We start from the raw sequence: 115,343 nt of genomic DNA, 5'->3' as shown, positions 1-115,343 counted from the left end.
GCCGGAGAGCTGATCGTCGGTGCGCTCGCGCAACTGCCCGTCGGCCATATCGCGCAGCACAACCTGGTAGTTATCCCCCCACAGCAGCTCTTCATCGCCTTCGGCAATGGTGCGATAAATGCGATCGGCCCGCTGGCTGATCTCCTCGCGGAAACGTTCGGAGAGTCGGTTGGAGACATTGCGGAAGACGCGATTGCGCAGATACTTGACCAGTTGCTCCTGCTCCTCGTAATGCTTCTTTTGCTCCAGGCGCTCGGCAATGAGTTTTTGCAGCTGCTTTAACCGGGTAATGTCGGCGGTCAAACGCTCATCGTCTTTTTCCAGCCCCTTGATGCGTTGTTGCAGCCCGGCAATCTCGCCGACCCGTTGTTCTTTTTGCTGCCGGGTGCGTTGATGCTGGGAGGGATCGTATGCCTTTTGACAGCGGTCGCGCTCTGCAAGTTTGGCCTTCCGATCCTCTACCAGCCCGTCGAGGGCATGCTGCCAGCGGGTCAGGGTCTTCTGCCGCGCGTCTAGCTCGCCGGCATCTTTGGCATGGGCGTAAAAGCTATCCCGTGCCGTCTGGTAGGTCGCCCTCTCCTGCTCAGTCCGCAGCAATGCCTCCTCCAGGCCGTCAAAAGCCTTACGCTCCTTACGACGCTCTTCAAGACTTTCGACGGCTTTGGCCTGCCGCTCCTGAAGGGCGGCAAGACCGTCGGCGCGCCCGGCGTTGGCTTGCCGGCGGGATTCGAGTTGCGTTTGCTGCTTGTCGAGTTCGGCACTGCGCACCTTCAAAGCATCCAGCGCCTGCCGGGCTTTTTCCGCAGTGGCACTGTCTTGGACATTTTTTTCGATCCGGGCATCCAGTTCAGCGACCTGTGCGTCGAGTTGCGTCATTTTATGACTGAAAACGTCACGGGGTTGCTGTCCTTCGATATTCCGGCACGGTTCGGCAAAAAACGGGCAGACCCCTTCGGCGAGTTTTTCCTGTCCTTCCGCCAGAGCGACACGGCGCCCCGTCAACAATCCGCGGCGGGTACGCAGCGCCTCGGCCTCCTGCCTCAGAGTCTTTAAGCCCGCGGCTGTCTCGACAAGTGCGGCATCGGGCTGAAGCTCCTTGCGGGCGGCCGCCAGCCGCTGCTGTTCCGCGTCGAGTTCCTGCCCGGCTTTCTGCACTTCGTTGTTCTCGTGTTCAAGTCTCTGGCCGATAGCCAGGGAATCCTTCTCCAACTGGGCAATATGCCGCTCCAGGGAACGACTTGCCCGTTCCTTTTCACGCAGGGACTTGAGGGCGGCATCGGCCTTCTCGAAAGACTCTTTGCCCGCCCGGCACTTTTCCAGCGTCGCGACGGCAGCACGGGCCTGATCAACCGTTTCCCGCTGGGTGGCTACTTTATCTTTGCCGTTCTGGATGCGGATGTCGAGCTCCTGCACCGCGGTGGTCGCCATGCGCAGGGCCTCCTCCTGCATCTCGCATTCGGCAAGTCGGCGCCCTGTGGTCTCCAGTTGTTTGGTTGTTTCCTCCAGCAGGCGTCGCTGTGCCGAAATTTCCGTTTTCAAATCGGCAAGCGCTTGTTCCCTCTCCGGCAACACGGCGACCTGCTCCTGCTTGCCTTCCACTTCGGCGACCAGAAGTCCGATATTATGCTGCACCGCCGACAGCAGGCCACTGGTGCCCTTGTAGGTTTTGCGCCAGGCATCGATGCCGAGGGTTTCGTCGAACGCCTCCTGCCGTTTGGTCGCTTGTTTGATGACGAAAGGCCCGAGAAAATCGTTTTGAAACGGCCCGATGACCAACTTGAATTGCTCAGACAACGGCCGCCCGTTGGCCAGGCCTAAAAGTTCGGCCAGGCGCGCTTCGGTCTCCCGGATATTGGCGTGCTCCTCCACCTCGAATTCGCTGGCGATCTCTCGGGCCAGAAGCCACTTGACGCCCCCACCGACGGTGCGCGTCACCCGCCAGGTATCGCCGGCATCCACGCGGAAGGTCACCGAAACTTCGCCGCGCTTGGCGCCGATGGATAAAAACCGCTCGATATTGGAGACGAAATCCCGTGCATCGACCCCGAACAAAGCATAGCCGATGGCCTCGAACACGGTACTCTTGCCTACCCCGTTGGGACCGGACAAAACATTGATCCCGGCGGAAAAGGACAGGGTCGTATCCCGATGAGACTTGATATTTTTCAGATGAATCGTTTCGATCAGTAACATAATTAAGTCAGTTATTGGTGATTAGTAATTAGTTGTCACTTGTCACTTGTCACTTGTCACTTGTCACTTGTCACTTGTCACTTGTCACTTGTCACTTGTCACTTGTCACTTGTCACTTGTCACTTGTCACTTGTCACTTGTCACTTGTCACTTGAACCTTGAACCTTGAACCTTGAACCTTGAACCTTGAACCTTGAACCTCGGGCCTCGGGCCTTTGGCTTCAAACCTCATCACCAATAACGAATCACCAATCACTTTTTATCGATGTTCGCATCCCGTGCCAGAATGCCGAGCAATTCGTCATCCGACACCTCGCCTTTCAGCACCAGGTCGCGGATAGACAGGGACAAGGCGACGAGTTCATCCTGCCGATCCTTGTATTGACTGTTGGCGCCCACCAGTTCGTGCAGTACTTCCTTCTCGATATCGGCCAGGCTCTTCTTGGCGGATGCGCTGTCGCTGCTGCGGGTGACGAGGGACAGATGGTTGCGGATTTCCGCGTGCAGGGGCCGGCATACTTCTTCCAAAACCGTGAACAATCGCTCGCGCCCCAACTCGAAGGGATGAAACGCCACCCGGCCGACCAGTTTGAGAGCGACCAGGGGGCGACGCTCATCTTGGCCGGTATCCAGCGCTTCGCGCAGTTGCCGGTGGACGTTTTCCAGAGCCGTTTCCGCATCGGAGGTCCCATCTAGATCGATGGTCACCGCATGCATGGGCCGGGGATCGGTGCTCCGGAAGGTATGATGGAAGTAACCGTTTTCAACCGTCACCAGATAATAGCCCTTGTCGTAGCGCTGTTCCCCGAAATTAACGCGCTCCGGCGAACCGGGGTTAAAGCCGTAGGGCCGTCCTTCCGGTGTTTCGACAAGATACGGTTTATGACCGTGGCCGAGAGCCACATAGCCGAAACGATCCGCCAGGGGCAAGGCTTCTTCCGGCTTCATGTTGCCGATCTCCACCGGCGAAAAGGTCCAGATCCCGACGTGAAACAGCAGAAGGTTATTTTCGGTGGTGACCGCCTCGCAGATCCGCGGCACATGGTTGCCAGCCTGGGCCCCGATATAGCCGAGCCCGTAGATATTCAGATCGCCGACAACCAGATGCCCACCGCAGCCCTGTTCCTCGTCGAAGGGTTCGAAGAGATAACCGCCCTCGGCGGTGCGCGTTGGCCGCAACAGACGGATATACCCCATCTGCGACAGAGCCTCCATCCAGGAGATGCTGTCGCGCCGGTGAATCCAGTCGTGATTGCCTTCCACGGCGACACAGGGAATACCGGCCTCCTTGAGGGGTTGCAGGATTTCGATGGTACGCGCGAATGTACGCGGCAGGATCTGGCCGGTATGGAACAAATCACCGGCAATCAGAACGAAGTTGACCTCTTCGACCAGGGCATCGTTGACGATACCTGCCAGACAGGTGAAGAAGTCTTCACTACGCGCGACTTCGCAGCCACCATGACGGTAGGTCTTACCCAGATGAATATCGGCGGTATGGATGAATCGGAGGGACATGACAAATCAATCCGTTTTTTTGTAGGACACTTGAATTTTGAAAAATGTCGGTCTCATGATGGCCCCGGCTGCAGAAGCATAGCAGTTCACAAGCACCTGTCGCAAACCTAAAGCGTGCCATAGTGAGGAAAAGCGGTGCGCATCTTGCCCCGGAAAAATTTGCATCGGGTAGGAGGCGGGATTACCCCCGCCGTCCTCCCACACCACCGTGCGTACGGTTCCGTACACGGCGGTTCACAAAGCGCACTGAAAGCGTCTGCGGTAATCTACTAACGAGACCAGCCCCAGTCTGTCGAAGTAGGATTTCCGAATAGCATCGTGCATATGCGAGGCTCCTGAGTTCCACCAGGGGCCTCGCTCATTTGTGGCGGATCGCCACGCCCGATGCTCTGGCAATCCCCGCCGCATCAAATTCCTGGCTCGGGTAAAGGGGCGCTTCCACTGTCGCCACAGGATGCAGCGCAGCTTCCGTCTGATCCAGCCGTCAAGATCCTCGAAGATACCCTTAACCTCCGCCAGGCGAAAGTAGGCGATCCAACCTCGAAGCTTCGGAGTGGTCTCTTCGATGACCCGCTTGAGACGGCGTCCCCTTCCCCGCCGAAAGATTTCTCGCAAGCTAGTCTTGAACCGCTTCACGGAAGATCCCGCCACTTTCAGGCGGGGCTTTTTGTGAGAGGTCATGCTGTAGCCTAGAAAGGTTCTTTCCCAGGGGCGGCCAACGGCGCTTTTGACGCGGTTGACCTTGAGCTGGAGCTGCTGTTCCAGAAACCGTGTCAACGAGGTCATGACTCGCTCGGCCGCCCGGCGACTATGCACGTAAATGTTGCAGTCGTCGGCATAGCGACAGAAGGCATGGCCCCGCCTCTCCAGTTCATTGTCAAACTCGTCGAGAAGGATATTCGACAGCAGGGGCGAGAGAGGGCCGCCCTGCGGCGTCCCCTGCACCCTTGGCGAAATAATCCCCCCTTCAAGCACACCGACCGTCAGATATCGGCGAATCAGCCCTAATACCCGGCGGTCTTTGACTTTGCGGGCCACCCGCGACATGAGTATGTCGTGGCCCACGCGGTCAAAGAATTTCTCCAAGTCGATATCAACCACCCAGCGCCGCCCGGAGGCTACGTGCCGGCGGGCGGACTGAACGGCTTGGTGGGCGCTCCGTCCGGGACGAAACCCGTAGGAGTGCTCGGAGAATTCCGGTTCAAACAGCCGCATCAGCTCCTGATGCAGCGCCTGCTGAATGAGCCGATCCAGCACCGTGGGAATGCCGAGCATACGCATCCCGCCACCGGGCTTGGGAATTTCCACCTTCCGCACCGGCTGAGGCTGGTAGGTTCCGGTCAGCAGTTCTTCTTTGATGCGCGGCCACTGCTCCTGCAGGTAGGTCTTAAGGTCGCCAACCGGCATTCCATCGATGCCCGCCGCGCCCTTGTTCCTGACCACTCGCTGGTAAGCCGCCATCATGTTGCCGCGACTGACGACTTCTTCCATCAGCCGCGTTGCCACTTCCGTCCAGGATGATTCACTGCATGCCGTGACGTTTGACGCACCGATGCCGTACTCTCGCGACTTCCGGTCGCTACCCTCGGACATAGCCCCCGGCATCTCAACCAGGGCTTCTGCTTCTTCGATCGTCATCGAAATTCGTGCCTCCTGAAAAGCGCCTCGTGTTCGGCCCTTCGCCAAGGTGGTTAGCCCGGCTATTATGGCCTCTGCTGACTTCTGCCAACCCATCCCGACACCTTGCGATGCCGGTAGCACGAGGCAGGTTGACAGATCTCCCAGGGTAAGACGCGTGACCTTCCTTCCACATACCCGCCGCATATACAGCACGACCCTCCAGGATGACTATCGGGCTTTGAAGACTATGGCCTTCTCGCCCGGATGGCACTGCCTCGTATGCGATTCCTGTTCGTCGGGCCGGAAGTTTGCCTACAGCTTCCTTCAGATTCCACCTCGCGGTGGACACCCTTGCTGTTCAGCTAACGGTTCCCGTCATCAGGGTCCGTAGGGGACTTGCACCCCCAAGTCATCCGACTGCCACCACAGCAGTCGAAACAGCGCCAGCCAAGGCGCTACGCGCCATGCCTGGCGCACCATAAAAAAAGACCGGCGCCAGGGCCGGTCTTTTCAGAAGTGTTGCAGGTAGGATTTGCTGTCAATAGCGACCGAATTCGGAATCGTCGAGAGCAATAATCTCCTCGGGACGCAACTCCCGGGTCTCTTCCTTCGCTGCCGCGGGTTTCGCTGCCGCGGGTTTCGCTGCCGCGGGTTTTGTTGCCGCCGGTTTCGCTGCCGCCGGTTTTGCTGCCGCCGGTTTTGCTGCCGCCGGTTTTGCTGCCGCCGGTTTTGCTGCCGCCGGTTTTGCTGCCGCCGGTTTCGCTGCCGCCGGTTTCGCTGCCGCCGGTTTCGCTGCCGCCGGTTTCGCTGCCGCCGGTTTCGCTGCCGCCGGTTTCGCTGCCGCCGGTTTCGCTGCCGCCGGTTTCGCTGCCGCCGGTTTCGGTGTTACGGAAGGCCCAGGCAAAGCTTTGGCCGCAGGCTTTACCGGCAAGGCGGATGGTTTGACGCTCCTCGGGGCGGTCAGCCTTTGGGGAGAGATACTCGACACTATGCGCTCGGTCTGCTGCCCGCTGCCCCCCGTTTTGAAGCGCGTCAGCATCTGGCGCAGATTGGACGACTGATTTGCCAGCTGCTCTGCGACGGACGCGCTCTCTTCCGCATTGGCCGTAGCCTGCTGGGTAATGTGTTCGATCTGATCCAGACTGCGGGTAACCTGGTCAAAACCGACAGCCTGCTCATCGGAAGCGGCCGAAATCTCGTTAAGGAGATCCGTAACCTTGCCGGTCTCCTCCAGAATGCCTTGCAGGGCCGTAGCGGTATTCTGGGCCAGCTCGGTGCCGTGACCGGTCTTCTGGTTGGAGCCCTCGATGAGTTCTTCGGTCTCCTTGGCCGCCTTGGCGCTGCGCGCGGCGAGGTTACGCACCTCTTCGGCAACAACGGCAAAGCCCTTGCCGTGCTGGCCGGCACGAGCCGCTTCGACGGCGGCATTGAGTGCCAGAAGATTGGTCTGAAAGGCGATCTCATCGATAACCTTGATAATTTTGGTGATACTTTCCGCCGACTGGTTGATGTCGAACATGGCCTCCATCAGATCGTTCATGAGCTGGTTACCGTCGTCGGCGGCGTTTTTGGCCTGACTGGAAAGACTGTTGGCCTGCTTGGCATTGTCGGCATTGCGTTGACTCTGCGAAGCGAGCTCCGTCATGGCGGAGGAAATCTCCTCAAGGGAAGAAGCCGAGTGGGTCGCCCCCTGGGAAAGACTCTGGCTGGAGTCGGCAACCTGCTGAGAACCACCGGCGATCTGCTCGCCGGTGGAACGAATCTCCGCAATAAGTTTGCATAGAGACTCGTTGGCCCGCATCAGAGGCTGGGCGATAAGGCCCTTGGCCCTAAAGGTGAAGTCGCCGGCTGCCAGGCTGTTAAACGCTTCCAGAACCTCGTTTTTGAGATTATCGGCAAAGGCGTCCATGGCCCGCGCCAGGCGACCGATCTCATCTTTGCGATCGAGGGACAGACGCATATCCAGGTTGCCTTTTTCCATCGCCTCGATCATTTCCACGGTGCGGGCCACCGGTTGGGTCACGCTGCGAATAATGAGGTAGCCGAGAAGCCCGGCCAACAACAGCGCCAGTCCCATGCAGCCGATGGAAAGAACAAAGGTCTGCCGGTAGGTTGCCTGTCCCTTATCAAATTCGTGGTGCGCGATCTCGAGCTGCACGTCGATCAACTTCCCGAGCTGTTCGGTGATCGGATCGATCTCCTGATAAAGGTTGTTTTCAATGAAATCGACCAGCATGAGATGCTGCCGCTCGGCAATGATGGTTTCCAGGTTTACGATGGTCTTATCGGCACTTGCCATCAGACTCCGCGCATCGCGAACCAATGCCTGCTCTTCTGGTGCGGTTGCCGTCTCCAGATAGGCACCCCATTCCTGGGCGATCAACTGCTGGGCTGACTTCAACGCGCGCATGGCGTCATCCCAGTCGAACTGCTCGCTGCGGATTTTGTGGGAGAGATCAACGATATTGACCGCATACATATCCGACACCTTTTTAAGCCGGGTAAGCGGTACGACCCTGTCCTGATAAACAGACTGCAATGAAGCATTGACACTCTCCAGACTGCGCAACCCGAGCAGACCTGTCATAACAAGGAGAATGGAAAGTATCCCTGCCAGCAGAGCGAGCCTGTAACCAATTTTCCAATCGTTGAACTTCATCATGCCTCCCGCATGCCATACACCGAAAAGTCGAAAATATTTCAGAAATTTACGAACAGCCACAAAATACATAAATTCATGGCCAATCACAATGTTTTAATCAGCCCGAACTTCAGCCCTGACAGATCATTAATTTACTACATCCAATAAACTAGGTTCCCATATATCCATGTCCTGAGATAGCTGCTCAGATCAGAACAACTGTATTAGCACCGAAGGGACATATTGGGCCTGCAAAATTTCGCATCTTTCCATAAAAAAAGAGAAAATGTTATATATACGTTCTAAACTATACAACGATGATCTATTGACCCATCGTCATATGAAATTGACACTCGTGCCTGTGCGGTTATGCCTGTTTCGGAGGCGGACTCCCTCAGACTCTTGCTGCCTTGCTACCAATCTTTGAAAGCAACGCGGATCCAGGGTACCGCTAAAGTCACGTGTATGTACTCAAATGGAGGAAGATATGTTCGGCAACCATTCCCCCAAAAGAATATTTTCCGTATGCATCATCGGTGTCATTTCCCTGGCACTTTCCGCCTGTTCCCAACATCATGCAAACATCGCACCTCATCGGCCGTCCAAAACCATCAAATCGGTTCGCGATGCGCCCTCCGACGTCCCCTCCAAAGGCGTTGCCCTGCGCAAAATGGGATTCTCCGTTCAGGTAGGCGCATTCGCCCACATCGAAAATGCCGTGCGATTCGAACAAACCCTCGAAAAACGCGGCATCGACGCCTACTATTTTCGCCACGATTCCGGGTTGTTCAAGGTTCGATTCAGCAACCATGAAAGCTATCAGGCCGCCCGGAGTGAAGCCGAGAGGATGCAGGACCAGGGGCTCATCGGGAATTTTTTCATCGTTATCCCCGAATCTTACGCCGTCGCCCGCATGCAGGGCGCGCAAACCGCTCCTTTACGCGAAGAACTTGTCAGAACCGCGCGCGGGTTTCTCGGTGTCCCGTACCGCTGGGGCGGTACCGACATCGACAACGGCTTCGATTGCAGCGGTCTGACCATGGTCTGTTACCGCCTCAATGGACTGAACCTGCCCCGGGTGTCGCGGGTTCAATATGGAGCCGGACGCTGGGTGTCAAAGGAAACCATGCGCAAAGGCGATCTGGTGTTTTTTGCCACCAACGGAGGCAAACGTGTCAGCCACGTCGGTATGTATATCGGCAATAACCGTTTCATTCACGCCCCGCGAACAGGCAAAACGGTCCGTGTCGAAAAAATGTCCAACCCGTATTTCAGCCGGACCTTTGTCGGCGCCCGAAGCTACCTTTAGCACGGGGGCCAATACAGAAAACAAGTGGCATTTATCGGCTTGGCTCAGGTCATTTTAAATGATAGTGTGGGGCGCCCTATTGGCGCGTCAAAGAATTGTGACAACCGATGGGTCGCGTATTGGAATTCTCGATCATTTTAATCTTGTCTGAATTTATGCCATGCGAAAAAAACAGAAGAAATCATCAGCATTAAGCGAGCATGCCGACTGGCGCCATTTTCAGTCCGGCCTGAACAATAAAAATAGCGGCGGCCAGCGAAAACGTCGCCTCGGCCGACGCATTTGCGCCCTGGCGCTGCTGGTTTGGGCCGGATCATATGTCATCCGCAGCAATGTAACACCCGTTGCGGAAAATACGGCGCAAGCCCGCGCAGCCGCCCAAACCGCGCCCCTCATATCCGGTAAAGATGACGTTCGAAAACTGCTGGATCAGCAGGAAATGGACAACCTGACCGGCAAAAGTATCGCTCTTCAGGTCGGCCAACAAACGCTGCAGATCGAAACAAGCCTCGATGAAGACTTGCAGAACTATCTGTTGTCCCACATGGATCGAAAGAATTCGCGCGATATCGGCATCGTGGTCATGGATGCCGACACAGGACGTGTCCTGGCCATGGCCGGATACGATAAAACAGGCAGCGCCGGCAATCCGTGCCTGCGCAGCAATTTTCCCGCTGCCAGCATTTTCAAAATCGTCACGGCGGCAGCATCGGTGGACCACTGCAACTACACCGCCAAATCAACCATGCATTTCAATGGTTACAAGCATACGCTCTACAAAAGGCAGCTTACGGAAAAAACCAATAAATACACCAACACGGTCTCCTTCAAAGATGCGTTTGCCCAGTCGATCAACCCGGTTTTCGGTAAACTCGGCGAGCTTCGCCTGGGAAAATCCGTGCTTGAAAAATATGCGGATACCTTTCGCTTCAACGAACCGCTGAATTTTGACCTGTCCCTGCAACCGAGTCATTTTCGGATCACCGAGGATCCCTACAACTGGGCCGAAATCGCCAGCGGATTCAACCGTGACACGACCATTTCTCCCTTGCATGGTGCGGTCATGGCTTCGGCGGTACTCAACCAGGGACGCATTACGGCACCTTATCTCGTCGATCGCATCCTGGATGACGAAGGCAACACCCTATACCACGGCGAACAATCCTGGGAACAGCAGGCCATGTCCGAAAATGCTTCGGCCGTACTGCGACAAATGATGCAGACCACCATAAAATCAGGCACCGCGCGCAAATCTTTTCGCGGATATCGAAAGGACAAGATTCTCTCGCAACTGCAGATCGGCGGCAAGACCGGTTCCATGGACAACAAAACCCACGATGTCCGTTACGACTGGTTTGTCGGTTTTGCCAGAGAACTGAGCGGCAAGGCCAATCTGACCGTAGCCGTTATGGTTGCTCACGAGAAGTATATCGGGATCCGCGCCAGCCAATACGCACGCATGGCCATTACCCATTATTTTCGCAAGCTCCTGGATACAAGCCAACAACCCGGCAATAAAACCAATAGGGGTATCGCGCAACTTTAAAGCATTGCACTTGCCTCCTCAGAAGTAATCCTGCAGACCCTCCAGGCCGAACTCGAACGGGATCAAATCAGCCCATCGCGAATCGACTTCCACGCCTGTTGGCAGCTGTCGGCCGTGTAAAAAATATTTCTCGAAAAGAAGACAATCTTCCCCCTGCAGTTCCATATCCGCTACGGCCCGAGCACGTTCGATAATGACCGATTTGGTAGGGCTGACGGCGACCGAAGTGAATGGGTTGCGATAACTCATGGCGGAAAGTTGCCGGGTACTTGCATAACCGACCAGCAATCGGAAATCATGCCAGGCAACGGAACTCCACAATTGGGGATGAATCCGTAACTTTTCCCGTGAACTCCCCTTGTCCCACAACTCGGGGCTGACACCCAGCTGAACGAACCGTTCGACCTGGCGCGTCACCGCGTCGGGGCTGCCGACCAGGGTCAGACTCCGGATATAACCGTTTTTCGTCAGATCTTCATACCCCTTAAGCATGAAACGGCCATTGCGCACCCGCGCGGCACGGCCTTGAAAACGGTTCTTGAATACAAACGAGCAATAATTAACCGGCAGTTCAATGGTCTTATCGAGACCGTACCGCAATAATTCCAAGGCAGTCAGTTCGGACTCGAGCACGGTAACTTTTTCGCCATGCAAAAAAGTATAGTTACGCGTAACAAGGTGCTCGAAATTATACGGCGTCAAACGCATCTGATGAAGATTGAGATAGCCGACACCGGCATCGCGCATCTCCAGCATCTTGCATTTGAGGAGTTCAAGGTCTTCAGGGATGGCGGGGATTTCCACTGTGACTGTCGGGATGACCCCAGTGGCCAATCGAAGTTTATCAAGATGGTATTCGGTAGCACCGATATCGAAACGGATTTCATCCAGTCCGGCGTCGCGCAACTGGTGCAGGATGTCACCGTTGGCCAGGGTGCCGTTGGTGTACAGCCAGACGTGCATCCCGTCACCAAAGTGTTTCTTGATGGCACGCACATAGGCCAGGGAACGCTTGAAATTAAGTAGCGGCTCGCCACCAGTTACACTGGCGCCACGAAACCCGAACCGCTCAAGATAACCGACATAGTCGGAGGGCGTGCGAAATTCCACCGTGTTGGTGGTCGGCAAATCGTTCTCGGTCTGGGCGGTTGGACAATAAAAACAGCGACAGTTACAGCGCCCGGTGATGAACAGGCATGACCAGCCGCCTTCCGCGCATATCCTGCACCCCGGAGACAAGTGGGTACAATCAAGCTTGGTGCCATCGTAACCTACCGCAACACGTCCGCCCAGATCGTCCAGAATCTCCGCACGCCGCGCAAACGCATGCTTCGCCTCTGATGTGGAAGGAAAAGACAGTTGCGCATAGCGCTCGCCGTATTCCCGTTCATTGCCCGCAATCAAACGATTGCGGGTAATCGCCGACATTCTCATAGTCCCACGGACCTCCAACCGACGAAAAGCACCCCCTCGGGCCAGGCCTCGAAAGGGGGTGTGTGAATTTGTTGCAATATAGTCGATTGCCGCTGGGGAACAAAGCGTTATTTCGCACTTCAGAAAAAAATATCTATCGGAAAAAATTTGGGTCTTACCTGGCCTTGCAGTACCTCCCGCCATCTTGGCAACAGGGTGAGCATGTATGCCCGCGTCACCCTGATGAAGAGCAGAATCTCCGAAGGGTTGATGCTACATTCATGAACAGCGAGCGTTTTTAATACCAATGGAGAACACATTGAATTTTCGTTTTATACGCTTTCGGTCCTCAGCAATCTTTACGCCTGTTACGTGACACAGCGGGAAAATGCTTATTTAAACTATCTAAGTTTATTTACACGCTTTATAACGGTAAAATGACTACTCTCTTAAACAAAGAATGGAAAGCGCAAAGCACCTGGCCCATATCGGTTTCCCCGGATAAAAAGCAGTAACACAAGGACATGCCCTCTATACAAATGAATCCTAAAATCGCCATACTCACTCATGCCGGGCTCAAGTTCGAAACGGTTCCCTACTTACTGCATCCTTTGGTCACACTATGGCAAAAGCAAGGAATCGATGTCGTCATCCTGCGGGGAACGAAGGATTTTGAACCGGCCGATGCGGTGTTCATGCACATCGATCTGACCACCACGCCCGCTGACTATGTTTCCTTCGCCCAACGTTATCCCGTGATCATCAATGGAGGCGTCAGGGATATTTCCAAACGCAAAATCAGTTCGCATATCATACGCCGAAGGGATGACTACCATGGCCCCGTGCTTGTCAAAACCGACCGGAATTTCGGCGGGGGGATGGAGCGGCACCTGGCACGGAGAAAACCCCTTTCCCGGATTGGGGATAGTCTTAGAAAGCGCTTGCCATGGACCTGGAGACATTATCTTAAGCCGTCTCAGTACCCCGTCTACCCTTCCCCCATGAACGTTCCCTGGGCGATCTGGTGGAACAAAAACCTGGTAGTGGAAAAATTCCTGCCGGAACGGGAGGGCAGACATTACGCGCTACGCCAGTGGGTCTTTTTGGGAAACCATGAGGTCAGTCAGCGTGTCATATCCTCAGACCCCATCGTCAAGGCCTGCAATGTCCTGCAGCGTGAGAAGGGCATACCGATTCCCGATTCATTGCGCAGACTGCGCTCCGCTATGGGATTCGATTACGGCAAATTCGACTTTGTCATGGTGGACGGCGAAGCAATACTGCTGGACGCAAACCGCACGCCGTCCTTCAATATCGGCAGCCCATCTTATGAGCAGATGGTCCTACTTGAAAACCTTGCCGGAGGGATGCCGGCATTGCTGAAACGCCGGGATGACTTGGCAGCTGCGGATGATCTCGATGCACACAGGGATGTCACATAACCATGGAACTTCTTCCCAGAATCTCCCTGCCCGCCATCTATGGCGCAAACCTGGCCCTCTTTCCGCGACCGGCACCCGGATCCTGCGCCTGGCTGCCCCAGGACCCGGTGGTCCTGGAGATGCTTACAGGCAGCATGTTAACCATCGCCGGAGATATGCCCGTTGTGTGCGCCGCCAGTGTCGCGACACCCGCGGGCCTGCAACTCCTGCGGGATGCCGGTTTTTCCGAGCCGCGCCCTCTCCTTTTCAGAGATGACAACGATCACGACCGACACCGATCCGTTTTGCTGCAAGAAGGATTTAAACTGGTTCTGCAACATGCACCCTACCCCGCTGTTGCTGCCCCGGAAAATTACTGGATCGATCCACACCTGCTGAGCTTTCTGAACAACAAAGGCCACCTTGCCGACCTGGTCGAAGCCCGCTACTTACCTGAACGTCGTGCGGTTGCACCTGGAGAGTTGGAACTTTTTTGGGAAAAACATCCGCTACCGCTGGTAGTCAAGGTGGCCTCCGATAAAACAACCGGGGGCGGATGGGATGTCGCTATCTGCCGTTGCTCCAAAGATGTACGCAACGCACAGAAAACTTTTCGGCATTGTCGGCAGGTCATTGTTGAGGAATACCTTCCCATATCTCGAAATCTGTGCCTGAATTACGCCATCTCACCCCATGGCGAAATAACCTACCTTGGCAGCACCGAACAAATTACCGACCAGACGGGGAAATATTACGGCAACTGGTTGCATGACGGAGACGAAACCCCTGTTGACGCCATTGCCGCGGGGAAACGCATTGCCCACAGAGGGTTCGAAAAAGGCTATCGTGGTTGTGTCGGCATGGACATGGCCATTTTGAAAAACGGAGAGATACGCATCTATGACCTTAACTTCCGTATCAACGGATCGACGGCAGCTCTGTTGCTGGCGGATGCGGTACAGAACAGCTACGGCCAACCGGTGATGCGTCTGGCAGGACTGAAATGCCCCAGGGGCTTTGCATCCATGCTGGATGCCACTTACAAAGCCATGCACAAGGGGCTATTCGTTCCGCTGGTCACCTGCGACCCGCGGGCCACCGGCATGCCAGGCGAAGCGCCCCGAAGCAGCGGACTTATCCTGGGCCAGTCGCGAGCCCAGATTCATGAACGGTGCGCCCGATTGCAGGAACTGGGTCTGGAGGTTATGTCGCCAGCGAATCTTTTCCCGGACGACGCTGGCAACAGCAAAAACTCCGAAGTTTCTACCTATGCATAGTAACGAACGAAACGAAAAAGCCCGCAACCGCGGGCTTTTTCATCAGAGCATTCAAACAAAAAAAGTTCTATTCCCTAGACCAGTTGCCGATTTTTGATCAGCCCCTGGCAACTGCGGTGCGCTGCAAGATAGCGTGCATCCTCCCCGTAATTGGTCGGATAGACCTGGGGCACCGGCTGACGTTGAAGCTCTTCATCGACGTTGACGAAAGTAAACAGGCAGGAGTTGGACATGGCCTTGGTGGTGCGGTCGCGACTGATGCGTTCGATGTTGGCTTCGACACAGATCAGGCTGCCGTTGGTATAGACAACCCGGGCCGTATAGTGCAGCTTATCTCCCATGCGCACCGGATGAAAAAAATTGATGCGATTGACCGCTGCCGGGATAGGACGGTTGGGAGCTACCTGCTCGGAACAGATGGACGCCAACTCGTAGGCGCGACGGATGAGATAACCGCCGAAAATCTTTTGGGGCACGTTTTCCTGCTCCGGGTACATGCGTTCCCACGCATCGGCGGTAAGTTTACTGGCCAGCAAGCCGTTGAAGCCCGGCTCGTCCTGGGCCGTGTGCAGGCTGGTCAGCATCTCGAACTCTTCGCGGCTGGGCGGCTCATGCAGCAACGCCTGCTGCTGCTTATAATCCGCGCGTCTTTGCAGTGCTTTGTCGGCACGCTGCTTCTCGATTTCTTCGGTATATTCCAACCCTGGCAAAGCAACACTGGTGGCTCCCTCGCCCACCCCAGAACGGGCTACCATGGTGAAATAACAGGAGGCAATATGCCTCACCGGACCGCCAGGCTGCTCGACACGAATACCGATCTCCAGGGAAGACCGGCCTACATGGTTGATCCGCGCCTTGAAATGCACATCCCGGGACATATCCGTAACGTGGCGGACAACAATGTTGTCGATAGCCGCCGTCACCACTCGAGCATCGGGATAGAATCGGTTAACATAGTTCAAAGCGGCTTCTTCCGCCACTTTGTCAAGAACCTCCAGCAGCAAACCGAAACGCATATTAGCCTGGATCGGCTCATCCAGAACCATGAAACGTCGGCGCAGAGACTCATCGCTGGTCAGGGAGAGAACCTTGGTAAACGAGGTGTCGACAGGTTTGATCATCATGCATTATCTCCTAGTTCAGTTGAATAAAAATAAAAATGTATACGGCATATCATAACAAAAACCGCCCAACGATCCATTGTTTTTACAGGCTTGCGAAGCGGACAAAATCTACCGCACTGCAATATGGACAAAATGCAAACGGACCAAGGTCTGATACGTGCTTTTGGGGCAAAGAGGCTGGGTCGGTTCGGTTTCGATGCTCCATGTCCAAGTAAACCGGATATCCGGGCAATGCGCCTTTCAATCGATATCCCGCCGATTACTATTTGCGTCGACTGGAATCCCTGTCCGGCAAACGCGTCAGATCGATTCCGAAATACTTCAGGCACATGATCAGCACCCCGACTGCGGCGGCTTCATCCAGGTTGCCGATAAACGGCAGATTGTCCGGCAAAACTTCAAAAACACCGGCTCCGGGATTTAACAGATAAACGACGGATGCGATACCGAGTAAAATCAGCAGGATATTTTTCATAATCTCCCCTATTCGACATAAATCATCTTGCGCGTCATGCCACCATCGACAACAAAATTCTGCCCGGTGATAAAACCGGCCCGCGGTGAAATCAAAAAAGCCGCCAACTCAGCGATATCCCCGGGGTGCCCGACACGACCGACCGGATGCTGGGCATGGTCCTCGGGCCGCAGTGCCGGGGATTTACAATTGGCACTTTTTTGCCAGTCATCCACGGCAATCCAACCCGGGCTGATGCAATTGACGCGAATATCGGGCCCCAGACTATTGGCCAATGCGTGCGTCAGGGCAACGACACCGCCCTTGCTGGCGGCATAGGCTTCACCGTGAGGTTCCGATTGCAGGGCGCGAGTCGAGGCAATATTGACAATGGCACCACGGCTTCGGCGTAAAGCGGCCACAGCATGCTTACAGCACAGAAAAGCACCCGTCAAGTTGGTCGCCAGCACGCTGTTCCATGCCTCCAGGGTCAGCTCTTCCACGGGTTCGGCGTGCGCCGGCCCATGCCCGGCATTGTTGACCAGGGCATCGAGGCGACCGAAGCGCGCTTCTATCCGCCCCATGACATGGGTGACACTGGCTTCCACGGCGACATCCATGGGAAAAACAGCCACGCAGTCATTGTCGGCATATTCCGCCGCCATTTCGCGGCAGGCATCTTCGTCCCGATCCGCAATGACCACCCGCATGCCCGATGCCAGCAAGACGCACGCAATCCCCTTACCGATACCTTGTGCGCCGCCGGTGACGAGAACCACGCCATTTTCACGTCGGTCTGCCATGAACATCCTCCTGACATGTTTTTTTCTGAAATTTAATGTTATGTTTAACAAGGTATAGCACCTTTGAACTCTATTGTTAATGCCATTGACTGGCACCATGTCTTTACATTGGCTAAAAGGAATGGGTATGACTGCCGCCACTTCTCACCAATCCGATATCCTGAAACAATTCGGTCATCTGCTGGATCAGGTTCAAAGCCCGGAACACCTTGTCTTTTACAAAGAACGTCTCGCGACCGACTTGTGGCGGGTCGTCCTGGCAACCACCGATAAAGAAGGTCTTTTATCGGTCATTGCGGGCCTGTTAACCGCGCATGGTGCCAATATTCGCAGTGCAGACATCATTACGGTATCCGGCGCTTCGGGCAAACAGACCCAACACGCAGCGACGGTCATGAAATCCCGCATTATGGATGTCCTTACCCTCAAACTGCCGGATCCGCAGGCGGCCGAGCAACAACTGACGCACTTGCACAAGGACCTTGTGCTGCTCAACAACAAAATGGCCGAGGGCGGTATCGAGGCGGTGCGCGACGGACTCATCGACCAGGTTGCCGGCGCGATAGAATCCAGGGCACCGTCAGGCGAGCAGTTGTTACCGGTTGAGATCGCCATCGACAACAGCCTCTCCGAGTCGGACACGGTCATCGACATCCGTTCCCAGGACATTCCCGGCTTTCTGTTCGCGTTTGCCAATGCTCTGGCGCTACTGGAAATCAATATCGAACAGGCGACCATCCGTACCCTGGGCGATGAGGTCCACGATACCTTCTGGATTCGGGATTTGTACCATCGCAAGGTTGTGGACAAGGACAAACTGCAGGAATTGCGCTTTGCCTGTGCCTTGATCAAACAATTCGCCTATCTTCTGCCCCATTGCCCCAACCCCGGCCAGGCCATCCGGCAGTTCCGGGATCTGGCGTCGCGGCTGCTGGAAAATCCGGATCGGGCGGCGGATTTCACCAGTATCCAGTCGGCGGAAACCATGCAGACCCTGGCCAGTCTGATGGGGGTCAGCCGCTTTTTATGGGAGGATTTTCTGCGTATGCAGCATGAAAACCTCTTCCCCCTGATCCGCAACCGTGCAGAAATCGAGAAAACTCTCGACCGCCAGCAATGGGCCGACATGCTGCGCGAGGAGCTGCAGACCGGCGGCACGCACGAGGACAAGGTCAAGATCCTCAACGATTTCAAAGACCGGGAGATGTTCCGCATCGATCTCCGCCATATTACCCGGGTTATCGGCGACGTGACCTTTGCCCGCGAACTGACAGCCCTGACCGATGTGGTCGTCTCCCAGACCGCCCTGCTCTGTCATGAAGCTGTCACCGCCCGTTTCGGCCACCCGAGAGTGAGTGAAAAGCCCTGCGGTTGGGGCATCCTTGCAGCGGGGAAATACGGCGGCAGTGAAATGGGCTTCGCTTCGGACCTGGAGCTGCTCTTTATCTACGAAGGTCAGGGAAAAACACAGGGAAAACGGCCAACCGACAATGGACAATACTTCGAGGAATTTGTACGAACTTTTCTTAAGGCCTTGAAATCACGTAAAGAAGGAATTTTTGAAATCGATATGCGGCTGCGCCCCTTCGGCAACAAAGGTACCCTGGCGAGTTCCCTGGCCACCTTCCGAAACTACTATGCCGTTCACGGCCAGGCCGAACAATTCGAGAGGTTGGCCATGGTTAAACTGCGCCCTGTGGCCGGCGACCAATCGCTACTAACCAAAGTCATGCAGGCCCGCGATGCCTTTGTCTATTCCGGGCAGCCACTCGACTACGCCAATATTCTGCATCTGCGAAAAAGACAAGATACCGAGCTGGTCGCTTCAGGGAGGATCAATCTGAAACTCAGTGCGGGGGGATTGGTGGATATCGAATACTTCCTGCAGGCGCAACTCATCGAACACGGTGCAGACAAACCGGAACTGCGGGTTCCCAATGCCATGCAGGGCCTCAAGCGCCTCGAAGCCGCCGGCATTATCGCGCCCGAACAAGCCAACGACATGCGGCGGGCTTATCGCTGTTTCCGGCGCACCATCGACGCTCTGCGGGCGGTGCGCGGCAACGCCAAAGACCTCACTCTGCCGCTGCCGGATTCCCCCGACTATCTCTACCTGTCTCGCCGACTCGGCTTCGAAAACCCCGAGCAGCTGGCTGCCGAAATCGTCTGGAGCCGCGACCTCAGCCGCAACCTGTGGCTTGGTAAAGACTGACATCGCTAGTGTCCCAAGCTGAAAACCACACCCACAGCTCCTAGCGAGGCGGCAAGCCCTGGGAATGATCGTTGGTTTCGTCCTGCAGGGGCACCCATGGCAACTTGCTCTCACAGAAAATATTATCCGTTGGTTTAAAGTCTTCAGGATGGTCCAGAGCACCCACGGGCACAATCATCAGGCCGGGATATTTTTTATTTTGGTTGTAAATGGGGGTACCACAGACCCTGCAGAAGTATTTATCGACATTATCGGTAACGGCATACCGGGACAGCTCATCGCCACCTTCACTGAGCGCAAAGTCATCTTGCGCAACCGCAACATAGGTGGAAAAAGCTCCACCATTGAGTTTTCGGCATGTCCTGCAATGGCAATTGATGGTGCTATGTTTGGCTGTATTCAAAGTAAATTTCACCAACCCGCAACTACAGGAACCGTTAAAAATATCGGACATCCTATCACCTCCCCAGTAACCTCATTGTTTTTTGAGCGGCCATCGCCCTTGCTGTAAACACGATGCAAGGTTGATAAATCCCAAGCAGATATGTATGCCTGCAAGCGGCATTTTCGATCTTGAGTCCTATCCAAGTATACCCTGACTTTTACCTGGAGCTTTGACTATGCTGCTTGGGAAGTATTTTTGTGTTGAAATTTAGGTGGTTCTCGACCTATCCTCTGAAAAAATGATGCTGTGGATTGAAGCCACTTGTAAATTGAATGGAGGAAACCATGAAAAAACTGACAATTTTACTTTTACTGGTCATGGCACTGAGTGCCTGCAACACCCTCTCGGGCATGGGCAAGGATATCGAACAAGCCGGTGAGGCCATTCAGAGAAAAGCCAATTGACCTGTTAACTTTGGTGGATCGTTTACCTAAGCAGCTTATAGGCGAGTTTTTGTCCTCTACCAGTCACCCCGCCATCGCACACCGGCCTTTTACAGGCGCGACTGCGCTGGCTTCCAGTAAGTCACAGCGACCAGTTAATCACCTACCGCTGAATACCTATCACAGCAGGAGTAGATTTTTATGAGCGACGACGGCCGCAAGGTCATCTATTCGATGATCAGGGTCAGTAAGCACCACAACAAAAAACCGATTCTCAAGGATATTTCGCTATCCTATTTCTACGGCGCCAAGATCGGCGTACTGGGCCTGAACGGCGCGGGCAAAAGTTCGCTGCTGCGCATACTGGCCGGCGTGGATAAGAATTTCGAGGGCGAAACCATCCTGTCTCCCGGCTTCACCGTCGGGTTTCTCGAGCAGGAACCGCAACTCGAAGCCGGCAAAACCGTGCGCCAGATCGTTGAAGAAGGCGTGCAGGAAACCGTCGATCTGGTTAACGAGTTCAACGATATCAACATGAAATTCGCCGAGCCGATGTCCGATGACGAGATGAACGATCTCATCGCGCGGCAGGGCGAAGTGCAGGAAAAACTCGACCACCTCGACGCATGGGATCTGGACAGCCGCCTGGAGCAAGCCATGGATGCGCTGCGCTGTCCGCCCGGCGACACCTTGGTCGACGTGCTGTCCGGTGGCGAACGCCGTAGGGTGGCCCTATGCCGTCTGCTGCTGAAAAAACCGGATATCCTGTTGCTTGACGAACCGACCAACCACCTCGATGCCGAGACCGTGGCCTGGTTGGAGCAGCATCTGCAACGCTACGCCGGCACCGTCATCGCCGTAACTCATGACCGTTACTTTCTGGATAACGTGGCCGGCTGGATCCTGGAACTGGATCGCGGACACGGCATCCCCTGGAAGGGCAATTATTCCTCGTGGCTGGAACAGAAGCAGGAACGCCTGCGTCAGGAGGAAAAACAGGAAAGCGCCCGCCAGAAGACCCTGCAGCGGGAACTCGAATGGATCCGTATGTCGCCCAAGGGACGTCATGCCAAGGGGCAGGCGCGCATCAATTCTTACGAGCAGCTACTCGGCCAACAGAACCAGGAAAAACAGCGGGACATGGAACTCTTTATTCCACCTGGACCGCGACTGGGCGATATTGTTATCGAGGCGGACAAGGTCAATAAAGGTTACGGCGACCGCCTGCTGGTAGAAGAAATGAGCTTCCATCTGCCGCCGGGCGGCATTGTCGGCATTATCGGCCCCAACGGCGCCGGTAAAACCACCCTGTTCCGCATGATCACGGGCCAGGAGCAGCCGGACAGCGGATCTATCCGCCTGGGCGACACCGTCAAACTGGCCTATGTCGATCAGAGCCGCGATGCCCTCGATGCGGAAAAATCGATTTGGGAAGAGATTGCCGACGGGCAGGAGATCATTGAGCTGGGCGACCGCACCATGAACAGCCGTGCCTATGTGTCGCGGTTCAACTTCAACGGCGATCAGCAGCAGAAAAAAGTCGGCGTACTCTCCGGCGGTGAACGCAACCGCGTGCACCTGGCCAAAATGCTGCGCAGCGAATCCAACGTGCTGCTGCTTGACGAACCGACCAACGATCTGGACGTCAACACCATGCGTGCCCTGGAAGAAGCGTTGGAGAACTACGCCGGTTGTGCGGTAGTTATCAGCCATGACCGCTGGTTCCTCGACCGCATCGCCACCCATATCCTGGCCTTTGAGGGCGACAGCCAGACAGTCTGGTTCGAGGGCAACTGGTCCGAATACGAAGAAGACCGCCGCAAACGCCTCGGCGCTGCGGCCGACCAGCCCCACCGCATCAAATACCGTCCCCTCACCCGCGCTTAACACCAACGGGGCAGCGGTTTTTAGCCGCTGCCCCGTCGCGTAACATCAGTCGCTTGTCGCTTGTCCCTTGTCCCTTGTCCCTTGTCCCTTGTCACTTGTCACTTGTCCCTTGTCACTTGTCACTTGTCACTTGTCACTTGTCACTTGTCACTTGTCACTTGTCACTTGTCACCAGTCACCAGTCACCAGTCACCAGTCACCAGTCACCAGTCACCAATGACCAATAACTAATGACCAATGACCATTCCATACCAACTCACGGTTTAATATTGAAACTTCCCCGCCAGACGTTATCGGGATCGCAAAACCGCTTGATCTTGCGCAATCGGGCAAAGTTTTTATCGTAGCATCCCTTCACCAGCTGCTCCTGCCTTCCTGCGGCACCGGGAAAATTGAGATAGACTCCAGCCCGTGACATTGGTCGCAAAGCATCGACGAAATCGGCCACCCAGCCGATATTCGCATCAGCGTCCTCCCGATCTTCCCAATTGGCCTCCACCGCCACCATAAACCTGCAGTCACGCTTATCGAAAGGCGTATCACAGGCATCGACCCGGTTCATGGCACCGCCCAGGGCCCAGATATTCACCGAAGACAGGGGCGAAACACTTCTTCCGGCATGCTCGACGATCCGGTCGATGGTCTCGGATTCGAGATCGTTGAAAAACATGGAATCCCAATAGTAACAGCGCCCCGCCGGATAATCCTTATCGAACATGCGTTGCACGCCGAGATGAAAATCCATAGGGCCGGAGAAATCGGCTATCGGCGTCGACCACTCCCGCAAAGGGCGAAGGATCTCTTCCCCTCTTTCAAAAGGCCCAGTATAGCACGCCAAAAAAGCTACCACGGGCAAGCGTTCTCCCTTCCCTTCAACCGACGACAACGATCGACTGCGCAATACGCAAAAACTGCTTAATTCGGGCGGTGCTCCAGCCATGAATTCCCGCCAGAAGCCGATGGCCTTTTGGGCTTCGGCAAAAGGATACAGGACGGCGGCGAACCACACCTGGGGCGGCACGGGTCGCAGACGGTATTCAAAGGCTGTTACGACCCCGAAATTTCCGCCGCCACCGCGCAGAGCCCAGAACAGATCGGCATTTTCATCGGAGCTGGCAACAACCTTCTCCCCTTCGGCGGTTATCACCTCGATACGCAGAATATTATCGATGGTCAGCCCTTCCCTCCGTAACAGCCACCCCATGCCGCCATGGAGAGTCAATCCGGCGATCCCGGTCCTGCTGACCACGCCGACGGGCACGGCAAACCCGTATGGCCGGGTGACCTCGTCGACATCCCCCAGTCGGGCTCCGGCCTGAACATGGACCGAAGGAAGAGCATGGTTGATCTTCACGCCGTTCATGCGGCCGAGATCGATGACCAGGCCGCCTTCGCAAAGAGACTTGCCGGCAACATTATGCCCCCCGGCCCGCACTGAAACACGCAGATTATGGGCGCGCACGAATTTCACCGTGGCTATGACATCCGCCTCATCGGCGCACCGCACGATCAGTGCCGGCCGGCGATCGATCAGACCATTCCAGATTTTGCGAACGGCTTCATATTCCGGTTCACCGGCAGCGACGATATCCCCCCGCAACCCTCCGGCGAACTCTCGGATAAGTGGTTCGGAAATGGTCGTCCAGGCATCATCCAACGTGGCAATTTTTAAAGGCATTCGTTCCCTTTCTACGGTTTTCCTGCCGCTTCTGTAGTCACTTCGCTTCGAAATTGTGTCCGTGTTTTTCAAAACGGCAGTGGGAATAAATTACTCCCGGCAACGGGTTCAAACACAAAGTTCGAAAGTTACAAGGCCCCACCGAAACCGCACAAACCATTGATATTGTATACTTTTTTGCTTACCTACCGACATCTGTCTACACGGCTCCCGTCCGTGACGCAAGTGGTAAATCGGCAAAATCGTCCGGCAAAACAAAGCCGTTGCAAGCTCTGGCGCGATGTCTGCAATAACTATACATCAACAAAGCCCTGTGACCGGAAAACTCACCGATGAACACATCAGGAAAAGACCTCCGCACCCCGGAGCTCATAGTCAAAAGGAGTCATACCATGTGTACAGTTTCCCCCGAAAACAGTTTAATGAGTGTCGAAGAAGTTGCCCTGGAGCTGGGAACAACTCCCCTAAACATACTGCTTTATATCAAGCGTGGCCAGTTACAGGGTCAGGAAATCGAGGGCAAGTGGTTCGTCGCTTCGGAAAGCCTTTCCGCCCTTAAAGCTACCAGCGACTCCGTCGGCTCGGCTCCCTGCAAATCCTCCTGCGGACACGGTGGCGGATGTGGCGGTGGATGCCACTGATTTGCCTAAAATATAAGCAAATATACACCAGGAGGTATAAATGGGTATAACGGTAAAACCTTCGGATTTATGGTATAAATACGCACGCAAGAAAGAAACCCGGGACCGTCCCCGATTTACGGGGATACCGGACGATCTGCCATTCGATGCCAACAATCTTTACGAAGTCATTCCCATGTTCGAAGCTGTCATGGATGCGGTTGACACGCGAAGCGAACATGTTCTGCGCGAACTGGAAGAGATTCTTAACCGAGGGGTGCCGGGATTTCTGACCCGGCGCGATGAAGTCTACGATTTCTTGTTAGGCTCCATTCGGGAAGTACTGCGCGAGGACTGGTAGCCATGACGGAAATTTTTGGCGACCTGTGGTCCTGGCACGGGCGAGCCATTATTGCCATCACCACCGGCGGGCAGGTCAGTTCCAAAGGTCACTGCTCGATGCCGCGAGGTTGTGCCCGCCAGACCAAAGAGCGTTACCCGGAAATCTCGGCCGTTTTGGGTGAGATGATTCGCAGCCATGGTAACCAGGTCTTCGACCTGGGCCATGGCATCGTATCCTTCCCCGTCGAAAATTCGCCTTTTGAAGTCCCGGATCTGCGTCTTATCGAACGATCCTGCGTGCAACTGAAAGACCTCACCGATCGCAACGCCTGGCCGCTGGTGATCCTGCCCCGGCCAGGTTGCGGAGGAGGAGGCCTTTCATGGAAAGAGGTGCGCCCGGTGCTGGAAAAACACTTGGACGATCGGTTTCGTATTATCACCCTGCCCGAGTGTCGCTAAACAAATCGTTGCACGCCCTCAACCACGTAATGAATCTCCTAGAGCGCCCCCACACCGGCCGCCCCCCTCCCGCACATCTTCACTGTTGCATATTGACCAGTATCCGCCCCTTCAGTTTCCCGGCGAGCATCCGATCGATACATTCATCAAGATCGTCCAGGGTCTTTTCGGTGTACATACCGTCCAAGGCCGCCGGTTTCCAGGCATCGGCCAGTTTTTGCCACAGCCCGATCCTCTGCACCATCGGATAGTTCTGCGAATCGATCCCTACAAGCGACACCCCCCGCAAGATAAAAGGATAAACGGTCAACGCCAGGTCGGCCGAAGCGACGTTGCCACAACAGGTCACCACACCCAGCGGAGCTGTCGTCTTGACAAGGTTCTCCAGCACCGCGCCGCCTACCGTATCGATACACCCGGCCCATTGCACGGGCAACAAAGGACGACCGCTGTGTTCCTGAAATTGCTGGCGAGACACGATCCGGCAGGCCCCCAGTCTCTCTAAAAAAGCCTTTTCTTCTGCCTTGCCGGTCAGTGCCGCCACCCGGTAGCCGAGTTTTGCCAAGATCGCAACACTCATGGAACCGACACCGCCCGTGGCACCGGACACCAATACTTCGCCGTCATCAGGCCGAATATGTTCCGAAAGTTTCCATACGCTGATACCCGCCGTGAATCCGGCCGTACCGAAAAGCATGGCCTCTCGCAGGCTCAAACCATCCGGCGGTTTCAACGCCCAGGCTGCCGGAACGCGAATGTACTCACCAAAACCACCCGCCGTATTCATACCCAGATCGTATCCGGTAACAATAACAGGATCCCCGGGTGCAAAGGCCGGACTTCGAGACTCCTCGACAATCCCTGCGGCATCGATCCCCGGCGTATGGGGGTAGTTTTTTGTGACGCCTTTATGGCCTGTCGCAGATAGGGCATCTTTGTAATTTAGTGAGGAATAAGCCACCCGTACCAACAGCTCTCCTGCCGGCAAATTATCGATATTTCGCGACTGAATGCTGCGAAAATAACGACCATCGGTTTCTTCAACAACCAAAGCTTTATAATTTTTGTCGCTCATCGGCCGCCCCCTTTGAATAATGGATGCTTTTATTATATCGGGTCCGCTGCAAAAGCTTCGGTCCATCCTCTTTCTCCCTCATCGCCGATAGGACCAGGACCTACCAAGCCTCCGTGTGTTGGGCAGTTCCTAATTATGGTCGACTTTTTGACAGATCCGTTACAATATTTACTTTTTTACATCACGTACTTGAAACGTGTATTATTTATAATAAAATATCGTTTCAAATTTATTTAGTCAAAGATTATGCTTATGTTTTTAGTTTAATTCGGCACTTTCAAAACGAGGGTACATAAAATTTATGAAATAAATACTGTTAATTTTTTTCAATAACGTTAAAAAGCTGCGCCGCCAAAAAAACCACGACATGCATATACATAAAAGGCTCCATTACGCCCATCGAACGTCATCAAAACTACTGCAGTCCCTTTGGAGGTAAAACCATGGCCTGGAAGCACATCCGACTAAACGGTAAATTTGCCTTAGGGTTCGGTGTCATCCTGCTCCTGTTAACCGTTATTGCGGGATGGTCCATTATCGGAACGGGTACCATCGTATCCGATGCCGAAGAAGTCATTGCCGGTAACGCGCTGCAAGCGGACATGATTCAGCGGGAAGTCGATCATCTGAACTGGGCACAACAAGTCAATGCCCTGCTCACCGATGAGAATGTCACCCACCTGACCGTGGAAACCGATCCGCACAAATGCGCTTTCGGTCAATGGTATTACGGTGAGGGGCGTAAGCATGCCGAGGAACTGGTTCCCGCACTTAAAAGTGTCCTGGCGCGCATTGAACAACCCCACAGCAAACTTCACCAATCCGCCCTGAAGATTGCCGAGGTCTACCACCAGGCCGATCTATCCCTTCCGACGTTTCTGGCCGAAAAGGAAACGGATCATCTGGCCTGGGCCAATCAGATCATGGCTGTTTTTGCCGACAATCGCTCCAGCCTGGACGTTGAGACAGACCCTCATCAATGCAGCCTTGGAAGATTTCTCGACAGCCCCAGGGCCCGGCAGGCGGCGGCTTCCGACCCGGAGTTAGCCCGTTTACTGAAGGCCATTGAAGAACCCCACATGCAACTTCACCAATCGGCCATGACCATTGCCAAACAACTCAAGGACAGGCCTGCGGCCTATGCAACCTTCCGCGACAAGACCCTGCCTGCTCTATCGGCCACTCAAGCCGTCCTCAAAAATTTGAAACAAAGAGCCGATGAAATGGTAGCCGGCATGAAAAACGCCAATGCCCTTTACGCTTCGCAAACACTCCCCAATTTGAGACAGGTCCAACAGCTATTGCGTGAAACCACCGAAACCAGCAGCAAATACATCATGAGCGATGAGCAGATGCTCGAAGCTGCCAACGCGACCAAAACCGGTATCCTCACCATGGGCCTGATAGCTTTGCCGTTGGGGATATTTTTTGCCTTCATTATTTCCAGAGGCATTATTCTCCCCTTGAAAAAGACCTCTTATATGATCCAGGAGATGGAAAAAGGTCATATCGATATGCGACTTAACCTGGATCGCAAAGATGAAATAGGACAAATGGCCCAAACGATGGATGCGTTTGCCGATAGTCTGGAAGCGGAAATGATCGGTTCTCTGCAGAAACTCGCGAACGGGGATCTGACCTTCAGGGTACAGCCAAGAGATGAAAGAGATGCGGTGCGAGGGAGTTTGCAGAAACTGCAACAGGATCTAAGTCACCTGATCATCGAAATTCAAACCGCCGGAGCACAGATCGCCAGCGGCTCCGTGCAGGTCGCGGACGCCAGTCAGAGCCTCTCCCAGGGCGCGACCGAGTCGGCAGCTTCCGTGGAGCAGATTTCCGCCTCGATGATCGAGATGGCCTCCCAGACCAAACTCAATGCGGAAAATGCCGAACAGGCCAATCAGCTTGTGAACCAATCGCGGTCCTCCGCGGAACAAGGCAACCAACGCATGCAGGAGATGGTTGCCGCCATGGAGGAAATCAACAATTCCAGCCAGGATATTTCCAAAATCATTAAAGTCATCGACGAAATCGCTTTCCAGACCAACCTGTTGGCCCTCAATGCCGCGGTCGAGGCCGCCCGCGCCGGCCAGCACGGCAAAGGTTTTGCGGTCGTAGCCGAAGAGGTTCGCAACCTGGCGGCGCGCAGCGCTCAGGCTGCCAAGGAAACAGCCGTATTGATCGAGGGATCGGTCCGCAAGGTCGAAGACGGTTCGCACATTGCCGCCGAAACCGAATCGGCCCTCAAGGAAATCGTCGAAGGCGTCGTCAAGGCAACCGGACTGGTCAGCGAAATCGCAGCTGCCAGCGGTGAACAGTCCCATGGTATCGACCAGGTCAACCAGGGACTCGGACAGATCGACCAGGTCACCCAGCAGAATACCGCCAATGCCGAAGAAAGCGCTGCAGCCGCTGAAGAGTTGTCCAGCCAGGCCGAACAGCTCAGACGTATGCTGGCCCGCTTCAAAATCAACGAACATACCAGGGACATCGCCCAGTCCGGCCAGCAAGAGTCAAAAGCCAAGCCTTTCATCCCGACTCAAAAAACAGCCGATTTCAAACAAGCGTTGCAGCCTGCGTTGCCTGCGAACAGTGCCAGACAGGATCCCCTCGCAGCCCAAAACCAGGCCCCTTCCGAAGTCATAGCTCTTGACGACGGCGAGTTCGGCAAATACTGATCGATATAACAAAGCGAGCCCCCGCGCACAGATTGTGCAGGGGCTCACTTAACGTGTTAATTATTTCGGCTAGGCCCTTTCGCTATACGGTGCAGGGGCCTTTTTCTTATCCGGAAAAGCTTCAGGTAGTGATCATCCGAGAATAAGGTGCCTCAGAATTGAGAGGTTTGGGGGAAATGCTGAAAAGCATCATAGAATCGATAGACAAACATTCTGCAACAGCAAATAAAACGACTTACCGCCGACCGGAAGAGCCGTCTTATTTTTTGCATGCTGCAGTCCTGAGTTTCAGCGAAATTACAATCTTCCCTACGAAGTTTGCGTCAGGTCCTAACGTTTTTTAATTCTCTTACACAGGTGTCAGACCATGCTCAAGAAGCAATTTGTTATGATTATTGCTAATACCTAACAACGGGTCAGAGACCGCGGCCCTTTGCAAACACCGCTTGGAACCGAACGACTTCCGGTCAGATGCGTTACACTCAAAAACAAGATTTTCCACCCCACTGGAGATAAGTCCATGGAAACTTTAATGTCCGGACACTGGCACCACCTGCCTTCCAAAGAGGTCACCACCCTTTTAGGGTCCAACGAAAGCAAGGGGCTCGATGAATTTGAGGTCGGTCACCGGCAAAACCATTTCGGCCCCAATCGGCTGACCCCCACCAAGGGCAAAAACCCTGTCCTGCTCTTTCTGCAACAGTTTCACCAGCCTCTCATCTATATCCTTTTGGGGGCGACCGCGGTCACCTTTTTGCTTCAGGAATGGGTCGATGGAGGCGTCATCCTGGGGGTGGTCCTGGTTAATGCCGTCATCGGTTTTATTCAGGAGATCAAAGCGCTAAAGGCCATCGAAGCGCTGGCTTTAACGATGGAGGGTAGTGCTACCGTGGTTCGGTCCGGGAAAAAGATGCAGGTGACCGCAGCAGACCTCATTCCCGGCGATCTGGTCCTGTTGCAGTCGGGTGATAAAGTCCCCGCCGACCTGAGACTGCTACGATCAAAGGAATTGCAGATCGACGAATCGGCCTTGACGGGCGAGTCCGTTCCCGTACAAAAAAAACTGCAGGAATTGCCGGTCGAAACAGTCCTGGCCGAACGTTGCAATATGGCTTATTCCTCCACCCTCGTCACATACGGAAATGGCGCCGGCATGGTCGTGGCCATCGGCGACAGCACCGAAATAGGTCGCATCAACGAACTCATCTCCAAAGCCGAAGAACTGGAAACACCGCTGACCCGCAGGATTGCCGATTTCAGCCATATCCTGCTGTGGGTCATTCTGGGATTATCCGTACTGACTTTCCTGGCGGGTATGCTCCATGGCGGCTCGTTACTCGAAAACTTCATGGCCTCTGTCGCCCTGGCGGTCGGTTCTATTCCCGAAGGCCTGCCCGCAGCCATGACCATCATGTTGGCCATCGGCGTGGAAAAGATGGCCCGCCGGAACGCCATCATTCGCAAGATGCCTGCCGTTGAAACCCTCGGCAGCACCACCATCATCTGCTCCGACAAGACAGGCACCCTCACCCAGAATCAAATGACGGTGCAGAAGATAACCGTTGGCGAGCACAGTTTCCAGGTCAACGGCACCGGCTACGCACCCGAAGGGCAGATTCTTCTGAACGGGCAATCGTTCGAGCTGACCGCCCACTCTCAACTCCGCGATTGCCTGCTTGCCGGCCTGCTGTGCAACGACTCCCGCCTGGTACCTAAAGGCGAGCAATGGCATATAGAGGGCGACCCTACCGAGGCGGCGCTCATTGCCGCTGCTGCCAAGGCCGGTCTTATGCAGGACGAACAAGAGCGGCTACTTCCTCGCTGGGATGTCCTGCCCTTCGAGTCGCAGCACCAGTACATGGCCACCCTGCACACTTGTCCGGAAGACGATTGCCAAGTGATTTATCTCAAGGGTTCGATCGAGAGCGTCCTCGACCGCTGCCACCAGAGTTGCGAAACTGCTGACGGTTGCGAGTTCTTCGACAAGCAAGCCGTTCATGCCCAGGCGGAGAAAATGGCTGCTGAAGGGTTGCGGGTTCTGGCTTTCGCCCGCAAGAAAGTTACCGGAGAGGGAATAACCTCGCTGACCCATGAGGATGTCGCCGAAGGGTTGTGCTTTCTCGGTCTGCAAGGCATGATCGACCCGCCCCGGGCCGAGGCGATAACTGCCGTTGACACCTGCCAGCGGGCTGGTATCGAGATCAAGATGATCACCGGCGATCATGCAGTCACCGCTGCGGCCGTGTCACGACAGATCGGTTTAAAGGGGACCGGCAGCGACGATCATCGAGACTATTCCCACACCGGTCGCGAGCTGGCCGATATGAGCGATCAGGAGATCAGACAGGTAGCCCAGGACACCGTGGTCTTTGCCCGGGTAGCCCCTGAACAGAAGCTTCGGTTGGTCGAGGCCCTGCAGGCGGAGGGGCACGTCGTGGCCATGACCGGCGACGGTGTCAACGACGCCCCGGCCCTCAAGAAAGCCGACATCGGTGTCGCCATGGGCAACAGTGGGACCGAGGTTGCCAAGGAGGCGGCCGATATGCTCCTGACCGACGACAACTTCGCCACAATCGAAGCCGCCGTCGAGGAAGGCCGGGCGGTGTTCGACAACCTCATCAAATTCATCACCTGGACCCTGCCAACCAACGCGGGGGAAGGACTGGTCATCCTGGTCGCTATCCTATTTGGTCTGGCGCTTCCAATCACGCCGGTGCAGATCCTGTGGATCAACATGACCACAGCGTTGCTCCTCGGACTGATGCTGGCCTTCGAAAGCAAGGAGCCTGGCATCATGGACCGACCGCCGCGTGAGCCGGACACGCCGGTACTTACGCAGGTGCTCATTGTACGCATCAGCTTGGTTAGCCTCCTGCTGCTGATCTTCTCCTTCAGCCTCTTCGAATGGGCCGAACTGAGCGGCAACAGCCTGGCCAATGCCCGCACCATGGCGGTCAATGTTTTCGTTTTCGGTGAGATGTTTTATCTACTCAATTGCCGTTCACTAACGCACTCCATGTTTCGCCTAGGAGTCTTTTCAAATCGCTGGCTCATATTCGGCATAATAACCATGACCGTCTTGCAGATCATTTTGACATATGTACCGGTCATGAATACCCTGTTCGGCACTGCACCGATCAGCCTGCTGCAGTGGCTCACGATCATCGCCGGCGGGCTTGTGATCTATGTTGTCGTTGGCCTGGAAAAAACCTGGCGGCGCAAGCGAAAAAGAAATCCTTGATCTTAAGCGGTATCAGCCTCTGTCATCGCCATACCTATCCAGCAGAGCCGTTCGTCGGCACCCGGTCATATTCCAACTCCGGGTAGTCAATAATCAGGCCGCTGATCATGCAGTGGCAATGTGGCAGGTCAAAGGCAATTAGGACTTAGGTTGAACTTTGTACTGCCAGATAGAGAAAACAGGCTAAACAGATTCAGAGGCCGACGAAGAGAGCGACCATCTCCAGAGCGTTCAGGGTAATGGTGCCCGAGATGCCAACCGGGCAAGTTTACTCACAAACTAACCGGGCGACTTAGGGACGGGATCTTGAATAAAACCCTGAATATGATAGAACTAACCGTCGGCAGGTGAGTTCTATTCCGTTGAGACTGTAGAAAAATCCTGACTTAAAACTCTCGTGTTCCAAAACACAAAAACCCCCTTCGGTTAGCCAGGAGGGCTTTCCTCATAATGCAGGGTTTAGGAATAAGCAGAAAGATGACCAAAGATCGGTAAATAGGTATTCTGAGACAAAACGCAAGATGGCGTTAGCAGCGTTTTGAGGGTGTTTTTGTATGATTGCTGCAATCTTGGGATCGAAGAGTCTTGGCTGTAAAAGAAATGTTTGTCGATATCTTTCCTAAGCGTTTTATAGCGAAACCTAATCTTTGGTATTCCCTATGCTTTTACGCAGCAGATAAAAGCCGCCCCCCAGTGAAATTATAATTGCTGATATTCCTAAAAGTTTTTCAGGTGACATTTCTTCGTAGTTAAGAATGATGATTTTTCGCGACACGGCCACAAGCGCCACAAGAATAACAATCTCAGCGGTAAACTTTTCATGCTCGAGATATGCCTTAACACTTTCCACCAACTCCAACCCGATTAAAACCATTAGGAAAAAACTGAAAACCTCTATCATCTCATCAATGCTAAGGAGTAAGAATGGCGGTTTCATGAGTTCCTTATACAGGATAATTGCTAGCTCTATCGTGGATACGGCAACTGCAAGCATCATTAAAACCAACAGAATAACCACAGTAGTTTTTTCAAAAGATTTGAATATTTTTTCCATATACCCCCCTGGTAAAAGACAGATAATTACAGAACCCTAGTTTCCTACAAAAGATATCCTGTCCCGTACACGATATTTTAACACTCGCTGCCTTCTTTTCACTTTCCATGCTAATCACCGGCTGTATGCATGGAGACCATGCTGCTGAAAAAGCTGCTGACAAAAGGGTTCACCATACCCAGGACGTTGTCGATTCTGCTGTCGGAACTGGACCATTTAACACGTTAGTGGCGACCGTGAAGGCTGCCGATTTGGTTGAAATGTCTTGGTTCAGCGTGAATTGGAGAATCGCTCCGTTTGAGTTAGACTATGCGAACGGAGAAATTAACCATGCGAAAACAACGTAAAAATTACACCGGCAATGAGAAGGTTGCTATTCTCAAGCGGCATCTTGTCGATCAGATACCGGTCTCGGATCTGTGTGACGAATATCAGCTTCAACCCACGGTTTTCTACCGTTGGCAGAAGGAATTTTTTGAGAACGGCGCTGCCGCATTCGAAAAGAGCAACTCTCGCAAAAAGACCTCTGATGAAAAACGGATCGCTCAACTCGAAGCCAAATTGCAGACCAAAAACGAAGTCCTCTCTGAGTTGATGGAGGAGCACGTTCAGTTAAAAAAAGATCTTGGGGAACTCTAAAAGCGTCCTGGGTGCCCCATGATATTCGCGATGCCGTTATCGATTTTGTCAAACACTGGGCAAAACGCACCGGCATCGCAGTGACGCACATAATCGACTGGCTGGGCCTGGCTGTCAGTAAGTTTTACAACTGGCAGCAGCGCTACGGCAAAGCCAACGAGCACAACGCCTTGATCCCCCGCGATTTCTGGCTGGAAGAAAAGGAGAAGCAGGCGATCATCAAGTTCTATCAGCAGAAGCCCCAGGAGGGCTACCGCCGCTTGACGTTCATGATGCTCGATCAGGATGTTGTTGCCGTCAGCCCCAGCAGCGTCTATCGTGTTCTGAATGCTGCAGGACTACTCAGACGCTGGAACGGCAAACAGTCGAAAAAAGGAACTGGCTTCGTTCAGCCGCTCAAGCCGCACGAACACTGGCATATTGATGTTTCGTACATCAATATTTGCGGCACCTTTTACTATCTATGCTGCCTACTGGACGGTTGTAGCCGCTACATCGTCCACTGGGAGCTACGCGAGGCGATGACCGAAGCAAATGTGGAAATCATCCTCCAACGAGCCCGGGAAAAGCATCCCGCCGCCACCCCGAGGATCATTTCCGACAACGGCCCTCAGTTTATCACCAAGGACTTCAAAGAGTTTATCCGGGTGGCAGGCATGACCCACGTACGGACATCGCCTTACTATCCGCAAAGCAATGGCAAACTGGAGCGTTTCCACGGCACCATCAAGCAGGAATGTATCCGCCCAAAAGTCCCACTGTCGCTTGAAGAGGCCAGAGCACAAGTGGCAGACTATATTCGCTACTACAATGACGAGCGACTGCACAGCGCGCTGGGCTACGTGGCCCCCAAAGTTAAACTGGAAGGCCGCGAAGAACAGATATTCAAAGAACGTGACAGCAAACTCGAAGCAGCGCGAGAGGCAAGAAAACAAAAAAGGCGGCAGGAAAAAATCCGACCTGCCCAACACCATAGGGTCCCGGAAAGGGAGACTTTTAACCCACTAACTCAACAGGGCTGATATTCCAATTCCGACTGAGGCAAAACAGAAACGCTTAAGGGCGAGGGTCCCTTTACCGTCTTTGCTCCCACCGATGAAGCATTTGGCAAGTTGCCAGCAGTTACGTTGGATGATTTACTGAAACCTGAAAACAAGGGCAAGCTGCAGTCTATCCTCACCTACCATGTCGTCCCAGGAAAAGTTATGGCCAAAGATGTTGTGACCTTAACGGAAGCCAAAACCGTTAATGGCCAGAGTTGCCAAATCGGTTATCTCTGGAGAGGTCATGGTTGATAATGCCAAGGTCACTCAAACCGATATCGATTGCACCAACGGTGTAATACATATCATTGACAGTGTCATCTTGCCCAAGTGATCATAGAGGCTGTTGTTTTGCTCGGCTTCTTAGAATTAAGGCTCACCCACAAAAAAGCCTCTGGTCTTTGATCAGAGGCTTTTTTGAGACTAATAGCGCATGCAACGCTTTCCTGTATTTCAGCTTTAAAAAAGAGAAATTGCAAACCTGCCACTTATTCGAGATCTACCATTACCTCGTTTCGCCGCATGAAGGGCGGTGTCCAAGGAGGGTTGTAATAGGCGGCCATAAAAGCCCCCTTGGTTTTGAGTCCGTCGCGCATCAGAAATGAAATCAGTCTTTTACTCTGTTTATCGATAATCTCGTCGCTGGCGTAGCCAGAGAAGCGAATCACCGCCACCCGTCGAGACGCTATCTCGCAGATTTGAATGCCTGGATTTTCGGGCAGAGGGGTCGTTTGCAGCGTATAGTCTGCCGGCAGCACAAACGAAACTACAGAAACATTTTGTTCGCGCAAGCTCAGCACCGGTTTGGTCATGGGGATTTTTTCAGCAGCCCCCCCCTCCTGCAACACCGGAGCGGTCATTTTTATCTTTTGGCTGCCGGCGTTAGCCCCACTAATATAATCGAAGAGCATCCGGAAACCTTCCCGCAAAGGGTCATCGACTCCGGACGGAATACGTGCTTCGGCCAACAGGTACGACTCATATTGGCGGACCTCATAACCGTTGGCCTTCCGCTCCACCTTGTAACCGGGTTCCTTGACTCCCCGCTCAAACCAAACACCGATACCTATCCAGACCAGCATCAACATCGCCATTACCAAGAAGATGTAGACAAGAATTTTCACTACTACCTCCTTTGAATCGCCCCTAGTTTTGTAGACACTCCTGAGGTATAAAAAAATCAGACTTCAGGAGGGACCCATGAGCAGCAAACGTTACACCGAAGAGTTCAAGATCGAAGCCGTCAAGCAAGTCACGGAATGCGGCTATTCCGCTTCCGAAGTTGCCCGGCGTTTGGGTGTGAATGCCCACAGCCTTTACGCCTGGATCAAAAAATACAGCCAAGGCCCGACCCATGCGGCTAAGGTCGATGACCAGCAGGCTGAGATCAACCGCCTTCGCAAGGAGCTCAAGCGCGTCACCGAAGAACGAGACATCCTAAAAAAGGCCACCGCGTACTTCGCCAAAGAGTCCCAGTGAGGTACGCCTTCATCCGGGCGCATCAAGAACAGTTTCCCTTGCGCACCCTTTGCCGCATGATGAGCGTCCATCGCAGCGGTTACTATGCCTGGAGCAAACAGCCCAAGTCCCCTCGGCAAAAGGAGGACAAGCGACTTACGGGACTCATCAAGCAAGCCTGGCTGGAAAGTGGCTGCATCTACGGTTATCGCAAAATCCATGACGACCTTCGGGAACTCGGGGAAACCTGTGGCCGGAATCGGGTAGCCCGCATCATGAAGCAGGCCGGCATCAAGGCCCAGGTCGGATACCGCAAGCCGCGCCCCCAAAACGGCAAAGTCTCTGTTTTGGCCGACAATCACCTCAACCAGAACTTCGAGGCCGGGAAGCCAAATCAGGTTTGGGTTACAGATATCACCTATATCCGCACCTACGAAGGCTGGCTGTTTCTGGCCGTCGTGATCGACCTGTTCAACCGCCAGGTCGTGGGCTGGTCCATGCAGCCACAGATGCATGCCGATCTGGCGCTGAAGGCTCTGCTAATGGCTATGTGGCGACGCAAACCGGAGAACGAGGTCCTGATTCACTCGGACCAAGGCACCCAGTACACCAGCGGCGACTGGCAGAGTTTTTTGAAAGCACACAGGCTGGTTTGCAGCATGAGCCGGCGCGGCAACTGCTACGACAATGCGGTAGCCGAGAGTTTCTTCCAGTTACTAAAACGCGAACGGATCAAACGCAGAATCTACAAAACCCGTGAGGACGCCCGCCGGGATGTCTTCGACTACATAGAAATGTTTTACAACCCGGTCCGCCGCCACGGCAACAACGGCAACCTCTCCCCGGTCGAATTCGAGAGGCAGTATTTTCAGCAGGCCAAGAGTGTCTAACAAACCGGGTTCGATTCACTTTTCTTTTTGCTTCAGTATATCTGAGGCTTGACAAAGGCCGCATGGGTTAGCGGTATGGTAGAATTTCCTAACTAACAACCTTAGCAGACTGGACTAGCTGCCAATGATACGTTTGGGACTTTGCTGCCAATTCAGACAGGCCCCCATACATTTTAAAAGGACAACCGCCAAGGCCCTGAAGAAACTTGACCGTATCGAGCAGTTGAACCGCCTCGATAGGCTCTGCCTTAAAAACGCGCATTCCTTGGTCACGGCAGTGGAGGAAGTCCACCGGCTAGGGATTGGCGCTTTTCGGGTCTGCTCCAACCTGCTACCCCTCTATACCCACCCAGAGGTCGGCTACAGCATCGAAGAACTACCGAACGGGGAAGAGATATATACCAAGCTGACCTCGGTAAAAAAGATCAAAGATAGATATAATTTGCGACTCAGTTTTCACCCCGACCAGTTCACCCTGCTTTCCAGTCCCCGCCCAGAGGTCACCTCTGCCTCCATCAAAGACCTCGAATACCAGGCGATGCTGGCTTCCCTCATCGGTGCCGATGCTATCAACATCCACGGAGGAGGCGCTTACGGCGACAAAAGGAGTGCACTCGCCAGACTCGCGGAACAGGTATCGTTACTTCCCAAAGCTGTCCGCAGTCGTCTGACCTTGGAAAATGACGATCATACCTATACGGTTCAAGATCTTTTTCCGATATGCGAACAGCTTTCTATCCCACTGGTTTACGACGTGCATCACCATCGCTGCAACCCCGATGATCTGTCTTTGGCCGAAGCAACTGAAGCCTGCCTACAGACTTGGCAACAGCACAAGCGCGAACCGCTTTTTCATATTTCGTCGCCGAAACACGGCTGGAACAAAAAGCCGAAACCCCATGCCGATTATATTGATATCGATGATTTTCCCACGGAATGGAAACAGCTCGACGCAACCATCGATGTTGAGGCCAAGGCCAAAGAATTGGCAGTGGTTAAACTGCAGCAAGAACTGGGTTTGCCTCCTTGGCAGGCAGTGTATTGATAAGGGACTTCTTCAAATCTTGCTTAAAAACTTTAAGGGTTGGTTAACGAGTATGACTTTAAATTTAACGCGGGCATACTTCAAAAGCATCGCCGTATTTTTTGCATTTTTTTCATACTGATTTTACCTCCAACCCAAAGGGAAACCCTTGGACGTTGTGCTTCTATCGAGGATTCAGTTTGCGCTGACGACTATTTCCTCAATCACTCACCCGAGGGCCACGATGAGGGACAGCGCCAGCATGCTCATCGCCGGCAAAGATTTTTTTATGGGATCGTTGATCTTCAAATGCATCCCTACGGCTCCGGACATCAGAATGGCTAAACCGAACGCAGCGAACCGGGTTACCGCCGGAACCCAGATGCCCACGATCAGCAGTATCGCCAACATAATTTTCAGCAAACCAATCGTTATCATAAAAACAAAAGGCAAGCCGTAAGCCTCAAACTCTTCTCTCATGTTCTTGGCTGTCCCACCCCGCCATACAGTCTCTTTACCGAAACGGAGCACCCACACGTTGAAAATACCCAAAGCAATGATGAGCTGGCATATTACTTTTAACTGATCCATGTTGCCCCCTTCATTGTTGTAAAAAGAGAAGGTGTCCCGCATCGACTTTCCCGATGATGTCAGGGAGGTGTTATGAGTGCATTTATCTCTGACTCGATGGCTTGATGTTCCAATAATTGCGAAAACCATTCATCGACCGTCCGGCTGGATGCCAGACTGACAATCCCTCCCAGCACAGCCCCACGGTGCGCATTTTCTCCACCCAGGTTGGTATTGGCCAATAGCGCTTCCCTTGGCGCATCAAGGTACTTATAGGCAAGGTAAAGCAGACTGGGCCAGGAATCATTAATATAGCAGGCAGTGGAATATTTACCGCCAACCACTTCCCGATCCGATCGCGCGCGAGCTACCAGGCCTTCTAAATCGATGCCAAGGGTGGTTTGAGCCGCAACCAGGAGATATTGCTGAGGCTGCTCCTCGGGTTTTCGCATCAGCAGGCCAGAGATAAGCGCCACGTAGCCATCGCAAATACGGCCTAGTGAATCATCCGGGTGGGTCAGAAACAAATGCTTTCTACAAACCGCTTTGACCTGCTCCAAATCATAGCCCTGCAGCAATTCGTGGATTGCCAGCGGGCCTATGGTCACTAACCCACCCATGGACGGGGTATCGTGAGTTCGGGCACCGCATTGATTGAGCCGTTTGCCGGCAATAAAATTGGCAAAAAAGCCACGGTGGTAAGATTCGGCATATGTGTCCCGATGCCTGGGGGGATCGGCGGTCATGAAATCGATGTAAGACTTCAAGAAGTGGTCCTGATTGTAACAACCGTTGTTCGTTATGATGGACCGCATCAAAACCCGTGCACAGTGCGCATTCAGCGTATTGTCGCCAGCCTGCATACCATGATGGTAATGCCGGTTGGGCTGATTCCACAGATGCCGACGGCCTTTGAGAATCACCTTGCCGACAACTTCCCGAGTTTCACCGTCTTCTTGATGACCACAGCCTGACCGCCCACCTTGGCGGGTAGAATGGAGTGACATGATCGACGAAGGATGCAATTCAGGGGCGGCTTCAAGCTTTTGGATACCGCCAGGAAATGCGCGTTCAATGTCGTCGGGATTATAATACCAGTGTACCGGCATCGCCAGAGAATCGCCCACAAACAGTGACGCAAGCGCCGCCTTGGCGCGGTTTCGATGCAAGGGAAAAAAGGAAGTATCACTCAATTGCTTGGGTTTCATAGCTCAATTGTAGCAAAGAAGACAAACTCTAAAACACAGAAATCCCGTCCAATTTGCCAGACGGGACTTTCTTATAATTCAGGGTCAGCAAGAATGACCGAATGTTGAACTCTGACGACATTCAAAATCAACAACACAACATATGAGACAGGTTAGGTTCCCATGGTGGGCTCAAGGCGACAATTGCCTTGACAACCGCCACGACAAACATTTTGCTACAACAAATAAGACGACTTGCCACTGGCTGAAACAGGGGGGAGCCGTCTTATTTGTGCATACTGTAATCCTAAGTTTCAGGCGTAAAATATCCTACCAAGGAGGGCATGTTATTGGGATAGCATTCATTTTGTCTTGCTTTAAGTAGTTAGTGTTCTGAGAATTTTTGCATAAGGAGATTTGTTCGGGGGTGGCAATCTTCCCTTTATTGGCCAGAAAAAGAGCGACAAAGTCTTCAGGTGGCAAAGGGCGGCTGAAAAGATATCCCTGAATATAATTACAACCGCAATTGGCTACCAGGGCAAGTTGATCGTTGTTTTCAACGCCTTCAGCTACGGTTTGCAAACCCAGAGTGTGGGCGATAGCGATGATGCTATTGAGGATTGCGGCGCTGCTGGCGTCGCTGGCAATGTCCAAAATGAATGAGCGGTCGATTTTAAGAGAATCCACGGGGAAACTGCGAAGGTAGTTTAAACTTGAATAGCCTGTGCCAAAATCATCCAAGCTTAGACTGACCCCAAGTTGTTTTATTTTGCGCATGGTTCGCTCGGCATTGACGGCATCTTTCATGACCATGCTTTCAGTGAGCTCCAACTCCAGTTGCGAGGGGACCAGTTGAGAACGCTCCAGAGTTGACTTGACCGCCTGGATGAGGTTCTCTCCCTGATAAAACTGTCGGGCCGAGATATTGACGGCCATGGTCAGTGGCGGCAGCCCCTCTGTCTCCCAAATCTTGGACTGACGGCAGGCCTCTGCTAGCACCCAATGACCGATTTGCACAATTAAGCCTGTTTCTTCGGCAAGCGGGATGAATTCACTAGGTGGAATCATTCCCCTCTGCGGATGCCTCCAGCGCAAAAGTGCCTCACATCCGATTATTCGGCCGGTTGCATGTTCCACTTTTGGCTGGTAATACAATTGGAATTCGTTTTTTTCCAAAGCTTGTCGCAAGCTATTTTCCATCTCAAGGGTCTTAATAAGATGTTCGTTCATTTCGTGAGAATAAAAATATAGCCCGCAACCTTCCGCCTTTGCCTTATACATCGCTATATCGGCATTACGAAGCAGTATGGTACCGTCGACGTTGTCGGTTTCCGAAAGACAGATACCAAAGCTGGCACTAACGTAAAGCTCGCGCCCATGGAGAAAAAAAGGTTCATTCAGTTTCCTCAACAGGTTATGGGCGATCTTCCCCGCCGCGGTTGTGTCCCTGACATCAGTCAGCAGCACCACAAATTCGTCTCCACCAAGTCTGGCCACTGTATCGGTGCTGCGAACGTATTGCTTCAGCCGTTGGCCAACAGCCTTCAAAACTTGATCCCCCACTAAGTGACCTAGGCTGTCGTTGATCACTTTGAAACGGTCTAGATCTAAAAGAATTACCGCTACCAGCTTTTTGGATCGTTGTGATTGATGAAGGGCGATCTCTAGATGATCATAGAGCAGAGTCCGGTTGGCCAAGCCGGTCAGCCCGTCGTGAGTCGCCATATATTCCAGGCGTTTTTCGTTCAGCTTTCGCTGGGTGATATCCTCTTTAACTCCAATGAAATTAATGATCTTTCCCGATTCGTCAAAGAGTGGGGAGATGGAGGCGCTCTCCCAAAAGATACTGCCATCTTTACGCTTGTTTTCTAGCTCACCGTACCATTCCTTTCCGGAGGTGATAGTTTTCCAAAGGGAATCGTAGACAGACGGCAAGAGATTCCCCGACTTCAGTATACGCGGATTCTGAGCGATAACCTCCTCCAGAGTATACCCGGTGAGCTGCGTGAATTTGGGATTCACATATTCGATTCTACCTTCAGGGTCAGTGATAACAACTGAAACAGGGCTTTGCTCAATAGCTCGACTTAGCTTTTTTAGCTGGCTTTCCGATTGTTTGCTATCAGTGATGTCGATTAGTAAGCCGTGCAAACACAGTTTGTTTTCGGCATCGCTTTCTATCCTAATAATGTCTCTCACCCAGACAATGCTGCCGTCTTTTTTATAAAATCGATACTCAATAGAATGAGCCTCTTGCTGATTCAATTTTGACAGTTCTTCGCGTGACGCTTTTCCCCAGTCGGCTTCGTGGACTCGATCCAGCCAAAACTGGTTGTCTATCCAATCTTCGGGTTTATACCCGAAAATGCGTTCAACCTGGGGGGCCATGTAAGTCCATTTATTATCGCTAAGGTTATATTCGTAAAGCACCGCTTCGGTGTTTTCGGCTAGTTGTTGGATATTCTTTTTGTTCTTCTGAAGAGTCTGCTGCGTTTCCAGCTGCTCAGTAATGTCCTCTAAAAAGTTTTCGTATTCCCAATTCTGACTACCCTTTTCCGACAATCGTCGGGAGTGCACTCTGCAGGTTGCCAAACTACCATCTTTGCAACGCAGGCTCAGGTTATGGAGGCACCAGGAATTGCTGATGATAACTTTATCCACCATATCTTCCCGGTCTGCAGGATTGGAAAAAATTACCTCCTGAAGGCTGGAGCGACCAATGGTCTCTAAAAGCTCTTGGGAAGAATCGTATTTCAGGATATTGGCCATGGCCGGGTTGGCGCTGATTAGCTTGCCATCCCTGGTGGTGCGAGTAATTCCGAAAGGAGCATGATCGACAATATGGCGGTATTTCTGTTCGGAGACCTGGAGGGATTCCTCGGTAAGCTTTCTCTCTAAAGTGGTCCAGGCAAAATCGGCCAGAAGGGAGGCTGCCTCCGCATCTCTTTGCGTATAAGCTTCTGCTTTGTTCGCCATCCCAAGAACAGCCACAATTTTCTCACCTCGAAATACCGGCACGACCAATTCCCGTACTATCGGAGGGTGTCCCTTTGGCAATCCATTGGCGTGGGGAAGCGAGGCATAGTCGTTGTGGAATACCGCTCTTCGCTCGCGAATGCAATCGACCCAGACACCGGCCTTTTCCAATGGGTAGTGCAGGCCCGCCCCTTCTATGTTGCAGAAATCACTTTTTGTTCTTCTAGACCAAGCTTGTAGAGAAAGGGTTTTCTGGTCATCTTCGAGGAAGTGATAGAACCCCATTCGGCTTTCGGTCAACGCCTCGGCCTCATCCAGCGTAGCTTCCAGAAGTTGGGCGAGGGTGTTGTTGGTTGCAAGTTGCAGGAGACGCATACGTGCCGCCATGACCAACTCGGTCCGCTTGCGTTCATCGATATCGATAATGAACCCTTGGTAGTGGCTGACTTTCCCAGCAGCATCTCGTTCCACAAAGGTTCTTTCATCGACCCAACGGACCTCTTTCTGCTTGGTGATTATCCGGTATTCCGTCTGAAATATCCTCTCGCCGCGATTAATTTGCGCCTGCAATTCCTCTTCTAGTCGATCAAGATCCTTCGGGTGAACCAGCGTTGCATAGGAAAAATCGCCAGACATGAGCTCTTCCTGCGCATAGCCGAATTGAGAAATATTTTTCGATACAGAAACTATCGGCCAACCGTCTTCCGCTTTCCAATGAAATAGCACTGCCGGGCTGTTGTCTACAATCAGGTTGGCTTGGCAAAGTTCCATCTCAAGAAGAGTATTATCTTGCCTGACGCGCCAATGATCCAGAACACGGGCCACCCTGTGCGGCAGTTCCCGAATAGCTTCGGGAGATTTCACAATAAAATCCATCGCCCCGGCCTTCAAGACTTCCATTGCTGCGTCTTCCTTGACTTTTGTCGCCATTACAATGATAGGACAAGGGGCGTCTTCGGGGGGAAGTGTTAAGGTTTCGATGGCGTTTTCATCGTGCAGATCGATGGCTATTAAAACCAAATCAGGGACTTCACCAGCCATAAGCAGATGAGACTTCTGTAGCGTGTCTACCTGCTTAACATTCCAAGATGGGCATGTAGCCAAAAATACATTGCGAATAGCATCGGCATAAGATGGGTCGTTTTCAACAAGCAGTATATTGAGTTGAGCTGAAACCATTACAGGTCCTATTCTTGAGGTTCATGGTGAACTTCTTAAAATGCAAAAACATTTTGGAATTGCGTAGGCTGCTGGTTTTTGCTTGTTATCGGTTGCTTTGTCCTAAAGGATTGTTCCGCAGTTACAACATTCCAGAGTAGCTTCTCCCTGTAATCCCATGTAGGTCCTTATAAGGTCCTTCCAGGTGACAATGCCTTCAACGTGGCCTTCCTCTGTCAGGACTGGCAGACAGGAAATGGAATTTCTCAATAACAGTTCAACCGCATCTTTGATCGAAGCGTGCGGGTGGGTGGTTATCAGATCCCTGGTCATAATTTGATGGGCTTTTCGTTCCCAGCGGCTAGCGTCTTGCGGGCGTTCGGCTGCAGTGCCCAAAAATGGGCTGGTAGCCTTAAGCAGATCGCGGTCAGAGATAATGCCGACCAGCTCCCCGTCTTCCAAAACCAGCAAATGATTGAACTTGGCGCTACAGAAAATGGCGTTGATGGAGCGCAGGGTGTCGTCCATCTGTACGGTCACCACCCGCTTAGTCATGATTGAGGCGATTCTCATGTATAATATTCCCTGTTGTGTTGCCTGAAGAAAAGCACCAGTAAAAAGCTGCGCGGCAAGATAGAGCACCTATCAAATTTAAGCTTCATTAAGGCAATCCCTGTGCCAAAAAACACATATTCGCTCGATTCAAGATTGAAATTGGCAATCCTTCTAATATTGTCATACGCTAGCAAATATTAGATTCTCTCTCCTTAAAGAGAACACACGGACAATGTCCCTAACCACTTGAAAAATGTGGACAGCAAGTGTGGCGTGCCACACTTGGGGGGCAGGCCGCCCCACATTCAGGAGGCTTTCCTCCTTCAGGCGGGTTGGGGGTGAAGTTAAGGTGTTTTGAGCAGTCCCGGGCCCATAAATACCCTCAATCCATTTGGTAATAACTCACAAATTACGAGGCCTGAAGATACAGAAACCCCGCCTGGCGATCCAAGCGGGGTTTTCTCGTAATCCAGTATGTTGAGGGGGCAGACTCAGCGCCTCACATTCTTCCTTTCTCATTAAGTTGCATGGAATAGTAATGCTGGTCCATTCTGGACTACCATATAAATCGTGTATCAGACAAGTTTGCTACAAAAGCAGGCCCTGCATAACCTGCTCCTTGGCGCAGTTCCTTTCATTACTGTTTTTAGGGTTTTGACATGAAGGTAAGGGCTATAGTTTTTGATGATGATGACATGTGTCGGACCTTGATTGCCAATTTCTTGCAGCAAAGAGGTTACGAAGTGGTCTGCTTGCCGGACCCAATGGCCTTTCCACTTTATCAGAGCCCAAAATGCACATGTTCGCAAGATGAGGTTTGCTGCGATTTTTTGCTGACGGACAATCGGATGCCTAAAATGACGGGCCTGGAGTTAATCGATCGCCAGGCCAGTGGGGGATGTAAAAAATATGTCGGCAACAAGGCGGTGCTTTCTGGCTCGTTGACTGAGGATGAGCGACAGAAAGCCCGACGTCTCGGCTGCAAAGTCTTTCATAAGCCTTATAAACTCGAGGAGATTGCCGCTTGGCTTGATCTGCAGGAAATGACAATCTCGCCCGATAGAAAGCTCGCAAAAATCGACTTTGACGAAAACGGTCCTCTTGAGAATTAAAGAGGCCACTTTGGCATCCCAGATTTTTGAGGCTATGTAAGTTATGCCTCAAAAGTTACGATTACCAGAACATCGAACGGTCCAACCTGTTTCCCATAGGTTGGACCGTCTTGCATTATGTTCTAAATTCAGTCCTAGATTATCTGGGATTTATCAGACGGTTTCCATGGCCCCGAGGGTGGATGCTTTTCGGCAATAACTGGAGGATGGGTTTACTTCAGATCAGGTGGTGGGTTGGAAGATAATAAGCACTGTTTGGACTGGTGCGTTCGCTTGATGATTACCACAAGGCCATATTGTGCCCTCGGAAATATTTTCATACAAAAAAATGGCCCCCCATGTATCGGGAGGCCATTTTCTATCCTGTTTTCATGCAGTATGAAAACATTTTCGCCCATAAATATCCGATTAAACTAACTAACGAATGAATTCATACAGTTTTTGCCCCGGTTATTGATTAAACAGAGAGGCTCTTTTTTTCATATCGGCCAACAGGTTCAATGAGCTCCAAACGACTCAAATCACACCGTTATTATTCGATGGCTCCACCTCATCGCCAGCGACTTTATCGATCGCCAGGATCCACGGCTCTAACCGCTGGCCGAAAGCGACCTGCACCTGGTAACGGACACGCGCCGGGGATTTTGGATTGTAATAGGTATAACCGGGACGAATGCGCGAACCTTCCGCCAAGTCCTGCAAATCGGAATACAAGGGCCGCGGCACATGCAATTGTTCGACAAGAATCTGCTGCACGCGCCCGGACAGATGCCTTCGTCTGCGGTTATCTTTCGTCTTTGGCCGCCAATCGACCTGCATACGAACCTGGGCCGCGACAATAATGTACCGCCCCCGGTCGCTGTACCGTTCCCTTAAAGCCCTGGGATCCAGCCCGGCATCGATGGCAAAAAGACGGGACGCAACCGTCAGTTGAAACAGCTTTTCCTTTTTCTGCCTTTCGGCAGCTTCAGCCTTCAACTTACCCTGCGCCACCTGCAACGCAAGAGACTCTATTTTTTCGCGCTGGCGTTGCCGATACTGCTGCCAGGCGACGCCGTCATATTCGAGAACCACATACGCTTTTTTAGGCAAAGCCCGCCTGATGTGTTTATCCTCCACTTCCATATAGGGTTCCGTGTCAAACCCGAGTTCGGCAAGTTTGTCTTCATCGAACCATTCCCAATGGTCGGCGTCATGATTCACATTGAGGCGCAGAGAGACACCGGTATTTTCCTTACTCCTGAAATTCCATGCCAGGGGCAACTCCCGTTCGCTCAACGTCAAAACGGCCTCCGGAGCACCGCGACGGTTGTGCGCCACCCCCACCAGCACCACGACATTGACCGAGATAAGCAACCCGAGCGCCACATAGAGATATCGACGTTTCATGCCATCCTCCCCCGGGCGCCGGCCCGCAACCGCTTGAGTACCATTAACAGCAATATCGCGCTTAAACCAAGCACCAGAAAGAATAAATACTTGGGCATCCAATCCCACCACCAGTCAAAAAACTTGGTGTAAAGATAAAGGACAAAAAAGGTGCTGCCCAAATTGGTGAGCCCCGACCACTGCCGCCGTATTCCCAGGGCGATGACACCCCCGGACAACAAAAATCCAAGCACCTGATATCCCGCCTCGATGACCTTCGGGTCCCAGAGAAGATAACTTCCCGCTCCCCAATTGGAGACAATCAGGATGGCGATAAACATCACCAAAAGACCGTATCCCCGATAAAGGTTCGGAAAATCCCCATGACGACGATGAGGCAGGCTGCCGGCACAAGCCAGCAACGCGCCGGCGACCAAAAAATTCTCCGGCCGTTCACCGAACGAAAGCCAGTAGCAGCCGCTCCAGGTACCGACGGTAGCCGCCATATAGCCCATAAGGCAGGTCATGCCGGCGACCAGCATCAAGCGAAGCCCGAGCGCATACGCCAGGATCAGGGCAAATGCCCCCCAAACCAGGAAGGCATTCGGACTGGGCGTAATATTAAAAATGGTCCCCAGAACGGAAAGATCAAGTACAAAGCAGGTCAAAGCCATAAGGCTGAAAAGGGATGCGAAGTAGAGCGTTTTCTCCCGACGGGCGGCGAAATCCACGCCTAAGACCGCAACCATCGGAGCTACGACCAGAATCCCCACCTGCACGCCGGTTCCCAGCCATCCCCAAAACCTGTAAAAGAAAAAGAACACGGCCGCCGACAAAGCCAGGGCGCCGAGAAAAGAAACGATACGCATGCTCCAGCTGAGTTGCTTATCCGATCGGCTGATATCGACATCGTATAACGAGGAGAACCGGGCCAGCATCGTCTGATGATGTGCCTCCAGACGAAGCTTCTGAGACTCATCCAGAACCAGGACATCCTCATCTTCCAGTGTTTCCAGTTCCTGCCTGAAAGCACGAATACGGTCGGCGCGTTGCTGAGCCTGCTCTTTCTGCATGCCAAACCTCCAATTTATGAGTTTTACTCAATGTCCATACTATAAATTGGCACATCTCCATGGTCAACATCAAAGAACCTGTAGAAGCATACATCGCATGTGTATCAGTCCTGCTTCAAGAATCGCATGCCTGCCTTAAGGGTACACCATGCGCGATTTATATCGAGAACGTCTCCGGGCCATGTTTTATTTGACATTCATCGATAAGCGAACCATGATTCATGGCGTTAAGCCCTGGATCGTATCGATCGCAAGGATAACGACCGCCCTTTGCGTGGGTATCATCTTCATAACCATATCAGGAGAACAAAACCATGTCAGAGTTCAAAAATGTCACTCTCATCAAAAAAGCCAACGTCTACTACGACGGCAAGGTCACCAGCCGCACTGTTATCTTTGCCGATGGCACGAAAAAAACCCTCGGCATCATGATGCCGGGCGAATACACCTTCGACACGGCCGCGGCCGAAGTCATGGAGATGCTGGGCGGATCCATGGAAGTACTGCTTCCCGGCGCCGAAACCTGGCAGTCTTTCCACGAAGGACAGAGTTTCGAGGTACCGGCAAACTCCCAATTCTCCCTTAAAATCAAGGAAGTCGCCGATTATTGCTGCTCGTACCTGAAATAGCGCCATAAAGATCAGGGGGCCAAAATACTGGCCCCCTGCCCCTTCTATAGTTGGCTCCTCCTGCCAGTCTTTAATTTTTTACTTGAAAACGGTTTTCATTTTCTGCTACTTTGCGAGGCAGGTTACCCCTTTGCAGGGGTAATAGGTCATTTTACGAGTTTCGTTGTCGTACTTTCCCAAAGAAGGAGAAAGCCGCCATGTCCCTCCTCATTATCGGTGCCGATCGAATCAATGCCCTGATCCCGCGCCTTGAAGAAATCGGCGCCACCCGCATTACCCATTGGCCGGCCCGCAACAGCAAAACCGCTAAAAACACCATTCCGCGTCATGTGGATGCCGTGCTGTTTTTCACCGATTTTTTACATCATACGGCAGCGCGCAAGATCAAATCCCAGGTCAAGCAACTCGGGATTCCCGCTATATACAGCCGTCGCAACTGGAGCGAGTTGGCTGAGCAAATGCAACGTCTGCCGCGCTGAACCGTTTAAACAACATACTTTGATCTTCGCTGCAAACTCCCTCTCAGATAGATTTAAAACAAATAGCCATGCCATAAAAATAAAGCGCCCCAGAGGAGCGCTTCAAGATACATCAGAACGGGTGACACCACATTATTTAAGCAACAAATGGTTCGACTGTTTTTGATCTTTCAACTTAAACTGAGAAATGAGTTGCTCCAGAACATTGGCCTGACTGGAAAGCTGTTCAGCCACGGCAGCGTTTTCTTCCGAAGTGGCGGTATTTTGCTGGGTCACGGCATCGATTTGCGTCAACCCCTGGTTCACCTGGATAATGCCTTCAGCCTGTTCCTGAGAAGACATCGCCATGCCACTGATCAAATCGGTCACACGAGCAATTTCCGCCACGATTTGCTCCAAAGCGGAAGCTGCATTGCCGGCAAGCTCGCTACCATGTTCTGTTTTGTTTACCGAACCCTCGATGAGTTCCGCCGTTTCTTTGGCAGCCACGGCACTGCGGGCCGCCAGGCTGCGGACCTCTTCGGCTACTACGGCAAAGCCTTTGCCATGCTGACCGGCGCGGGCGGCCTCCACGGCGGCATTGAGAGCCAACAGATTGGTCTGGAAGGCAATTTCGTCGATAACCTTGATGATTTTGGAAATATCCCGACTTGAAGCGTTAATGTCCTGCATAGCGGAAACCATATCCTCCATCTGGGATTTTCCGGTTTCAGCCACTGTCCGCGCCTTTGCAGCCAACGCATTTGCCTGTACCGCAGTATCGGCATTATCCCTGGTTTTGGCTTCAAGCTCCCGCATGGAATCAGCGATCTGTTCCATGGAGCTGGCCGATTCGGTCGCCCCCTGCGACAATGCCTGACTGCTGTCGGCAACCTGATCGGAACCGGAAGAAATCTGGCTGCTGGCCCGCTGAACCTGGGCCATCAGATCATTCAAGGCACGATTGGTGTTTGCCAGCGGTTCCTTGATCATACCGGTAGCTTCAAAAGTAAAATCCCCTTCGGACATTCGCTGGAAAGTGGCCAGTATTTCATCGCCGAGATTATCCGCGAATCTGTTCATCGTCATGGCCAGTTCGCCGATTTCATCCTGGCCTTGGATATCCAGGCGTTGATCGAGCTGGCCGGCTTCCAAGGCATTCAGCATGGCGACAGCCTGCCCCAACGGCTTGCTGATGGCACGTCCGCCAAGTGCGGCGCCGATAACCGTACAAGCACCGGCAATCACGGCAATCATGACAATCCACTTTTCCATGACCTGAAGATTGCTATTGACGCCGGCTATCAAATCCTCGATGTCGCGGGCATCGTATTCGGCCACAATCGCCCAGTCCCACGGTTTGTAGTAGGATACGACCCCAAGTTTTGTCGAAGATTTTCCCGTATCTGCATCTTTCAGTACATATTTTTCGACAAAGGTTTCGATCCTTCCGGAGGTGCTGTTCAGTTCAGCGGCTTTCTCCACGATATTCTTGATATAGGGCGAAGCATTCTCGTCCTTCGCTGACAGAAGATTCTGGCCTTCGACGGCTTTGTCTTTTGAAAGAAGAATCCGGCCCTTCTGATCCTTGGATACCCCGACCACATAGACATGACCGGAACGACCGACCACGATATCGAGGATACCTTTACGCAGGCTTTCGACATTCTCCTGTTTTTCACCGAAATACAGCACGCCGATGACACGGCTTTTATCTTCATTCCAGATCGGTTTGTAGGCGGTTATATACCAATCATTGACCACAAAAGCCCGACCGATATAGGTCTGCCCTTTAAGCACAGCCTCGATGACCGGATTCGGCTTGCCACCATGGATGCGGGGAATGAAAGTCCCGATGGCCCTGCTGCCGTCCGCTTTGAGCACATTGGTGGCCACTCGAAGCATATCGCCTTCATCGTTGATGCGCTGAAACACCGTGGCGGTTCCACCAACCAGTTCATAAACCTTGTCGACCAAGGGCGTGACCTCCTCGGCCTGGGTGTTTTTGCCTAGCCAAGCCCCGCCCACATACATCTTCGGAAGATCAACAGCAACCTTCTGCTTGGTAAACTGATTGACTGCCGTCCAGGACACGGTCTCATCCGAAAGGGCAATGCCGCCGGCATGATCAAGCAGTTCCTGGGCGACATTCAGGTTGGCCTGAACCTGCTTGGTGACCGACTCGGCCATAGCCTGGGACATCAGGTAAATATTCTGCGCAACCTTGGCCCCCTCCTGTTCAGCCATTAATTCAATTTCCCGGTCGATCTGCTTTTGGAGAACACCTTTTTGATACAAGGCAACACCGACAATGCTTATGGCGGTAAGAACGATCAGAATGACGCCGCCGACTGTAATTTTCCCCTGAATTTTCATAAGTCCCCATCCTGTTTCATAATGCTTACTGCAAAATAAAATTTCAACGCTTCACACGATGAAAGTGACCGGATAACTTTTTTGCATTTGCCCCTGGCCTGAAGAGGGTTTTGGCCGAGGAAAACCGAATCCGGGACCGCGACCGAAGAGTCGAACAAACTTGTTCCCCAATGATGCGGGATACTCCCTTGAATCTTATGACCAAAAAAACAATGAAAAACGCCACCTGTCGCAAGAAACAGCCCCACGATATGCATACGTATACATAACTAGAAATTGGGTCTGTTTAAAAAAGGCGTGGGATGCATCGCAATCAAGATTGAAATGCAGTCCTGTTCGTCTACAACGATGCCTGATTGGTACCCAGGAGAATTTACTAAGCCAGGAAGAAAATCAGTACACGACCAAAAGGCATGTTCACACTGTTGGGCACGTCGTAAACATTGGCCGCACGAATGCGCTAATCTACAACAGCACGCTGTAAACTAAATCGGAATAAATATCCGACCTTCTGACTTAATGTTTCTTATGTGATTTGGTGATTTTGAAAGAAAAATAAAATTGCAAATTCAATATATGTTCTTATATCAAAACGATTCCATTATTTCCAGAAAATAAAAATAACGCTTAACCTTTATTTCATTTTTTTGAATCGGGTAGGAGGCGGGGTTACCCCCGCCGTCCTCCCACACCACCGTGCGTACGGTTCCGTACACGGCGGTTCACAAAGCGCACTGAAAGCGTCTGCGGTAATCTACTAACGAGACCAGCCCCAGTCTGTCGAAGTAGGATTTCCGAAGTGCATCGTGCATATGCGAGGCTCCTGAGTTCCACCAGGGGCCTCGCTCATTTGTGGCGGATCGCCACGCCCGATGCTCTGGCAATCCCCGCCGCATCAAATTCCTGGCTCGGGTAAAGGGGCGCTTCCACTGTCGCCACAGAATGCAGCGCAGTTTCCGCCTGATCCAACCATCAAGATCCTCGAAGATACCCTTAACCTCCGCCAGGCGAAAGTAGGCGATCCAACCTCGAAGCTTCGGAGTGGTCTCTTCGATGACCCGCTTGAGACGGCGTCCCCTTCCCCGCCGAAAGATTTCTCGCAAGCTAGTCTTGAACCGCTTCACGGAAGATCCCGCCACTTTCAGGCGGGGCTTTTTGTGAGAGGTCATGCTGTAGCCCAGAAAGGTTCTTTCCCAGGGGCGGCCAACGGCGCTTTTGACGCGGTTGACTTTGAGCTTGAGCTGCTGTTCCAGAAACCGTGTCAACGAGGTCATGACTCGCTCGGCCGCCCGGCGACTATGCACGTAAATATTGCAGTCGTCGGCATAGCGGCAGAAGGCGTGGCCCCGCCTCTCCAGTTCCTTGTCAAACTCGTCGAGAAGGATGTTCGACAGCAGGGGCGAAAGCGGGCCGCCCTGCGGCGTCCCCTGCACCCTTGGCGAAATAATCCCCCCTTCAAGCACACCGACCGTCAGATATCGGCGAATCAGCCCTAATACCCGGCGGTCTTTGACTTTGCGGGCCACCCGCGACATGAGTATGTCGTGGCCCACGCGGTCAAAGAATTTCTCCAAGTCGATATCGACCGCCCAGCGCCGCCCGGAGGCTACGTGCCGACGGGCGGACTGAACGGCTTGGTGGGCGCTCCGTCCGGGACGAAACCCGTAGGAATGCTCGGAGAATTCCGGTTCAAACAGCCGCATCAGCTCCTGATGCAGCGCCTGCTGAATGAGCCGATCCAGCACCGTGGGAATGCCGAGCATACGCATCCCGCCACCGGGCTTGGGAATTTCCACCTTCCGCACCGGCTGAGGCTGGTAGGTTCCGGTCAGCAGTTCTTCTTTGATGCGCGGCCACTGCTCCTGCAGGTAGGTCTTAAGGTCGCCAACCGGCATTCCATCGATGCCCGCCGCGCCCTTGTTCCTGACCACTCGCTGGTAAGCCGCCATCATGTTGCCGCGACTGACGACTTCTTCCATCAGCCGCGTTGCCACTTCCGTCCAGGATGATTCACTGCATGCCGTGACGTTTGACGCACCGATGCCGTACTCTCGCGACTTCCGGTCGCTACCCTCGGACCTGGCCCCCGGCATCTCAACCAGGGCTTCTGCTTCTTCGATCGTCATCGAAATTCGTGCCTCCTGAAAAGCGCCTCGTGTTCGGCCCTTCGCCAAAGTGGTTAGCCCGGCTATTATGGCCTCTGCTGACTTCTGCCAACCCATCCCGACACCTTGCGATGCCGGTAGCACGAGGCAGGTTGACAGATCTCCCAGGGTAAGACGCGTGACCTTCCTTCCACATACCCGCCGCATATACAGCACCACCCTCCCGGATGACTATCGGGCTTTGAAGACTATGGCCTTCTCGCCCGGATGGCACTGCCTCGTATGCGATTCCTGTTCGTCGGGCCGGAAGTTTGCCTACAGCTTCCTTCAGATTCCACCTCGCGGTGGACACCCTTGCTGTTCAGCTAACGGTTCCCGTCATCAGGGTCCGTAGGGGACTTGCACCCCCAAGTCATCCGACTGCCACCACAGCAGCCCAAACAGCGCCAGTCAAGACGCTACGCGCCATGCCTGGCGCACCATAAAAAAAAGCCCGTAATCAAAAATGATTACGGGCTTTTATCTTTTTATGGTGCCGAAGGCGAGACTCGAACTCGCACGACCAATTGGCCACCACCCCCTCAAGATGGCGTGTCTACCAGTTCCACCACTTCGGCGTTGAGCGAGAAACTTTATACTTTTTTATGCGGCTTCTGTCAACATGAAATTGCGTGATTTTTATTTTAGTTTCCGGGTGCGGCTTTTTCTTCGACCGGCGCCGGAGCCGCAGGGGCTTCTTCAGGGGTTACCGTCTGTTCCTGTACGGTCGGAGTACCCATCGTCTCCGGCATGACGCTGTCAACACCGGGAATCTTGTAAAAATAAGCCAGAATCAGGCTGGTCAGCATAAAAACGATCGCAGCACCGGTCGTGAGCTTGCTCATAAAACTCGCGCCGCCGGTGGCACCGAAAACGGTTTGGCTGCCACCTCCGCCGAATGCCGCGCCGACTTCAGCGCCCTTGCCGCCCTGCAGCAGCACAATGACAATAAGGGCCACACACACCAGCACATGAAGAATAATCAAAAGGGTCAGCATATCTATCAACTCCTAAAGTGAACATTGATTTCGCGAATGCGCGAACTTAACACAGATCACCCGCAATGAAAAGGGGCAAGAACGACCCCGCAGCCAAAGCAACCTGCAGGGGCTGTTAAACGACGTGCCCTGCATGTCTTTCCTTAAACCGCTTTGAACTTCACGATACGGATAAAATCTTCGGCGTTAAGGCTGGCGCCGCCAACCAGCGCACCATCGATATCGGGTTGTTGCAGCAGACCATCGACATTGCCGGGTTTAACGCTACCTCCATAGACGATTCTGACCTGTTGAGCCACTTTGGAACCGAAGATATCGTTAACAAGGCTGCGAATAAAGCTGTGCGCCTGCTGAGCCTGACTGTCGGTGGCGGTTTTGCCGGTACCGATAGCCCATACAGGCTCATAGGCCACCACAATCTGTTCCATGGCAGCCGCATCCAGCCCCTCCAGGCCGCACCGCACCTGGCGCTCAAGAACATCAAAGGTCTTGTCCGCCTCCCGCTCCTCCAGCGTTTCACCGATACATAAAATAGCCGACAGCCCGGCATCGATAACAGCCTTGACTTTGCGGTTGATAAAAGCATCGGATTCGGCGAAAAGCTGGCGGCGCTCGGAATGCCCGACGATAACATAGCGACAACCGGCGTCTTTCAGCAAGGCTGGCGACACTTCGCCCGTAAAGGCCCCCTGATTTTCAGGGTAACAATTCTGGGCAGCCACAGAAATGTCGCTTTTCTCGAGCGTGGCGATGACCGCAGCCAACGAGGTGAATACGGGAGCCACGACAATGTCGCGGTCAACCACATCGGACAGCGCGCCTTTCAGCTCTCCCACCAGGGCCGCGGCCTCCGCCGATGTTTTATGCAGTTTCCAGTTTCCGGCAATAAAGGGTCTGCGCATCTTTTCCCTCCGGACAATGCAGTAAGTGTCCCTCGCATAAAAATTGGAGCGAGGGACATACGTTTGCTGACATACCCGACTGTCATATCAGGTCATGAATGAAAGCGAAAGGCCTCGCGGTGAAGCACCGCCTGCTACTTATCTGTCAAGGCAACGATGCCGGGCAGGGCTTTGCCTTCGAGAAATTCCAGAGAAGCACCGCCGCCTGTAGATATATGGGTCATTTTGTCCGCCAGTCCGGACTTTTTGGCCGCAGCGGAAGAATCTCCGCCGCCGACAATGGATACAGCCTGTGATTCGGCGATAACTTTGGCTACGGCAAAGGTACCCTGAGCAAAGGTATCGAATTCAAATACTCCCATGGGGCCGTTCCAAACCACCGTTCCGGCGTCCTTGAGCACCTCACTGAAGCGGTCTATGGTTCGCGGGCCGATGTCCAACCCCATCCATCCGGCAGGAAAATCATCATTGCCGCATACTTTGTGCTCAGCGTCGGCTTTAAATTCCGCAGCGGCCAGATGATCTTCCGGCAAAAGCATCGCAACGCCCTTGGCAGCGGCGCGTGCCATCAGTTCGGAAGCCATTTCCAAACGATCTTCTTCAACCAGAGAATTGCCCAGGTCGTAACCTTTGGCCTTGAGAAAAGTGTAGGCCATACCCCCGCCTATTATCAGAGCGTCGACTTTTTCCAGCATATTCTCAATGGCCGGCAGCTTATCCGACACTTTGGCACCGCCCAGCACAGCGACAAAAGGACGCACCGGTTCGGCGATGGCCTGCCCGAGATAGCGCAATTCTTTTTCGATGAGGAAGCCGCCCACCGCCGGCGACAGCAACCGAGCCACCCCCTCGGTCGAAGCATGCGCGCGATGCGCGGTACCAAAGGCGTCATTCACATAGACATCGGCCAGGGCCGCAAGCTGCTTGCAAAAAGCCGGATCGTTTTCCGTTTCGCCTTTGTGAAACCGTACGTTTTCAAGCATCAGGACCGCACCTTCGGCCAGCTGATCCACCAGTTTTTCGACCTCGGCCCCGATGCAGTCGGGTGCCATGATGACCGACTGACCGAGCAGGCCGCCAAGATGTTCGGCGGCCGGAGCCAAACTGAATTCGGGCTTGGGCGTACCTTTGGGCCGTCCCAGGTGGGAGGCAAGAATAAGGCGGCCGCCCTGTTCCAGAATATATTTTATGGTCGGCAACGCCGCGACAATGCGTGTATCGTCGGTAATCCGCCCATCCTTATCGAGAGGTACATTAAAATCGACGCGACAGAACACACGCTTACCTTTGAAATCGACATCCTTGACAGTCATTTTAGTGAACATGAAAAACCTCCCGCACGCGATTGTTGAATTGATAGCAGAATATATGGCAGGCACGGCCATTCAACTGTCGAGACCGGCACCGTTAAAACTTTAGATCGTTGTCAGCAAGATGCAACATAGCGGACCAAATCCACCACCCGGTTGGAGTATCCCCACTCGTTGTCGTACCAGGACAAGACCTTGACCATGTTACCACCGAGCACATTGGTGGAAAGCGCGTCGACCACCGAAGACGCCGGATGGCCATTGAAATCGACGGACACCAAGGGTTCTTCGGAATAAGCCAACACACCTTTCAACGGCCCTTCAGCCGCCATGTGCAACGCATGGTTGACGGATTCGATGGTGGTGTTTTTCCGGGTTTCCGTAACCAGGGAAATCAGGGAGACATTGGGCGTCGGCACCCGCACCGCGATCCCGTCCAGGCGTCCCGCCAACTCGGGCAGCACCTTGGCCACAGCGCGGGCCGCCCCGGTGGTGGTCGGTATCATGGACAAAGCTGCAGCCCGAGCCCGACGTAGGTCTTTTGCGGGATAATCCAGAATCTGCTGACCGTTGGTATAGGAATGAACCGTTGTCATCATGCCCTTAACCACGCCGAAATTATCCATCAGCACCTTGGCTACCGGAGCCAGGCAATTGGTGGTACAGGATGCATTGGAAATAACGAAATGCGTTTCGGGATCGAATTGCCGGTGGTTGATCCCCATGCACAGGGTTATGTCTTCACCGCAACCTGGCGCAGTAATGATCACGCGCCCCGCACCGGCCTCAAGGTGTCTGGCGGCCTGGGCGCGCTCGGTAAATTGGCCGGTTGCTTCAAGGACGATATCGACGCCGAGTTCCCGCCAGGGCAAATCGGCGGGATCCTGCTTTTCGCTCACCCTGATCAACCGTTCGGCAACCATCAGGCCACTGGCAGTTACCTGCACGGGCGGAGCAAAGGTTCCGCGTACGGAATCGTACTTAAGCAGATGGGCAAGCACCTCTGCCGGATTCAGATCATTAATAGCCACGATTTCGACGTCTTTGTCAGCCCAGGCTGCGCGAAATATGCTGCGCCCGATGCGACCGAAGCCGTTAATTGCTACTTTTACCGCCATTACCACCTTGCTCCCGAACTTTGTAAAAGGCCAAAACCAAATCCGAAACTTCAATTTTTCCCGTAAAATCGGCAACTTACATAGCCACACAGGCCAGCAAAGTTAACGCCTGATAATAGCCAATCGGTTTTGAATCGTCAACCGCTTTCCCACCTGTAAAACATTGCGCGGTTGTGCTTTAACGCCCGGCATGGTATTTATTCCTAGCTTCAGGAGATTTTCTGTAACGGCTTTAACGGCAGGTTCCGACATCATCCCGGCACACTGGATTTCGTTTTTTCAACCTTTGCAGAAACAAACGGGAATCCCCTGGGAACGTTCAACGCCAAATCCCATGGCGGCCCCATTAGCCGACCGCCTATTTTTGGAGAAACTGCCCGAATTCATTTTTTTCGGAAAAAGGTCCTGACTCTGGACTTCCCGATGCCAATGTGGCAGGATGGCGGATTCGTTTTATCTTGCGAACACCGCTATTTTCCGGTATATAAACGGCGCCTTGCCGTGGATAACAGGGAGGCCAAGTGCAAGTCTGTCTGCTGGCGAGCGGCAGTAAAGGTAACGCAATTTATGTCGAGACGGCCGAAAGCCGGTTACTGATCGACGCTGGCCTCTCTGCCCGCGAAATCGGCCGCCGGCTACAGGTCATTGGCGCCGAGCCGGAACGTCTCGATGCGCTGCTGGTCACCCACGAGCATCGCGACCATTGCTGTGGCCTCGGCCCCGTTGCCCGACGCTGGAATGTGCCCGTACACGTGCACCAAGCGACACATGAGGCGCTGCCTGGGGTGGGAAAACTGCCGAGCACCGTCACGTTCGATTCCGGCGACACTTTTCGCCTGCGGGACATCGAAGTCCAAACGGTGCCGATCACCCATGATGCCGTGGCGCCGACCGGATTCATCCTATCGACCTCAGCCGGAAAAATCGGCATCGTCACGGATCTGGGTCTCGCGACCCGGCTGGTTGCCGACCGTTTCAAAGGCTGCCGGGTGTTGGTTCTCGAATCGAACCACGATGAGGATCTGCTGCGCGACGGACCCTATCCGTGGCATCTGAAACAACGTGTTCGCAGCCGTCACGGCCATCTGTCCAACAATGAAGCCGCGCAACTGCTGCGGGATCTTCATTGGGATGGACTGGAGGCGGTTTTCCTGGCGCATCTGAGTGAAACCAACAATACGCCGCAATTGGCCGAAGCCTGCGCTCGCGGGGTACTTGAGGAACAGGGCGCCAGTTCAACCCAACTGTTTATCGGCAGTCAGAACAAACCCAGCGACTGCTTTGTCTGGTAGCACCGCCACACTGCCTGGATGAAAGACGGGCTGAAGCCTTTTGCAATGGACAATATTCAAACCACAATCCGGCGGATTCAGCGCCTGCCCTGCCCCATGCACATCGCCACTCGTGGCCCGGGCAACGCCGCTCTGACAGCGTATGGCAGGGTTGGGAAGAGAGTCATCCATCCGGTTTCGCGGGTAACCTTGTCCATGCATCCGCATTGTATACATACAAACACATCAAGACTATCACCGGCGGGAACTTGTACATGCGAGGTTTCCCGTGCGGCACGGCGGCCTGCGTGCCGCCGTATGACGTTTACCGGTTCACCCTTGTCGAGGAGATCATAATGGCCTGGAGAGTAGAAGTCGGACTGAAAGAAGGCATTCGCGATGCGCGCGGCGAACGCGTCAAACGCGAAATCCGCGAACACCTTGGAATCGTATTGGACGAGGTACAGACCATCGATGTCTATACCATCGATGCGGAATTGTCCCAAGCAGAGGTGAACGCGGCTGCCGAGGGACCTTTCTCGGATCCGGTGATTCAGCGCTATGCCGTCAACCAACCGCTTGCCGCCCGGTTCGACGTCCTGATTGAAGTCGGTTTCCGCCCCGGCGTCACCGACAACGTCGGTCGCACATCCAGGGAAGCCATTCAATACCTCACCGGTCGGGCATTTGGCGACGACGAAGGTGTTTACACCTCTGTGCAGTACCTTCTTTCGGGCCAACTTGATGAAGACGCGGCCGAGCGCATTGCCGCCGGCTTTTTGGGTAACGGACTGATTCAGCGCTGGACCATCATTCCCGCTGCGGAGTTCAACCGTAAAACCGGCGTCCCGGTTACGGTGCCCCGGGTGGTTTCGACTGCCGAACCCAAGGTGCGGGAGATTGACCTCAACGTCTCCGACGAGGAACTGATGCGCATCAGCCGCGAAGGCGTGCTGGCGCTCAACCTGGAGGAAATGAAAGAAATCCAGGCCTTTGCCAACGACCCTCAAAACCAGGCCGAACGTCAGAAGATGGGGCTCTCCACCCGCCTGACCGATGTGGAGCTGGAAGCCCTGGCGCAGACCTGGAGTGAACACTGCAAGCATAAGATTTTCTCGGCCCGCATCGATTACGAAGACAGTGAGGGCAATTCAGAGACCATCGACTCCCTCTTCAAGACGTTTATCGTCGGTGCTACCCGCGATGTACGCGCCGCCAAAGGGCAAAAGGATTTCTGCCTGTCCGTGTTCAAGGACAACGCCGGAGTCATCCGCTTCAACGACGACTGGAGCCTGGTGTTCAAGGTCGAAACGCATAACTCCCCCAGCGCCCTCGATCCTTACGGCGGCGCGTTGACGGGGATCGTGGGCGTCAACCGCGATCCTTTCGGCACCGGCATGGGAGCCCGCCTGATTTTCAATACCGATGTGTTCTGCTTCGCTTCGCCTTTTTACAGCGAACCGCTGCCGCCGCGCCTGTTGCATCCGCGACGAATCTTTGAAGGCGTGGTCGAAGGGGTCGAACACGGCGGCAATAAAAGCGGTGTGCCGACCGTCAACGGTTCTATCGTGTTCGACGATCGTTTTGCCGGCAAGCCGCTGGTTTACTGCGGTACCGCCGCATTGATGCCCGCCGAAATCCATGGCCAGCCCGGTCATGTCAAGCAGGCCCAGGTCGGCGACCGCATTATGATGGTCGGCGGCCGTATCGGCAAAGACGGCATTCATGGCGCCACCTTCTCCTCCGAGGAGTTGCACGAAGGTTCCCCGGCCACCGCGGTTCAGATCGGCGATCCCATCACCCAGAAACGCATGTTCGACTTTTTGATCATCGCGCGGGATCGCGGCCTTTATAATTCCATCACCGACAACGGTGCCGGCGGTCTGTCCTCCTCCGTTGGCGAGATGGCCGAAGATACCGGCGGATTTGAAATGCACCTGGATCGCGCGCCGCTGAAATACTCCGGCCTGCAGCCGTGGGAGATTCTCATCTCCGAAGCGCAGGAACGCATGACCGTTGCGGTTCCCATCGACAAGGCCGAAGCCTTCATCGCTCTGGCCAAGGAAATGGATGTGGAAGCTACAGACCTTGGCGTCTTCAACGACTCCGGCTATTACCACTGCCTGTACGACGGCAAGACCGTCACTTATCTGCCTATGGAGTTTCTCCACGCGGGCGTCCCGCAGCTGCAGCTGAAGGCCCGCTGGGAAAACCGTGCCTACCAGGAACCGGAATTCAGTCAGCCCGTCGACGCGGAAGCCACTTTGCGCCACTTGCTGGCTCGACTGAATATCTGCTCCAAGGAAAGCGTGGTGCGCCGCTACGACCATGAGGTGCAGGCCGGCACCGTGCTTAAACCCTTGGTGGGTATCGCCAACGACGGCCCCGCCGACGCTGCCATGGTCAGGCCCCTACCCGACTCCTTCGAGGGTGTTGTGGTGGCCCATGGCATCACCCCCCGCTACAGCGACATCGACACCTATCACATGATGGCCTGTGCCGTCGATGAAGGGCTACGCAACTATGTCGCCGTCGGCGGCAACATCGATCACGTCGCGGGTCTCGACAACTTCTGCTGGTGCGATCCGGTACAAAGCGAAAAAACTCCCGACGGAGAGTACAAGGCCGCACAGCTGGTTCGTGCCAACAAGGCGCTCTACGACTACTGCCTGGCCTTCGGCGTGCCCCTGATTTCAGGTAAGGACTCCATGAAAAACGACTACCAGATCGGGGACACCAAAATTTCCATTCCGCCGACAGTGCTATTCTCGGTGATCGGCAAAGTCGACGACATCCGCAAAGGCGTCACCATGGACGCCAAACGCCCCGGCGACCTGATTTACCTGCTTGGCATCACGCGCAACGAGCTGGGCGCATCCGAGTATTACGACATGCTCGGCCACCTCGGCAAGAACGTCCCCAAGGTCGACGCCGCCACCGCCCTGCAACGATACCGCACCGTGAACCAGGCCCAGAAACAGGGGCTGCTGGCCAGTTGCCACGACCTGTCCGACGGCGGCCTCGGCATCGCCCTGGCAGAAACGGCTTTCGCCGGCGGTTTCGGCATGCATGTCGATTTGCGCAACGTCAAATGTGACGAAGTGCTGCGCGAAGACGCCGTGCTGTTCTCCGAAACGGCCAGCCGCCTGCTTGTAACCGTAAAGCCCGACAACAAAACGGCCTTCGAAAAACTTTTCAACGGTCAGGATGTATCCATGCTCGGCACCATCACCGAAGATCAGGAACTGCGTATCGTCGGCCTCGGTGGCGAGGTTCTGGTCCGGACCCAAATTGATGATCTCAAAGAGGCGTGGCAGGCGCCGTTAAGGGAGATGTAAACTATGTCGAAACAAGTACGTGCCATCGTTATTGCCGGCAACGGCACCAACTGCGAAAGAGAAACGGCCCATGCCTGCCGCCTGGCCGGTGCCGAAGTGGTCGACATCGTCCATATTTCCGAACTGTTAAGTGGCCGGGTGCTGCTGCAGGACTACCACTTCCTCAATCTGGCCGGTGGCTTTCTCGACGGCGATGACCTCGGCAGCGCCAAGGCCGGCGCCAATCGGCTGCTGCACGCTCCGATCAAGGACAGCGAAGAACACCTGAGCGAACACCTGCGCAAATTCATCGCTGACGGCAAGCTGATCATGGGCGTCTGCAACGGCTTTCAGCTGATGGTCAAAATGGGGCTGCTGCCGGCTCTGGAAAAGGATTTTACCCAGAGTGTCACTCTGACATTCAACGACAACGGCCGTTTTGAAGACCGCTGGGTGTACCTCAAGGCCGACCCTGAGTCGCCGTGCATTTTCACTCGCGGCCTCGACGGCATTACCCTGCCGGTACGTCATGGCGAAGGTAAACTTGTTGTCGAAAGCGATGCCACACTGGAACAAATCACGGCAAAGCATCTGGGGGTCCTCCAGTACAGCCTGCCGGATTACAGCGCGCCGACCCAGGACTATCCTCTGAACCCCAACGGTTCTACCGCTGCGATAGCCGGGCTCTGCGATGAAACAGGGCGCTTGTTCGGGCTCATGCCGCATCCGGAAGCCTACGTTCACCGCACCCACCACCCCCGCTGGACCCGCGAGGAGAATCTCCCCGAGGAAGGCATGGGGCTGTGGCTGTATCAAAACGCGGTACGCTTCATCCGGGACGAACTGCTCTAACTTCCACCATGAAGAGCCCATTCGAGGTCAAGCGAATGGGCTCTTCCATGACACGACCCAACGGAACAGCATGCCTCAACAGACAGAGGTATGGTATATTGAATATTTACGGCGATGGCGCTATTCGATGCGCCGCGCCAAACGGCATCCAGCAGGGAGCTCAACGGTATTATGTTTGACAAATACGAGGACGAGTGCGGCGTATTCGGTATCTACGGTCATCCGGAAGCCGCCAACATGACATATCTGGGACTTTACGCCCTTCAGCATCGTGGTCAGGAAAGCTGCGGCATCTCAGCCGCCGACGGAATGCGACTGCGAACCCATCTCGGCAGCGGGCTGGTAGCTGATGTCTTCAAGGATGACGAGATATTCAACAAACTGTCGGGTGACGCCTCCATCGGCCATGTGCGCTACTCCACAGCCGGTGGCGACAATATCCGCAACTGCCAACCCATCGCTGTCGATTACGCCCGTGGCAGCGTTGCGGTCGCGCACAACGGTAACCTGGTCAACGCCCGGGAGGTGCGCAACGCCCTGGAGGAAAAAGGCTCCATCTTCTCCACCACGGCTGATACCGAAGTCATCATCCACTTACTGGCCCGTTCCCAGAGCGATTCTTTGGGGGATCGTATTTCGGAAGCCCTGCGCCAGGTCCGTGGTGCGTACAGCCTGGTGTTTCTCACCGAAACACGCATGGTCGCAGCACGCGACCCTCACGGATTCAGGCCGCTGGTGCTCGGAGAAGTCGACGGTGCTTACGTGGTAGCATCCGAAACCTGCGCGCTGGATCTTATCGAAGCGCGGTTTATACGGGAAATCGAACCGGGCGAAATGGTGATTTTCGATAAAAACGGCATGACATCGTACCACCCGTTTGAAGAACGCACCCCTTCCCCCTGTATTTTCGAATTCGTCTATTTCGCGCGACCGGACAGCACCATTTTCGGACAGCAGGTCTACCAGATGCGCAAGGGGTTCGGTCATCAGTTGGCCCGTGAGCACCAGGTGGAAGCCGACATCGTCATCCCGGTCCCCGACTCGGGCGTCCCAGCTGCCATCGGCTATGCCGAAGAAGCCGGAATCCCCTTTGAAATGGCCCTGATCCGCAACCATTACGTCGGCCGCACCTTCATCGAGCCCCAGCAGTCGATCCGGCATTTCGGCGTCAAAATCAAACTCAACGCCATTCGCGAAGTGCTGCAAGGCAAACGGGTGGTGGTTATCGACGACTCCATCGTGCGCGGCACCACATCCCGTAAAATCATTAAAATGATTCGCAACGCCGGTGCCAAGGAAGTTCATATGCGGGTTTCGTCGCCGCCAACAGCTTACCCCTGTTTCTACGGCATCGACACGCCCACCCGCAAAGAACTGATCGCGTCATCGCACACCATCGACGAAATCCGCAAATATGTCACTGCAGACACCCTCGGTTATCTGTCACTCGAGGGTATGCTGGAAATCGCCGGGGCGCCCAAGGGGGCGAAGGGGCACTTTTGCGAAGCCTGTTTCAGCGGCAATTACCCGGTTAAATTCCCACGCTTGAAATCCGATGATCAGCTCGGGCTGTTCTGAGTTTCGTTAACACCTGCGGCTTGTATCTTCTCCGGCACAAAGACCCACGTTTGCCGGATCGAAGATTGACCGATGGGTGCATTGTCCATAACAAGGAGATTTGGTTTTGACCAGCGATCGCGCAGAACTTAAAAACATCATTCGCCAGCTGTCCTATGAAGAACGCGAGGTGACACTGGCGTCAGGACGCAAAAGCAACTTTTATTTCGACGGCAAACAGACCACTTTGCATCCGCGCGGTGCCATGCTGGTAGGAAAAGCCGTACTTGAAGAACTCAAGCACTTCCCCGGTCCTATCGACGGAGTCGGGGGGTTAACGCTCGGCGCCGACCCGATCGCCACGGCGGCGGCCCTGGTGAGCTCCATGGGCGACACGCCGATCCCGGCTTTCATTATCCGCAAGGAACCGAAAGGACACGGCACCGGCCAGTGGCTGGAAGGCCGCAAAAATCTTCGTCCCGGGGCCCGAGTAGTGATCGTGGAAGACGTTTTAACGACCGGCGGTTCGGCGCTCAAAGCCGTCGACCGGGCCCGTGAAGAAGGCCTTGAAGTACTCGGCATCATCACCCTGGTCGACCGCCAGGAAGGCGGTCGCGAAATTGTGGAAGCCGCCGGTCTGCAATTGCACTCCATCTTCACCAAGAGCCAAATCGTCTCCGATTAATTTTCAACGGACACGGTAATGCATACTAAAAAAGGGAAAGCCATTGGCTTTCCCTTTTTTGTTGGATCATTTAATCGAGCGTTATTCCTCAGGAATTTTGAACACCGCCAGCACGCCGGGCAGAGCCTGAAGTTCCTGCATATCGAGGCGGGCCGTTTCGCCAATGATGCCGATGATCACACGATTGGCACCGGTTGACTGATGAAAATCGTAGTCAAGATCGACCAGATACTGTTTGAGCTCGTTAAGATCCTTCTCCGTAGCTGTTGACCTCATAACCACCAGCATGGTTTATTCCCCTTTCGTCCGGATACGCTCCAATCGCCTGGTCTCGTCAATAACACGCTCGAAAAGTCGAACAATGGCGCTATTTTCGAGGGGACCGGGATTGGTACCTTGCATGCGATCAAATATCTTCTGTTCTCGCGTGGGGTCGTACACCGCCCGTCCCTCAGCTTTTTTAATTTCACCGATGGCAAGCGCCAAAGCGGCCCGACGGTTAAAAATCTTCAGCAGCTCGTCATCCAGCGCGTCGATTTCCTGTCTGATTTCGTCAATAGTCAAATCCAGCTCCCGATAGTTCGAATGCTTTCGGATTTCTCCGAATGAACACCCATCATAATTTTTTACGTATCAAAGTATCTTTTTTCCAATGCACATCGTCCCGCTCCGGATAATCGATATTGTAATGCAATCCGCGACTTTCACGACGCTGGCGGGCACAGCGAACGATCAGTTCGGCGACGGTGGCTATATTCCGGAGTTCGATAAGGTCGGAGGTGGGATAAAAGTCCCAGTAATACTCGGTAATCTCTTCCTTGATCATCTGAAGGCGTCGCAAGGCGCGTTTAAGACGCTTATTGGTCCGAACGATACCGACATAATTCCACATGCAACGACGGATTTCATCCCAGTTATGGGCGACCACAACCTCTTCGTCGCTGTCGGTAGCCTTGCCGTAATCCCACGGTTTCACCTGGGGAACCACCTCATGTTTTTCTTTGATCCGCCCTAAAGAACGCTGCGCCACCAGCTCGGCAAAAACCACGCCTTCGAGCAGGCTGTTACTGGCCAGGCGATTCGCACCATGCAGCCCGGTACACGCGACTTCGCCGATGGCAAACAGGTTGACCAGGTCCGATTCCCCCCATTTGTCGACCTTCACGCCACCGCATACGTAATGCGCTGCAGGTACCACCGGAATCGCTTCCGTGGTGATGTCAATGCCGTACTTCAAACAGGTTTCATAGATATGGGGAAATCGGTTGCGGATATACTCGGGATCCCGGTGGGTAATATCGAGGAAAACGCTCTCGTCACCGTGAATTTTCATTTCGTTGTCGATCGCCCTGGCGGTAATATCCCGCGGCGCCAGATCCTTCAGCTCATGATACTGGTCCATAAAGGCCGTACCGTCCCGACGCCGCAAAATCGCCCCTTCACCACGTACCGATTCAGAAATGAGAAAGGATTTGGCTTTAGGGTGGTAAAGGGTGGTGGGATGAAACTGCATGAACTCCATATCGGCAATGGTGGCACCGGCTCGATAAGCCATGGCGATCCCGTCGCCGGTCGCCACGTCGGGATTGCAGGTATAGAGATAGACCTTGCCGGCGCCGCCGGTTGCGAGAACCGTCACACGCGCACCGAAGGTCTGCACCTTGCGACTTTCAATATCGAGAACATGCGCGCCGAGACAGCGATTGGATCGTTTTTCGCTCGACCCGGCCTTGGCATCGGTAATCAGGTCAATGCAGATATGGTGTTCGTAGATCGTGATGTTGGGGTGATTTCTGGCCGCTTCCACCAACGCCCGTTCGATCTCCTGACCGGTCATGTCCTTGGCATGCAGAATACGCCTCCGGCTATGCCCGCCTTCACGGGTAAGATCGTAGGTGTCATCGTCTTTTTTGCTGAAACGCACACCCCAGTTGATCAAATCGGCGATAGCCTGAGGCCCTCTTTGCACCACCATGCGGACCACATCTTCATCCGACAGATAGACTCCAGCAACCATGGTATCGCGCACATGGGCGGCAAAAGAGTCTTCCGACGAAAGAACCGAAGCAATACCGCCTTGCGCCAGATTGGTTGCTGTCTCGGAAATTTCCCGTTTGGTTACCACAGCCACCTGACCGAAATCAGCGACCTTAAGAGCATAGGACAAACCGGCGATACCGCTGCCGATAACAAGAAAATCCGTGGTGATATTCACTGCAAGACCTCACTTCCAATTAATAGCAACGCAAACCCACTGAGACAGCCGCCTACAAAAACTTGATCCGAACATCTGCCGTTATTCGCAAGCCACGACGGACAAGGAAGCCGACAGGCAACGATCCAAAAAAACTGAACCATTATCGGAACCCCCCTGAACATTGTCAAGGTTTTTGCATGTGCAAACAGCTTGAAATACAACCGCTTTCAGGATATAGTCGCCAAATGTACGGAATACCGAGAAAATGAAAAATTTTCCAGTCATATGTTTATTTATTATGGGAGGGATCTTATCCTTCGATGCCACTGCCTGCCGGGCGGATATCTACAGGTACGTCGACAGCCATGGCGTCATGCACTTCACCAACACACCCACCAATTCCCGATACAGCTTTTACCTCAAAGAATCTCCGACCAAACGGCCCGGTCCCAAAAGCCTTGATGACATCATCGAAAGATACGCCGTTGCCAACCGCCTGGAAAAGGCTCTGGTGCGGGCTGTCATCAAGGCTGAAAGCGACTACAATCCCCGTGCCGTGTCCCGCAAGGGGGCAAAAGGCATGATGCAACTGGTTCCCGAAACGGCCCGGGAAATGAAGGTCTCCGACCCTTTCGACCCCGAGGATAACATCCGTGGAGGCACACGCTACTTACGCAAAATGCTTGACCTTTTCAACGGCAATCTCGATTTGGCCCTGGCCGCCTACAATGCCGGCCCGGGTGCGGTTCGCAGGCATGGCGGCATCCCCCCCTACGCCGAGACCCGTCAATACGTCCAGCGTGTCAAACGTTTCCTTCAATCCTATCGCTAAAACCGGATGTCGGCCTTCTTCTCCTTGACACCAAAAGACTGTACCCTGGGCTTTATCTGCCATCGACTTGCACACCTGTGGCCTTTTCGCGAAATCGGGACAACATTTTTGGGAACGCCGATGTCCACTCACCCCCACCACAGCCAAAAATAAGCGGGCTCCGGCGACCCGGTTGCATGTCTCATTGTTTATCGCTACATGGACCATCGCAGAACAAAACGAAATTCCCTGATATTTTTTGTTGACTTGAAAAATGCCTTTTGCTATTAATAACCCCGCTCGCAACACGGAGCAGTAAGCGACACTGCGGGAATAACTCAGTGGTAGAGTGCAACCTTGCCAAGGTTGAAGTCGCGGGTTCGAATCCCGTTTCCCGCTCCAGCGAACAAGGCCCCGAACTTCTGGGTTCGGGGCTTTTCAATCCCTCGCGGGAGCGTTTTAACGCCAAGTCGCCAAAGACATACACTCTGCGGGAATAACTCAGTGGTAGAGTGCAACCTTGCCAAGGTTGAAGTCGCGGGTTCGAATCCCGTTTCCCGCTCCAGAATCAAGGCCCCGAATATTCACGTTCGGGGCCTTTTTACGTTACGCCCAGCCCTCTCCGCTAATCCAGGACCATTTCCCCACATCCGGCAATATCCATCGGAACAGATCTGCGTCAACCCGGCTTGGCACATTATAGAGCTATCCGATCCTGCACTTTTCTACCATTTCGGGGAAAAATCTGCTATCTTCAGTTTCGGCCTAAACGGCTGTCCGGCGCTTCGCTCTTCCGAGCCGACCAAACGGCCCCGGGAGCCATTTCCGACATACCCGCTGCGACCATCCATCGTATCAGCGAAAGGACGCACTTACCATGTACTGGAAACCTGAAATTGAAATCCTGCCTCAGCAGCAACTGCACATCCTTCAGGCTCAGCGTCTGCAGGAAACTCTGAGCAGAGCCGCAAATTCGCCTTTTTATGGCCAACAGTTCAAACAGCATGGCATCTCAGCCGAGATGATTAAAAACGTCGACGATATACGACGCCTGCCCTTTACGACCAAAGAGGATCTGCGCAGCCACTTTCCATACGGTTTCCTGACCGTTCCGAAACAGGGAGCTGTTCGCCTGCACTGTTCCAGCGGGACCACCGGCAATCCAACGGTCATTTTTCACGACAATCACGATTTGAGTTCATGGGCGGATCTGGTGGCCCGCTCCCTCTATTGTGCCGGACTGCGCGACACCGACGTTTTCCAGAATATATGCGGTTACGGCTTGTTCACCGGCGGTCTCGGATTTCAGTACGGCGCGGAGCGTCTTGGCGCCCTCGTCATCCCCGCCGCCGCCGGCAACACGCGACGCCAGATCAAATTGATGCAGGATTTCGGCACAACGGCTATTCATACCATCCCCAGCTACCTGTACCGATTGTATGCCGCGTTTCAGGACATGGGGCTGGATCCGCAGCACGACACCAATCTCAAGCTGTTTGTCATCGGCGCGGAACCCCACACCGATGCTCAAAGACGCCGCATCGAGAATCTGTTCGGCGTCAAGGCGTTCAATTCCTACGGCCTGTCGGAAATGAACGGCCCGGGTGTTGCCTTCGAATGCGAGTATCAGAACGGCCTGCACGTCTGGGAGGATGCTTTTTTGACTGAAATCATCGATCCCGACACCCTGGAACCGGTTCCGGACGGCGAAGAAGGAGAATTGGTGTTCACTACTCTCGACCGTCACGCTATGCCGCTGCTGCGATACCGGACCCGGGATCTTACCCGTTTTCTGCCCGGCGACTGCCCCTGCGGCCGCACGCACCGAAGGCTGGCCCGCATCTCCGGACGAACCGATGACATGTTTATCATCAAGGGATGCAATGTCTTCCCCATGCAGATCGAAAAAGTATTGATGCGGTTTGCCGAAGTCGGTACCGATTACATCATCGCACTGGATACGGTAGACGGAAACGACGAAATCACCGTCAAGATTGAGCTTCAAAAATCATGGTTCACCGGAGATCTCGAGGCCCTGGAAAACCTTTCCCGGCGCATCGCCCATGAACTCCGTGACGAGATACTGGTCACACCTGCCATAAAGTTGGTTGAACCGGGAAGTCTGCCAAAGAGTGAAGGTAAAGCTATTCGGGTCCAGGATTCCCGTGACCCCAAGGAGGCGTTATGATTGCCCATCAGGTTTCGATTTTTCTGGAGAACAAACCCGGTCGTCTCGAGAAGGTCACTGCCGTGCTTAAGAATATCGGCATAAATATTCGCGCCATGACCCTGTCGACCAGTTCGGCGGGATGGGGCATCCTCAACCTGCTGGTCGATCACCCCGAAACGGCCTGCGACAAACTGTCCGAGGAAGGTCATCCGGCGGTTCTGAGGGAAATCGTCGCCGTCAGCATGCAGGACCGGGCCGGGGCGCTGCACGATATGCTAAGCGTGCTGGCGCAGGCAGGTCTCAACGTACAGAACGCATACGGCACGGTGCTGGGCGACCACCAGACGGCGATACTTATCATCGATGTGGAAAACTCCCAGCACGTGCAGCGGATTTTTGATTCGGCCGGCGTGCAGACCCTCACCGCCAAACAGGTGTATGGACTTTAAGCCGGCAACACAACCGGGCTTTTTCCCTGGCCTTTCCCCTGCACCCGCCTGCAGTGTTCGGAGTACCTCATGGCGCTACGTCTGATACTATCATGCATCGGGATCATAGTTGCCAGCTGGGCCCTCCCCGTTCACGCCGCTACCGGATCCGTGCATAAAGCAGCCGCCCGCGCCCAGGCGAAGCTGCCTCTGGGGCAATTGCTCATGGTCGGGTTTGCCGGTGCGGATCTTGACAAGCACCACCCCATCCTTGAGGACATAAAGCAACGCCATCTCGGCGGGGTGGTGTTATTCAATTACGGTCCGGACCGCAACCATCCCGCAGGCAATATCCGCTCGCCGCAACAACTGCGGCGGCTTACCGCACAACTTCAGCAAGCCGCCGGAAACACACCGCTGCTGATTGCCATTGACCAGGAGGGCGGTCGCATCAACCGCCTCAAACAGGCGTATGGCTTTCCTCCCACCGTGTCGTATGCATCATTGGGGCGACGCAATGATCTTGCCCTTACCCGCCGCCAGGCCCAAAATACGGCTCGAACACTGCAACAAGCCGGCATCAATCTCAACCTCAGTCCGGTCGTGGATCTGAACGTCAACCCAGCCAATCCCATCATCGGCAGGCTGCAAAGAAGCTTTTCCGCAGAGCCAGGAACCGTCATATCCCATGCCCGCGAAGTTATCCGTGCCCATCACCAACAGGGTGTCCTCTGCTGCTTGAAACACTTCCCCGGCCATGGCAGTTCAACAGCCGATTCCCACAAAGGGTTCGTGGACGTAACGAACACCTGGAGCCCCAGGGAATTATTGCCCTTTGCCACCCTGATCGATGAAGGTCTGGCCGATGCGGTATTGACGGCGCATGTATTCAACAGCGAACTCGACCCCAGGTATCCGGCAACCTTGTCGGAAAGGACCGTTCATGGTGTGCTTCGAAAACAGCTCGGTTTTCAGGGGGTAGTCATCAGTGACGATCTGACCATGGGGGCCATCGCCGATCAGTACCGCCTTGAAGATGCGGTGGAAAAAGCTTTGAATGCCGGCGTCGACATCCTCCTTTTGGCCGACAACAGCCCGGACACCACCAGCCGCATGATTGCGATCATGCAAAAACTTATCGACTCCGGCCGTGTCACCCGGAAACGTATCGTGCAAGCCCTGAAACGTATCGATGACCTCAAGTCCCACCTGCGTTCCAATATACAGAGGCAGCCATGACACCGACGACAACCATGAACATCATCGGCTGCGGCCGTCTCGGTAAAACCCTGGCATGCCTATGGCGGAAACACGACATGCTGCAGGTGCAGGATGTCGTGAATCGCTCCCTGCCAAGTGCGCAGGCCGCGATCGATTTCATCGGTGCCGGCACAGCCTGCGGCGCCGAGGAACTGCATCCGGCCGATATCACCCTGATCGCAACGGATGACGCATCCATCGCAGCATGTGCAGCCCAACTCGACGCCACGGGTATCCTGCGTCCCGGCGACATCGTTTTTCATTGCAGCGGAGCTCTTGGTTCTGAAATATTGGCGCCGCTACGCCGCTGCAAAGCCCTACTTGCCAGTGTGCATCCCATCAAAAGTTTCGCCGACCCGGCTTCCGCCACCAGCAGTTTTCCCGGAACCTTCTGCGGCATTGAAGGGGATCGGCCTGCTACAGAACGCTTAAAGCCTCTATTTGAGGGCATTGGCGGTAAGCTGCTGCCCCTTTCCGGTGATACCAAGACCCTCTACCATGCCGCCATGACCATCAGCGCCAATTACCTGGTAACCCTGATGCAAATGAGCATTGAGACCCTTGAACAAGCCGGGTTACCGGCAGAAACGGCGTTGCAGGTTCTAGAACCCATGGTACGCAATACCGTGGACAACATCTTCACTCTCGGACCAGGCGCAGCCCTTACAGGCCCCATCGCGCGCCGTGACGGTATGATTGTCAAACGCCATGTGGACGCGCTCCGGACATGGCAACCGGACATGGCAAAACTCTACCAGGCCCTCGGCCGAAAAACGCTGGAAGTGGCCCAAAACCACAAAGCCGCTGCGGCCGCAAAAGAACAGGCTATGCAAAATATCCTGAAGAATGGCGAAACCGATTAGCGCCGCGGATTACAGCTTTCAAGCCCTCCTTGCATGCCTGTCGGAAAATAGATGTATCGGGTAGGAGGCGGGGTTACCCCCGCCGTCCTCCCACACCACCGTGCGTACGGTTCCGTACACGGCGGTTCACAAAGCGCACTGAAAGCGTCTGCGGTAATCTACTAACGAGACCAACCCCAGTCTGTCGAAGTAGGATTTCCGAAGTGCATCGTGCATATGCGAGGCTCCTGAGTTCCACCAGGGGCCTCGCTCATTTGTGGCGGATCGCCACGCCCGATGCTCTGGCAATCCCCGCCGCATCAAATTCCTGGCTCGGGTAAAGGGGCGCTTCCACTGTCGCCACAGAATGCAGCGCAGTTTCCGCCTGATCCAACCATCAAGATCCTCGAAGATACCCTTAACCTCCGCCAGGCGAAAGTAGGCGATCCAACCTCGAAGCTTCGGAGTGGACTCTTCGATGACCCGCTTGAGACGGCGTCCCCTTCCCCGCCGAAAGATTTCTCGCAGGCTAGTCTTGAACCGCTTCACGGAAGATCCCGCCACTTTCAGACGGGGCTTTTTGTGAGAGGTCATGCTGTAGCCTAGAAAGGTTCTTTCCCAGGGGCGGCCAACGGCGCTTTTGACGCGGTTGACTTTGAGCTTGAGCTGCTGTTCCAGAAACCGTGTCAACGAGGTCATGACTCGCTCGGCCGCCCGGCGACTATGCACGTAAATATTGCAGTCGTCGGCATAGCGACAGAAGGCATGGCCCCGCCTCTCCAGTTCCTTGTCAAACTCGTCGAGAAGGATGTTCGACAGCAGGGGCGAGAGAGGGCCGCCCTGCGGCGTCCCCTGTACCCTTGGCGAAATAATCCCCCCTTCAAGCACACCGACCGTCAGATATCGGCGAATCAACCCTAATACCCGGCGGTCTTTGACTTTGCGGGCCACCCGCGACATGAGTATGTCGTGGCCCATGCGGTCAAAGAATTTCTCCAAGTCGATATCGACCGCCCAGCGCCGCCCGGAGGCTACGTGCCGGCGGGCGGACTGAACGGCTTGGTGGGCGCTCCGTCCGGGACGAAACCCGTAGGAGTGCTCGGAGAATTCCGGTTCAAACAGCCGCATCAGCTCCTGATGCAGCGCCTGCTGAATGAGCCGATCCAGCACCGTGGGAATGCCGAGCATACGCATCCCGCCACCGGGCTTGGGAATTTCCACCTTCCGCACCGGCTGAGGCTGGTAGGTTCCGGTCAGCAGTTCTTCTTTGATGCGCGGCCACTGCTCCTGCAGGTAGGTCTTAAGGTCGCCAACCGGCATTCCGTCGATGCCCGCCGCGCCCTTGTTCCTGACCACTCGCTGGTAAGCCGCCATCATGTTGCCGCGACTGACGACTTCTTCCATCAGCCGCGTTGCCACTTCCGTCCAGGATGATTCACTGCATGCCGTGACGTTTGACGCACCGATGCCGTACTCTCGCGACTTCCGGTCGCTACCCTCGGACATAGCCCCCGGCATCTCAACCAGGGCTTCTGCTTCTTCGATCGTCATCGAAATTCGTGCCTCCTGAAAAGCGCCTCGTGTTCGGCCCTTCGCCAAGGTGGTTAGCCCGGCTATTATGGCCTCTGCTGACTTCTGCCAACCCATCCCGACACCTTGCGATGCCGGTAGCACGAGGCAGGTTGACAGATCTCCCAGGGTAAGACGCGTGACCTTCCTTCCACATACCCGCCGCATATACAGCACCACCCTCCCGGATGACTATCGGGCTTTGAAGACTATGGCCTTCTCGCCCGGATGGCACTGCCTCGTATGCGATTCCTGTTCGTCGGGCCGGAAGTTTGCCTACAGCTTCCTTCAGATTCCACCTCGCGGTGGACACCCTTGCTGTTCAGCTAACGGTTCCCGTCATCAGGGTCCGTAGGGGACTTGCACCCCCAAGTCATCCGACTGCCACCACAGCAGCCAGAACAGCGCCAGTCAAGGCGCTACGCGCCATGCCTGGCGCACCATAAAAAAGCCGGCTCACAAAGTAGCCGGCTGCAAAAACGATAAACATTTCCCGGACAACACGGGCAGGCATTGCGGATTTACAGGTCAATATCCCTGCCAAAGGCTTGAAATTCATCGAGATTGCTGAACTCCACCCAGGCCAGATATTCATTCGGCGCGTTGACATAACGATAAACGTTTTCAACGATATTGAAATGACGACGCTCTTCTTTAGCAATACGCAACAAGAGCATCCTGGTCTCCGCATCCCCTTCCCGCCGTGCAGCATCCTCATAAAACCGGGCGCCATCGGCCTCCAGTTTCATGGCATAGCGGTACCCTTCAAGGTTATCCTGCATCATCGTAACGTCGGCTTTTTTTTCAAGCAATTCGGCAAAAACATTCCTGGCATCTTCAAGCACCCTGGATTCCAACGATGCCTTGGAAACCATGGCATTTTTCAGGTTACGAAAAATCTGGTAATGCTTCTGCTCATCTTCGGCCAAATCGGTAAAGATCTTCTTGATCCCGGCCACGGGACTTCTGCCGGCCAATTTTCGATAAAATGCTTCAGCATCTGTCTCCATTTGCATGGCGAAATCGAACACATTCATGATCTTCTCCTTTGCCGGAAAAATAATGAATCCTTTATTCAGCTTAGCAGATACATGAAGAAACGGCGAGCCGTGCGTCAGCCAGGCACCCCTTCCATCTCCGAAAGACTCTGACTTGCCCGCAACAAATGAACATGGCGATCTTTTTCCTGCGCCAGCCAGACGAACACCTCGCCACCATCCGGATGGGTAGACCTTTCCGCCGTATCCCTGAAATAGGCAGCCAGGTTATCCTCGACTTCGATAGCCAGGGTCAGAGCCTCCGAATCCGTGGACAGTCCCCTTACGCGGTTTCTGGCCTTATCGCTGACATCGGCAAGGTCATCGGGCAAACGCTGCAGATAAGGAAGGATTTCCTCTTCATCGTCCCAGAACCCTTCATGGGGATATCGCCCCAGTCGCAGACGCAACGAGCGCAATAAAGCGGCTTTATCCTGGGCTATACGGCTAAATACTTCACGCAGAGCCTCACGCTTGGTTTTACGCGCCAAAGCAACGAAAAACCGGTGTTCTCTGTGTTCAATTTCCATAGCCAGCCGAATAGCTTCAAACGCACTGAAATGGGCGGCACCTCGCATGAACCTTATCCCCTCTATTTTCCGAAAAGCCCCTTCATGACGCCTTCAAGAAGCTTTTCTTCGGTACTTTTTTTATGCGTTTCATCGGTTTCGGTTGCCTTTTGTTCCCCGGGTTGCCCAGCATCAGGCTCTTGGGATGCATCCTGTTTGGACTTGAAAACCTTTTCTTCCAGTGTCTTTTGCAATTGCTGCTGTACTCCGCGCCGGATGCTTCCGCTCAAGGCCGCTGTATCGAGAGCAAAACGTGGGGCCTTGACGGTTCCGGTTACCTTGAGGGGCAACTCTCCCCAGCCCTGGGAGTCGGTTAAAAAGCGGCTGAACTTATTTTGGCTATCCAGACGTGCGGTCAGGGCCGGGGCCAGACGCACAGGCAGGCCGACATCGAGGGTTCCGTCCAGACCCACGCTGCCGGTCGGCCTCAGCCGCACCTGCTCCCCGGCAAGATGACCATCGACCTGGACACGGCCATCCTTTACCTCCAACTGTCCGGCGGCCTGTGCGAATCGCAGCACACGCAGCTCCTCCAGATCGAGGAAATCGGCGAGGCCGGAAACCAGGCCGGCACCGGTAATCTTACCATCGGCAACCTTAAGGTCACCGCTGCCGGACAAGCTTTGTTTCAAGCCTTCCAGCCCTGTCCCGCGCCCCTGCAGATCGACGTTGAGATTCAGCAAACCAAAAACCGTACCGGCCATTTTGGGGGCCAGAGCGGTGAACATGGAATCGGACTGAATGCCGCTGGTCTCGATGTGGGTCTTGTAGGCCAGTCCCGGCTTGCTAAGGTCGACATGCGCCGTTTCCGAGAAAGTTCCGCCAGCGGTCTTGCCGGAAAATTGTTCCAGGGTAAAGATATTATTCTTGAGCTGATAACGGGCGGATAAATCTTCGATCAGCAGCCCACGCCAGAGAGCTTGCCCCACGTGCAAGGTCCCCACGGCAATAACGGGAAGATCAAAGGGCCCCAACTGTTTTTGAACGGTTTTGGCAGAAGGCTGAGAACCCTGCTGCTTTTTACCGCCGACTGCGGCTTTCGACCCCAGCAGTGCGTCGAGTTGCAGGCGATCGGCGGCAAGATCGGAGTTGATCCGTATCGGCTTGCCCAGCAGATTTGCCGCCTTCAGATCCAACAAGGCACGATCTTCGCCGAGCACCAGGTTCAGCTGGCGGCCGTGCAGGGTATCTTTGGCCAGGGTCAAGGTTCCGGTAACCTCCGGGCGAAGGTTCCCCGCGGTGATTTGCACCGATTCCAGACGCACCTCGCCGGTCTTCAGCAACGCTTTGGGATCTTTAAGGGAACCGGCAAGATGAAACCGTCCGTGCACGAACCCGCCAGGTTTCAATGCCGGAACATTTCCCAGCAACGCCGGCGGCAACAGCTTCGGCAAGGTGGCCAGATCAAGCCTGGACAGGCTTAACGTGCCATCGACAGAAGGTGTGCCCCCAAAAGGCTCGGCCCGCCCCTGCACATCGACAGGCAGCCCCCCCACTAACAAATGACCACGTTTCAAGTCGACGACACCAGCAGAGCGATCGAGTTCGAGATCGTAATCAAGCGAAATATCGAGATCACGTATAGTCCGGCCTGACGTTGCTGCAGGCTCAAGATGCAAACCGTCCAGTACAATGCGCCCGGCGGTATGCAATTGCCCGACAGTCCCCTCGACATCGAGATCGGCATTTATTTTAAGGGCTTTGAGCCCCACGGCTTTTTGTTTTTGATAATAGGCGGAAAAATCGGGAGCATTGAGATCGGTCAGGTGGATTTTGAGCTGGCCACCTTTAGCGGAAGGATCGACTTGCCCGCTAGCGGCGAGCCTGGCCTGGTTTATGGCAACTTCGGCTTCGATGGGAAAGACATGGGTTGCGGAGATGTTTTCGGCGCGTACCTTAAACTCGGTCAACTCCAAAGTAAAGGGATTATCGGGATTGGGCTGATAATCGACAAACTGCACCTTACCGTCTGACAGGAGCACCTCCGATACCAACAGGTCGAAAGAACGACCCTCCCCGGTTTCGCTGGCCGATGTCTGTATCTGCGATCCGGCTGTCTGTTTTCTTTGCAACAGATCACTGAAATTGAAACTGCCGTCAGCGTTACGCACAACCCGCAACCTCGGCTGTTCCAATCCGATCTCATCGACCACGACCTTGAGTTTCAACAGCGGCCAGAAACGATATCGCAGCCGCACCGTACCGGCTTCGACAAACGGCGTACGTCCCTCCTTATCCATCACTGTCAGATCATGCAGGACAATGCCGGAAAACAAACTGATATCGATATCGCCGAGGACAACATCGCGTTGCAACGCGTTTTTTGCCAATGGCAGCACAGCCTCGCGCACCTGTTCGGAACTGATGAGAAACCTGGCCAAGACCAGAAGTACCAACACCAGTGCCGCCAGACCGCCCAAGGCAAAGCCCACGTAACGCAGTGTCTTTTTCATGTATCCTCCCAAGGTTCATTCCGACGAAACCGGGTCCGCATGCGACCCGGGAAATGTTATATCTTATCCGGCAATTCCGACATGCCTCCGAACCTTAGCACATCACGCCATTGCTCCTCGCTGACCGGCTGCACGGATAAACGGTTACCACGCTTCAAGACCGCCATATCCATCAAGCGGGGATGTTGCCTAAGATCGTCCCTGGTCAGAGGCCGCACCAAGTGAGCGACGTACTGGACATCAACCATATACCAGATGGGAGCCGCGTCGGTGGACCGGGGATCGAAATGCTCCGATTGCGGATCTCGGGCCGTATGGTCCGGATAGCCTGCGCGCACGACCCGGGCCACACCGACAATGGCCGGTTCGCGGATGTTACTGTGATAAAACAGCACTCCGTCCCCTGCTTTTATTTCATCTCTCAACAAATTGCGCGCCTGGTAGTTACGCACTCCATCCCACGGCGAAATACCGTCCGGACAATCTTTGAGATCATCGATAGAAAAACAACCCGGCTCGGATTTCATCAACCAATAACGGCAATTTTCAGCCATAAACACATACCCTTTCGACCATCCACGGAAATGCGGCCCCCTCTCAGGCCTCGATAAATGCCTTGCCGGCCTCGACCAGCTGCATCAGCTCCGTTTCGCTGCGTGCTTCGCAGTACAGCCGCACCACAGGTTCGGTACCTGATTTACGCATTAAGATCCAGGCGTCATTTTCCAACAGAAATTTCCATCCATCAACCGTCACAATGTCCTTGACCCGCCAGTCACCTATCCGATGGGGGGGGCTCGTCATTTTACGGATAAAATGTTCCTCATATCCGGCCGAGAGACGAATATTTTTACGCCGGGTATAAAACGCACCGACGCGATTATACAAATCCCGCAATTGAGTGCCAAGCGACTTGCCAGTCATGGCAACCATCTCGGCCGCCAGCAAACAGGCCAGAATACCGTCTTTTTCCGGCACATGCCCCGCTATGGTCAGACCCGCGCTCTCCTCACCGCCCAACAGCACTTTTCCGGAGCTTATCAGTTCGCCGATATATTTAAAACCTACCGGAGTTTCATGCACCTGCTGCCCATGGTAAGCGGCAACGGCATCGATAAAGTGCGAAGTCGCCACAGAACGGGCCGCCGGCCCTTTCATATCACGCACCCGGACAAGATAATCGTACAGCAGCGCCAAAAAGTAATTGGGTTCGATAAAAGTACCGTCACAATCAAGAATGCCGAAGCGATCGGCATCGCCGTCGGTTGCGAGGCCAAGAGAAATCGTGGCGTCCTTTTTTACCAGATCGACAAAATCCCCGATATAGTTCTGTGCGGGCTCCGGCGGGAAACCTCCGAAATAGGGGTCACGCCGGTCATTGATACAAAGAACGCGGGCTCCGGATTTACGCAGCATGCTATCGAGATAACCGCGTGCGGTGCCATACAACGGATTGACGGCGACGGTAATCCCGGCGCGTCCGATCACCGACAGGTCAACCAATTTCTCGAGAGCTTTCTGATAGTCGGGTTTCGGATCTATCTCCTCCACCAGACCACTTTGAAAAGCCTCATACAAAGGCATGACCCGATAACAGATTTCGCCGAGCATGGCATTGGCCCGCAGTTCGATATCGCTGGTCAGCTCCGGCAAGGCCGGACCGCCCGACTGCGGGGAGAATTTCATGCCGTTGTAATCGGCCGGATTGTGGCTGGCCGTAAAATTGATGGCGCCAGCGGTTCCTCGCCGCAGAATTTCAAAAGCAATAGCAGGAGTCGGCGTATCCCGGTTGCAAAGAAACGAGGGGATGCCGTCCCCGGCAAGCACGCAAGCTGTCTCCCGGGCAAATTTTTCCCCAAGAAATCGGCTGTCGTGTCCAATGACCAGGCCGCGCTCATGCAGGTTCTTCGATCGCAGATGGTCCGCGATGGCCTGAGTAACGACACGCACATTGTCGAGGGTGAAATCCTCACAAAAAATTCCCCGCCAACCAGACGTTCCGAACGTGATTTTGTGCATCATATTCCTCCTGCAAAACGCAAAACCTGCAATAGGTTTAAAGAACTTACCAGCACGCTGACGACAGATTCACCTCGTGTCTATTGTAACAAAGGAAAAGCTCAAAGCAGGAGTCATGGGACGGTTTCTTCCTGTACCCCCTCAATCGAGTACCCCCTTAACCATCTCGGTCAACACATAATCGACGTACGGACAGTCGTCGGGCAGCAGGCCGCTTTTTACCAGCTGCGGAGTGAGCGCGACACATCCGGGACGCAGCCGGCAGCGGTCAGAATAGACTCGGCACAACCGGGTCTCCAGATCAAGATACTCGCATGGTTCGTCCGTGAAATAAATTTCCCCTTCGAATTCTATCTTTTCATAACAGCAGCGACCGCAACGGCGGCATAGCTGCTCCCAGACCTGATTCATATGCTGTATATACTCCCAGCCACAGCAGTACCGAACCGCCGGATTTTCCTCAGGGAAAAAACGACCGGCACTGCAGGGAATTAATGATTGACAAATTTCACCAAGCTGTTAAATAATGGTCGTCTTTAGGACCGAAATGTTCCTCGGAAAAAACGAGATAAAGGAGGCAACAATATCCCATGAAATGTGAAACGATTCTTCCCGGTACCGAGTGTACCTTCTGGACCAAAAACGGCTGCATCTTTGAAGGCAACTCCTGCCAGCCGGTCGTCGAAGCCTGCGAGGGTTGCGACCGGATCGTGGAAAGCTCCATTGGCCCCGTTTGCTCGGCTTATCCCGCCCCTGAGCGTAAATGGGCGCAGGGACTGTGCAATCTGGCCAGCCACAAAAAAGTTGAAATCCAGAGCAACGCTCAAAAAGTCAATCCCCTCAAAGCTTCCAAAAAGGCTTCCAAAGGCAAGTAAGTTTTTTTGCCCAGGGATGAAACTGAAGGGCAGCCCGGCCGGGCTGCCCTTTTTTATTGCCCACTATTTTTTGGCGCCCCTGCCCAGTTCCGATTCCAGTCCTTCCACTACCGCAGCCACCTCTTTTTTAAGATCCTCAGAGCCCGGATCTTTTTCCAGTTCAAGGAAACGGCGGTAATAATCAAGGGCCTGACGGGTCCGTTCCCGACTCAACATGAGACTGCCCAGCGCCAGGTGAACCTCAGGGAGGTCGGCCTCCAGTTCAAGGACCTGGCGATAAAGCCGCTCAGCGACATCGGTATGCCCCATGTCGAGCTCCAGCTCTCCCAGGGCGAGCAGGATTTGAGAATCCTCGGAATCGATCTGCAAAGCTTGTCGCAATACTTTCTGCGCATCTTCCTGTCGCCCGAGGGCACTATAAACCTGTGCCAATCCGTTCAGAACAAAAGACGAATCGGGGTCGGCCTTGCGGGCCTGCTCCAATAAATCGAGAGCTTCCCGGTATTCTTCACGACCGGCATGGACAATCCCCATCCTGGCCAAAGCTTCACCTGCCTCGGACGCATCGGAAGCCAGACGGCTATAACACGCCAGCGCCAAATCGTCCTGGCCCAATTCAAAATGCAAATCGCCCAATGCAAACAGGCTTTCCATATCTTCAGGAACGCGGTCCAGCGCAGCCTGATAAGCCTCAACAGCCTCTTCCAGCTTGCCGCCTTCCGCAAGAGCTTCGCCAAGACCGGCGTACAGTTCGGCAACATCCTCGTTCGCTACAAGCGCCTGCCTGTAGTATTTGACTGCCGCCGCCCAGTCGCCGGACTCAAGTAAACGGTCTGCCTTGCGTGCCAATGTCTGCCACTGTTTATTATCTATCATTGCCATACCATTCGAGTGCTCCGGTTTGCATACACACGTATACTTGTATTTTCTCAGATGCGCGCACCTGAGTTTTCATTCCGCCCCTGTCCCATTCGGTCGAGGCCCTGGTAAATATAATGCCCCCCGGAAAGAATCGTCATGCCCGCGGTAAGCCAGAAAAGACCATCAAGCCAGATAAACTCGTAACCCATCAGGGCCCAGAGCAAAGCCGCACCGACACAAACCGCCTGAACGAACATGGTTCGCTTTCCCCATAAGGTCGGCATCGCCTTGGGATCGCCCCCGGTGAAAAAGATAACGGCAACACCAAGGCCTATGAATAAATCTTTAAAAAAAACGACAACGGCTAACCAGGCGGGCAGCAGGCCAATGATTGCCAGAGAAACAAAGGATACAGTACTCAGCAACTTGTCCGCCAGCGGATCGAGATAAAGACCGAGTTGGGTTTCCTGGTGAAGACGACGCGCAAGATAACCGTCCAACGCGTCGGTGAGAGCCTCGAAAATAAAAATCCCGAGAGATAGGTGCAGCTGGCCGTAAATTATACTGATCAAAAAAACGGGAACCAGGGCAATACGCGCCAGCGTCAACATGTTGGGAATCGTCATGGATGTATCTTCACGGAGCTTGCGCCCCCTGCCTTTGGCTCATCCCGGCAATCACCGCCGAACCTACGCGTACTTGGCAGTCGCGCCAGAAACACCTCAAGACGGCGCAAGACATCAAGGTCAAACGAGCGGATACCTTCCCTGCCGGTGACATGACGTCAGTCTTCAGTAGTCAACGATCATGCAGGCAGATCTAGCTTGCATCGATTCGGCCGTTTAGTAAAAAAAACCCCCACTGAACCAACTTTACGATATTCAGCAGGGGCCTCAAAAGCGGAACGGCGCCTTTGACGTTCAATTAATCGCGTCCGCCGTGTAGCCGGAACGATCCATCCGCCGAAGTAATGGAAGAGATAGCGTGTTTATACAGCAGCAGATCTCCTTTACTCTCGATCAGCACACAAAAGCTGTCAAATGACTTGATAAAACCGTCCAGTTTTTCACCGGACATCATGATAATGTTTACCCGAACACGTTCTTTACGGGCCTGATTCAAATACTGATCCTGAATATTAAACGGCGTCTTGGACATAGCCACTCCTTTTCATGCTGCATAAATAAAACTGTCAATTAACTTCAATACCTTAGCAAACTCTCCGAAGGAATCAAGCCAAATTATTGAATTCACCTTATTGAACCACGTAAGTTGGCGTTTGGCATAACGCCTTGTATCGCGCTGAATGAGCCTTACGGCCTCATCCATGGACAGATTTCCCAACACATGTTGCACAAGTTCTCTGTAACCAATGGTCTGCATGGCTTTGCACTCGGCAGCGTATCCCCGTTTCAAAAGAAACTCCACCTCCTGAGCAAGACCATCCTCCAGCATCCGCCAGACACGATGATTGATACGCTCGTACAAAGCTTCCCGCGACATGGTCAAGCCAAGGGTAAGCACCCGGTAGGGGGATTTTTGACCGGCATGTTCCGCCTGCAGATCGGAGAGCCGACGGTTGCACAGTTCGTACACTTCAAGTCCCCGCACAATACGCACCAGATCGTTGGGGGGCAGCCTTTTTGCCAGAACGGGATCAACGATCTGCAAACGTTGATACAGGGTCCCCTCGCCATGAAGCTGTTCGGCCCGCAACAGGGTCGCGCGCAGCTCACTGTCACCGTCGGGCACATCGATCAGGCCGTGCAACAGCGCCTGGATATAAAGACCCGTGCCGCCCACCACGATGGGCAGACGGTTTCTACCAAGAATGTCATTCAAAGCCTGACGGCCCAGCCGGCAAAAATTGCCGGCCGTGAAATTTTCATCGGGATCGACGACATCGATCAAATGATGCGGAACTGCGGCAAGCTCTTCGGATGTCGGCTTGGCTGTGCCGATATCCATATGGCGATACACCTGCCGGGAATCGGCCGAAACCACCTCTACCGGTAACTCGCCGGCCAGGCGTACTGCCAGGGCCGTCTTCCCTGCCGCCGTAGGCCCGCACAAAACCACGATCGGCGGACGTTTGTCATTGTGATCAAAAATCATCAAGCCCTCTTGAACAACCGCTCCAGCTCCCCCAGGCTCCAACGCAGAAATGTCGGCCGGCCATGGGGACAGTTACTACTAAAGGGCGTTTTATCGAGTTCATCCAGCAAGGCTTGCATTTCATCAAAGCTCAAGCGTTGATGGGCACGCACCATAGCATGGCACGCCATTTTTAGCAAAATACGTTCCAATTCGATTTCAACCGCCTGGCTGCGACCGATGGCGGCAAACTCGTCTACCACATCCCGTACCAGGCGCTCGGCGTCGGCCTCCTTGAGCATGCGGGGCAATTCCTTGAGCGCGAAGGCGTTGCCACCGAAATTCTCCAGGGCGAAACCAAGCCGGAATAATGAATCGCGCTGTTCCTCCACGATGCGTCCCAGGCGAAAATCGAATTCCAGGACCAGAGGAAAAAGCAACAACTGTCTTTCTATCGATCCGGCAAGATATTGTTTCCTAAGATGCTCGAAACCGATCCGCTCATGCGCGGCATGCTGATCGATAAGAATGAGGTCCTTCTCGGACTGACACACCAGATAACTGTTTTGATACTGCCCGATGAGTCGCAGGCTGGCAAAAAAACCCGAGTTTTCCGTTTGCTCCGAAGGCCGCACATCCGCCGTGACGGAAAACAGCCCCTCTTCGGACAAAGGAGGAGCAGTCGACGCCCCCTCGACGCCGCTGTCATGCGCGTCATAGGAATCCGTCGTTTCCGTCACCTGCGAAGCGGACGGATACGGTACATCTGAACGAGAAGAACCTTCCCCCGCCGAAAAGGCAGCCGGAGTGTCGGCAAGAGCCGGTTTCGTTTCATCCGGCTTGACGGATGCTGCGTTTTCGCGGGCGGGCACCGTGAAAGGACTGTTCCCGGGTGCCGGCATTGCCGACGTCGGCACCTGCTGCAGATGATCCCGCAGAGCCTTGACGATGAAATCGTGAACCAGCGCCTGCTGGCGAAAACGCACTTCATGTTTGGTGGGATGAACGTTGACATCAACCTGCGAAGGGTCGATCTCAAGAAACAACACCAGCACGGGATGACGGCCTTTTGCCAGCAGATTACGGTAACCGTCGGCCAGGGCGTGCTGGACAACCTTATCCCGGATAAAGCGGCCGTTTATGAACGTGAACATGCCGCCAAGTCCCGACCGGTTAAGGCGGGGGCTCGAAATGAGGCCATGAAGACGCATGCCTTCCGGGCCTTGCCGCTCAACTGGGAGCATATCACGAACAGCTTCACGTCCCAAAAGCTCAGCTGCGCGCTCGACCAGGCTCTTCTGTCGATTCACCTCCCAAAGCATACGGCCGTTATGCATGAAACGAAAACACACCTCGGGACAGGAAAGAGCCAACCGGGTCAGGGTTTCTCCGATATGGCCCAGTTCCGTTTCGTCGCGCCGCAGAAATTTTCGGCGCGCCGGCGTATTGAAAAACAGATTGCGAATCTCGATGATGGTTCCGGGAGGAACGCCCGCTGCTGAGGACCTTTTGACGGTCCCCCCCTCCACAACAAGCTCCCACCCCTCCACGTCTTCCGCCAGCCGGGTGCGTAAAGTAAACCGCGACACGGCAGCGATGGAAGGTAACGCTTCACCACGGAAGCCCAGTGTCGTCAACCGAAACAAGTCCTGTTCGGCGCGAACTTTGCTGGTAGCATGCCGTTCAAGACACAAAAAGGCATCTTCGCGGGACATGCCGCAACCGTTGTCCGTCACACGGATAAGCCGCTTCCCCCCGTTTTCCACATCAACCTGAATACGGGAAGCACCAGCATCGAGTGCGTTCTCCACCAGCTCCTTGACGACTGAAGCCGGCCTTTCCACCACTTCTCCAGCTGCAATCTGGTTGCACAGGGATTCGGGGAGTATGTGGATTTTTTGGGACACCTGTCCTCACTTAATATTTTCAGGCGAAATAAGAAATAATACGAATTAGCGGTAGGATTCCCACCACACACTGAAGGGGGAATGATTATCAGAATTTTCGTTCGAGGGAGTCAAGCATCTCGTCGATATCGTCAATATCCTCGAAATCCTCCTCAAGGCCTTCGGCTGCCGACGGCTGGGCGGGGTTTCGGGACAAGCCCAGGTCTCCGGCCACACTCTCCACGATAGCGGCGCTAACCTGGTCATGTTTGCGCAAAAAGGCCTCAAACAAACAATTATCACAGATGGTATTGATCAAACGCGGAACGCCGCCGGCATAATTATGTATGATCGGAACAGTCTCGGGATCGATGATCGCATCACGGGCACCGGCAACCTGCAAACGATGCCCGATGTAGGCTTCGGCGGTAGCATGGGTATAGGAATGCAACCGGTACTTGACCGCTACCCGTTGCGCCAGCGGTTCGTCCAGTCGTAAGCAATCTTCGACCTCGGGGAGCCCGAAGAACAGAATATTGAGAAGCTTCTTTGCCGGAATCTCAAGATTTAAAAGCCCGCGAAACTCCTCCATGAGCTCACGCGTTTGCAGCATTTGCGCTTCATCGATAAGCACGACGGCCTTACGGCCTGAAGCATCGATTTCAATCAACCGATCATAGAGTTGTTTAAGCAGAGTCATGCGATCAGGAGCCGGATTTTCCACCCCGAGTTGCAATGCAATGCGGGTCAGAATCCACTCCGGCGTGACTCCGGAGTGAACCATAACCAGCAACGACGACACATAGTGTTCCTCGTCAAGGTGATCGAGCATCCTGCGGGCAAGGGTCGTCTTCCCCGTACCCACGCCACCGATCACCACAGCAAGTCCCTTGTTGGAATCGACCACATGCATCAAGCGCAACATGGCCTGTCGGTGCTGCTCACTGTGGTAATAAAAACGTGCATCCGGTGCATTGGAGAAAGGCTCCCGGTCCAGACCGAAATGCTCAAGATAACTCATGCGCCCATCCTCAACTGTACTGACTAGTGTTTGGTTTGCTTCCGGAGTATCCGGACAAGACCGCTTTACAGGTACGAAACGCGATTGCTTCCGGAACCACCTGCCGAACCTCCGGAGTCACCTCCATCATCGAGGCCAAGCTCCTCACGCAACTTGCAGATCTGATCGCCCACATCCCGATAGGACAAGTCGGCATCGGCAACCTGCTGAAAACTATCCAGGGCTTCCAGGGGACGCCCCCATGCAACGTACAACTGCCCCAGCTCAAAATAAAGGTTAAGCCTGTCGCCTTCGTCCAGAGCCTCGCGGTGCAGACCTTTTTTGAACAGCTCTGCAGCCTGGTCAAAAAGACCTTTGCTCGACAGACAGATACCGGTCAACGTCAAGGCATCCACATAACGGCTGGGATGTCCCATGGCTTTGCTGAACTCGTCCATGGCTTCATCAAAAAGGCCCATTTCCTTATAAGCGATACCGAGTTCGTAATGCGTCTCGCAATCATCCTGAGCGACCGCATCCTCAATTCCCTTTTTAAAGGCGGAAATATTACCTTCAAGCCGACTCCGATCCTTGCCGTCGTCGGGCACCTCCGGAGCGGTCTCTTCAGGTACGGCAGCTACCTCCTCGGAGGGAGCATCGGCCGCAGGCTGCTGTTCAGCCATACGTTCTTCAACCTGCTGCAGCAGCTCCCGGACTTCACGATTGTTGGGATGCCGCTCCAGCAACGATTGACATTTCTTGAACGCATCCTCCAGAAAATCCTGTTGCAGATAGAATTCGGCTTCTTCCAGATCGGTGGTCAAATCGGGCTCATCGTCATCGTCGTCCAGATCGAATGAATCCATCTCGAACACCTCGCCGAGCTCCTTTTGAAGATCGGCAAGCCCGTCGTCCATACCGGCGAAACTATCCTCTATGTCGGAGGCTTCGGAAGCCTCGGCCACAGGTGCGGAACCGACGTCGCCAGCAGCAAAGGGGTCATGAAAAGGTGCACCTGTTTGAGGCGTGTCCTCTTCGCCACCGGGATCCGGTCCAGCAAAATCACTGTTGCTCTGCAACTCGATTTCATCGGAATCGGGATCTTCAATCTGCAGCTCGATTCCATCAGGATCAGGATCGAGATCTTCAATCTGCAACTCGATTCCATCGGGATCTTCAATCAGCGTGGCTTCCGGAAGGTCCTCGACCAAGGCAAAGTCTTCCGAGGTTTCCAGATCGAGATCGAACTCCAGTTCGATTTCGGCATCCTTCTCCTCGGCAAGCGGGACAGGCTCTAAATCATCGTCCGCAACGGCTTCAACAACAGGCTCGACGGATGCATCGACAAAATCTTCGCTTTCTTCCACCGAAAGAAGCGGTTCCTGCTCCGGTAACAATGGTTTTTCTGCGAAGGTTTCTTCGCCGCTCGCAACAACCATGTCCTCTTGCTGGTCGGCGGATTCTTTGTCTTCGCCAACCACGCCTTCGTCCATCTCCAACGACGCATCGCCAAACCATTCGCCGGAATCGCCTATCTGGCTATCTTCAGCGACATCGGACGCAACGGGCCTGGGCGCTTCATCGGAAAGCAGATCGAAAAGCTTGCCCCCTTCGCCGGTATTTTCGTAGATCTGATGCAACGCTTGACGGACGGCCTCATCTTCGCCGCGCATAACCTGCAGTTTTTCGTAAAATTCCTTGAGAACCGCGGTGCGCCCCTGCGCCAGGAAGTTTTCTTTCAAGCCTTCGAGACAATCGAGTGCCGCCTGATCATCGCCGCTGTCAAGGCAGGACCGCGCAAAGGACTCCTGGTAATCGAGATTGTCCGGCTCCTGTAAAATCAGTTGCTCGCACAGGTGCCGTTCACTGGTGAAATCGTCCATTTGACGATAAGCAAGAGCCAGCACCTGAAGCATTTCTTTATCCGCCGGATGCCGATCTATCTCCCCCGCCAGAAGAGCCACCGTATCTTCCGGCTGATCGCAGAGCAGCAAAATGCGGCCGATATGATTTTTCAGAGTCATATCCTCCGGCAAATGAGCCAGAACCAGATCCTTCATCTTATTGGTCGCCGCCGGCTTTTTAAGCTCCTCCAACACGACAAGAGCAGCCTGTAGCGCATCGTTGGCTTCGTCCGAAATGCCGTTTTCCAGGCAAGACTGGCAAAGTCGCAAATGCAACCCGCTGTTTTGCGGATCCAGCTCTATCATCTTGCGCAGGGTTGCGTTCAACTCCTCGACGTTCCCCGATTTCTCGTAAATCTCCGCCAGTTGGCGGTATTCCCCGAGAGCATTGCCAACGAGTCCCTGCTTTTCGTTCAACTGAGCAAGGCACCCGTAAATCCGGGATTGCGAAGGATCGATCTTCTGCATCTGCTTGTAGACGGCGATGGCCTTCAGATAAAAGCCATTATTCGCATAATGTTTGGCAACGACTTCGTAAGCTTCCAAAGCCTCGGCAGATAAACCGGCACGGTTATACAACTCGGCCATGCGCTGACGAATGCGCATGTCCTTAGAGTCAAGATCAAGAACTTTTTTATAGTCTTTCGCAGCCTTGAGCCACTGACCTTTTTGAATATTTTTTTGCGCCGCCTGAAGCAGCTTATCCTTTTTGGACAAAGCCATCCACCTGTCGTTATGGTTGATCCTGAAACCGTCTTATCAAGAAGGCTATAGCGACTGCCATTGTCAGGCTTCAACAATTCCGAAGTCGTCAACGTGCAGTTACAGTAAGTATGTCTCGGATTATTGAGAATGCATATCTACATAAAAGTCAGTAGGTGTTTTCCCGCCCTCAGACCCAAGGCTTCAGGCGATGAGATACAGAGAATTAATTTAAACCAGTTCCACGCACCCTGTCAAGCTGGATGAACTTCGCAAAAACCGGGAAAAATACTTGTTTTTCAAGATGAAACACCGTATCCCCGACGAACCTTACAATATGCAGAACCCGTATGACAGCGCCAACATCTACAGCTTTTTGAGTCGGGCCACCTCATTACGACTCAGTTGCCGATGCTGTCCCGGACGCAAGTCCCCCAGATCGAGAAAGGCATAACGTATACGCTTCAAGCGGCTCACAGGGCATCCTACCGCTTCGCACATGCGCCTGACTTGCCGGTTACGTCCTTCATGGATACTCAACTCCATCCATGTATGACTGCCAGCCTGTCGAACCCGCGCTACCTTAGCCGGTGCCGTCACCCCCTCCTCCAACAACACACCTTCTTGCAGCTGGCGTCGCGCCTCGCAAGAGAGACTGCCCTGCACCCTGACCAGGTAGGTTTTACAGACCTCGTGACTGGGATGACTCAGACGCCAGGCCAGATCTCCATCATTGGTCAATAACAACAAGCCCTCGGTATTCAAATCGAGACGCCCCACTGGAAACAGGCGGGCCCGGAATTTGCCCAACAGATCGGTGACCACGGGCCTGCCTTGCGGATCCCGACGGCTGGTGACATAACCGACCGGCTTGTGCAAAAGCACACACACGGGTTCCTCGGCCTGCGGCAACGGGCGATTGTCCACCAGGATGCGATCCTTATCAGGATCCGCCTGGGCACCGAGTTCGGCCACCCGACCGTTAACCGTTACCCGGCCATTGGCGATCCACTCCTCGGCCCTGCGCCGGGAAGTCAGTCCGGCGGCGGCAATAAGTTTTTGCAATCGTTGTTTCATGATCCTCTTTATTCTATTCCGCTCGGCGCGGTATCCCGAAAGCAAGCAGGATCAACCTGGATATAAGCTCCCGCTCGCCAAGGTACAATCAATCCACGCTGCAGACAGGGGGGGGTGAATGCCTGACCGTCTCATATTGGCGGGTGCGAGCCGCACCATGATGATCGGCGACAGAAATGACAGATTTGCGCCACAGCCGTCAGGCTTGTTCGGACGATGCCGTTGCCCCGCCGGCGCCGGCGTCAAAATCGAACAGTAAACTTTCGCTTTCCTTGGTCAGCTCCGTAAACTCTTTGAGCGTTGGAAGGTCGCTCAGGGAGCGCAGACCGAAAAACTCCAGAAACTCCCTGCTGGTACCGTACAACAAGGGGCGACCCGGGACATCTTTTTTTCCCACGATCCGCACCAGCCGTTTATCCAGCAGGCTCTTGACAACCCCACCGGAATCGACACCGCGCAGATAATCGATGTCGGCCCGCGTCACCGGTTGCTGGTAGGCAATAATGGCAAGGGCCTCCAGTGCTGCGCGGGAAAGACGCGTCGGGCGGCTGCTATGAAGACGTCGCACCCACTCTGCATGCTCCGGCCGCGTGCGCAGTTGATACCCTTCTGCCAATTCGACCAGCACGAAACCCCGGCCGGCCCGAAGATATTCGGTTTCGAGCTCTGCCAGCAGAGGTGCCACCCGTGCAGGGTCGGCATCGGCGGCCAATGCCAACTGCTCAAGGCGAACGGGCCCCGGAGCAGCGAAAAGCAGCGCTTCAATAATGGCTTTAAGCTCAACAGTATCCAAAAGTCTCATCCTGGAGCGGCAATTCACCGACCGAGTCGGACATCGCGGAAAAGAGCCAGATGGCTCCACAGCGCTGATTTTGCATAATGCGAATCATGCGCAATTTGACCAACTCCAGCATGGCCAGAAAGGTAACCACCAGCTCCTCGCGATCAGGCAGTTCGGGCAACAAGGCATCAAAGGCCAGACTCTGATTGTCTTTCAGAAGCTTCAACAGCATGCTCACGCGCTCGGCAACCGTAAGTCGTTCCCGAACGACCTCATGAACCCGCTCGGGCGGCGATTCTTTAAGTAGCTCCTGCAGGGCGTTGACCAGTTCAAAAACACCGACGGGCTGCAATGGGCCGTCATTCGCCTCATCCGCTGCCGCATCATGACAGGAACGATTAAATACATCGCGCCCAAGCATATCGTATTCATCCAGGGCCACGGCTACCTCTTTATAACGTTGATATTCAAGTAACCGCTGAACAAGTTCCGCCCGAGGGTCGACATCGTCCTCTTCCAATTCCGGATCCACTTCAAGCGGCAGCAGCATGCGTGACTTGATATGTACAAGCGTCGAGGCCATGACCAGAAATTCGCCTGCAATATCGAGATTCAGGGATTTCATGGTATCCAGCGCCGCAAGGTATTGCGCGGTAATCTCGGCAATGGGGATATCGTAGATATCCATCTCATGCTTTTTAATAAGGTGCAGCAAGAGATCCAGGGGTCCCTTGAAAACCTCAAGCTCGACTTGGTAGGACATGGCTTACGACCTGAAAAGCATGACGAAGACTTTCTGCACCAGAAACCATTGCGGACCCGCAAGCACGGATGTCACAGACACCACTACCGGCAAAAGTACACGTTCCGACAACGGCGAGAAAAAGAACAGAAGGATAACCGCGAAAAACCCGAAAGGCTCGAGCCGTGCCACAGCCGCAGCGGGTTTTTCCGGCAAAAGACCGATCAACACCCGGCCTCCATCCAGCGGCGGTATCGGCATAAGATTTATCACCATCAGAATGACGTTGACATACAAGCTGAATGCCGCCATCAGCACCAGAGGATCGACCACCAGAGCCAGACCGCCATGCGCCGCCGCACCCGACAAAGGTCCAAGTCCCCGCAGAACCAGAGCGGACAATAAAGCCAATCCCAGATTGGCTGTCGGACCGCCAAGAGCTACCCACATCATATTGCGACGCGGGTCTTTGAGGTTGCCGGGGTTGACCGGTACCGGACGCGCCCAGCCAAAGCCGATGAAAAACAGCAACAAGGTGCCGATAGGATCGACATGCTTGAAGGGATTAAGGGTCAGGCGACCGAGCAAGCGCGCGGTCGGATCCCCCAAACGTTCCGCAACCCAGCCATGAGCCACCTCATGCACGGTGATGGCCAGCAGACCCGGCACCAGGATAATCGACAATTTTTGAAAAAACAGATCCATATTCATCCAGAATAAAAAAGATTTTAACAGTCCCTTGTAGCAAAGGACCGGACGAAGAGTCAACCAAGGACCTTATCTCGAGGGTTTTTCCTCTATTTTCTCCACATAGCGATTTGTTACGAACTGCAATTCATCCTCACGCGTGACGACCTGCCCGTCCAGACGCACGTCGAGTAACGCATCGAAGATCTCCCGGTAAATCGGTCCGGGCGCCAATCCCAAAGATTGCAGATCGTGCCCCCGCAAAAGGCATTTCACATGACGAAGGTGCGTAATGAAATGAGAAATAGTGCGACGGGCTTCTTCATGTTCGGTAATCGCCATACCGTACAGAAGCGCTTCAACAGGCAAGTCTTTGAGTAAGGCATGGATATCGCTGTCGCGCCATCGATACGATTGCATGCTGCGCCATTCGATCTGATTCAATATCCGAGTCGCAGCGTCCCGTTCAGAACCGAAGAACTCCTCGCACTGCGGCGGCATGGCCAGACGTTGCACAATCTGTTGTACTTCGCCATGATCCAGATCGGAAAGCAAACATAAAAAGAAAACTTTCCAACGCTGACAGCGTTCTCCCGTATAAAGCAATTCATACCAGTCGACAGCCTGCTTGGCAGCGGCAAACGTCCCGTCCGACAAGTGACGCACCGACAATGTGGGATGGATAAAAGCCAGCAATCCGAGTTCATCCAGGCGTCGCATGGCCGGCAATGGATCCGACTCCCGAAAAATCAACACCAACTCGTTGAAAACCCGCGGCCCGCTGATCTTGTCGAGGAACCCCATGCGCACGGCACTCTTGAGCAAATGCACGGTATGCCGCCCCATTTGAAAGCCAAGGCGCTGCTCGAACCGTATGGCACGAAACATACGGGTCGGATCCTCCACAAAACTAAGATTGTGCAAAACCCGGATGGCTTTTCCCCGCAGATCGTTCTGGCCTCCGAAATAGTCGAGAAGCTCCCCGAAATGGGGTCCGTTCAGCGCAATGGCAAGGGTATTGATGGTAAAATCCCGCCGATACAGATCGAGTTTTATGGAAGCGTTTTCGACTGTCGGCAAAGCTCCCGGTTCCAGATAATATTCGGTACGAGCCGAGGCCACATCGACCTTGAAACCATCGGCAAAGATCAGCACGGCGGTTGCAAATTTCTTATGCGCCCGGACCCGGCAATCGTAACGTCTGGCATATTCTTCGGCGAAAGCGATACCATCGCCTTCCACCACGATATCCACGTCAAAATTCTCCTGGCGCAGCAACAGGTCTCGCACAAACCCACCGACCACGAACACGCTGCGGCCCAGAGCATCGCCCACCGCCCCGATAGTGGACAGCGTTTTTTGCAGGGAATCGCGCAATTGATTACGCAGCAGATGAGCGACAGTACGTTTTTTGAGTGTCAACCCGTTGCCCGGATCGCCAATACCTTGTCTGCGGCGCGCCACGGCACCGGAAACGAGATGGTGCAACAGATCGGTTCTGGTCAGGGCGCCAACCAGCTGTCCGTCATCCTCCACCACCGGGACAAAGCGTTGGTGCCGTCCGACAATCAACTCCTGCAACGTCTGCAGCGCCGTATCGGGCGTTACCGAGGAAAAGTCGGAGCTCATATACTCGCTGACAGGAATATCTTCCAACAGATGATGAGCGGCCTTTTCGACAACCTGACGGGTAATGATACCAACCACCCTGTCACCGTCGAGCACCGGCATGGCATTGATATTGTAGCGGGTCAGAATCTCGCGTACCTGCGCTATGGTGTCCGCTTTCTGCACCGATTTGACCGGCGAAAACATGATATGGCGCGCTTCCCAGTGGGGATTGACATGCCGCCTGAGGACCACGGGCAGCTTGTCCAATACCTGAACCAGGGTCAAGTCCTTAACGGTAGCCGAGGAGGCAAACGCATGACCGCCGCCGCCGAACTCCTCGAGAATCTCACCGGCCGATACCTCGGGCAGACGGGAGCGCCCCACCATAAAGATACGGTCCCCCATGCGCACGGCTACAAACAGGGCGTTCAAGGCATGCATGTCCTTGATTTTGTGCGCCAATACCGCCAGATCTCCGACAAAATCGTCGACAGACGCATGGGCCACGTGGACATCGATGCTGTTGACATTGATGGCCGTCAAAGATTGCAGCAGTTCATGCAGCAGGGCCACCTGGTCGGAAGTTAGTTCCTGAACGAGGAAATCGGATACGGTGTTCAGATTGCCGCCGTGTTCCACCAGATATGCGGCCGCCTGGTAATCGGCGGAGGATGTCGCATGGGAGAGCAGTTTGCTGGTGTCTTCATACAACCCCAACAGCATCATGGTCGCTTCGTCCGCATTCGGATGGATGCCGCGTTCCATGAAGATATGGGTAAGCACCGTCACGGTAGAACCGACGGACCGCACTTCCTCCACCGTTCCGCGCAAGGCGTGGGGTTTGTTGGGGTGATGGTCGTAGATGTGCACTTCGACACCGGGGCGTTTTGCCACCTCGCCGAAGGGGCCGATGCGCTCCGCCTGACAGACATCGACCAGGATCAGACGTGTGATATCCTCGAGATCGATATCCTTGATGCGTTTGAATTCATAGGCATAACAGGCACTCTGCATGAAAAACTCGCGCAGGCTCCGTTCCTGAGCGCCGGCAAAGACCATGGCCGCATCGGGATAGAGCTTTTTAGCGGCAATCATGCCCCCCAAACAATCGAAATCGGCATTGATGTGCGTGGTTATAACATCCATAAAGGATTACCGACTCCCTGGCAGTCTGTTGCCGGTGCCTGTTTCCGCAGCGCAGTGTTTCAGCATGGCGACCATACCTTTTTATCCGCCCTTACACAAGCATACCACCGGTGGGCCGAGTCGCCCCACCGATGATTATTTAACGCAGAGTAAATATGCAGTATATCAGGACAGTTTCAGTGACCCGATGATGTTATTGATGTCGTCCTCATGCTGGTCGCGGCAGTATTGCTCGAGACCCGTAACGATTTTCGGCATCGCCTGGGGATCGACAAAATTGGCTGTCCCCACCTGCACCGCCCTGGCCCCGACGATAAGAAATTCCAGAGCATCTTCAGCACAGGTAATGCCGCCGACTCCGATAACCGGCACATTTACTGCCTGCACCACCTGATAAACCATGCGCACCGCCACCGGACGAATAGCCGGCCCCGAGAGGCCGCCGGTCCCATTGGCAATTCGCAGCTGGCGACGATGAACATCGACAGCCATGCCGGTCAGGGTATTGATACAGCAGATGGCATCGGCACCGGCCTCTTCGACGGCACGGGCCATAACCGTGATGTCGGTCACGTTGGGGGTCAGCTTGACAATCAGCGGCTTGCTCAAATGTCGCCGCACCAACGTCACGACCTCAGCGGCAGCCTGCGGATCGGTACCGAACACGATACCGCCCTTTTTAACATTGGGGCAGGAAATATTGAGTTCAACGGCCGCCACTTCGGACAGATCGGACAACCGGCGAGCCACTTCGCCGTATTCCTCCAGGGAGTTACCGAAGAAGTTGGCGATGACCGGAGTACGGTATTGACGCAGAAAAGGGAGTTTGTCGCGAATGAAAGCCTCAATCCCGACATTCTGCAGACCTATGGCATTGAGCATGCCGCTGGTGGTTTCGGCGATACGTGGGGTCGGGTTGCCGGCCTTGGGGTTCAGGGACAATCCCTTGGTGACGATGCCACCGAGCTGATCAAGATCGAAAAAGGGGGCGTACTCCTGACCGTAACCGAAGGTCCCGGAAGCGGGCATAACGGGATTTTTAAGATGCAGGCCGGCAATATCCACGGCCAGATTCGGTTTCTTATCCATGTTCATTTTGCCTTCGCTCATGCCTCATCCTCCCCACAGCCGCAACCGTCCTGGCGATCTTCGAGCAAATCCCACTCCAGCTGATCGGCCATGAATACCGGACCTTCCTTGCAGGTACATAAATAATGAGGATCGGTTTCACTATGTCCGGCCCCTTTGACTACGCAACCGAGGCACGCCCCTACTCCGCAGGCCATGAATGCCTCGAGCGAAACCTGCAACGGCACTTTGCCGGCAGCACATAATTCATGGACGGCGCGAAGCATCGGCATGGGACCGCAGGCGTACACCGCCGCCTCGGGATACCTGGCAAGTTTGCGCTGCAACACATCGGTCACCAACCCCTCTTCGCCAAGCGAACCGTCGTCGGTGGAAACATAGGTGGCCACCCCCAGCCGTTCAAATTCCGTCACGGCCAGGATATCATCGCGGCAGCGTCCGCCCATGAGCAAACGCACATTGCCGTTTTTCACCAATTCGCGCGCCAGCATATACAAGGGCACCAGACCTATGCCGCCGCCGACCAGGATCTGTTCGGCCGCAGGTCGTAATTCGAAGCCGTTGCCAAGCGGACCCAGCAATTCGACCCCGTCACCCTGATGCAGGCCTTTAAGAATGGAAGTACCGCTGCCAACCACCTTGTAAAGAATTTCCACATACTCCTTATCCGGCAAGCCATCACAGTCGGCCGGTAAGAATCCGGTACGGAAGATACCGAAAGGCCGCCGCAGCAACGGTTCAAGTCCGCCACTGACCCGAACCATAACAAACTGACCGGGCTTGGCGGCCGCGACAAAACCGGGTGCCAGAATGCGCATGCGATAGTAACCAGGCGAAAGCTCCTGGTTGGAAAGGATGGTTGTATTGAAGTTTTGCATACAAATTATCCCATGGATTTAATGATCTATTGGTAAAAGACCCAGGCAAGTCACAATGAAGTCCTGCCCGGCATGAAAGACAGACTCGCTGAATATTCTCCGGAGCCTGTTGACAAACAGCGGCTACCGGATTTGGTGTCCGACACCGGCAGGGGCCATCAAAACGCCCTGCCATAACCTGCAATCCGACCGCGAAAACAGCCCGAAAGCTGCTGCAAGAAAACCTGTTTCAACTGTGGAGGATTTTGCGTTCCATAACCAGGGCATCTTCGCCATCCGGGTAATATTTCACACGGCGCCCGATAACTTCGAAACCAAGAGAGTCATAAAGGGCGATAGCACCACGATTACCGGTTCGCACCTCAAGAAAAGCGCGATCGCACCCACCGGCTCGACCGTGCTGTAAAACGTGCTCTACCAGTACTCGGCCGAGACCACGCCGCCGGAACGCTCGATCCACTGCGACATTGAGAATGTGCAGCTCATCGCAAACCTGCCAGAAACAAATATAGCCGACAAGCCGATCCGCCTGCCACAGGATGTCGATGGTGGAATAAGCACGGGACAGCTCTTCTTCAAACAGCTGTGCGGACCAGGGGGTAATATGGCAACGTCCTTCCAGCTCGACAATCTTGGCCAGATCATCTGCGGTCATGGTACGGACAGTGAAGGATCCCGATGGGAAGTCAGCCATAAAAATACCTTTTTGAAAAAAACGTCGGACTGCAAACCCATCTATAAAAAACGCCCGGAAAACCAGGCATGCGACCTTCTCCTCTGCGACGATTTAACGCGTGAGACCAACCGCCAACGAAGCCGGAGAAAAAATCCCCGGCTGCGAACAACACAATGCACGTACCCTGCTTCTCCAGCATATTTGGCGAATGATAAAGCACCGGCACGGGTCTGTAAAGAGTCAAGACCAAATCGATCGTACAGGACTTTGCCGTTGACAAGCCAAAAAGGTTGATTTACAAATGGGAGTCATACTTTTTACCAAAGAAAAGAGAGGTTCACTTGAGCGACCAAAAAAAAATGACCTATAAAGATGCCGGCGTCGATATCGACGCGGGCAACCGTTTCGTGCAATTGATCAAACCTCTGGTCAAAGCCACCTCCCGCCCCGAAGTACTGACCGACATCGGCGGTTTCGGCGGCCTGTTTTCGCTGCATGCCGACAAATACAAGAAACCGACCCTGGTAGCGTCCACGGACGGGGTAGGCACCAAGCTCAAGCTGGCCTTCATGATGGACAAGCACGATACCGTCGGTATCGACCTGGTCGCCATGTGTGTCAACGACATCGTGGTACAGGGAGCCGAACCGCTGTTTTTCCTCGACTACATGGCAACCGGCAAGCTTACCCCCGAAAAAGCCCAGGATGTGGTCAAGGGGATTTCCGAGGGTTGCATCCAGGCCGGTTGCGCCCTGATCGGTGGCGAAACGGCGGAAATGCCCGGTTTTTATGGCGAGGGCGAATACGACCTGGCCGGATTCACCGTCGGCATCGTGGACAACACCAGCATCATCGACGGCTCCGGCATCACTGTGGGCGATCGCCTCATCGGCCTCGCCTCCAGCGGTCTGCACTCCAACGGCTACTCCCTGGCACGCAAAGTTCTGTTTGAACATCTCGGCCTGAACGCCGACTCCAAGGTCGAAGAACTCGACTTGAGTGTTGGCGAGGAACTGCTGAAACCCACCCGCATTTACGTCAAGACCATCCTTAACCTGCTGCGCGATTTTCAGATCAAAGGCATGGCGCATATTACCGGCGGCGGTCTGGTGGAAAACGTTCCCCGCATGATGCCGAAAAACTGCCAGGCCATTATTCACAAGGACAGCTGGCCCAAGCCCCCCATCTTCGAATTGCTGCGCAAAGCCGGCAACATCGAGGAGGAAGAAATGTACCGTACCCTCAACTACGGTATCGGTATGGTGCTGGTGGTACCCGAAACCGAAGCTGAAGAAATCATGGTACGGCTTTCCGGGCTCAAAGAAGATGCTTTTATCATCGGTGAAATCGCCAAAAGTGCTGAAGAAGGTGAACCGACGGTTACCCTGATTTAATCATCGGGCATCGTATCGAAACCTGTGTCTTGCATGGAGGGCGAGTACCATTGAGTAAGAAATTGCGTCTCGGAATACTGGCGTCCGGCGGTGGCACCAACCTTCAGGCGATTATAGACCAATGCCTGGCAGGTTCGGTATCTGCCGAAGTCGCCGTGGTCCTGAGCAACAAACCACAAGCCGGTGCGCTGGAACGTGCTCGCCGGGCCGGCATTCCCGTTGCCGTCGTCGAGCACCGGACACACCCTGACCGGGAAGCTTTCGACCAGGCCATGGTCGAGGTGCTGAAAAAAAGCGGGGTCGAGCTTGTGGTGCTGGCCGGGTTCATGCGCATCCTGACGCCTGTCTTTCTGGAAGCGTTTCCGCAGCGTATCATGAATATTCATCCGGCACTGCTACCGGCCTTCCCCGGCATACACGCCCAGCGACAGGCCTTGGATTACGGGGTCAGAATTGCCGGTTGCACCGTGCATTTTGTAGATCCGGGCGTTGACAGCGGTCCCATTATTATCCAGGCTGCGGTCCCGGTACGGGACGATGATAACGAAACGACGCTTTCCAGGCGTATTCTGGAGCAGGAGCACCGAATCTATCCGCAAGCCATCCGGTTATTTGCCGAGGGACGGCTGCGCATCGAAGGACGCCGTGTGCGCATCACCCCTCCACTGATGGCAAAAGACCGGGCCTTGCAGAACCCATCGTTTTGATGGCGCCATACACCCATCCCAGGCCGGGCGCCCGCAAACGCCCGGCCGTTTTTTATCCACGAAGAGGCTGCCGCGATGTCCCATCCGATACTGGTAAGCGCCTGCCTGCTTGGCCTTGCAACCCGTTATGACGGACGCAGCAAGTACAATGAAAAAGTGCGCCACTATCTGCAACAACACAAAATGATCCCGATACCCGTCTGCCCTGAACAGCTGGCGGGACTACCGACGCCGCGGCCTATGACCTTTTTCGCCGAGGGCAGCGGTGCCGAAGTATTGAACGGCAGCGGGCTTGTCATCCGCACGGACCAAACAGATATGAACACGGTTTTTGTCCAGGGCGCGAAAGAGACCTTGAAAATAGCCCAGCTGACGGGTTGCACCCATGCTCTGTTCAAGGATGGCAGTCCTTCCTGCGGCGTACACAGAATCTGTCGCCAGGGCTCCAAGGTCGCCGGGCAGGGCATAACCACCGCACTGCTGCAACGTAACGGTCTGCAGATCATAAGCGAAGAAGACCTTTAATAGCTCCTCTCCAAGAGGTGCCTGCCAGCATACAGAAAGTTATCCGGGTGAAATCCCAGCATTTTGATGTCATCATTCTCGGCAGTGGCCTGGCTGCACGCATCGCTGCGTTTCTGGCAGGGCGACGTGGCCGTCGGATTCTGCTACTTAGTGACCATAGCGAGCCCTTGCTAAACCCCGAGCTGGCATGCGGAACGCACCTGGAGAAACTTCTGAATCTTCTCGGCCAGCAGCGCCAGCAACTGCGCAGCGCCGGTGGCTTGCAGTTGATTGACAAACATCATCGCCTGGACCTTTCGGCTCCCGACCTCGCAGATGAATGGCAACGGGAACTGACCACACCTTCGGACGCCCCCGTCAAACTGTTGCAGAACCTGGATCGTTGGGGCACCTGGCTTAGCCGGGCGCTTGCAACACAAACGCCTTCTGCCCTCTTCAGCCTGCGCAGTCAAATCCGCCTGGCTGCATCGGGCTGGAAATCCGAAGCCGGCAGGATTCCACTGTCCAGACCGCTTGCAAAGTATCTTGCCCGCCATGTCGAAGGCGAAGCGCACACCCTGCTCCGGACCCTTTTTACCGGTCTGTCCGGCTTGCCCGCGGCCCAGCTTACAACAACGCAGGCTGCCTTGTTGTGGCACTGGAGCCGCTTGCCAAAAGCTATGGACAGTGTATTGTTTTCAGAATTACTGTCCCGACGCACCGCCCAGTTCCATGTTACGGAAATCCCCTTGGACCGGCTTGATCTTCTGCATGGGTCCGGGCGCAAGCTTGAAGGCATCCTCCTCAAAGACGGGGCCCGCATCAAGGCATCACAATTCGTTATCGCCAGTCAGTCGGCCACGACCTTTCTTCCCGCCGGCAAAAAAGCACCCCGGGCGATGCAGCGCGCCACGCGCCCTACCTGGCAGACGACAACCATCAGCGAAAATATTTCGCCGCTGTTAGCCAGCCGTATCGTGCTGTCGGACGCCACAACATTCCTTGTCACCCGGCAGGAGGTTGCCGGTGGGATACGCTACCTGATAGAAGCCGGCAATGAAAATGAATCTCATCCCTACACTCCCGAGCGACTCACCGAGCACCTGCGGACTCTGTTGCCCTTTGCCGATTTCCACATAGAGGAAATCCACCTTCCGCAGCGCAGCCGTCCGTTCGCAGACCGCCATGTCGGCCTCAGCGGTCTGCCATGCCGCCCTGCCGGTCGCTATCCGATTACAGCCATCCCCGAATGGATGTGCCCCGGACTCGGCAGCAACGGCGAGGTCGTGCTGGGATTCGCCCTGGCAGAGCAGTTACTGCTACCGATACGGGGATAAAAGAGAGACCCCGGCAACAGACAAAAGAAAAAGAGGTTGCAATACGACACCGCAAATGGTACATATAGGCGCTCTAAATTTCCAGGAGGTAAGAAAATGTCCAGAGTATGCGATATCTGTGGTAAAAAACCGACCACTGGCAATAACGTCAGCCATGCCCATAACAAAACCCGCAAGGTTTGGTATCCCAACCTTCAAAAGGTACGGGCTCTGCACAAGGGCAAAGTGCAGGCCATCAAAGTCTGCACCCGGTGCCTTCGTTCCGGCGCCGTCACCAAGGCCATCTGATCCAGGGGCCTGCCATAAGAGACGCAAACAGGGGAAGCCATTCGGCTTCCCCTGTTACGTTCAACCTGTTTATTTAAATTCCGGCCGCAATCACGGCAGACGGAGTCAATCCCCTGCGTAGGCCACCCCCTCGATTTCCACCAGAGCCCCTTTCGGCAAAGCTGCCACCTGGACAGTGGCACGCGCCGGGGCTGCCGAGCCGAAACATTCCGCATAGACGCGGTTAACCACCTCAAAATCCTGCAGATCGGTAAGATAAACGGTCGTCTTGACCACATCATTCACGCCAAGACCGGCGGCCGCCAGTACGGCTTTGATATTGCTCACCACCTGCAAAGTCTGACTCTCGGCATCCTTTCCAACCATGTTTCCGGTCGCAGGATCCAAAGGAATCTGCCCTGAAAAGAACAGATAATCCCCGGCCCGCACGGCCTGCGAATACGGCCCGATAGCGGCCGGTGCCTGCTCTGTAGTTATCTTTTCAATCGGCATGGCATACGATCCTTGTGGTTAGCTGATTATAGTTTTACCGCTATCAAAACCGAATCAACGATGGAAACCAAAAGTTTCCATCTCGTTTTCATGGCCATCCGGTTCCAACACCGATGCTCCGAAACCGATGTCTCAGTGCCGCAAGCGATCGACCTGATAGACTCCTTTTACCTGATGCAGGGCATTGATTACGCGATTGAGGTGCTCCACATCGTCCACCTCCACCGCAAAAACAATAAGACTCTTATGGGTTTTGGTCCGCTGAACACTGGCGCTGGAAATGTTGGCTTCACAGGCACTGATGGCATTGCTGACGTTGGCCAGGACCCCTTTGCGGTCCTCGGTAGCCAGGCGGATCTTGGCCGTATGCGATGCCTTTTTCTTGACATCCCATTCAACCTCGATTTGCCGGTCCGCATCACTTTCCAAAACGCTTGGACAATCGACCGTATGCACGGTAATACCACGACCACGGGTAATAAAACCTACCACCGGATCACCCGGCAACGGATTGCAGCATTTGGCGAACCTCACCATGATATCGCCAATCCCCTGAATCTTGATGGCGCTTGAAGGCTTTTTACGGACAGGTCCGGCTTCCGGCAGAAGCGTCTCCTTATCTTCCGTTTCAGGGCGCCGTACATCGGCGGGAATCACCCGACTGACCACCTGGCCAAGCGGCACCTTGCCGTAGCCGATCCCGGCCAGCAAATCGGCGGAGGCATGATAACCAAGCTCCTGCATCGCCTGGGAAAACTCCTTGGAGGCCAAAACTTTCTTGAGACTGCATCCGTACTTGCGCAGTCGTTTTTCAAACAGCTCCTTGCCGAGCTCGATACTTTTTTCCCGCTGTTGGGTCTTGACCCAGTGGCGGATTTTACTGGCCGCCCGCGAGGTGACGACAAACTTGAGCCAGTCTTTGCTGGGTGTCTGGTTGGGGGATGTCACGACCTCAACCACATCGCCATTGCTAAGAGGGGTTTTCAGCGGCACCAGCTTACCGTTGACGCGCGCGCCGACGCAGCGATTACCGACCTCCGTATGCACGCTGTAAGCGAAGTCAATGGGCGTTGCGCCACGAGGGAAAGCCTTCACCTCACCTTTGGGGGAAAAGACATAGACCTCCTCGGAAAACAGATCGCCTTTCACCGAACCGACAAATTCGTGGGAATCGGAGAACTCCTGCTGGGAATCGAGCATTTGCCGCAACCAGCCGAATTGCTTCTCATCTTTGGTGACGACACTGTCGCCACCCCGCCCTTCCTTATATTTCCAGTGGGCGGCGATACCTTCCTCAGCGACCCGATGCATCTCCTCGGTCCGGATCTGGACCTCCATCCGCTCTCCGTAGGGCCCGATAACCGTGGTATGCAGCGATTGGTACATATTCGCCTTGGGCATGGCGATATAATCCTTGAAACGGCTGGCGATAGGCTTCCAGGCCGCATGAATCACGCCCAGCATGGCATAACAGTCCCGCACGTCCTTTACCAGCACCCGAAAAGCGATAAGATCATAGACCTGTTCGAATTCGATGCCCTGACGCTGCATTTTACGCCAGATGGAATACAGATGTTTCTGACGGCCGTAGCACTCTCCCTCGATGCCGTTCTGCACCATTTTTTCGTACAACTGCTTACGAACTTCCTCCACATAACCCGCCCGGTTTTTACTCTGCAGTTCGACTTTGGTGCGCAGTTCGGAATAGACCTCGGGCAAAACGTAGCGTAAGGACAAATCTTCCAGTTCGCATTTCATCCAACTGATACCGAGGCGATTGGCCAGCGGCGCATAAATATCGAGGGTTTCCTGGGCAATACGCCGCTGCTCGGCGGCATCGCGGCTTTCCAGGGTACGCATATCGTGCAGTCGCTCGGCAAGCTTGACCAGAATGACCCGTATATCGCTGGCCATAGCCAGCAACATTTTACGGAAATTCTCGGCCTGCTGCTCTTCACTCGTGGTAAAGGTTATGCGGCCGAGGCGGGTCAGGCTCTGTACCAACTCCCCGACATTTTCACCGAAATGAGTCTGCAACTCCGTCGCATCGACCAGATTCTGCTGAAGGATATCGTGCAGCAAACCGGTGGTGATGGTCGGCACATCCATTTTGAGCCGGATGAGAATATTGGCAATTTCAAGGCTGTGGTTGAGATAAGGCTCACCGGACAAGCGTGATTGGCCACGATGAACCTTGGCACTGTAAACGTATGCCTTACGCAGAACGTCGACATCGGCCTGAGGATTGTAGAGCAGAATCTTTTCGATTATTTCATCTAAACGGAGCATTCCGATTCCATCGGTTTCAAAGCAGAGACGCTAAAGGAGCGAACACTTCGCGACAGACCGCCTCACCGGGCTCATGGCCCGGCAAACAAAACGAGGCCGGGTCCTTTGGGCCCGGCCTCATGGCTGATCATCACCACAGTCAGTCTTTTCCTTCGCCTCTGCGCTTTAAATTGTGACTCCAAATGCGTCTTTATGACCGGTTCGAAAACCGTGGTTAATCACGCTTTGGTCCCCGCAAAAGACAGAATACCGAAAAGACCGACCGGCCAGGGGCTAAGCTTTGCGCGCGGGAATTTCGTAATCGACTTTCCCGGCGGCGATTTCACGCAGGCAATGAACCACCCGCTTGTTATTGGATTTGTTTTCGATAAGCGGTTGACCGCCCTTGTACAGCTGCTTGGTCCGCTTGGCAGCCACCATTACCAGCAAAAAGCGGTTGGGAATCTGCTGAAGGCAATCTTCGACCGTTATTCTCGCCATGGGGTTATTGTCCTTTTCGTGTTAAATCGTTGAATTGTCCTGCATATCAATGTCGAACAGACGGCCGGCCTCACTTCTGATACGTGAAGCCCTGCAGCCTTCTGCCAGGATAATACTCTTGAATTCCTCCACCGCACGCGGCAGATCCTCATTCACGATGAGATAATCATACCAGACCAACTCGCGAATTTCGCGGCGAGCATTGTCCAGCCGTCGGGCAATGACCTCGGCGGTATCGGTATTGCGCCCGCGCAACCGGCGCTCAAGTTCTTCGAAGCTCGGCGGCAAAATAAAAATAAAGACGTCATCCGGGCAGTTGCGCTTAAGCTGCGCCGCACCCTGACAATCGATATCCAGCAGCAGATCCTGACCCTGTTCACGTGCTTCCTGCAGGGTAGCCAGTGCAGTCCCGTAGCAGTTTCCGTGAACCCTGGCCCATTCGGCGAAAGCACCTTCCGCCACCATGGTATCGAAAACCTCCGGAGTGACAAAGTGATAATCGACACCGTCTGTTTCGCCATTTCGACGGGGACGCGTGGTAAAGGAGATAGAGTGCCGCATATCGGGGAAAATGTCAACAATCTGCCGACACAATGAGGTCTTACCAGCACCTGACGGCGCGGATATGACAAACAGGATGCCATTTCTTTTCATACGTTATTCTCCAGCGGTTACCAGCCGTAGCGGGCCATTGCACTATTCGATATTCTGAACCTGCTCGCGGATTTTTTCCAGGTCGGCCTTCATGGCCACGACCAGGCGGGTCAACTCCAGATCGTTGGATTTCGAGCCCATGGTATTGGCTTCGCGGTTCATCTCCTGGAGAATGAAATCCATCTGCCGCCCAACAGCCTCCTCAACACTGAACAGTCCCCGGAACTGTTCAATATGGCTGGCGAACCGGGCCAGCTCCTCGCAGATATCGCAACGATCGGCAAACACCGCAACCTCCTGCGCGACACGCTGGGGATCGACCTCAAACCCGTTTTCCAGCCGCGCCAGGCGCTCCATAAGCTTCTCTTTCCACTCCAGCGGCACCTGGGGCGCCCTTTCCCGAGCCGAACTCAGTAACGACTCGATATGGGTCAGATACTCATCCATGTCCTGCCGAGTCGCCGTGCCCTCGGCATGTCGCATCTGCTCTATGGCTGTCAGTGCCTTGGCCAGCGCGTCGGTCAGACAGTTTCGAACATCCTGTTCATCCGGATCGCCTTCGGTCAAGGTAATCACTTCCTTTTGTCCGGCAAGCAAACCGACAGTGACATCTCCATCCAGAGCGAATTCGGCCCGCATCTGCCGAAACAGGACCATATATGCAGCAGCAAGTTCCTTGTTGAGCACCGGGGCACGACCGCCACAGGCGTTGTTTTCGATATTGATGAAGACATCGATTTTGCCGCGTTTCAGTCGTTCCCCAACGCGTTTTTTGATCTCGCCCTCGAAACCGAGCAGAAAGCGCGGCGCTTTAACGGAAACGTCCCCATAACGATGATTTACCGATTTGACCTCCACCGTAAGGGAAATCTCGCCGGCAGTTGCCTGCCCCTTGCCATATCCTGTCATGCTTTTGATCATGAACAGCCCTTTCTCTATGTCGGACGGGGCGGAAAGCATTCACTTCCGCCCTGCCGTAAAATAAAATCCACCGCTTCCACCAGGCTGGCATAACGCCCGATGGAAGGATCAAGACTCTGCGCCGTTTCGGCCCCGTAACCGGTCAACACCAGCAGAGGCGTACAACCGGCCCGTCGCCCAGCATCCATATCAGCCGGCTTGTCGCCTACCATAAACGAACGATGCAGATCGATATTCAACTGCTCGGCGGCCTGCAGCAATAAACCCGGCTCGCCCTTGCGGCAATCACACCGTTTGCGCCACTGCCCCTGCCCGGCTTCGGGATGGTGCGGACAGATAAAAAATCCGTCGATATGGGCGCTTTCGGAAATCAGCAGGCGACCGATGTGGTTATGCAATCGGTGGACATCGTCCAGCTCGAAATACCCCCGCGCCACCCCCGACTGGTTGGTCACCACGACCACCAGGAAACCGGCGTCGTTCAATCGCCTTATGGCTTGCGGCACTCCCGGTATAAACGTGAAATCCTCCACCCGATGCAGGTAGTTTTTTTCAACGTTGACGGTACCGTCGCGATCCAGAAAAACCGCTTTACGCGGGGCAACGGCCTCACCCCTGCTCATAGCGATCCAGAATGCGTTCGATGATATTGGTGGTGGAACGCCCGTCCACCAGATCGATAAGCTCTACCCGACCGCCGTAACTTTCGACCAGATCCTTGCCAACCACGGTTTCCGGCGTATAGTCGCCACCTTTGACCAGAATATCCGGTCGCAAGGTATCGATCAATTCCAGGGGCGTATCCTCATCGAACACCACCACGTAATCGATGCAACTCAAGGCTGCCAGGATATGCGCACGCTCCTGTTCGCTTATCAGCGGGCGACTGGGCCCCTTAAGTCGGCGTATGGAAGCATCGGAATTCAGCCCCAGAACCAACAGATCGCCGAGGCGCCGGGCCTTCTGCAAGTATTTAACATGCCCGACGTGCAACAGATCGAAACAACCATTGGTGAATACTACGGTTTTGCCCCGCCGGCGTTCCACTTCAAGCACATCCCGCAGCGATTCACGCAGCCTTATTTTGGAATCGTACTCCAAAGCATGATGCGCCATGGCCTCATGCAGTTCTTCGACATTGACCGTTGAGGTACCAACCTTGCCGACCACAATACCGGCACCGATATTGGCCAGGGCGGCAGCCTCACTGACAGGCAGCCCCCCTGCCAGACCGAGCCCGACCAGCGACAACACCGTATCTCCGGCCCCTGTGACATCATAAACTTCCCGAGCCTGCGTCGGCAGGTGCACCTCCTCGCCGTTACGGAAGAAGATCGAAATCCCCTCCTCACTGCGAGTCACCATCAGAGTTTCCAGATCGATGCGCTGCATGAGAGTGCGCGCCGCGAGACGCAAACTTTCTTCGTCAACGATGGATATGCCGGAAGCAACCTCGGTTTCCTTGCGGTTGGGCGTCAGCAGGGTGGCGCCACGATACTTGGCGTAATCGTTACCTTTGGGATCGATCACAACCGGGATGCCTTTTTGCTTGCCGACTGCGATCACGGACTGCAGCAAATCCTCGGTCAGAACGCCTTTGAGATAATCGGATACCAGGATCACATCAAAACGATCGGCGCTGTTCGATACAAATTCGGCCAGCACGGCCTCCTGCGTTGCATCGATCGGACAACGGCTTTCCCGATCAAACCGCATCATCTGCTGACCCGAAGCGAGGATCCGGGTTTTGCGGCTGGTAGTACGCTTAGCGTCGAACTGCAACCCCTCGATACCGACCTGCTTCTCTTCCAGACGACGGCGCAACAACAAACCGTCGTGCCCTTCGCCAAGCACACTGGCGACATGCACCTGGCAACCGAGGGTTACCAGATTATTAATGACGTTGCCGGCCCCTCCAAGGCGCAGGTCTTCGCGCACAACATCCACCACCTGCACCGGGGCCTCGGGGGAAATCCGTTCGGTACGCCCCCACAGATATTCATCCAGCATCAGATCGCCGATGACCAGCGCTCGGAGGTCTTTCAACCGGCTCAGGAAATTTTCTATGTTTGTTCGGTCCATGACTCTTCCGTTACCCGCGAGATCCACGGGGAATCAGCAAAAAGAAACCGGCCAGAGGGGCCGGCCTCGTTAACAACGCAACTGCGCTTACCATATCCGCCCGCAACATGCAATACCTTTCGGCAGCCTGGCCCGTCAGAATTCAGGCCAGCCGGTCAAGTACCGCCTGGGCAAACAGCGGGATGTTGATTTCGTGATGTCCAGTAATGGTAAACCCGCGACCACTGCCCAGCGTGGGACGCTTGACGACGTTGGTCAACGGACGATAGTGCTGGATCATGTCGAAATTGGCGGTTGTAAAACCGTCCACATGGTAACCCAGGTTCTGAGCGATGGACAAGGCCTTAAGAAAAACTTCCGGCAACAGCACCGCCGATCCGACATTCAGCCAGACACCGCCGTCGCCGAGATCCGCCACCACGGAAGTCAAAAGCTTAAAATCCCGATAGCTCATCTCGCCGATCACCCCGCCGTCGGCTTCCGGATGCTGATGAATAATATCCGTACCGATGGCCACATGCACCGTAACAGGAATATCCTTACCGACACAGGCTGCCAGCAAGCTGTAATCCCGGTACGGATGCTGTTGCTCGATTATGGCCTGACCTATAGCCCGGCCAAAGCCGTTGTCACCCGCCACCGCCTGCTTGAGGATAGCGTTCATCCCCTGACCGGTTTCGAGGGAAAAACCGAAATCGCCGGCCGCGAGAACCGCAGCCACATCCTCGGAGGTGGCGCCAACCAAGGACACTTCATAATCGTGAATCGTAACCGAACCGTTGGTCGCCACCGCCGTAATCACATCGGCCTCGATGAGGGCCTTGAGAACCGGCTGCAGACCGCATTTGATAACGTGCCCGCCCATGGCCAGCACCACCGGCTTGCCTTTTTCGCGAGCCGCCACCACCGCATCGACCACGCCGCGCAGATTGTCGGCGCCGAGCAGATGGGGCAGACTGTCGAAGAAATCCTGGAAAGAGCGCCCCGCACGCGGAGGTTCGGCAAAATGTTCACCGACTTTGACCTTGTTGTCCCGCGTGGTTATCGAATAGCGTTTAACACCGGAAAAATCCATCGGTTTATAACGTTTCACAGGAGTTAACCTCCGTATTCGGAAAATCGAAAACGCATCCCCACAAGCAATAATTTTTTATTACTTCGGGAATATTCGCCAACGTAAAGGATAAAACAAGAACAATCTGCCTCAAACAACGACTTACCAGGCAAATAATCAAATGTATTACTGGTTATTTTTTCCGAACAATTATTCTTTTAAGAGCAGAAAAGACATCCGAAAAGGAGAATGTTCTTGAAAATCTTTCTTTGGATAGAGAAACATTTTCCGAGATACTTAAATTGAAAAATTTTTCTATTTCATTTATCACAAATTCCGAATCGGCTATCAAGCTTGAGTAATCGATAACAAGATTTTCCTCGGCATGTTTTTTTGCCTCGGAATTCCACCTATCGTAGAACCACTGCAGATCATCGAAAAGGCCATTATCACATGCAGCTTGATGCCACTCATCTACAGTCGTGCAATTTTTAAACTCATCACGCTCTTTATGGATTTTCTTTTTCGAGGCCCTATAGTAAGCCTCGATAATTTCTCTGGGATCCCTGAGAAGAATCACCTTTTTTTGTCCTCTAACTAACTCTAAATTATTATCAGTAGGAGGAATATGCTGTTTAAAAAACTGACCACTATCTCCAAAGACATCAGTCTGTTCGGAATTAAATTCGCGAATATCGCTATGGTATCTATGTAGTAATTTTGTCGTTGCAGGGACAGGAGCATCTTTGAAAAATTTTTGTTGTGCAGGCAAACCGTGAAGGAGTCCCATTGTTTTCACTAGTGATGTGCTCGCACTTTTTGGTATTGCAACTATGAGCATCGTTCACTTCCTTTTTCTTTTTATCCAATCGATGGTATGAATAGTATTCCGGTCGAAAACGACAGGCGATTTTAACGACCGTACTGATCATCCAATCTCACAATATCATCCTCCCCCAGATAAGATCCGGACTGCACCTCAATAAGCTCAAGAGGTATTTCCCCGGGGTTTTCCAACCGATGGATGACCCCTAAAGGGATATAGGTGGATTGATTCTCGCTTAACATAAGAATCTCATCCCCTCTTGTCACCTTGGCCTCTCCCTTAACGACAATCCAATGTTCAGCCCGGTGATGGTGCATCTGCAAAGAAAGACTGGCCCCAGGCTTCACGGTAATTCGTTTCACCTGAAAACCTTGTTCCCGATCCATGCATTTATAACTACCCCAGGGACGATAAACAGTGTTGTTCAGCACCACTTCATCCCGATTTTTACTGCGCAACTCATCAACCACGCTCTTGATATCCTGCACGCGATCCTTGCTGCAAACCAAGACGGAATCGTCGGTTTCCACAACGACCACACCCTCTACCCCCACAGCTGCGAGGAGACGGGTTGTGGCACGAAAATAGGAGTTCCGCGTGTCTTTACGAACCACATCCCCGATAACCACATCACCATTGCCATCAGGTGATGCCATCGCCCACAAGGCGTCCCAGGAACCGACATCGTTCCAACCTGCCTCCAGTGGCAGAACAACCGCTTCGGTCGTCTTCTCGAGGACGGCATGATCAATGGAAATGCCCGGGCAACGGGCAAATGTTTCGGAATCGAAAAAGATACAATGATCTTTTTTTCTGGAAGACGACAAAGCCAGCCGACAGGCCTCAATTATTTCCGGAGAAAACCTCTCTAACTCTTCGAGATAGCGTGAGGCAAGAAACATGAATATTCCGCTGTTCCATAGGTAATCCCCGCAATCAAGGTATCGTCTTGCCGTTTCAACATCGGGTTTTTCCTGGAATTTTACAACGTCATAGGCCAGACCCGCATTACCGCCTGTCTGTGCCGGGTCGCCCTTCCGGATATACCCGTAACCGGTTTCCGGCACCGTGGGAACGACCCCGAAGGTTATGAGTTTCCCATCCAACGCGTAGGACTTTGCAGCCGCAAAGGTTTCGCAGAATTTTTCACTGTCTTGTATGACATGATCGGCGGGAAGAATCAGCAAAACAGGATCATCCCCTGCGGCGATGGCATGCATAGCGGCAAGGGCTACAGCCGGCCCGGTATTGCGACCTATCGGTTCGAGCAGAACGGCAGAGGGCGGATGTCCGATGTTTGCCATCTGATCGGCCACAATAAAACGATGGCTCTCGTTACAAACCACCATCGGGGCGGCTAAATCGGCCATATCACCCAAGCGCGTAACAGTATCCTGCAGCATAGACTTCTCGTTAACCAGGGAGAGAAATTGCTTAGGATACATTTCGCGGGACAAAGGCCAGAGCCGACTACCCGAACCGCCGGAGAGAATAACAGGTACGATCATGGTAAGTGCTCCTGAGTGGAACCATTGCCCCAACTATTGAAAGTTAGCCGACGGCGAATATGTACTGATTTTTGATCGATAACTTGACAAACCCTGGACAAACTCTTTTGGTAAAGCACACTATCCCTTTTCGCCAAGATAACGGAAACAAGGCCGTGGAGTTTGGCACGAAGAAATAATCAAAACTGAATAGCGCCTACACATTGAACAGTCAAAAGCCATAACAAAAACACCGAAAGCATGTATTTATCGGCATAATTTACAAGCATTCTTCTGCGGGCGCATACAAAATTATGTTTCAGGTGCAATTCAACAAGAAAGCTTTTGGGGAAAGATATCATTCAAGAATCTTCTCCACAAACTCCCTCACACAACCTTCACCTCCACGCTTGTCACAGACGTAATCAACGACTCTTTTAACAGAGGCAACCCCATCTCCCGGTGAAGCAGAGAGGCCGGCAGCAGCCAACACCTCAAGATCGTTAATGTCATCACCGATATAGGCGGTTTCAGAAGCGTCTATGCCGGTTTCAAGGAGCAATTTATTGAACACCGACAGCTTGTCTTTAATCCCGGTGAACACATAATCCATTTTAAGTTTTTTGGCCCGGTTAAGCACAATCCGGGTGGCTTCACTGGTAATGATTCCCGTCTTGATCCCATGGTTTCGGAGCAACTCAATACCTTTGCCGTCCCGGGTATTGAATTTTTTCAACTCTTCGCCACTCTCACCGTAATACATGCCTGCATCGGTCAAGACACCATCGACATCCGTCAGAAACAATTTCACCTTTTTCAATTTGCCGCTTTGTTCAGACGTTACACTGATTTTGCGATTAGCCAGCATACCTTCGATAATTTGCCAATCGACCTCATCATCGATTTCGAAGTAGGTGGCTTCAGGCATTTCGTACGTTACGACATGACCGGAAAGCCTGGAACCGCTTTTTAACAAGCTGTCCTTTCGGCTGACATAGAACGCACCGTTTTCAACCAGTATGCCATCAAAATCCTGCCTGCGCGGCCGACTGCAGGGATCGTAATTAACCGGTACCGCACGGCCCTCATCGGCCACTTGCCAGTAAAATCGTTTTTGCCGAACAACCGAAACCAACCCATCGGCCTTATTATTCAGATATTTCCGAATTCCCCTGTCCAAGTCGCCGGCTTCAAGTAGGGGGGAGGTAGCCTGAATCAGGACCATATGCTCGAAATTCCGTTGGCGTGAAAATTCAAGCATCGCCGATTCGGTACTGGCCGTGTCGGTAGCGGTTTCGCTGCCACGAGACACGACTTCGACCCGCTCACTGCCGAAACGGTCGACCACCTCGGCAATCTCGGCGTCGTCCGTGGCAACATACACCTTGTCGATAAGGTCGC

The 115,343-nt window shown here is 54.1% G+C and carries 96 protein-coding genes, 3 tRNA genes and 1 pseudogene (2 of these 100 cut by a window edge); 38 read left to right on the top strand and 62 right to left on the bottom strand.

Annotation, left to right across the window (positions count from 1 at the left end):
- The 4 genes from PCAR_RS07735 to PCAR_RS17785 form a co-directional block, all read right to left on the bottom strand.
- On the bottom strand, window positions 1-2,193 hold the 5' portion of the coding sequence (locus PCAR_RS07735) for an AAA family ATPase (RefSeq protein ID WP_011341102.1). 252 nt of this gene lie to the left of the window's left edge; 2,193 of the gene's 2,445 nt are visible here — the first part of the coding sequence; it begins with the start codon at window positions 2,191-2,193; its stop codon lies beyond the left edge, outside the window.
- A 252-nt stretch (window positions 2,194-2,445) separates the two neighbouring features.
- A complete protein-coding gene (locus PCAR_RS07730; RefSeq protein ID WP_011341101.1) occupies window positions 2,446-3,711 on the bottom strand; it encodes a metallophosphoesterase family protein in 1,266 nt (421 codons plus the stop codon).
- A 234-nt stretch (window positions 3,712-3,945) separates the two neighbouring features.
- The gene (ltrA, locus tag PCAR_RS07725) at window positions 3,946-5,349 is read right to left on the bottom strand and encodes a group II intron reverse transcriptase/maturase (RefSeq protein WP_041531302.1); all 1,404 of its coding nucleotides are present in this window, start codon (window positions 5,347-5,349) and stop codon (window positions 3,946-3,948) included.
- 520 nt (window positions 5,350-5,869) lie between these two features.
- A complete protein-coding gene (locus PCAR_RS17785; RefSeq protein WP_158447411.1) occupies window positions 5,870-7,993 on the bottom strand; it encodes a methyl-accepting chemotaxis protein in 2,124 nt (707 codons plus the stop codon).
- A 466-nt stretch (window positions 7,994-8,459) separates the two neighbouring features.
- On the opposite strand from PCAR_RS17785, the gene PCAR_RS07715 reads away from it, so the two are divergent.
- Window positions 8,460-9,281 (top strand): C40 family peptidase, encoded by an 822-nt coding sequence (locus PCAR_RS07715; protein ID WP_011341098.1) that lies wholly within the window; start codon window positions 8,460-8,462, stop codon window positions 9,279-9,281.
- Between the two features lie 160 nt (window positions 9,282-9,441).
- Entirely contained in the window at window positions 9,442-10,827 is a 1,386-nt protein-coding gene (locus PCAR_RS07710) for a penicillin-binding transpeptidase domain-containing protein (RefSeq protein WP_011341097.1), read from the top strand.
- Window positions 10,828-10,845: 18 nt separating this feature from the next.
- On the opposite strand, the gene PCAR_RS07705 is transcribed toward PCAR_RS07710, so the two are convergent.
- Window positions 10,846-12,261: a radical SAM protein gene (locus PCAR_RS07705; RefSeq protein WP_011341096.1), complete on the bottom strand. Its 1,416-nt coding sequence runs from the start codon at window positions 12,259-12,261 to the stop codon at window positions 10,846-10,848.
- Window positions 12,262-12,779: 518 nt separating this feature from the next.
- On the opposite strand from PCAR_RS07705, the gene PCAR_RS07700 reads away from it, so the two are divergent.
- Complete coding sequence (locus tag PCAR_RS07700; RefSeq protein ID WP_052643334.1) at window positions 12,780-13,682, top strand: hypothetical protein; 903 nt, start codon at window positions 12,780-12,782, stop codon at window positions 13,680-13,682.
- A gap of 2 nt (window positions 13,683-13,684) precedes the next feature.
- Window positions 13,685-14,938 carry a hypothetical protein gene (locus PCAR_RS07695; protein WP_011341093.1) on the top strand — a complete coding sequence of 418 codons (1,254 nt, stop codon included), beginning with the start codon at window positions 13,685-13,687 and terminating at the stop codon, window positions 14,936-14,938.
- 74 nt (window positions 14,939-15,012) lie between these two features.
- On the opposite strand, the gene PCAR_RS07690 is transcribed toward PCAR_RS07695, so the two are convergent.
- The 3 genes from PCAR_RS07690 to PCAR_RS07680 form a co-directional block, all read right to left on the bottom strand.
- On the bottom strand, window positions 15,013-16,059 hold the full coding sequence (locus tag PCAR_RS07690) for an acyl-CoA thioesterase (RefSeq protein WP_041531685.1): 1,047 nt from the start codon (window positions 16,057-16,059) through the stop codon (window positions 15,013-15,015).
- A 265-nt stretch (window positions 16,060-16,324) separates the two neighbouring features.
- Entirely contained in the window at window positions 16,325-16,537 is a 213-nt protein-coding gene (locus tag PCAR_RS07685; RefSeq protein WP_011341090.1) for a DUF1232 domain-containing protein, read from the bottom strand.
- 8 nt (window positions 16,538-16,545) lie between these two features.
- Window positions 16,546-17,319: an SDR family oxidoreductase gene (locus tag PCAR_RS07680; RefSeq protein ID WP_011341089.1), complete on the bottom strand. Its 774-nt coding sequence runs from the start codon at window positions 17,317-17,319 to the stop codon at window positions 16,546-16,548.
- 127 nt (window positions 17,320-17,446) lie between these two features.
- Here PCAR_RS07680 and PCAR_RS07675 point away from each other — a divergent pair, with 127 nt between their 5' ends.
- On the top strand, window positions 17,447-19,531 hold the full coding sequence (locus PCAR_RS07675; RefSeq protein ID WP_011341088.1) for an adenylyltransferase/uridylyltransferase: 2,085 nt from the start codon (window positions 17,447-17,449) through the stop codon (window positions 19,529-19,531).
- Window positions 19,532-19,571: 40 nt separating this feature from the next.
- Here the strand turns inward: PCAR_RS07675 and PCAR_RS19235 are convergent, their stop codons facing one another.
- Entirely contained in the window at window positions 19,572-19,985 is a 414-nt protein-coding gene (locus PCAR_RS19235) for a GFA family protein (protein WP_011341087.1), read from the bottom strand.
- Between the two features lie 275 nt (window positions 19,986-20,260).
- Between PCAR_RS19235 and PCAR_RS07665 the strand changes: the two genes are divergently transcribed.
- Both PCAR_RS07665 and ettA read left to right on the top strand, forming a co-directional pair.
- A complete protein-coding gene (locus PCAR_RS07665; RefSeq protein ID WP_011341086.1) occupies window positions 20,261-20,380 on the top strand; it encodes an entericidin A/B family lipoprotein in 120 nt (39 codons plus the stop codon).
- Window positions 20,381-20,560: 180 nt separating this feature from the next.
- Window positions 20,561-22,246, top strand: a complete 1,686-nt coding sequence (ettA, locus tag PCAR_RS07660; RefSeq protein WP_011341085.1) for an energy-dependent translational throttle protein EttA — start codon at window positions 20,561-20,563, stop codon at window positions 22,244-22,246.
- Between the two features lie 256 nt (window positions 22,247-22,502).
- On the opposite strand, the gene PCAR_RS07655 is transcribed toward ettA, so the two are convergent.
- Window positions 22,503-23,924, bottom strand: a complete 1,422-nt coding sequence (locus PCAR_RS07655) for an FAD-binding oxidoreductase (RefSeq protein ID WP_011341084.1) — start codon at window positions 23,922-23,924, stop codon at window positions 22,503-22,505.
- A gap of 392 nt (window positions 23,925-24,316) precedes the next feature.
- Between PCAR_RS07655 and PCAR_RS07650 the strand changes: the two genes are divergently transcribed.
- From PCAR_RS07650 to PCAR_RS07640, 3 genes are read left to right on the top strand one after another with little or no spacing between them, the layout of a single operon-like run.
- Window positions 24,317-24,565, top strand: a complete 249-nt coding sequence (locus tag PCAR_RS07650) for a hypothetical protein (protein ID WP_011341083.1) — start codon at window positions 24,317-24,319, stop codon at window positions 24,563-24,565.
- A 40-nt stretch (window positions 24,566-24,605) separates the two neighbouring features.
- A complete protein-coding gene (locus PCAR_RS07645) occupies window positions 24,606-24,905 on the top strand; it encodes a hypothetical protein (protein ID WP_011341082.1) in 300 nt (99 codons plus the stop codon).
- A 2-nt stretch (window positions 24,906-24,907) separates the two neighbouring features.
- Complete coding sequence (locus PCAR_RS07640) at window positions 24,908-25,345, top strand: macro domain-containing protein (RefSeq protein WP_011341081.1); 438 nt, start codon at window positions 24,908-24,910, stop codon at window positions 25,343-25,345.
- Window positions 25,346-25,424: 79 nt separating this feature from the next.
- On the opposite strand, the gene PCAR_RS07635 is transcribed toward PCAR_RS07640, so the two are convergent.
- Window positions 25,425-26,420 (bottom strand): YhdH/YhfP family quinone oxidoreductase, encoded by a 996-nt coding sequence (locus tag PCAR_RS07635; RefSeq protein ID WP_011341080.1) that lies wholly within the window; start codon window positions 26,418-26,420, stop codon window positions 25,425-25,427.
- A 443-nt stretch (window positions 26,421-26,863) separates the two neighbouring features.
- On the opposite strand from PCAR_RS07635, the gene PCAR_RS17780 reads away from it, so the two are divergent.
- Both PCAR_RS17780 and PCAR_RS07625 read left to right on the top strand, forming a co-directional pair.
- Window positions 26,864-29,098: a methyl-accepting chemotaxis protein gene (locus PCAR_RS17780; protein WP_011341079.1), complete on the top strand. Its 2,235-nt coding sequence runs from the start codon at window positions 26,864-26,866 to the stop codon at window positions 29,096-29,098.
- Between the two features lie 520 nt (window positions 29,099-29,618).
- Window positions 29,619-32,339 carry a cation-transporting P-type ATPase gene (locus PCAR_RS07625; protein ID WP_011341078.1) on the top strand — a complete coding sequence of 907 codons (2,721 nt, stop codon included), beginning with the start codon at window positions 29,619-29,621 and terminating at the stop codon, window positions 32,337-32,339.
- A gap of 640 nt (window positions 32,340-32,979) precedes the next feature.
- Here PCAR_RS07625 and PCAR_RS07620 read toward each other — a convergent pair.
- The gene (locus PCAR_RS07620) at window positions 32,980-33,393 is read right to left on the bottom strand and encodes a phosphate-starvation-inducible PsiE family protein (RefSeq protein WP_011341077.1); all 414 of its coding nucleotides are present in this window, start codon (window positions 33,391-33,393) and stop codon (window positions 32,980-32,982) included.
- A 330-nt stretch (window positions 33,394-33,723) separates the two neighbouring features.
- Between PCAR_RS07620 and PCAR_RS07615 the strand changes: the two genes are divergently transcribed.
- From PCAR_RS07615 to PCAR_RS19230, 3 genes and pseudogenes are all read left to right on the top strand, one after another.
- Window positions 33,724-34,032 (top strand): transposase, encoded by a 309-nt coding sequence (locus tag PCAR_RS07615; protein ID WP_011340233.1) that lies wholly within the window; start codon window positions 33,724-33,726, stop codon window positions 34,030-34,032.
- An 11-nt stretch (window positions 34,033-34,043) separates the two neighbouring features.
- A complete protein-coding gene (locus tag PCAR_RS07610; RefSeq protein ID WP_011341076.1) occupies window positions 34,044-35,054 on the top strand; it encodes an IS3 family transposase in 1,011 nt (336 codons plus the stop codon).
- A gap of 18 nt (window positions 35,055-35,072) precedes the next feature.
- Window positions 35,073-35,409, top strand: a pseudogene (locus tag PCAR_RS19230) (fasciclin domain-containing protein); the annotation flags it as partial.
- A gap of 154 nt (window positions 35,410-35,563) precedes the next feature.
- Here PCAR_RS19230 and PCAR_RS07600 read toward each other — a convergent pair.
- On the bottom strand, window positions 35,564-36,199 hold the full coding sequence (locus PCAR_RS07600) for an SOUL family heme-binding protein (RefSeq protein ID WP_011341075.1): 636 nt from the start codon (window positions 36,197-36,199) through the stop codon (window positions 35,564-35,566).
- A 76-nt stretch (window positions 36,200-36,275) separates the two neighbouring features.
- Here PCAR_RS07600 and PCAR_RS07590 point away from each other — a divergent pair.
- A protein-coding gene (locus PCAR_RS07590; RefSeq protein ID WP_148204318.1) for an IS3-like element ISPca2 family transposase occupies window positions 36,276-37,423 on the top strand; the annotation gives its coding sequence in 2 pieces (ribosomal slippage) (window positions 36,276-36,513 and window positions 36,513-37,423; 1,149 coding nt in all).
- 124 nt (window positions 37,424-37,547) lie between these two features.
- Window positions 37,548-38,468: a UV DNA damage repair endonuclease UvsE gene (gene uvsE, locus PCAR_RS07585; protein ID WP_011341073.1), complete on the top strand. Its 921-nt coding sequence runs from the start codon at window positions 37,548-37,550 to the stop codon at window positions 38,466-38,468.
- Window positions 38,469-38,675: 207 nt separating this feature from the next.
- Here uvsE and PCAR_RS07580 read toward each other — a convergent pair whose 3' ends face one another.
- From PCAR_RS07580 to PCAR_RS07565, 4 genes are all read right to left on the bottom strand, one after another.
- Window positions 38,676-39,038, bottom strand: a complete 363-nt coding sequence (locus tag PCAR_RS07580) for a DoxX family protein (protein ID WP_011341072.1) — start codon at window positions 39,036-39,038, stop codon at window positions 38,676-38,678.
- 59 nt (window positions 39,039-39,097) lie between these two features.
- The gene (locus tag PCAR_RS07575; protein ID WP_011341071.1) at window positions 39,098-40,225 is read right to left on the bottom strand and encodes an ADP-ribosylglycohydrolase family protein; all 1,128 of its coding nucleotides are present in this window, start codon (window positions 40,223-40,225) and stop codon (window positions 39,098-39,100) included.
- A gap of 309 nt (window positions 40,226-40,534) precedes the next feature.
- Window positions 40,535-44,359: an EAL domain-containing protein gene (locus PCAR_RS17775; protein ID WP_011341070.1), complete on the bottom strand. Its 3,825-nt coding sequence runs from the start codon at window positions 44,357-44,359 to the stop codon at window positions 40,535-40,537.
- A 102-nt stretch (window positions 44,360-44,461) separates the two neighbouring features.
- Complete coding sequence (locus PCAR_RS07565; RefSeq protein WP_011341069.1) at window positions 44,462-44,911, bottom strand: CBS domain-containing protein; 450 nt, start codon at window positions 44,909-44,911, stop codon at window positions 44,462-44,464.
- A gap of 641 nt (window positions 44,912-45,552) precedes the next feature.
- Here PCAR_RS07565 and PCAR_RS07555 point away from each other — a divergent pair.
- The gene (locus PCAR_RS07555; RefSeq protein ID WP_011341067.1) at window positions 45,553-46,005 is read left to right on the top strand and encodes a response regulator; all 453 of its coding nucleotides are present in this window, start codon (window positions 45,553-45,555) and stop codon (window positions 46,003-46,005) included.
- 516 nt (window positions 46,006-46,521) lie between these two features.
- Here PCAR_RS07555 and PCAR_RS07550 read toward each other — a convergent pair.
- Together PCAR_RS07550 and PCAR_RS07545 are read right to left on the bottom strand one after the other, a co-directional pair.
- Window positions 46,522-47,394, bottom strand: a complete 873-nt coding sequence (locus PCAR_RS07550) for a DUF4824 family protein (protein WP_011341065.1) — start codon at window positions 47,392-47,394, stop codon at window positions 46,522-46,524.
- Entirely contained in the window at window positions 47,391-48,446 is a 1,056-nt protein-coding gene (locus tag PCAR_RS07545) for a DUF2157 domain-containing protein (protein WP_011341064.1), read from the bottom strand. Before PCAR_RS07545 ends, PCAR_RS07550 begins: the two co-directional genes overlap by 4 nt.
- Window positions 48,447-48,760: 314 nt before the next feature.
- On the opposite strand from PCAR_RS07545, the gene PCAR_RS07540 reads away from it, so the two are divergent.
- Complete coding sequence (locus tag PCAR_RS07540; RefSeq protein WP_011341063.1) at window positions 48,761-49,075, top strand: pyrimidine/purine nucleoside phosphorylase; 315 nt, start codon at window positions 48,761-48,763, stop codon at window positions 49,073-49,075.
- A 197-nt stretch (window positions 49,076-49,272) separates the two neighbouring features.
- Window positions 49,273-49,554, top strand: a complete 282-nt coding sequence (locus PCAR_RS07535; RefSeq protein WP_011341062.1) for a DUF2325 domain-containing protein — start codon at window positions 49,273-49,275, stop codon at window positions 49,552-49,554.
- Between the two features lie 132 nt (window positions 49,555-49,686).
- Here the strand turns inward: PCAR_RS07535 and PCAR_RS07530 are convergent, their stop codons facing one another.
- From PCAR_RS07530 to gap, 7 genes are all read right to left on the bottom strand, one after another.
- The gene (locus PCAR_RS07530) at window positions 49,687-51,909 is read right to left on the bottom strand and encodes a methyl-accepting chemotaxis protein (protein ID WP_011341061.1); all 2,223 of its coding nucleotides are present in this window, start codon (window positions 51,907-51,909) and stop codon (window positions 49,687-49,689) included.
- 722 nt (window positions 51,910-52,631) lie between these two features.
- Window positions 52,632-54,035: a group II intron reverse transcriptase/maturase gene (gene ltrA / locus PCAR_RS07525; RefSeq protein WP_041531300.1), complete on the bottom strand. Its 1,404-nt coding sequence runs from the start codon at window positions 54,033-54,035 to the stop codon at window positions 52,632-52,634.
- A 509-nt stretch (window positions 54,036-54,544) separates the two neighbouring features.
- A tRNA-Leu gene (locus tag PCAR_RS07520) sits at window positions 54,545-54,631 on the bottom strand.
- Between the two features lie 66 nt (window positions 54,632-54,697).
- Complete coding sequence (gene secG, locus PCAR_RS07515) at window positions 54,698-55,051, bottom strand: preprotein translocase subunit SecG (protein WP_011341058.1); 354 nt, start codon at window positions 55,049-55,051, stop codon at window positions 54,698-54,700.
- A 143-nt stretch (window positions 55,052-55,194) separates the two neighbouring features.
- Window positions 55,195-55,953 (bottom strand): triose-phosphate isomerase, encoded by a 759-nt coding sequence (gene tpiA / locus PCAR_RS07510; protein WP_011341057.1) that lies wholly within the window; start codon window positions 55,951-55,953, stop codon window positions 55,195-55,197.
- 134 nt (window positions 55,954-56,087) lie between these two features.
- Window positions 56,088-57,278, bottom strand: a complete 1,191-nt coding sequence (locus PCAR_RS07505; protein ID WP_011341056.1) for a phosphoglycerate kinase — start codon at window positions 57,276-57,278, stop codon at window positions 56,088-56,090.
- 101 nt (window positions 57,279-57,379) lie between these two features.
- Window positions 57,380-58,381: a type I glyceraldehyde-3-phosphate dehydrogenase gene (gene gap, locus PCAR_RS07500; RefSeq protein WP_011341055.1), complete on the bottom strand. Its 1,002-nt coding sequence runs from the start codon at window positions 58,379-58,381 to the stop codon at window positions 57,380-57,382.
- A gap of 521 nt (window positions 58,382-58,902) precedes the next feature.
- Here gap and PCAR_RS07495 point away from each other — a divergent pair.
- From PCAR_RS07495 to pyrE, 5 genes are all read left to right on the top strand, one after another.
- A complete protein-coding gene (locus tag PCAR_RS07495) occupies window positions 58,903-59,673 on the top strand; it encodes an MBL fold metallo-hydrolase (protein ID WP_011341053.1) in 771 nt (256 codons plus the stop codon).
- A 335-nt stretch (window positions 59,674-60,008) separates the two neighbouring features.
- Complete coding sequence (locus tag PCAR_RS07490) at window positions 60,009-62,990, top strand: phosphoribosylformylglycinamidine synthase subunit PurS (protein ID WP_011341052.1); 2,982 nt, start codon at window positions 60,009-60,011, stop codon at window positions 62,988-62,990.
- Window positions 62,991-62,993: 3 nt separating this feature from the next.
- Window positions 62,994-63,821, top strand: a complete 828-nt coding sequence (locus PCAR_RS07485) for a phosphoribosylformylglycinamidine synthase subunit PurQ (protein WP_011341051.1) — start codon at window positions 62,994-62,996, stop codon at window positions 63,819-63,821.
- A 171-nt stretch (window positions 63,822-63,992) separates the two neighbouring features.
- Window positions 63,993-65,399, top strand: coding sequence for an amidophosphoribosyltransferase (gene purF / locus PCAR_RS07480; RefSeq protein ID WP_011341050.1), 1,407 nt, complete (start codon window positions 63,993-63,995; stop codon window positions 65,397-65,399).
- A 106-nt stretch (window positions 65,400-65,505) separates the two neighbouring features.
- On the top strand, window positions 65,506-66,063 hold the full coding sequence (pyrE, locus tag PCAR_RS07475; RefSeq protein ID WP_011341049.1) for an orotate phosphoribosyltransferase: 558 nt from the start codon (window positions 65,506-65,508) through the stop codon (window positions 66,061-66,063).
- 81 nt (window positions 66,064-66,144) lie between these two features.
- Here the strand turns inward: pyrE and PCAR_RS07470 are convergent, their stop codons facing one another.
- From PCAR_RS07470 to nadB, 3 genes are read right to left on the bottom strand one after another with little or no spacing between them, the layout of a single operon-like run.
- A complete protein-coding gene (locus tag PCAR_RS07470; RefSeq protein ID WP_011341048.1) occupies window positions 66,145-66,351 on the bottom strand; it encodes a hypothetical protein in 207 nt (68 codons plus the stop codon).
- 3 nt (window positions 66,352-66,354) lie between these two features.
- Window positions 66,355-66,627, bottom strand: a complete 273-nt coding sequence (gene pheA / locus PCAR_RS07465) for a chorismate mutase (protein ID WP_011341047.1) — start codon at window positions 66,625-66,627, stop codon at window positions 66,355-66,357.
- Window positions 66,628-66,679: 52 nt separating this feature from the next.
- A complete protein-coding gene (gene nadB / locus PCAR_RS07460; RefSeq protein WP_011341046.1) occupies window positions 66,680-68,278 on the bottom strand; it encodes an L-aspartate oxidase in 1,599 nt (532 codons plus the stop codon).
- Window positions 68,279-68,558: 280 nt separating this feature from the next.
- On the opposite strand from nadB, the gene PCAR_RS07450 reads away from it, so the two are divergent.
- From PCAR_RS07450 to PCAR_RS07420, 7 genes are all read left to right on the top strand, one after another.
- The gene (locus tag PCAR_RS07450; RefSeq protein WP_245523318.1) at window positions 68,559-69,092 is read left to right on the top strand and encodes a lytic transglycosylase domain-containing protein; all 534 of its coding nucleotides are present in this window, start codon (window positions 68,559-68,561) and stop codon (window positions 69,090-69,092) included.
- 306 nt (window positions 69,093-69,398) lie between these two features.
- Window positions 69,399-69,473 (top strand) — tRNA-Gly (locus tag PCAR_RS07445).
- A gap of 88 nt (window positions 69,474-69,561) precedes the next feature.
- Window positions 69,562-69,636, top strand: a tRNA-Gly gene (locus tag PCAR_RS07440).
- Window positions 69,637-69,948: 312 nt separating this feature from the next.
- On the top strand, window positions 69,949-71,259 hold the full coding sequence (locus PCAR_RS07435) for a phenylacetate--CoA ligase family protein (RefSeq protein ID WP_011341044.1): 1,311 nt from the start codon (window positions 69,949-69,951) through the stop codon (window positions 71,257-71,259).
- Entirely contained in the window at window positions 71,256-71,690 is a 435-nt protein-coding gene (locus PCAR_RS07430) for an ACT domain-containing protein (protein ID WP_011341043.1), read from the top strand. Before PCAR_RS07435 ends, PCAR_RS07430 begins: the two co-directional genes overlap by 4 nt.
- 69 nt (window positions 71,691-71,759) lie before the next feature.
- Complete coding sequence (locus PCAR_RS07425) at window positions 71,760-72,908, top strand: glycoside hydrolase family 3 N-terminal domain-containing protein (protein WP_011341042.1); 1,149 nt, start codon at window positions 71,760-71,762, stop codon at window positions 72,906-72,908.
- Entirely contained in the window at window positions 72,905-73,792 is an 888-nt protein-coding gene (locus PCAR_RS07420) for a Rossmann-like and DUF2520 domain-containing protein (protein WP_011341041.1), read from the top strand. Before PCAR_RS07425 ends, PCAR_RS07420 begins: the two co-directional genes overlap by 4 nt.
- A gap of 126 nt (window positions 73,793-73,918) precedes the next feature.
- On the opposite strand, the gene ltrA (PCAR_RS07415) is transcribed toward PCAR_RS07420, so the two are convergent.
- The 7 genes from ltrA (PCAR_RS07415) to PCAR_RS07385 all read right to left on the bottom strand — a co-directional run bounded on the left by ltrA (PCAR_RS07415) (window position 73,919) and on the right by PCAR_RS07385 (window position 81,829).
- Entirely contained in the window at window positions 73,919-75,322 is a 1,404-nt protein-coding gene (gene ltrA / locus PCAR_RS07415) for a group II intron reverse transcriptase/maturase (RefSeq protein WP_041531298.1), read from the bottom strand.
- 539 nt (window positions 75,323-75,861) lie between these two features.
- On the bottom strand, window positions 75,862-76,377 hold the full coding sequence (locus PCAR_RS07410; protein WP_011341039.1) for a ferritin-like domain-containing protein: 516 nt from the start codon (window positions 76,375-76,377) through the stop codon (window positions 75,862-75,864).
- Window positions 76,378-76,454: 77 nt separating this feature from the next.
- Entirely contained in the window at window positions 76,455-76,955 is a 501-nt protein-coding gene (locus tag PCAR_RS07405; protein WP_011341038.1) for a ferritin-like domain-containing protein, read from the bottom strand.
- 14 nt (window positions 76,956-76,969) lie between these two features.
- Complete coding sequence (locus PCAR_RS07400; protein WP_011341037.1) at window positions 76,970-79,399, bottom strand: AsmA family protein; 2,430 nt, start codon at window positions 79,397-79,399, stop codon at window positions 76,970-76,972.
- A 56-nt stretch (window positions 79,400-79,455) separates the two neighbouring features.
- A complete protein-coding gene (locus PCAR_RS07395) occupies window positions 79,456-79,953 on the bottom strand; it encodes an EVE domain-containing protein (protein ID WP_011341036.1) in 498 nt (165 codons plus the stop codon).
- Between the two features lie 43 nt (window positions 79,954-79,996).
- A complete protein-coding gene (locus PCAR_RS07390) occupies window positions 79,997-81,418 on the bottom strand; it encodes a phosphoglucomutase/phosphomannomutase family protein (RefSeq protein WP_011341035.1) in 1,422 nt (473 codons plus the stop codon).
- A 141-nt stretch (window positions 81,419-81,559) separates the two neighbouring features.
- Window positions 81,560-81,829: a hypothetical protein gene (locus PCAR_RS07385; RefSeq protein ID WP_011341034.1), complete on the bottom strand. Its 270-nt coding sequence runs from the start codon at window positions 81,827-81,829 to the stop codon at window positions 81,560-81,562.
- Between the two features lie 179 nt (window positions 81,830-82,008).
- Here PCAR_RS07385 and PCAR_RS07380 point away from each other — a divergent pair, with 179 nt between their 5' ends.
- Window positions 82,009-82,293 carry a PxxKW family cysteine-rich protein gene (locus tag PCAR_RS07380; RefSeq protein WP_011341033.1) on the top strand — a complete coding sequence of 95 codons (285 nt, stop codon included), beginning with the start codon at window positions 82,009-82,011 and terminating at the stop codon, window positions 82,291-82,293.
- A gap of 63 nt (window positions 82,294-82,356) precedes the next feature.
- Here the strand turns inward: PCAR_RS07380 and PCAR_RS17770 are convergent, their stop codons facing one another.
- From PCAR_RS17770 to rimI, 15 genes are all read right to left on the bottom strand, one after another.
- Window positions 82,357-83,175: a tetratricopeptide repeat protein gene (locus tag PCAR_RS17770; RefSeq protein WP_011341032.1), complete on the bottom strand. Its 819-nt coding sequence runs from the start codon at window positions 83,173-83,175 to the stop codon at window positions 82,357-82,359.
- A 47-nt stretch (window positions 83,176-83,222) separates the two neighbouring features.
- Window positions 83,223-83,780 carry a CDP-diacylglycerol--glycerol-3-phosphate 3-phosphatidyltransferase gene (pgsA, locus tag PCAR_RS07370; protein ID WP_011341031.1) on the bottom strand — a complete coding sequence of 186 codons (558 nt, stop codon included), beginning with the start codon at window positions 83,778-83,780 and terminating at the stop codon, window positions 83,223-83,225.
- A gap of 298 nt (window positions 83,781-84,078) precedes the next feature.
- Window positions 84,079-84,312: an RNA chaperone Hfq gene (hfq, locus tag PCAR_RS07365; RefSeq protein WP_011341030.1), complete on the bottom strand. Its 234-nt coding sequence runs from the start codon at window positions 84,310-84,312 to the stop codon at window positions 84,079-84,081.
- A gap of 12 nt (window positions 84,313-84,324) precedes the next feature.
- Window positions 84,325-85,269 carry a tRNA (adenosine(37)-N6)-dimethylallyltransferase MiaA gene (gene miaA, locus PCAR_RS07360; protein WP_011341029.1) on the bottom strand — a complete coding sequence of 315 codons (945 nt, stop codon included), beginning with the start codon at window positions 85,267-85,269 and terminating at the stop codon, window positions 84,325-84,327.
- Window positions 85,269-87,155 (bottom strand): DNA mismatch repair endonuclease MutL, encoded by a 1,887-nt coding sequence (gene mutL, locus PCAR_RS07355; RefSeq protein WP_011341028.1) that lies wholly within the window; start codon window positions 87,153-87,155, stop codon window positions 85,269-85,271. The genes miaA and mutL overlap by 1 nt, the downstream gene beginning before the upstream one ends.
- Before the next feature lie 88 nt (window positions 87,156-87,243).
- Window positions 87,244-88,155, bottom strand: coding sequence for an ExeA family protein (locus PCAR_RS07350; RefSeq protein ID WP_011341027.1), 912 nt, complete (start codon window positions 88,153-88,155; stop codon window positions 87,244-87,246).
- Window positions 88,156-88,220: 65 nt separating this feature from the next.
- Complete coding sequence (locus PCAR_RS17765; protein ID WP_148204317.1) at window positions 88,221-90,755, bottom strand: tetratricopeptide repeat protein; 2,535 nt, start codon at window positions 90,753-90,755, stop codon at window positions 88,221-88,223.
- 351 nt (window positions 90,756-91,106) lie between these two features.
- Window positions 91,107-91,817 (bottom strand): pseudouridine synthase, encoded by a 711-nt coding sequence (locus PCAR_RS07340; RefSeq protein WP_011341025.1) that lies wholly within the window; start codon window positions 91,815-91,817, stop codon window positions 91,107-91,109.
- A 199-nt stretch (window positions 91,818-92,016) separates the two neighbouring features.
- Window positions 92,017-92,610, bottom strand: a complete 594-nt coding sequence (gene scpB, locus PCAR_RS07335; RefSeq protein ID WP_011341024.1) for an SMC-Scp complex subunit ScpB — start codon at window positions 92,608-92,610, stop codon at window positions 92,017-92,019.
- A complete protein-coding gene (locus PCAR_RS18615) occupies window positions 92,597-93,361 on the bottom strand; it encodes a segregation and condensation protein A (protein WP_011341023.1) in 765 nt (254 codons plus the stop codon). Before PCAR_RS18615 ends, scpB begins: the two co-directional genes overlap by 14 nt.
- A 3-nt stretch (window positions 93,362-93,364) precedes the next feature.
- Window positions 93,365-94,045: a site-2 protease family protein gene (locus PCAR_RS18610; protein ID WP_011341022.1), complete on the bottom strand. Its 681-nt coding sequence runs from the start codon at window positions 94,043-94,045 to the stop codon at window positions 93,365-93,367.
- Window positions 94,046-94,117: 72 nt separating this feature from the next.
- On the bottom strand, window positions 94,118-96,784 hold the full coding sequence (locus PCAR_RS07320; RefSeq protein ID WP_011341021.1) for a CBS domain-containing protein: 2,667 nt from the start codon (window positions 96,782-96,784) through the stop codon (window positions 94,118-94,120).
- A gap of 165 nt (window positions 96,785-96,949) precedes the next feature.
- Complete coding sequence (locus tag PCAR_RS07315; protein WP_011341020.1) at window positions 96,950-97,894, bottom strand: dihydroorotate dehydrogenase; 945 nt, start codon at window positions 97,892-97,894, stop codon at window positions 96,950-96,952.
- Complete coding sequence (locus tag PCAR_RS07310) at window positions 97,891-98,751, bottom strand: dihydroorotate dehydrogenase electron transfer subunit (RefSeq protein WP_011341019.1); 861 nt, start codon at window positions 98,749-98,751, stop codon at window positions 97,891-97,893. Before PCAR_RS07310 ends, PCAR_RS07315 begins: the two co-directional genes overlap by 4 nt.
- A gap of 229 nt (window positions 98,752-98,980) precedes the next feature.
- Window positions 98,981-99,445: a ribosomal protein S18-alanine N-acetyltransferase gene (gene rimI, locus PCAR_RS07305; RefSeq protein ID WP_011341018.1), complete on the bottom strand. Its 465-nt coding sequence runs from the start codon at window positions 99,443-99,445 to the stop codon at window positions 98,981-98,983.
- Window positions 99,446-99,786: 341 nt separating this feature from the next.
- On the opposite strand from rimI, the gene purM reads away from it, so the two are divergent.
- The 5 genes from purM to rpmB all read left to right on the top strand — a co-directional run bounded on the left by purM (window position 99,787) and on the right by rpmB (window position 103,657).
- Entirely contained in the window at window positions 99,787-100,821 is a 1,035-nt protein-coding gene (purM, locus tag PCAR_RS07300; protein ID WP_041531671.1) for a phosphoribosylformylglycinamidine cyclo-ligase, read from the top strand.
- Window positions 100,822-100,871: 50 nt separating this feature from the next.
- Window positions 100,872-101,528 carry a phosphoribosylglycinamide formyltransferase gene (gene purN / locus PCAR_RS07295; protein ID WP_011341016.1) on the top strand — a complete coding sequence of 219 codons (657 nt, stop codon included), beginning with the start codon at window positions 100,872-100,874 and terminating at the stop codon, window positions 101,526-101,528.
- A 75-nt stretch (window positions 101,529-101,603) separates the two neighbouring features.
- Window positions 101,604-102,053 carry a DUF523 domain-containing protein gene (locus tag PCAR_RS07290; RefSeq protein ID WP_011341015.1) on the top strand — a complete coding sequence of 150 codons (450 nt, stop codon included), beginning with the start codon at window positions 101,604-101,606 and terminating at the stop codon, window positions 102,051-102,053.
- A gap of 47 nt (window positions 102,054-102,100) precedes the next feature.
- On the top strand, window positions 102,101-103,369 hold the full coding sequence (locus tag PCAR_RS07285) for a hypothetical protein (RefSeq protein ID WP_148204316.1): 1,269 nt from the start codon (window positions 102,101-102,103) through the stop codon (window positions 103,367-103,369).
- 96 nt (window positions 103,370-103,465) lie between these two features.
- The gene (gene rpmB, locus PCAR_RS07280) at window positions 103,466-103,657 is read left to right on the top strand and encodes a 50S ribosomal protein L28 (RefSeq protein ID WP_011341013.1); all 192 of its coding nucleotides are present in this window, start codon (window positions 103,466-103,468) and stop codon (window positions 103,655-103,657) included.
- 105 nt (window positions 103,658-103,762) lie between these two features.
- On the opposite strand, the gene PCAR_RS07275 is transcribed toward rpmB, so the two are convergent.
- The 11 genes from PCAR_RS07275 to PCAR_RS07225 form a co-directional block, all read right to left on the bottom strand.
- Window positions 103,763-104,149 carry a RidA family protein gene (locus tag PCAR_RS07275; protein ID WP_011341012.1) on the bottom strand — a complete coding sequence of 129 codons (387 nt, stop codon included), beginning with the start codon at window positions 104,147-104,149 and terminating at the stop codon, window positions 103,763-103,765.
- 132 nt (window positions 104,150-104,281) lie between these two features.
- Entirely contained in the window at window positions 104,282-106,438 is a 2,157-nt protein-coding gene (locus PCAR_RS07270) for a RelA/SpoT family protein (RefSeq protein WP_011341011.1), read from the bottom strand.
- Between the two features lie 273 nt (window positions 106,439-106,711).
- Window positions 106,712-106,918 (bottom strand): DNA-directed RNA polymerase subunit omega, encoded by a 207-nt coding sequence (gene rpoZ / locus PCAR_RS07265; RefSeq protein ID WP_011341010.1) that lies wholly within the window; start codon window positions 106,916-106,918, stop codon window positions 106,712-106,714.
- A 21-nt stretch (window positions 106,919-106,939) separates the two neighbouring features.
- Window positions 106,940-107,572 carry a guanylate kinase gene (gene gmk / locus PCAR_RS07260; RefSeq protein WP_011341009.1) on the bottom strand — a complete coding sequence of 211 codons (633 nt, stop codon included), beginning with the start codon at window positions 107,570-107,572 and terminating at the stop codon, window positions 106,940-106,942.
- Window positions 107,573-107,614: 42 nt separating this feature from the next.
- Window positions 107,615-108,493, bottom strand: a complete 879-nt coding sequence (locus PCAR_RS07255; RefSeq protein ID WP_011341008.1) for a YicC/YloC family endoribonuclease — start codon at window positions 108,491-108,493, stop codon at window positions 107,615-107,617.
- Between the two features lie 14 nt (window positions 108,494-108,507).
- Window positions 108,508-109,116, bottom strand: a complete 609-nt coding sequence (gene gmhB / locus PCAR_RS07250) for a D-glycero-beta-D-manno-heptose 1,7-bisphosphate 7-phosphatase (RefSeq protein ID WP_011341007.1) — start codon at window positions 109,114-109,116, stop codon at window positions 108,508-108,510.
- On the bottom strand, window positions 109,103-110,575 hold the full coding sequence (rfaE1, locus tag PCAR_RS07245; RefSeq protein ID WP_011341006.1) for a D-glycero-beta-D-manno-heptose-7-phosphate kinase: 1,473 nt from the start codon (window positions 110,573-110,575) through the stop codon (window positions 109,103-109,105). Before rfaE1 ends, gmhB begins: the two co-directional genes overlap by 14 nt.
- Before the next feature lie 142 nt (window positions 110,576-110,717).
- Window positions 110,718-111,668: a hypothetical protein gene (locus PCAR_RS07240; protein ID WP_011341005.1), complete on the bottom strand. Its 951-nt coding sequence runs from the start codon at window positions 111,666-111,668 to the stop codon at window positions 110,718-110,720.
- Window positions 111,669-111,822: 154 nt separating this feature from the next.
- A complete protein-coding gene (locus PCAR_RS07235; RefSeq protein WP_011341004.1) occupies window positions 111,823-112,470 on the bottom strand; it encodes a sulfotransferase domain-containing protein in 648 nt (215 codons plus the stop codon).
- A gap of 71 nt (window positions 112,471-112,541) precedes the next feature.
- Complete coding sequence (locus PCAR_RS07230; RefSeq protein WP_011341003.1) at window positions 112,542-113,963, bottom strand: mannose-1-phosphate guanylyltransferase/mannose-6-phosphate isomerase; 1,422 nt, start codon at window positions 113,961-113,963, stop codon at window positions 112,542-112,544.
- Window positions 113,964-114,300: 337 nt separating this feature from the next.
- Window positions 114,301-115,343: the 3' portion of an acylneuraminate cytidylyltransferase gene (locus PCAR_RS07225; RefSeq protein ID WP_011341002.1), read on the bottom strand. 121 nt of this gene lie beyond the right edge of the window; 1,043 of the gene's 1,164 nt are visible here — the last part of the coding sequence; its start codon lies off the right edge, out of view; its stop codon occupies window positions 114,301-114,303.

Source organism: Syntrophotalea carbinolica DSM 2380 (assembly GCF_000012885.1).
GTDB classification, from domain to species: domain Bacteria; phylum Desulfobacterota; class Desulfuromonadia; order Desulfuromonadales; family Syntrophotaleaceae; genus Syntrophotalea; species Syntrophotalea carbinolica.
The sequence above is the reverse complement of the archived record's forward strand: the minus strand, read 5'-3'. Positions and strand labels throughout refer to the sequence as shown.

Excerpts from the sequence above, each read along its gene's own strand:
- PCAR_RS07290 (WP_011341015.1), top strand. The coding sequence starts at position 101,604 with ATGTCCCATCCGATACTGGTAAGCGCCTGCCTGCTTGGCCTTGCAACC.
- PCAR_RS07505 (WP_011341056.1), bottom strand. The coding sequence starts at position 57,278 with ATGTTCACTAAAATGACTGTCAAGGATGTCGATTTCAAAGGTAAGCGT.
- PCAR_RS17770 (WP_011341032.1), bottom strand. The coding sequence starts at position 83,175 with ATGGCAATGATAGATAATAAACAGTGGCAGACATTGGCACGCAAGGCA.
- PCAR_RS17775 (WP_011341070.1), bottom strand. The coding sequence starts at position 44,359 with ATGGTTTCAGCTCAACTCAATATACTGCTTGTTGAAAACGACCCATCT.
- purM (WP_041531671.1), top strand. The coding sequence starts at position 99,787 with ATGACCTATAAAGATGCCGGCGTCGATATCGACGCGGGCAACCGTTTC.
- PCAR_RS07380 (WP_011341033.1), top strand. The coding sequence starts at position 82,009 with ATGAAATGTGAAACGATTCTTCCCGGTACCGAGTGTACCTTCTGGACC.
- PCAR_RS07425 (WP_011341042.1), top strand. The coding sequence starts at position 71,760 with ATGGCGCTACGTCTGATACTATCATGCATCGGGATCATAGTTGCCAGC.
- PCAR_RS07710 (WP_011341097.1), top strand. The coding sequence starts at position 9,442 with ATGCGAAAAAAACAGAAGAAATCATCAGCATTAAGCGAGCATGCCGAC.
- PCAR_RS07650 (WP_011341083.1), top strand. The coding sequence starts at position 24,317 with ATGTGTACAGTTTCCCCCGAAAACAGTTTAATGAGTGTCGAAGAAGTT.
- gmhB (WP_011341007.1), bottom strand. The coding sequence starts at position 109,116 with ATGAGCAGGGGTGAGGCCGTTGCCCCGCGTAAAGCGGTTTTTCTGGAT.
- PCAR_RS07540 (WP_011341063.1), top strand. The coding sequence starts at position 48,761 with ATGTCAGAGTTCAAAAATGTCACTCTCATCAAAAAAGCCAACGTCTAC.
- PCAR_RS07400 (WP_011341037.1), bottom strand. The coding sequence starts at position 79,399 with ATGAAAAAGACACTGCGTTACGTGGGCTTTGCCTTGGGCGGTCTGGCG.
- PCAR_RS07390 (WP_011341035.1), bottom strand. The coding sequence starts at position 81,418 with ATGCACAAAATCACGTTCGGAACGTCTGGTTGGCGGGGAATTTTTTGT.
- PCAR_RS07405 (WP_011341038.1), bottom strand. The coding sequence starts at position 76,955 with ATGCGAGGTGCCGCCCATTTCAGTGCGTTTGAAGCTATTCGGCTGGCT.
- PCAR_RS07565 (WP_011341069.1), bottom strand. The coding sequence starts at position 44,911 with ATGAGAATCGCCTCAATCATGACTAAGCGGGTGGTGACCGTACAGATG.
- PCAR_RS07700 (WP_052643334.1), top strand. The coding sequence starts at position 12,780 with ATGAATCCTAAAATCGCCATACTCACTCATGCCGGGCTCAAGTTCGAA.
- PCAR_RS07625 (WP_011341078.1), top strand. The coding sequence starts at position 29,619 with ATGGAAACTTTAATGTCCGGACACTGGCACCACCTGCCTTCCAAAGAG.
- PCAR_RS07430 (WP_011341043.1), top strand. The coding sequence starts at position 71,256 with ATGATTGCCCATCAGGTTTCGATTTTTCTGGAGAACAAACCCGGTCGT.
- gap (WP_011341055.1), bottom strand. The coding sequence starts at position 58,381 with ATGGCGGTAAAAGTAGCAATTAACGGCTTCGGTCGCATCGGGCGCAGC.
- PCAR_RS07645 (WP_011341082.1), top strand. The coding sequence starts at position 24,606 with ATGGGTATAACGGTAAAACCTTCGGATTTATGGTATAAATACGCACGC.
- PCAR_RS07310 (WP_011341019.1), bottom strand. The coding sequence starts at position 98,751 with ATGCAAAACTTCAATACAACCATCCTTTCCAACCAGGAGCTTTCGCCT.
- ettA (WP_011341085.1), top strand. The coding sequence starts at position 20,561 with ATGAGCGACGACGGCCGCAAGGTCATCTATTCGATGATCAGGGTCAGT.
- ltrA (WP_041531298.1), bottom strand. The coding sequence starts at position 75,322 with ATGACGATCGAAGAAGCAGAAGCCCTGGTTGAGATGCCGGGGGCTATG.
- miaA (WP_011341029.1), bottom strand. The coding sequence starts at position 85,269 with ATGATTTTTGATCACAATGACAAACGTCCGCCGATCGTGGTTTTGTGC.
- PCAR_RS07490 (WP_011341052.1), top strand. The coding sequence starts at position 60,009 with ATGGCCTGGAGAGTAGAAGTCGGACTGAAAGAAGGCATTCGCGATGCG.
- tpiA (WP_011341057.1), bottom strand. The coding sequence starts at position 55,953 with ATGCGCAGACCCTTTATTGCCGGAAACTGGAAACTGCATAAAACATCG.
- rpmB (WP_011341013.1), top strand. The coding sequence starts at position 103,466 with ATGTCCAGAGTATGCGATATCTGTGGTAAAAAACCGACCACTGGCAAT.
- PCAR_RS07255 (WP_011341008.1), bottom strand. The coding sequence starts at position 108,493 with ATGATCAAAAGCATGACAGGATATGGCAAGGGGCAGGCAACTGCCGGC.
- hfq (WP_011341030.1), bottom strand. The coding sequence starts at position 84,312 with ATGTCCAAGACGCCGTTTAATATTCAGGATCAGTATTTGAATCAGGCC.
- PCAR_RS07320 (WP_011341021.1), bottom strand. The coding sequence starts at position 96,784 with ATGGATGTTATAACCACGCACATCAATGCCGATTTCGATTGTTTGGGG.
- PCAR_RS07655 (WP_011341084.1), bottom strand. The coding sequence starts at position 23,924 with ATGCCTTTAAAAATTGCCACGTTGGATGATGCCTGGACGACCATTTCC.
- PCAR_RS07470 (WP_011341048.1), bottom strand. The coding sequence starts at position 66,351 with ATGCTGGTGGTTATGAGGTCAACAGCTACGGAGAAGGATCTTAACGAG.
- uvsE (WP_011341073.1), top strand. The coding sequence starts at position 37,548 with ATGATACGTTTGGGACTTTGCTGCCAATTCAGACAGGCCCCCATACAT.
- PCAR_RS07395 (WP_011341036.1), bottom strand. The coding sequence starts at position 79,953 with ATGGCTGAAAATTGCCGTTATTGGTTGATGAAATCCGAGCCGGGTTGT.
- PCAR_RS07550 (WP_011341065.1), bottom strand. The coding sequence starts at position 47,394 with ATGAAACGTCGATATCTCTATGTGGCGCTCGGGTTGCTTATCTCGGTC.
- PCAR_RS07275 (WP_011341012.1), bottom strand. The coding sequence starts at position 104,149 with ATGCCGATTGAAAAGATAACTACAGAGCAGGCACCGGCCGCTATCGGG.
- ltrA (WP_041531302.1), bottom strand. The coding sequence starts at position 5,349 with ATGACGATCGAAGAAGCAGAAGCCCTGGTTGAGATGCCGGGGGCTATG.
- PCAR_RS19235 (WP_011341087.1), bottom strand. The coding sequence starts at position 19,985 with ATGTCCGATATTTTTAACGGTTCCTGTAGTTGCGGGTTGGTGAAATTT.
- PCAR_RS07635 (WP_011341080.1), bottom strand. The coding sequence starts at position 26,420 with ATGAGCGACAAAAATTATAAAGCTTTGGTTGTTGAAGAAACCGATGGT.
- PCAR_RS07545 (WP_011341064.1), bottom strand. The coding sequence starts at position 48,446 with ATGCAGAAAGAGCAGGCTCAGCAACGCGCCGACCGTATTCGTGCTTTC.
- PCAR_RS17780 (WP_011341079.1), top strand. The coding sequence starts at position 26,864 with ATGGCCTGGAAGCACATCCGACTAAACGGTAAATTTGCCTTAGGGTTC.
- PCAR_RS17785 (WP_158447411.1), bottom strand. The coding sequence starts at position 7,993 with ATGATGAAGTTCAACGATTGGAAAATTGGTTACAGGCTCGCTCTGCTG.
- PCAR_RS07580 (WP_011341072.1), bottom strand. The coding sequence starts at position 39,038 with ATGGATCAGTTAAAAGTAATATGCCAGCTCATCATTGCTTTGGGTATT.
- PCAR_RS07410 (WP_011341039.1), bottom strand. The coding sequence starts at position 76,377 with ATGAATGTGTTCGATTTCGCCATGCAAATGGAGACAGATGCTGAAGCA.
- PCAR_RS07690 (WP_041531685.1), bottom strand. The coding sequence starts at position 16,059 with ATGATCAAACCTGTCGACACCTCGTTTACCAAGGTTCTCTCCCTGACC.
- PCAR_RS18615 (WP_011341023.1), bottom strand. The coding sequence starts at position 93,361 with ATGTCCTACCAAGTCGAGCTTGAGGTTTTCAAGGGACCCCTGGATCTC.
- rpoZ (WP_011341010.1), bottom strand. The coding sequence starts at position 106,918 with ATGGCGAGAATAACGGTCGAAGATTGCCTTCAGCAGATTCCCAACCGC.
- PCAR_RS07575 (WP_011341071.1), bottom strand. The coding sequence starts at position 40,225 with ATGAAACCCAAGCAATTGAGTGATACTTCCTTTTTTCCCTTGCATCGA.
- PCAR_RS07675 (WP_011341088.1), top strand. The coding sequence starts at position 17,447 with ATGACTGCCGCCACTTCTCACCAATCCGATATCCTGAAACAATTCGGT.
- PCAR_RS07535 (WP_011341062.1), top strand. The coding sequence starts at position 49,273 with ATGTCCCTCCTCATTATCGGTGCCGATCGAATCAATGCCCTGATCCCG.
- PCAR_RS07420 (WP_011341041.1), top strand. The coding sequence starts at position 72,905 with ATGACACCGACGACAACCATGAACATCATCGGCTGCGGCCGTCTCGGT.
- PCAR_RS18610 (WP_011341022.1), bottom strand. The coding sequence starts at position 94,045 with ATGGATCTGTTTTTTCAAAAATTGTCGATTATCCTGGTGCCGGGTCTG.
- PCAR_RS07435 (WP_011341044.1), top strand. The coding sequence starts at position 69,949 with ATGTACTGGAAACCTGAAATTGAAATCCTGCCTCAGCAGCAACTGCAC.
- PCAR_RS07230 (WP_011341003.1), bottom strand. The coding sequence starts at position 113,963 with ATGATCGTACCTGTTATTCTCTCCGGCGGTTCGGGTAGTCGGCTCTGG.
- PCAR_RS07530 (WP_011341061.1), bottom strand. The coding sequence starts at position 51,909 with ATGAAAATTCAGGGGAAAATTACAGTCGGCGGCGTCATTCTGATCGTT.
- PCAR_RS07315 (WP_011341020.1), bottom strand. The coding sequence starts at position 97,894 with ATGAGCGAAGGCAAAATGAACATGGATAAGAAACCGAATCTGGCCGTG.
- gmk (WP_011341009.1), bottom strand. The coding sequence starts at position 107,572 with ATGAAAAGAAATGGCATCCTGTTTGTCATATCCGCGCCGTCAGGTGCT.
- PCAR_RS07450 (WP_245523318.1), top strand. The coding sequence starts at position 68,559 with ATGGGAGGGATCTTATCCTTCGATGCCACTGCCTGCCGGGCGGATATC.
- PCAR_RS07340 (WP_011341025.1), bottom strand. The coding sequence starts at position 91,817 with ATGAAACAACGATTGCAAAAACTTATTGCCGCCGCCGGACTGACTTCC.
- PCAR_RS07730 (WP_011341101.1), bottom strand. The coding sequence starts at position 3,711 with ATGTCCCTCCGATTCATCCATACCGCCGATATTCATCTGGGTAAGACC.
- PCAR_RS07705 (WP_011341096.1), bottom strand. The coding sequence starts at position 12,261 with ATGAGAATGTCGGCGATTACCCGCAATCGTTTGATTGCGGGCAATGAA.
- purF (WP_011341050.1), top strand. The coding sequence starts at position 63,993 with ATGTTTGACAAATACGAGGACGAGTGCGGCGTATTCGGTATCTACGGT.
- PCAR_RS07680 (WP_011341089.1), bottom strand. The coding sequence starts at position 17,319 with ATGGCAGACCGACGTGAAAATGGCGTGGTTCTCGTCACCGGCGGCGCA.
- PCAR_RS07270 (WP_011341011.1), bottom strand. The coding sequence starts at position 106,438 with ATGCTCCGTTTAGATGAAATAATCGAAAAGATTCTGCTCTACAATCCT.
- PCAR_RS07555 (WP_011341067.1), top strand. The coding sequence starts at position 45,553 with ATGAAGGTAAGGGCTATAGTTTTTGATGATGATGACATGTGTCGGACC.
- ltrA (WP_041531300.1), bottom strand. The coding sequence starts at position 54,035 with ATGACGATCGAAGAAGCAGAAGCCCTGGTTGAGATGCCGGGGGCCAGG.
- PCAR_RS07640 (WP_011341081.1), top strand. The coding sequence starts at position 24,908 with ATGACGGAAATTTTTGGCGACCTGTGGTCCTGGCACGGGCGAGCCATT.
- PCAR_RS07485 (WP_011341051.1), top strand. The coding sequence starts at position 62,994 with ATGTCGAAACAAGTACGTGCCATCGTTATTGCCGGCAACGGCACCAAC.
- PCAR_RS07385 (WP_011341034.1), bottom strand. The coding sequence starts at position 81,829 with ATGAATCAGGTCTGGGAGCAGCTATGCCGCCGTTGCGGTCGCTGCTGT.
- PCAR_RS07350 (WP_011341027.1), bottom strand. The coding sequence starts at position 88,155 with ATGAGTTATCTTGAGCATTTCGGTCTGGACCGGGAGCCTTTCTCCAAT.
- pgsA (WP_011341031.1), bottom strand. The coding sequence starts at position 83,780 with ATGACGATTCCCAACATGTTGACGCTGGCGCGTATTGCCCTGGTTCCC.
- PCAR_RS07665 (WP_011341086.1), top strand. The coding sequence starts at position 20,261 with ATGAAAAAACTGACAATTTTACTTTTACTGGTCATGGCACTGAGTGCC.
- secG (WP_011341058.1), bottom strand. The coding sequence starts at position 55,051 with ATGCTGACCCTTTTGATTATTCTTCATGTGCTGGTGTGTGTGGCCCTT.
- PCAR_RS07235 (WP_011341004.1), bottom strand. The coding sequence starts at position 112,470 with ATGCTCATAGTTGCAATACCAAAAAGTGCGAGCACATCACTAGTGAAA.
- PCAR_RS07715 (WP_011341098.1), top strand. The coding sequence starts at position 8,460 with ATGTTCGGCAACCATTCCCCCAAAAGAATATTTTCCGTATGCATCATC.
- PCAR_RS07615 (WP_011340233.1), top strand. The coding sequence starts at position 33,724 with ATGCGAAAACAACGTAAAAATTACACCGGCAATGAGAAGGTTGCTATT.
- rimI (WP_011341018.1), bottom strand. The coding sequence starts at position 99,445 with ATGGCTGACTTCCCATCGGGATCCTTCACTGTCCGTACCATGACCGCA.
- PCAR_RS07620 (WP_011341077.1), bottom strand. The coding sequence starts at position 33,393 with ATGGAAAAAATATTCAAATCTTTTGAAAAAACTACTGTGGTTATTCTG.
- PCAR_RS07695 (WP_011341093.1), top strand. The coding sequence starts at position 13,685 with ATGGAACTTCTTCCCAGAATCTCCCTGCCCGCCATCTATGGCGCAAAC.
- PCAR_RS07685 (WP_011341090.1), bottom strand. The coding sequence starts at position 16,537 with ATGAAAAATATCCTGCTGATTTTACTCGGTATCGCATCCGTCGTTTAT.
- rfaE1 (WP_011341006.1), bottom strand. The coding sequence starts at position 110,575 with ATGGACCGAACAAACATAGAAAATTTCCTGAGCCGGTTGAAAGACCTC.